The 113349-nt window shown below is 59.4% G+C and carries 106 protein-coding genes and 1 pseudogene (2 of these 107 only partly in view); 45 read left to right on the plus strand and 62 right to left on the minus strand.

Translation table 11 applies throughout. The features are described 5' to 3' along the window. The 3 genes from clpB to rluD form a co-directional block, all read right to left on the minus strand. Window positions 1-1027: the 5' end (the start) of an ATP-dependent chaperone ClpB gene (clpB, locus tag CKW26_RS11630; RefSeq protein ID WP_095048690.1), read on the minus strand. 1538 nt of this gene lie to the left of the window's left edge; only the first 1027 of its 2565 coding nucleotides appear in the window; the start codon lies at window positions 1025-1027; its stop codon lies beyond the left edge, outside the window. Window positions 1028-1156: 129 nt separating this feature from the next. Beyond that, complete coding sequence (gene pgeF / locus CKW26_RS11635) at window positions 1157-1879, minus strand: peptidoglycan editing factor PgeF (RefSeq protein WP_095048691.1); 723 nt, start codon at window positions 1877-1879, stop codon at window positions 1157-1159. Then, complete coding sequence (gene rluD / locus CKW26_RS11640) at window positions 1876-2838, minus strand: 23S rRNA pseudouridine(1911/1915/1917) synthase RluD (RefSeq protein ID WP_016986220.1); 963 nt, start codon at window positions 2836-2838, stop codon at window positions 1876-1878. The genes pgeF and rluD overlap by 4 nt, the downstream gene beginning before the upstream one ends. 151 nt (window positions 2839-2989) lie before the next feature. Here rluD and CKW26_RS11645 point away from each other — a divergent pair, with 151 nt between their 5' ends. From CKW26_RS11645 to CKW26_RS11660, 4 genes are all read left to right on the plus strand, one after another. Continuing rightward, complete coding sequence (locus CKW26_RS11645; RefSeq protein ID WP_093434846.1) at window positions 2990-4006, plus strand: outer membrane protein assembly factor BamD; 1017 nt, start codon at window positions 2990-2992, stop codon at window positions 4004-4006. A gap of 126 nt (window positions 4007-4132) precedes the next feature. Next, window positions 4133-4375 (plus strand): PP0621 family protein, encoded by a 243-nt coding sequence (locus CKW26_RS11650; protein ID WP_093434843.1) that lies wholly within the window; start codon window positions 4133-4135, stop codon window positions 4373-4375. After that, complete coding sequence (locus CKW26_RS11655) at window positions 4365-5954, plus strand: PAS domain-containing sensor histidine kinase (RefSeq protein ID WP_095048692.1); 1590 nt, start codon at window positions 4365-4367, stop codon at window positions 5952-5954. The genes CKW26_RS11650 and CKW26_RS11655 overlap by 11 nt, the downstream gene beginning before the upstream one ends. Beyond that, window positions 5951-7297: a sigma-54 dependent transcriptional regulator gene (locus CKW26_RS11660; RefSeq protein ID WP_095048693.1), complete on the plus strand. Its 1347-nt coding sequence runs from the start codon at window positions 5951-5953 to the stop codon at window positions 7295-7297. Before CKW26_RS11655 ends, CKW26_RS11660 begins: the two co-directional genes overlap by 4 nt. A gap of 115 nt (window positions 7298-7412) precedes the next feature. Here CKW26_RS11660 and thiO read toward each other — a convergent pair whose 3' ends face one another. The 7 genes from thiO to CKW26_RS11695 are packed head-to-tail and all read right to left on the minus strand — an operon-like array spanning window position 7413 to window position 14183. After that, window positions 7413-8513 (minus strand): glycine oxidase ThiO, encoded by a 1101-nt coding sequence (gene thiO / locus CKW26_RS11665; RefSeq protein ID WP_095048694.1) that lies wholly within the window; start codon window positions 8511-8513, stop codon window positions 7413-7415. A gap of 57 nt (window positions 8514-8570) precedes the next feature. Further along, window positions 8571-8972: a type IV pilin protein gene (locus CKW26_RS11670; RefSeq protein WP_095048695.1), complete on the minus strand. Its 402-nt coding sequence runs from the start codon at window positions 8970-8972 to the stop codon at window positions 8571-8573. A 15-nt stretch (window positions 8973-8987) separates the two neighbouring features. Next, complete coding sequence (locus tag CKW26_RS11675; protein ID WP_095048696.1) at window positions 8988-12077, minus strand: pilus assembly protein; 3090 nt, start codon at window positions 12075-12077, stop codon at window positions 8988-8990. After that, window positions 12064-12543, minus strand: a complete 480-nt coding sequence (locus tag CKW26_RS11680; RefSeq protein WP_095048697.1) for a PilX N-terminal domain-containing pilus assembly protein — start codon at window positions 12541-12543, stop codon at window positions 12064-12066. Before CKW26_RS11680 ends, CKW26_RS11675 begins: the two co-directional genes overlap by 14 nt. A gap of 10 nt (window positions 12544-12553) precedes the next feature. Further along, window positions 12554-13267 (minus strand): PilW family protein, encoded by a 714-nt coding sequence (locus CKW26_RS11685; protein WP_095048698.1) that lies wholly within the window; start codon window positions 13265-13267, stop codon window positions 12554-12556. Continuing rightward, window positions 13264-13713, minus strand: a complete 450-nt coding sequence (gene pilV / locus CKW26_RS11690) for a type IV pilus modification protein PilV (protein ID WP_095048699.1) — start codon at window positions 13711-13713, stop codon at window positions 13264-13266. The genes CKW26_RS11685 and pilV overlap by 4 nt, the downstream gene beginning before the upstream one ends. Further along, the gene (locus tag CKW26_RS11695) at window positions 13710-14183 is read right to left on the minus strand and encodes a GspH/FimT family pseudopilin (protein WP_095048700.1); all 474 of its coding nucleotides are present in this window, start codon (window positions 14181-14183) and stop codon (window positions 13710-13712) included. Before CKW26_RS11695 ends, pilV begins: the two co-directional genes overlap by 4 nt. 130 nt (window positions 14184-14313) lie before the next feature. Here CKW26_RS11695 and CKW26_RS11700 point away from each other — a divergent pair, with 130 nt between their 5' ends. After that, window positions 14314-14868 carry a GspH/FimT family pseudopilin gene (locus CKW26_RS11700; protein WP_095048701.1) on the plus strand — a complete coding sequence of 185 codons (555 nt, stop codon included), beginning with the start codon at window positions 14314-14316 and terminating at the stop codon, window positions 14866-14868. Here CKW26_RS11700 and ispH read toward each other — a convergent pair. The 6 genes from ispH to murJ form a co-directional block, all read right to left on the minus strand. Further along, window positions 14840-15784, minus strand: coding sequence for a 4-hydroxy-3-methylbut-2-enyl diphosphate reductase (ispH, locus tag CKW26_RS11705; protein ID WP_095048702.1), 945 nt, complete (start codon window positions 15782-15784; stop codon window positions 14840-14842). The genes CKW26_RS11700 and ispH overlap by 29 nt on opposite strands. Before the next feature lie 76 nt (window positions 15785-15860). Beyond that, a complete protein-coding gene (fkpB, locus tag CKW26_RS11710) occupies window positions 15861-16298 on the minus strand; it encodes an FKBP-type peptidyl-prolyl cis-trans isomerase (protein WP_177409248.1) in 438 nt (145 codons plus the stop codon). A 7-nt stretch (window positions 16299-16305) separates the two neighbouring features. Next, window positions 16306-16818 (minus strand): signal peptidase II, encoded by a 513-nt coding sequence (gene lspA, locus CKW26_RS11715; protein ID WP_095048703.1) that lies wholly within the window; start codon window positions 16816-16818, stop codon window positions 16306-16308. Then, entirely contained in the window at window positions 16811-19642 is a 2832-nt protein-coding gene (gene ileS, locus CKW26_RS11720) for an isoleucine--tRNA ligase (protein WP_095048704.1), read from the minus strand. Before ileS ends, lspA begins: the two co-directional genes overlap by 8 nt. A gap of 13 nt (window positions 19643-19655) precedes the next feature. Then, a complete protein-coding gene (gene ribF / locus CKW26_RS11725; RefSeq protein WP_174244482.1) occupies window positions 19656-20594 on the minus strand; it encodes a bifunctional riboflavin kinase/FAD synthetase in 939 nt (312 codons plus the stop codon). Between the two features lie 129 nt (window positions 20595-20723). Further along, a complete protein-coding gene (gene murJ, locus CKW26_RS11730) occupies window positions 20724-22262 on the minus strand; it encodes a murein biosynthesis integral membrane protein MurJ (protein ID WP_095048705.1) in 1539 nt (512 codons plus the stop codon). Between the two features lie 252 nt (window positions 22263-22514). Between murJ and rpsT the strand changes: the two genes are divergently transcribed. Further along, the gene (gene rpsT, locus CKW26_RS11740; RefSeq protein WP_003228351.1) at window positions 22515-22787 is read left to right on the plus strand and encodes a 30S ribosomal protein S20; all 273 of its coding nucleotides are present in this window, start codon (window positions 22515-22517) and stop codon (window positions 22785-22787) included. Window positions 22788-22970: 183 nt separating this feature from the next. Here rpsT and CKW26_RS11745 read toward each other — a convergent pair whose 3' ends face one another. The 5 genes from CKW26_RS11745 to rplU form a co-directional block, all read right to left on the minus strand. After that, window positions 22971-23438 carry a CreA family protein gene (locus CKW26_RS11745; protein ID WP_095048706.1) on the minus strand — a complete coding sequence of 156 codons (468 nt, stop codon included), beginning with the start codon at window positions 23436-23438 and terminating at the stop codon, window positions 22971-22973. A gap of 10 nt (window positions 23439-23448) precedes the next feature. After that, window positions 23449-24567, minus strand: a complete 1119-nt coding sequence (gene proB, locus CKW26_RS11750; RefSeq protein WP_042561149.1) for a glutamate 5-kinase — start codon at window positions 24565-24567, stop codon at window positions 23449-23451. A 220-nt stretch (window positions 24568-24787) separates the two neighbouring features. After that, window positions 24788-26011: an Obg family GTPase CgtA gene (gene cgtA, locus CKW26_RS11755; protein ID WP_016986202.1), complete on the minus strand. Its 1224-nt coding sequence runs from the start codon at window positions 26009-26011 to the stop codon at window positions 24788-24790. Window positions 26012-26204: 193 nt separating this feature from the next. Then, window positions 26205-26462 carry a 50S ribosomal protein L27 gene (gene rpmA / locus CKW26_RS11760; RefSeq protein WP_003176049.1) on the minus strand — a complete coding sequence of 86 codons (258 nt, stop codon included), beginning with the start codon at window positions 26460-26462 and terminating at the stop codon, window positions 26205-26207. A gap of 34 nt (window positions 26463-26496) precedes the next feature. Then, window positions 26497-26811: a 50S ribosomal protein L21 gene (gene rplU / locus CKW26_RS11765; RefSeq protein ID WP_003176051.1), complete on the minus strand. Its 315-nt coding sequence runs from the start codon at window positions 26809-26811 to the stop codon at window positions 26497-26499. Between the two features lie 239 nt (window positions 26812-27050). Here rplU and CKW26_RS11770 point away from each other — a divergent pair, with 239 nt between their 5' ends. The 3 genes from CKW26_RS11770 to CKW26_RS11780 all read left to right on the plus strand — a co-directional run bounded on the left by CKW26_RS11770 (window position 27051) and on the right by CKW26_RS11780 (window position 28970). Further along, entirely contained in the window at window positions 27051-28019 is a 969-nt protein-coding gene (locus tag CKW26_RS11770; RefSeq protein ID WP_007950962.1) for a polyprenyl synthetase family protein, read from the plus strand. Window positions 28020-28165: 146 nt separating this feature from the next. Next, entirely contained in the window at window positions 28166-28507 is a 342-nt protein-coding gene (locus CKW26_RS11775) for a zinc ribbon domain-containing protein YjdM (RefSeq protein WP_016986200.1), read from the plus strand. Window positions 28508-28712: 205 nt separating this feature from the next. Further along, on the plus strand, window positions 28713-28970 hold the full coding sequence (locus CKW26_RS11780; RefSeq protein ID WP_034153845.1) for a hypothetical protein: 258 nt from the start codon (window positions 28713-28715) through the stop codon (window positions 28968-28970). A gap of 110 nt (window positions 28971-29080) precedes the next feature. On the opposite strand, the gene CKW26_RS11785 is transcribed toward CKW26_RS11780, so the two are convergent. The 3 genes from CKW26_RS11785 to CKW26_RS11795 all read right to left on the minus strand — a co-directional run bounded on the left by CKW26_RS11785 (window position 29081) and on the right by CKW26_RS11795 (window position 30749). After that, window positions 29081-29698: an FKBP-type peptidyl-prolyl cis-trans isomerase gene (locus CKW26_RS11785; protein WP_008078561.1), complete on the minus strand. Its 618-nt coding sequence runs from the start codon at window positions 29696-29698 to the stop codon at window positions 29081-29083. Window positions 29699-29819: 121 nt separating this feature from the next. Continuing rightward, window positions 29820-30125 (minus strand): DUF6482 family protein, encoded by a 306-nt coding sequence (locus CKW26_RS11790; RefSeq protein ID WP_095048707.1) that lies wholly within the window; start codon window positions 30123-30125, stop codon window positions 29820-29822. Between the two features lie 135 nt (window positions 30126-30260). Next, complete coding sequence (locus CKW26_RS11795) at window positions 30261-30749, minus strand: TIGR00645 family protein (RefSeq protein ID WP_007909801.1); 489 nt, start codon at window positions 30747-30749, stop codon at window positions 30261-30263. Between the two features lie 159 nt (window positions 30750-30908). Here CKW26_RS11795 and CKW26_RS11800 point away from each other — a divergent pair, with 159 nt between their 5' ends. Beyond that, window positions 30909-32738 (plus strand): hypothetical protein, encoded by a 1830-nt coding sequence (locus CKW26_RS11800; RefSeq protein ID WP_095048708.1) that lies wholly within the window; start codon window positions 30909-30911, stop codon window positions 32736-32738. 36 nt (window positions 32739-32774) lie between these two features. Here CKW26_RS11800 and CKW26_RS11805 read toward each other — a convergent pair whose 3' ends face one another. Both CKW26_RS11805 and CKW26_RS11810 read right to left on the minus strand, forming a co-directional pair. Continuing rightward, window positions 32775-33089 (minus strand): hypothetical protein, encoded by a 315-nt coding sequence (locus CKW26_RS11805; protein ID WP_007909799.1) that lies wholly within the window; start codon window positions 33087-33089, stop codon window positions 32775-32777. A gap of 311 nt (window positions 33090-33400) precedes the next feature. Further along, window positions 33401-35839, minus strand: coding sequence for a Lon protease family protein (locus CKW26_RS11810; protein WP_095048709.1), 2439 nt, complete (start codon window positions 35837-35839; stop codon window positions 33401-33403). A gap of 416 nt (window positions 35840-36255) precedes the next feature. On the opposite strand from CKW26_RS11810, the gene CKW26_RS11815 reads away from it, so the two are divergent. From CKW26_RS11815 to CKW26_RS11835, 4 genes are all read left to right on the plus strand, one after another. Next, window positions 36256-36744, plus strand: coding sequence for a DUF3015 domain-containing protein (locus tag CKW26_RS11815; protein ID WP_007909797.1), 489 nt, complete (start codon window positions 36256-36258; stop codon window positions 36742-36744). A gap of 94 nt (window positions 36745-36838) precedes the next feature. Beyond that, window positions 36839-38692 carry a DUF4105 domain-containing protein gene (locus CKW26_RS11820; protein ID WP_095048710.1) on the plus strand — a complete coding sequence of 618 codons (1854 nt, stop codon included), beginning with the start codon at window positions 36839-36841 and terminating at the stop codon, window positions 38690-38692. Window positions 38693-38903: 211 nt separating this feature from the next. Further along, a complete protein-coding gene (locus CKW26_RS11830; protein WP_093434789.1) occupies window positions 38904-39260 on the plus strand; it encodes a hypothetical protein in 357 nt (118 codons plus the stop codon). A gap of 69 nt (window positions 39261-39329) precedes the next feature. Beyond that, a complete protein-coding gene (locus CKW26_RS11835; protein ID WP_095048712.1) occupies window positions 39330-39824 on the plus strand; it encodes a GreA/GreB family elongation factor in 495 nt (164 codons plus the stop codon). Here the strand turns inward: CKW26_RS11835 and gdhA are convergent. Continuing rightward, window positions 39821-41158, minus strand: a complete 1338-nt coding sequence (gene gdhA, locus CKW26_RS11840) for an NADP-specific glutamate dehydrogenase (protein WP_095048713.1) — start codon at window positions 41156-41158, stop codon at window positions 39821-39823. The two genes, CKW26_RS11835 and gdhA, sit on opposite strands and share 4 nt — an antisense overlap. A gap of 350 nt (window positions 41159-41508) precedes the next feature. After that, the gene (ettA, locus tag CKW26_RS11845; RefSeq protein ID WP_007909789.1) at window positions 41509-43173 is read right to left on the minus strand and encodes an energy-dependent translational throttle protein EttA; all 1665 of its coding nucleotides are present in this window, start codon (window positions 43171-43173) and stop codon (window positions 41509-41511) included. A gap of 285 nt (window positions 43174-43458) precedes the next feature. On the opposite strand from ettA, the gene morA reads away from it, so the two are divergent. From morA to CKW26_RS11870, 5 genes are all read left to right on the plus strand, one after another. After that, window positions 43459-47307, plus strand: a complete 3849-nt coding sequence (gene morA / locus CKW26_RS11850) for a cyclic di-GMP receptor MorA (RefSeq protein ID WP_095048714.1) — start codon at window positions 43459-43461, stop codon at window positions 47305-47307. Between the two features lie 253 nt (window positions 47308-47560). Then, window positions 47561-48814: a serine hydroxymethyltransferase gene (glyA, locus tag CKW26_RS11855; protein WP_095048715.1), complete on the plus strand. Its 1254-nt coding sequence runs from the start codon at window positions 47561-47563 to the stop codon at window positions 48812-48814. Between the two features lie 334 nt (window positions 48815-49148). Then, window positions 49149-50462 carry a C4-dicarboxylate transporter DctA gene (locus CKW26_RS11860; RefSeq protein ID WP_007909782.1) on the plus strand — a complete coding sequence of 438 codons (1314 nt, stop codon included), beginning with the start codon at window positions 49149-49151 and terminating at the stop codon, window positions 50460-50462. 87 nt (window positions 50463-50549) lie between these two features. Then, entirely contained in the window at window positions 50550-51254 is a 705-nt protein-coding gene (locus CKW26_RS11865) for a FadR/GntR family transcriptional regulator (RefSeq protein ID WP_034153832.1), read from the plus strand. A gap of 19 nt (window positions 51255-51273) precedes the next feature. Then, a complete protein-coding gene (locus tag CKW26_RS11870) occupies window positions 51274-51984 on the plus strand; it encodes a GntR family transcriptional regulator (RefSeq protein WP_095048716.1) in 711 nt (236 codons plus the stop codon). A gap of 98 nt (window positions 51985-52082) precedes the next feature. Here the strand turns inward: CKW26_RS11870 and yjiA are convergent, their stop codons facing one another. From yjiA to CKW26_RS11885, 3 genes are all read right to left on the minus strand, one after another. Further along, window positions 52083-53054: a GTPase gene (gene yjiA, locus CKW26_RS11875; protein ID WP_095048717.1), complete on the minus strand. Its 972-nt coding sequence runs from the start codon at window positions 53052-53054 to the stop codon at window positions 52083-52085. 159 nt (window positions 53055-53213) lie between these two features. Next, the gene (locus CKW26_RS11880; RefSeq protein WP_003228401.1) at window positions 53214-53411 is read right to left on the minus strand and encodes a YbdD/YjiX family protein; all 198 of its coding nucleotides are present in this window, start codon (window positions 53409-53411) and stop codon (window positions 53214-53216) included. Between the two features lie 15 nt (window positions 53412-53426). Then, on the minus strand, window positions 53427-55493 hold the full coding sequence (locus CKW26_RS11885) for a carbon starvation CstA family protein (RefSeq protein WP_038361749.1): 2067 nt from the start codon (window positions 55491-55493) through the stop codon (window positions 53427-53429). Between the two features lie 159 nt (window positions 55494-55652). On the opposite strand from CKW26_RS11885, the gene CKW26_RS11890 reads away from it, so the two are divergent. After that, window positions 55653-56021 carry a PilZ domain-containing protein gene (locus CKW26_RS11890; protein WP_095048718.1) on the plus strand — a complete coding sequence of 123 codons (369 nt, stop codon included), beginning with the start codon at window positions 55653-55655 and terminating at the stop codon, window positions 56019-56021. A gap of 127 nt (window positions 56022-56148) precedes the next feature. Here CKW26_RS11890 and radA read toward each other — a convergent pair whose 3' ends face one another. From radA to katB, 3 genes are read right to left on the minus strand one after another with little or no spacing between them, the layout of a single operon-like run. Then, the gene (gene radA / locus CKW26_RS11895; RefSeq protein ID WP_007909773.1) at window positions 56149-57516 is read right to left on the minus strand and encodes a DNA repair protein RadA; all 1368 of its coding nucleotides are present in this window, start codon (window positions 57514-57516) and stop codon (window positions 56149-56151) included. Window positions 57517-57561: 45 nt separating this feature from the next. Continuing rightward, window positions 57562-58107: an ankyrin repeat domain-containing protein gene (locus CKW26_RS11900; protein ID WP_095048719.1), complete on the minus strand. Its 546-nt coding sequence runs from the start codon at window positions 58105-58107 to the stop codon at window positions 57562-57564. A gap of 60 nt (window positions 58108-58167) precedes the next feature. Then, window positions 58168-59709 (minus strand): catalase KatB, encoded by a 1542-nt coding sequence (gene katB / locus CKW26_RS11905; protein WP_095048720.1) that lies wholly within the window; start codon window positions 59707-59709, stop codon window positions 58168-58170. Between the two features lie 285 nt (window positions 59710-59994). On the opposite strand from katB, the gene mscL reads away from it, so the two are divergent. After that, the gene (mscL, locus tag CKW26_RS11910) at window positions 59995-60408 is read left to right on the plus strand and encodes a large-conductance mechanosensitive channel protein MscL (protein ID WP_095048721.1); all 414 of its coding nucleotides are present in this window, start codon (window positions 59995-59997) and stop codon (window positions 60406-60408) included. Window positions 60409-60454: 46 nt separating this feature from the next. Here mscL and CKW26_RS11915 read toward each other — a convergent pair whose 3' ends face one another. Further along, the gene (locus CKW26_RS11915; RefSeq protein ID WP_095048722.1) at window positions 60455-61231 is read right to left on the minus strand and encodes a ferredoxin--NADP reductase; all 777 of its coding nucleotides are present in this window, start codon (window positions 61229-61231) and stop codon (window positions 60455-60457) included. A 325-nt stretch (window positions 61232-61556) separates the two neighbouring features. Between CKW26_RS11915 and CKW26_RS11920 the strand changes: the two genes are divergently transcribed. Continuing rightward, window positions 61557-62270 carry an autoinducer binding domain-containing protein gene (locus CKW26_RS11920; RefSeq protein ID WP_095048723.1) on the plus strand — a complete coding sequence of 238 codons (714 nt, stop codon included), beginning with the start codon at window positions 61557-61559 and terminating at the stop codon, window positions 62268-62270. 177 nt (window positions 62271-62447) lie between these two features. Then, window positions 62448-63572: a class I SAM-dependent methyltransferase gene (locus CKW26_RS11925; RefSeq protein WP_095048724.1), complete on the plus strand. Its 1125-nt coding sequence runs from the start codon at window positions 62448-62450 to the stop codon at window positions 63570-63572. 73 nt (window positions 63573-63645) lie between these two features. On the opposite strand, the gene CKW26_RS11930 is transcribed toward CKW26_RS11925, so the two are convergent. The 3 genes from CKW26_RS11930 to CKW26_RS11940 form a co-directional block, all read right to left on the minus strand. Further along, window positions 63646-63813 carry a DUF2474 domain-containing protein gene (locus tag CKW26_RS11930; protein ID WP_095048725.1) on the minus strand — a complete coding sequence of 56 codons (168 nt, stop codon included), beginning with the start codon at window positions 63811-63813 and terminating at the stop codon, window positions 63646-63648. 79 nt (window positions 63814-63892) lie between these two features. Beyond that, window positions 63893-64900 carry a cytochrome d ubiquinol oxidase subunit II gene (cydB, locus tag CKW26_RS11935; RefSeq protein WP_007909749.1) on the minus strand — a complete coding sequence of 336 codons (1008 nt, stop codon included), beginning with the start codon at window positions 64898-64900 and terminating at the stop codon, window positions 63893-63895. 3 nt (window positions 64901-64903) lie between these two features. Next, the gene (locus CKW26_RS11940; RefSeq protein WP_095048726.1) at window positions 64904-66346 is read right to left on the minus strand and encodes a cytochrome ubiquinol oxidase subunit I; all 1443 of its coding nucleotides are present in this window, start codon (window positions 66344-66346) and stop codon (window positions 64904-64906) included. A gap of 395 nt (window positions 66347-66741) precedes the next feature. Here CKW26_RS11940 and CKW26_RS11945 point away from each other — a divergent pair, with 395 nt between their 5' ends. The 3 genes and pseudogenes from CKW26_RS11945 to CKW26_RS11955 all read left to right on the plus strand — a co-directional run bounded on the left by CKW26_RS11945 (window position 66742) and on the right by CKW26_RS11955 (window position 68644). Further along, the gene (locus CKW26_RS11945; RefSeq protein WP_095048727.1) at window positions 66742-67980 is read left to right on the plus strand and encodes an MFS transporter; all 1239 of its coding nucleotides are present in this window, start codon (window positions 66742-66744) and stop codon (window positions 67978-67980) included. A gap of 84 nt (window positions 67981-68064) precedes the next feature. After that, window positions 68065-68342 (plus strand): annotated as a pseudogene (locus CKW26_RS11950) (type II toxin-antitoxin system RelE/ParE family toxin). A 14-nt stretch (window positions 68343-68356) separates the two neighbouring features. Beyond that, window positions 68357-68644 carry a HigA family addiction module antitoxin gene (locus CKW26_RS11955; RefSeq protein WP_095048728.1) on the plus strand — a complete coding sequence of 96 codons (288 nt, stop codon included), beginning with the start codon at window positions 68357-68359 and terminating at the stop codon, window positions 68642-68644. Between the two features lie 12 nt (window positions 68645-68656). Here the strand turns inward: CKW26_RS11955 and CKW26_RS11960 are convergent, their stop codons facing one another. Further along, complete coding sequence (locus tag CKW26_RS11960) at window positions 68657-69202, minus strand: DJ-1 family glyoxalase III (RefSeq protein ID WP_095048729.1); 546 nt, start codon at window positions 69200-69202, stop codon at window positions 68657-68659. A gap of 66 nt (window positions 69203-69268) precedes the next feature. Then, window positions 69269-69718, minus strand: coding sequence for a DUF4879 domain-containing protein (locus CKW26_RS11965; protein WP_095048730.1), 450 nt, complete (start codon window positions 69716-69718; stop codon window positions 69269-69271). A gap of 222 nt (window positions 69719-69940) precedes the next feature. Here CKW26_RS11965 and CKW26_RS11970 point away from each other — a divergent pair, with 222 nt between their 5' ends. Next, on the plus strand, window positions 69941-71236 hold the full coding sequence (locus CKW26_RS11970) for an NCS2 family permease (protein ID WP_095048731.1): 1296 nt from the start codon (window positions 69941-69943) through the stop codon (window positions 71234-71236). Further along, window positions 71233-72312, plus strand: a complete 1080-nt coding sequence (trmA, locus tag CKW26_RS11975) for a tRNA (uridine(54)-C5)-methyltransferase TrmA (protein WP_095048732.1) — start codon at window positions 71233-71235, stop codon at window positions 72310-72312. Before CKW26_RS11970 ends, trmA begins: the two co-directional genes overlap by 4 nt. Window positions 72313-72371: 59 nt before the next feature. Here trmA and CKW26_RS11980 read toward each other — a convergent pair whose 3' ends face one another. Both CKW26_RS11980 and CKW26_RS11985 read right to left on the minus strand, forming a co-directional pair. Continuing rightward, the gene (locus CKW26_RS11980; protein WP_095048733.1) at window positions 72372-72815 is read right to left on the minus strand and encodes a DUF2442 domain-containing protein; all 444 of its coding nucleotides are present in this window, start codon (window positions 72813-72815) and stop codon (window positions 72372-72374) included. Next, window positions 72812-73240, minus strand: a complete 429-nt coding sequence (locus CKW26_RS11985) for a DUF4160 domain-containing protein (RefSeq protein ID WP_095048734.1) — start codon at window positions 73238-73240, stop codon at window positions 72812-72814. The genes CKW26_RS11980 and CKW26_RS11985 overlap by 4 nt, the downstream gene beginning before the upstream one ends. Window positions 73241-73555: 315 nt before the next feature. On the opposite strand from CKW26_RS11985, the gene aroQ reads away from it, so the two are divergent. After that, complete coding sequence (gene aroQ / locus CKW26_RS11990) at window positions 73556-73996, plus strand: type II 3-dehydroquinate dehydratase (protein WP_008084592.1); 441 nt, start codon at window positions 73556-73558, stop codon at window positions 73994-73996. A 5-nt stretch (window positions 73997-74001) separates the two neighbouring features. Next, window positions 74002-74856 (plus strand): shikimate dehydrogenase, encoded by an 855-nt coding sequence (locus CKW26_RS11995; RefSeq protein WP_095048735.1) that lies wholly within the window; start codon window positions 74002-74004, stop codon window positions 74854-74856. A 112-nt stretch (window positions 74857-74968) separates the two neighbouring features. On the opposite strand, the gene CKW26_RS12000 is transcribed toward CKW26_RS11995, so the two are convergent. Continuing rightward, window positions 74969-75646: a TetR family transcriptional regulator gene (locus tag CKW26_RS12000; protein WP_095048736.1), complete on the minus strand. Its 678-nt coding sequence runs from the start codon at window positions 75644-75646 to the stop codon at window positions 74969-74971. Window positions 75647-75747: 101 nt separating this feature from the next. Continuing rightward, complete coding sequence (gene quiC, locus CKW26_RS12005; RefSeq protein WP_095048737.1) at window positions 75748-77649, minus strand: 3-dehydroshikimate dehydratase QuiC; 1902 nt, start codon at window positions 77647-77649, stop codon at window positions 75748-75750. Window positions 77650-78007: 358 nt separating this feature from the next. Here quiC and CKW26_RS12010 point away from each other — a divergent pair, with 358 nt between their 5' ends. Further along, on the plus strand, window positions 78008-79345 hold the full coding sequence (locus tag CKW26_RS12010; protein ID WP_093434708.1) for an MFS transporter: 1338 nt from the start codon (window positions 78008-78010) through the stop codon (window positions 79343-79345). Between the two features lie 126 nt (window positions 79346-79471). On the opposite strand, the gene CKW26_RS12015 is transcribed toward CKW26_RS12010, so the two are convergent. From CKW26_RS12015 to CKW26_RS12030, 4 genes are all read right to left on the minus strand, one after another. Then, window positions 79472-80350: a DMT family transporter gene (locus CKW26_RS12015; RefSeq protein WP_095048738.1), complete on the minus strand. Its 879-nt coding sequence runs from the start codon at window positions 80348-80350 to the stop codon at window positions 79472-79474. A gap of 113 nt (window positions 80351-80463) precedes the next feature. After that, complete coding sequence (locus CKW26_RS12020; RefSeq protein ID WP_095048739.1) at window positions 80464-81279, minus strand: sugar phosphate isomerase/epimerase; 816 nt, start codon at window positions 81277-81279, stop codon at window positions 80464-80466. A 2-nt stretch (window positions 81280-81281) separates the two neighbouring features. Next, entirely contained in the window at window positions 81282-82343 is a 1062-nt protein-coding gene (locus CKW26_RS12025) for a Gfo/Idh/MocA family protein (protein ID WP_095048740.1), read from the minus strand. A gap of 243 nt (window positions 82344-82586) precedes the next feature. Next, the gene (locus CKW26_RS12030) at window positions 82587-83363 is read right to left on the minus strand and encodes an IclR family transcriptional regulator (RefSeq protein ID WP_095048741.1); all 777 of its coding nucleotides are present in this window, start codon (window positions 83361-83363) and stop codon (window positions 82587-82589) included. 176 nt (window positions 83364-83539) lie between these two features. Here CKW26_RS12030 and CKW26_RS12035 point away from each other — a divergent pair, with 176 nt between their 5' ends. The 4 genes from CKW26_RS12035 to CKW26_RS12050 all read left to right on the plus strand — a co-directional run bounded on the left by CKW26_RS12035 (window position 83540) and on the right by CKW26_RS12050 (window position 88127). Then, a complete protein-coding gene (locus CKW26_RS12035) occupies window positions 83540-85279 on the plus strand; it encodes an FAD-dependent oxidoreductase (protein WP_095048742.1) in 1740 nt (579 codons plus the stop codon). Further along, on the plus strand, window positions 85263-86096 hold the full coding sequence (locus tag CKW26_RS12040) for an aldo/keto reductase (protein ID WP_095048743.1): 834 nt from the start codon (window positions 85263-85265) through the stop codon (window positions 86094-86096). The genes CKW26_RS12035 and CKW26_RS12040 overlap by 17 nt, the downstream gene beginning before the upstream one ends. Before the next feature lie 192 nt (window positions 86097-86288). After that, window positions 86289-87176, plus strand: a complete 888-nt coding sequence (locus tag CKW26_RS12045; protein ID WP_095048744.1) for a neutral zinc metallopeptidase — start codon at window positions 86289-86291, stop codon at window positions 87174-87176. Next, entirely contained in the window at window positions 87177-88127 is a 951-nt protein-coding gene (locus tag CKW26_RS12050) for an alpha/beta fold hydrolase (RefSeq protein WP_095048745.1), read from the plus strand. 115 nt (window positions 88128-88242) lie between these two features. Here CKW26_RS12050 and CKW26_RS12055 read toward each other — a convergent pair whose 3' ends face one another. From CKW26_RS12055 to CKW26_RS12065, 3 genes are all read right to left on the minus strand, one after another. Beyond that, the gene (locus CKW26_RS12055; protein ID WP_095048746.1) at window positions 88243-88836 is read right to left on the minus strand and encodes an HAD family hydrolase; all 594 of its coding nucleotides are present in this window, start codon (window positions 88834-88836) and stop codon (window positions 88243-88245) included. Further along, window positions 88833-89702 (minus strand): acyl-CoA thioesterase II, encoded by an 870-nt coding sequence (gene tesB / locus CKW26_RS12060; RefSeq protein ID WP_095048747.1) that lies wholly within the window; start codon window positions 89700-89702, stop codon window positions 88833-88835. The genes CKW26_RS12055 and tesB overlap by 4 nt, the downstream gene beginning before the upstream one ends. A 111-nt stretch (window positions 89703-89813) precedes the next feature. Continuing rightward, a complete protein-coding gene (locus CKW26_RS12065) occupies window positions 89814-90383 on the minus strand; it encodes a GNAT family N-acetyltransferase (protein ID WP_095048748.1) in 570 nt (189 codons plus the stop codon). 82 nt (window positions 90384-90465) lie between these two features. Between CKW26_RS12065 and CKW26_RS12070 the strand changes: the two genes are divergently transcribed. After that, window positions 90466-91386 (plus strand): histone deacetylase, encoded by a 921-nt coding sequence (locus tag CKW26_RS12070; RefSeq protein WP_034153803.1) that lies wholly within the window; start codon window positions 90466-90468, stop codon window positions 91384-91386. A 281-nt stretch (window positions 91387-91667) separates the two neighbouring features. Beyond that, the gene (locus CKW26_RS12075; RefSeq protein WP_095048749.1) at window positions 91668-92915 is read left to right on the plus strand and encodes a TIGR03862 family flavoprotein; all 1248 of its coding nucleotides are present in this window, start codon (window positions 91668-91670) and stop codon (window positions 92913-92915) included. Between the two features lie 235 nt (window positions 92916-93150). On the opposite strand, the gene CKW26_RS12080 is transcribed toward CKW26_RS12075, so the two are convergent. Continuing rightward, window positions 93151-94488: a DEAD/DEAH box helicase gene (locus tag CKW26_RS12080; RefSeq protein WP_095048750.1), complete on the minus strand. Its 1338-nt coding sequence runs from the start codon at window positions 94486-94488 to the stop codon at window positions 93151-93153. Window positions 94489-94540: 52 nt separating this feature from the next. Then, window positions 94541-95476 (minus strand): drug/metabolite exporter YedA, encoded by a 936-nt coding sequence (yedA, locus tag CKW26_RS12085; protein WP_095048751.1) that lies wholly within the window; start codon window positions 95474-95476, stop codon window positions 94541-94543. Window positions 95477-95639: 163 nt separating this feature from the next. Between yedA and CKW26_RS12090 the strand changes: the two genes are divergently transcribed. Then, window positions 95640-96092, plus strand: a complete 453-nt coding sequence (locus CKW26_RS12090) for an Lrp/AsnC family transcriptional regulator (RefSeq protein WP_095048752.1) — start codon at window positions 95640-95642, stop codon at window positions 96090-96092. A 139-nt stretch (window positions 96093-96231) separates the two neighbouring features. Here the strand turns inward: CKW26_RS12090 and CKW26_RS12095 are convergent, their stop codons facing one another. The 3 genes from CKW26_RS12095 to CKW26_RS12105 form a co-directional block, all read right to left on the minus strand. Further along, window positions 96232-96837: a PolC-type DNA polymerase III gene (locus CKW26_RS12095; protein WP_077574644.1), complete on the minus strand. Its 606-nt coding sequence runs from the start codon at window positions 96835-96837 to the stop codon at window positions 96232-96234. A 41-nt stretch (window positions 96838-96878) separates the two neighbouring features. Then, on the minus strand, window positions 96879-97358 hold the full coding sequence (locus CKW26_RS12100; RefSeq protein ID WP_007949802.1) for an NYN domain-containing protein: 480 nt from the start codon (window positions 97356-97358) through the stop codon (window positions 96879-96881). Between the two features lie 138 nt (window positions 97359-97496). Further along, window positions 97497-98252 (minus strand): DUF2076 domain-containing protein, encoded by a 756-nt coding sequence (locus tag CKW26_RS12105; protein WP_095048843.1) that lies wholly within the window; start codon window positions 98250-98252, stop codon window positions 97497-97499. Window positions 98253-98430: 178 nt separating this feature from the next. On the opposite strand from CKW26_RS12105, the gene CKW26_RS12110 reads away from it, so the two are divergent. From CKW26_RS12110 to CKW26_RS12120, 3 genes are all read left to right on the plus strand, one after another. Beyond that, window positions 98431-99105, plus strand: coding sequence for a YciC family protein (locus CKW26_RS12110; RefSeq protein WP_095048753.1), 675 nt, complete (start codon window positions 98431-98433; stop codon window positions 99103-99105). 75 nt (window positions 99106-99180) lie between these two features. Next, window positions 99181-100260: an endonuclease/exonuclease/phosphatase family protein gene (locus CKW26_RS12115; RefSeq protein ID WP_095048754.1), complete on the plus strand. Its 1080-nt coding sequence runs from the start codon at window positions 99181-99183 to the stop codon at window positions 100258-100260. Window positions 100261-100311: 51 nt separating this feature from the next. After that, window positions 100312-101232: a hypothetical protein gene (locus CKW26_RS12120; RefSeq protein ID WP_095048755.1), complete on the plus strand. Its 921-nt coding sequence runs from the start codon at window positions 100312-100314 to the stop codon at window positions 101230-101232. 67 nt (window positions 101233-101299) lie between these two features. Here CKW26_RS12120 and hrpB read toward each other — a convergent pair whose 3' ends face one another. Then, complete coding sequence (gene hrpB / locus CKW26_RS12125; protein WP_095048756.1) at window positions 101300-103819, minus strand: ATP-dependent helicase HrpB; 2520 nt, start codon at window positions 103817-103819, stop codon at window positions 101300-101302. 110 nt (window positions 103820-103929) lie between these two features. On the opposite strand from hrpB, the gene CKW26_RS12130 reads away from it, so the two are divergent. Together CKW26_RS12130 and CKW26_RS12135 are read left to right on the plus strand one after the other, a co-directional pair. Continuing rightward, window positions 103930-104349 carry a hypothetical protein gene (locus tag CKW26_RS12130; RefSeq protein ID WP_016986146.1) on the plus strand — a complete coding sequence of 140 codons (420 nt, stop codon included), beginning with the start codon at window positions 103930-103932 and terminating at the stop codon, window positions 104347-104349. A 12-nt stretch (window positions 104350-104361) separates the two neighbouring features. After that, a complete protein-coding gene (locus CKW26_RS12135) occupies window positions 104362-105270 on the plus strand; it encodes a cation diffusion facilitator family transporter (RefSeq protein WP_095048757.1) in 909 nt (302 codons plus the stop codon). On the opposite strand, the gene CKW26_RS12140 is transcribed toward CKW26_RS12135, so the two are convergent. After that, a complete protein-coding gene (locus CKW26_RS12140; protein WP_095048758.1) occupies window positions 105264-106316 on the minus strand; it encodes a DUF6515 family protein in 1053 nt (350 codons plus the stop codon). The two genes, CKW26_RS12135 and CKW26_RS12140, sit on opposite strands and share 7 nt — an antisense overlap. Before the next feature lie 450 nt (window positions 106317-106766). Here CKW26_RS12140 and CKW26_RS12145 point away from each other — a divergent pair, with 450 nt between their 5' ends. Beyond that, the gene (locus CKW26_RS12145) at window positions 106767-107246 is read left to right on the plus strand and encodes an Lrp/AsnC family transcriptional regulator (RefSeq protein WP_008081091.1); all 480 of its coding nucleotides are present in this window, start codon (window positions 106767-106769) and stop codon (window positions 107244-107246) included. A gap of 280 nt (window positions 107247-107526) precedes the next feature. Further along, a complete protein-coding gene (locus CKW26_RS12150; RefSeq protein ID WP_007909655.1) occupies window positions 107527-107736 on the plus strand; it encodes a DUF2788 domain-containing protein in 210 nt (69 codons plus the stop codon). Here CKW26_RS12150 and CKW26_RS12155 read toward each other — a convergent pair. The 4 genes from CKW26_RS12155 to CKW26_RS12170 form a co-directional block, all read right to left on the minus strand. Next, the gene (locus CKW26_RS12155) at window positions 107731-108366 is read right to left on the minus strand and encodes a pseudouridine synthase (protein WP_095048759.1); all 636 of its coding nucleotides are present in this window, start codon (window positions 108364-108366) and stop codon (window positions 107731-107733) included. The genes CKW26_RS12150 and CKW26_RS12155 overlap by 6 nt on opposite strands. Window positions 108367-108438: 72 nt before the next feature. Beyond that, entirely contained in the window at window positions 108439-109938 is a 1500-nt protein-coding gene (amn, locus tag CKW26_RS12160; RefSeq protein ID WP_016986142.1) for an AMP nucleosidase, read from the minus strand. Window positions 109939-110120: 182 nt separating this feature from the next. Continuing rightward, complete coding sequence (locus CKW26_RS12165; protein WP_095048760.1) at window positions 110121-111770, minus strand: acyl-CoA dehydrogenase family protein; 1650 nt, start codon at window positions 111768-111770, stop codon at window positions 110121-110123. Window positions 111771-111866: 96 nt separating this feature from the next. Next, window positions 111867-113349 carry the 3' portion of a hybrid sensor histidine kinase/response regulator gene (locus CKW26_RS12170; RefSeq protein ID WP_095048761.1) on the minus strand. It continues 872 nt past the right edge of the window, so the window shows 1483 of its 2355 coding nt (coding positions 873-2355); the start codon falls outside the window, past its right edge — the gene reads right to left on this strand; its stop codon occupies window positions 111867-111869.

Genomic DNA, 113349 nt, shown 5'->3' on the forward strand with positions numbered 1-113349 from the left:
CGCTCGGCTCATCCACCAGAACTTTCTGGAAGCGTCGCTCGAGGGCCGCATCCTTCTCTATATATTGGCGGTACTCGTTGAGCGTGGTCGCGCCAACGCAGTGCAACTCACCGCGAGCCAGCGCAGGCTTGAGCATGTTGCCGGCATCCATCGAGCCTTCGCCTTTACCGGCGCCGACCATGGTATGCAGTTCGTCGATGAACAGAATGATCTGCCCTTCCTGCTTCGACAGTTCGTTGAGCAACGATTTCAGGCGCTCTTCGAACTCACCGCGATACTTGGCACCGGCAATCAGCGCGCCCATGTCCAGCGAGAGCAGACGCTTGCCTTTAAGGCCGTCCGGGACTTCGCCGTTGATGATGCGCTGGGCCAGACCTTCGGCAATCGCGGTTTTACCCACACCAGGCTCACCGATCAGCACCGGGTTGTTCTTGGTGCGGCGTTGCAGAACCTGAATGGTGCGACGAATTTCGTCGTCACGGCCAATCACCGGGTCAAGCTTGCCGTCTTCGGCGCGCTTGGTCAGGTCGACGGTGTATTTATCCAGCGCCTGCCGCGACTCTTCGTGGTTGGCGTCGTTTACCGCTTCGCCGCCACGCAGGTTGTTGATCGCGTTTTCCAGGGCCTTCTTGCTCACGCCTTGGCCGAGCAGCAACTTGCCGAGCTTGCTGTTCTCGTCCATTGCGGCGAGCAGCACCAGTTCGCTGGAGATGAACTGGTCGCCCTTCTGCTGGGCCAGACGGTCAGCCTGATTGAGCAGGCGCGCCAGATCCTGCGACATGTTGACGTCGCCGGTCGGGTTCTGGATTTTCGGTAATTGGTCGAGCTCTTTGGTCAGCTCTTTACGCAAGCTGTTGACGTCGAAGCCCACCTGCATCAGCAGAGGCTTGATCGAACCACCCTGCTGTTCAAGCATGGCTTGCATCAAGTGCGCCGGCTCAATCGCCGGATGATCGTGGCCGACAGCCAACGACTGGGCGTCGGACAAGGCCAACTGTAATTTGCTGGTTAAACGGTCTATTCGCATAAGTCACCTTCCTTTTGAGCAGGCCGGACCTAAAAACCATCCTGAATAAAGAAACCTGCCAGATACCGCTATAGATGCGGTCGATTCTGCAAGATTCAAGCGTCAGAGGGTTGATGCAGATCAGACAGTTTAGCGGGTGAGCCAAACGAGGGAGGCAAAGCGACCGGTGCGTGACGCACGGCGATAGGAGAAGAAGCGTGGATCGGTCACGGTGCAGAAACCACCGCCGTAAACCGCTGTGACACCACGTTCAGCCAGACGCAGGCGCGCCAGCTTATAGATGTCAGCCATGAACTTGCCGGCATTGTCGCTCGGTACGAAGGCTTCTGCTGCTTCAGGCAGTTGATTGATGAAGACTTCCCGTACTTCCGGGCCGACTTCAAAGGCTTTGGGGCCAATGGCAGGGCCGAGCCAGACCAGCACTTCTGCGGCCGGAACATCGAGACTGTCGAGGGTAGCTTCCAGCACACCCGCCGCCAGACCCCGCCAACCGGCATGAGCCGCCGCTACACGAGTGCCGGCACGATCGCAGAACAATGCTGGCAGGCAATCCGCCGTCATCGCCGCGCAGGCGATACCCGGCGTTGCTGTCCAGCTGGCGTCTGCGGTCGCAACAATGCCCGGATCCGCATGCGCCACGGCAATTCCGTGCACTTGCTGCAACCAGGCAGGCTGTATAGAGAAGTGATCGGTGAGGCGCCGACGGTTCTCGGCCACAGCCTCAGGACGATCATCGACATGATCGCCCAGATTGAGGCTGTCGAACGGCGCCTCGCTGACGCCACCCTCGCGGGTGCTGACGCAGGCTTTGACGCTGGCCGGCGCAGGCCAGTCCGGCGTCAGCCAGTTCATCCGACGAAGGCCTCGCGATCCTGTTTGAGCAGGGTCAGCAGCCAGACGAAATCTTCCGGCAGCGGTGACTCCCAGCTCATGCGCTCACCGGTCGTCGGATGATCCAGCTCAAGGAAGCGCGCGTGCAGGGCCTGACGCGGGAAATGCTTGAGGGATTCAACCATCGTCGGGTTAGCCGCTGGCGGAATGCGGAAACGGCCGCCATACGCCGGATCGCCGACCAACGGAAAGTTGATGTGCGACATGTGTACGCGAATCTGGTGAGTACGACCGGTTTCCAGCTTCACCCGTACGTGGGTGTGCGAGCGGAAGCGCTCCAGCACACGGTAGTGACTGACGGCAGGCTTGCCGCCCTCCATCACCGCCATGCGCTGGCGCTGCTGGCCGTGGCGACCGATCGGGGCGTTGATCTTGCCCCCAGCGGTGACCACACCGATCACGATGCACTCATAGATGCGGCTGACGCTGCGACTCTGCAGTTGCGTCACCAGCTTGGTCTGCGCCTGAATGGTCTTGGCCACCACCATCAGACCGGTGGTGTCCTTGTCCAGACGATGCACGATACCGGCGCGCGGGACATTGATGATGTCCGGCACATGGTGCAGCAACGCGTTGAGCAGCGTGCCATCGGCGTGACCGGCAGCCGGGTGTACCACCAGGCCCGCAGGCTTGTTGATCACCAGGATGTCGTCGTCTTCATAGACGATGTCGAGTTCGATGTCCTGGGCGATCCATTCGCCCTGGGCTTCCTGCTCGGCAGTCAGCTCAAGGATGGCACCGCCGTGCACGATGTCGCGAGGGCGGATGACCGCCCCGTCCACAGTCAGGCGACCTTCTTTGATCCAGGCGGAAAGGCGCGAGCGAGAGTGCTCAGCGAAGAGTTGGGCAGCGACTTGATCGAGGCGTTGGCCGCCCAATTCGGACGGCACCTCTGCGCGAAGTTCAATTTTATCGGACATGCTCTGACTGTGCGTCGGCACAGCTTTTGGTTTCGGCTGCGCGCTTGTGGTTAAATACGGCGTCTTTTGCCCCGAGGCTTTTCAACGGGGCGCTCATCATAACAGGACGGCCCCGCCCAAGACAGCGGCCGTCATAGGGACGCAAGCCGCCATGCAAGTGAAACACCTGCTGCTGATCGCCATCCTCGCATTGACCGCTGCTTGCTCATCGAAGGAAGTCGTAGACGAAAACCTCAGCGAAGCCGAGCTGTATCAGCAGGCTCAGACTGACCTGGACAACAACAGCTACACCAGCGCCACAGCCAAGCTGAAGGCTCTGGAGTCGCGTTATCCGTTCGGTCGCTACGCCGATCAGGCACAGCTGGAGCTCATCTACGCCAACTATAAGAACGCCGAGCCGGAAGCAGCAAAATCCGCTGCCGAGCGTTTCATTCGTTTGCACCCGCAGCATCCGAACGTGGATTACGCGTACTACTTGAAAGGTCTGACCTCGTTCGACCAGGACGTCGGCCTGCTGGCGCGCTTCCTGCCGCTGGACATGACCAAGCGTGACCCGGGCGCCGCGCGCGACTCGTACAACGAGTTCGCCCAGCTGACCAGCCGCTACCCGAACAGCCGCTACGCGCCGGACGCCAAGCAGCGCATGATTTATCTGCGCAACCTGCTGGCCGCCTACGAAATCCACGTGGCTGACTACTACCTGACCCGTCAGGCTTACGTAGCCGCTGCCAACCGTGGTCGCTATGTAGTGGAAAACTTCCAGGAAACCCCATCGGTCGGCGACGGCCTGGCGGTGATGACTGAAGCCTACCAGCGTCTGCACCTGGACGACCTGGCAGCCACCAGTCTGGAAACCCTGAAGCTCAACTACCCGAACCACCCGAGCCTGCAAGACGGCCAGTTCGTGCCACGGGTTGCCGAAGCCGACAACCGTTCGTTCCTGAGCAAGGCGACTTTGGGTCTGATCGAGTCGCGTCCACCGCTGCCGCCGGGAGAAACCCGCGCCAACCAGGACGTGCAGAAGCAGTTCCAGGACGCGAAAGACGCGATTCCGAACGAGCTCAAGCCTAAAGACGAAAACGGCGACGTGATCGAAGAGCCAGAGCCTGAGTCGAGCAACACCGACCGCTCGTGGTTCAGCTACATGACTTTCGGCGTGTTCGACTGATCACACCGGTTGCACCGAAAAGGGAGATCTGCGGATCTCCCTTTTTTATTGCCGCGCGTTAATAGGCTGTGCGCTTGTCGGGAGCTTGGCTAAACTGCCGGATCATCAGTCGGAAAGCCGCTCATCATGCTTCGTTTATTGTTCTGGATCGTCGTGATTTTTGCCGCGATATGGTTGTGGCGTAAATTCAAGGCGCCTGCCGCGTCCAACCAATCCAACCGTGCCCCTCGCGAACAGGACGCCCCACCGATGGTGCGTTGCGCCCATTGCGGCGTGCATCTGCCGCGCGACCGCGCGCTGAGCGTGCAACAACAGTGGTATTGCAGCCAGGCTCACCTTGAGCAAGGCCCGGGTACACGTGATCGCTGAGGCCACCCACGCCGACAGCAAACAGGCGCAGCGCCTGCTGCGCCTTTATCATCTCTACCGCTTGAGTATCGGCATCACGCTGGTGCTGCTGATCTCCAGCAACATGGACAACCGCCTGCTGACGTCGGCCAACGACGAATTGCTGCGCGGTGGCAGTTGGCTGTATCTGATCCTCAACATTCTGTTGGTGGTGTTCCTTGAGAACACCCGACGGCCAGCGCAGCTGTTCAGTCTGGCCCTCGTCGATGTCCTGCTTTTATGCGGTTTGTTCTTTGCTGCGGGCGGCGTCGGTAGTGCGCTGGGCAATTTGCTGATTGTCTCGGTGGCGATCAGCAACACCCTGCTACGGCGGCGCATCGGGCTATTGATCGCCGCCATCGGTGCGCTGGGCATCGTCGGCTCGAGCTTCCTGCTCGGCTTCAACCATCCCCTTAGCGCCAATGAATACTTGCAGGCCGGCACCCTCGGTGCGCTGTGCTTTGCCGCGTCGTTGCTGGTGCAGGGACTGATCCGCCGCCTCGAAGTCAGCGAAACCCTTGCCGAGCAACGCGCCAGTGAAGTGGTCAGCCTCGAAGCCCTCAACGCGCTGATCCTGCAACGCATGCGCACCGGCATTCTGGTGCTCGACGAGGCGCGGCGAGTGCAACTGGCCAATCACAGCGCACAAACCCTGCTCGCGCAGTCGCACCTTCAGGGGCATTTGATCGATGACTATTCCACGGCGCTGGTCGATCGCCTGCAACTGTGGCTGAACAACCCGACCTTGCGCCCGCAGAGTCTGAAAATCCCCGGCAACGGCCTGGAACTGCAACCGAGCTTCATTGCCCTCGAACAAAGCCCCCACCAGCAAACCCTGGTATTTCTCGAAGACCTCGCGCAAATCGCCCAGCAAGCCCAGCAACTTAAGCTCGCCGCACTCGGGCGCTTGACCGCCGGCATCGCCCACGAGATCCGCAATCCGTTGGGCGCCATCAGTCACGCCGCGCAGCTATTGGCTGAGTCCGAGGAACTCGATAGCGCGGATCGGCGTCTGACGCAGATCATTCAAGACCACTCCCAGCGCATGAACCGAGTCATCGAAAACGTCCTGCAACTGTCTCGCCGCCAGCAAAGCGCGCCGCAACGCCTGGATCTCAAGCCATGGCTGGAAAACTTCGTTGTCGAAAGTCGTGAACAGGCCAGCGAACGCCAGCAGATTCACCTGCGGATCAATTCGGGAGATTTCACCACGCTGATGGACCCGAACCAGCTCACGCAAATTCTCGACAATCTGCTACGCAATGGCTGGCGCCACAGCGCCCTGCTGCATGATCAGGCCGAAGTCTGGCTCTCGTTGTTCAGTGATCCCGACAGCCAGTTGGCGGTCCTCGAAGTGCAGGACAACGGCCCCGGCGTGCCTGCCGATGAACAGACACATCTGTTCGAACCCTTCTTCACCACCAGCAGCCAGGGCACCGGCCTTGGGCTTTATCTGTCCCGTGAGCTGTGCGAAAGCAACCAAGCGCGCCTAGACTTTCAGTCACGCCAAGGCGGCGGTTGCTTTCGCATCACCTTTGCTCACGGACGGAAACAAAGTTGAATACGAGCCCACGGCAAAAAATTCTCATCGTCGACGACGAACCGGATATCCGCGAACTCCTGGAAATCACCCTGGGACGGATGAAGCTCGACACCTACAGCGCACGCAATCTGGCTGAAGCCCAGGCGCTGCTGAACCGCGAGAGTTTCGATCTGTGCCTGACCGACATGCGCCTGCCCGACGGTACGGGGCTGGAGCTGGTGCAGCACATTCAGCAACGTTATCCACAACTGCCGGTGGCGATGATCACCGCTTATGGCAGCCTGGAAACGGCCATCAACGCTTTGAAAGCAGGTGCTTTCGACTTCCTGACCAAACCGGTCGACCTTACGCGCCTGCGCGAACTGGTCGGCACAGCCCTGCGCATGCCGGCGGCGGGAGGCAGCTTTACCTCCATTGATCGGCGCTTGCTCGGCGATTCGCCACCGATGCGCATTCTGCGCAAGCAAATCGACAAACTCGCTCGCAGCCAGGCGCCGGTGTACATCAGTGGCGAGTCGGGCAGCGGCAAGGAACTGGTCGCGCGGCTGATCCATGAACAAGGGCCGCGCGCCGGCCATCCGTTCGTGCCGGTGAACTGTGGGGCAATTCCTTCCGAGCTGATGGAAAGCGAATTCTTCGGACATCGCAAAGGCAGTTTCACCGGCGCGGTCGAGGACAAGCCCGGGTTGTTTCAGGCAGCCCATGGCGGTACGTTGTTTCTCGATGAAGTGGCGGACTTGCCGTTGTCGATGCAAGTCAAACTGCTGCGGGCGATTCAGGAAAAAGCCGTGCGCAGTGTCGGCGGCCAGCAGGAAAGCGTGGTCGATGTGCGGATTCTCTGCGCCACGCACAAGGATCTCGACGCGGAGGTGGCGGCCGAACGCTTCCGTCAGGATCTGTATTACCGCTTGAACGTGATCGAACTGCGCGTGCCGTCCCTGCGCGAAAGGCGTGATGATATTGAAGTGCTGGCGGCCAGTATGCTCAAGCGTTTGGCCAAGGACACCGGCCAGCCGGCAGCACGCTTGCATCCGCAGGCGTTGGAAGCGCTGAAGAATTACCGGTTTCCGGGGAATGTGCGGGAGTTGGAGAACGTTCTCGAACGGGCGCACACCTTGTGTGAAAACCGCACGATCGAGGCTGAAGACTTACGTCTGAGCGAAGGCAACTGCGCGGCAGATGGCGGTATTGCCGATCTGACCCAGATCGACAATCTGGAAGATTATCTGGAGAACGTCGAGAGGAAGCTGATCTTGCAGGCGCTGGAAGAAACGCGCTGGAATCGCACGGCGGCGGCGCAGCGGTTGAGTCTTTCGTTTCGTTCGATGCGCTATCGGCTGAAGAAACTGGGCCTGGATTGAGGGCCCCTTCGCGAGCAGGCTCGCTCCCACATTGGATTTTGTGATCGACAAAGATCAACTGTGGGAGCGAGCCTGCTCGCGAAAGCGATCTGCCAGGCTACAGAGAAATATCAGACTAAATGCGGCCTTCCGGCGCATACGGCGTCGGATCAATTATCGGCGTGCGCCCCAGCATCACATCGGCAAACAATTGACACGACGCCGGCGCCAGCACCAGTCCATTGCGGTAATGCCCGCAGTTCAACCACAACCCGTCAAACCCCGGCACCCGGCCAATGTAGGGAATCCCCTCCGGCGAACCCGGACGCAACCCCGCCCAGTGCCCGACCACTTCGGGATCCGCCAGCGCCGGCAACAACTCAACCGCTGAAGCCTTCAGGCTTTCCAGGGCCACATCGGTCGGCGTCTTGTCGAAACCTTCGTGCTCCAGCGTGCTGCCGATCAGGATATGCCCGTCACGACGCGGAATCGCATAACGGCCCTTAGCCAATACCATGCTCGGCAAAAAGTCCGCCGCGCACTTGTAGAGAATCATCTGGCCTTTGACCGGTTCGACCGGCAATGTCAGGTCCAGCGTCTTGAGCAGATCACCGCTCCACGCCCCTGCCGTCAGCACGACCTGATCGCCCTTGATTACACCCATCGATGTCTCGACTCCAATTACCTGCTCGCCCTCTTGGACAAAGCCGCTGACTTCGCACTGTTCGTGAATGGTCACGTTCGGTAATGCCTGCAGTGCAGCTTTCAGTGATTTGACTAGGCGCGGATTGCGCACGTTGGCGACATCGGCCATGTAGATCGCCCGCGAGAAACCGCCACCAAGCACCGGCACCGCATCATGTGCAGCCGAGATATCCACAGCCCTCAGCGGACGGTTCTCCCGCTCGGCCCAGGCCAGTGCTTCGGCTTCATCGTCCAGATCCAGCCAGTACAGGCCGGTGGTGTGCACTTCAGGATCCACTCCAGTGTCAGCGAACAATCGCTCGCCGAGCTGTGGATAAAAGTCCTGCGACCAGTGCGCTAGCGCCGTGACCGCCGGGCTATAACGCCACGGATACAACGGCGAAACGATACCGCCGCCGGCCCAAGACGATTCCTGGCCGAGGTTCGAACGATCGAGCAGCACCACACTGCGCACTTCGGAGGCGAGATTGTAGGCGGTCAGCAGGCCAATCACTCCGCCACCGACAATCACCACTTGCTGTTGCCTGGTCATGTTTGATCCAACCGTAAATAAGACAGTGGGCGCAAATGGCACCCGAAAGAAAGCGCCTCAGCGGCCCCAGCAATCCTTGGTGGTCAGCCCGGTGGTCGCGTTGTTCATGCTGCGGACACCGGTGTTGGTCAGGGTGAAATCCCCGCACTTGTCGGTGGCCATGGAGGTACCCGTTTTACGGGTAGCGGTCAGCAGGAAGGTCTGGTCAGCGATGGTCGGGATAATCGTGTAGAAATCATTACCCGTACTCAGACCAGTGATGCCGGTATAGACATTGTTCTTGGTGTAGAAACGCTCGAGGGTTTGCGCCTGCTCCGAGAGCAATCCCACCACTTCAGCGCGGCGGCCTTTTTTTACGTATTCGGTATAGCTCGGTGCGGCGATGGTGATGACGATACCGATGATCGCAATCACGATCATGATTTCGATCAGGGTGAAACCACGGTTGGATCTGCGCATGCCTCAAACTCTCACTTACTGTATTTGCCGCCACATGATACGACGACTGCCGCCGCCGCCCTTCTCCACAATGATCGTGATGGTGCCACTGGTGTCGGTCGTCCCCTTGCGCTTGCCATCGCTGGAGACGAAGTTCAGGGTCGGAATGCCACCGGTGAATATCACTCCGCTGGAGATCGAGTCATTGCTGTCGACCAAACCGTCAGAGCTGGTGTCCAGCACGGCGTAATTGAGCATCTTACCGCTGAACGCATCCAGTTCGACCAGTTTGCCGGTACCAAAACTCGCACAGGGATCAGTGGTATCAACACTCGCCGTGGTAAAGACAATACGGCCCAGCACGATACTCGCCTGATTGATCACCCGCTCGCCAGTCAGCACGTTGTTGTACACCAGCGGAAGATACCAGCCCTTCTCCCCCGGATAAGTCGTCTCATTTTGAGTTGTGGTCAGGAATTGCCCGGAGCTGCCGGAGAATGAACCGGTTATCGCCTGCGCCTGCAAACTGCTGACGGTGAGCTGTCCCGAGCCCCCATCGGCATCCCACACCGAGTAAAACGCCTGCAAATCCTTGTTGGCCTTGTCTGCAGTTTCGTTGAATTTACCGGTACCGACGAAAATCTGTTTGCCACCCAATGAATTGTCCGCCAGCAATGGTTGCGCGGTGATCGGCTGACTCGCGCCGCCTGCCGTGGTGAACAGCGGCTTGCCGGAAAACGCCACGCCCCAGCTTTCAGGCGCAGTAGCACTGAGGTCGAACTTCCACAATCGCCCTCGCAAGTCACCGCCATAGGCAGCCTGCACCACATTTTGCGAATTGACCTTGAGCTTCACCGACGACAGACCGTTAGTGGTTTCCGAACTGTCGATTACGATTTTCTTGATCAGCGAACCATCGCGTACGTCCAGCACATACAACGCCGCCACGCCGGAGTTGCTGCCGTAACCGTTGGAAATGAACGCCGCCCAGCGACCATCGGCCAAGCGTGCCACTTCCGGCCGGGCGTAGGCATAACCCAGATCATTGAAAACATTGGCGGTGTTCGCAGTCGTTGGCCCACTCACTTCCCACAGCGCACGCATTACGTTGCCAGCCGAAGCGTCGAACAGTTGCAGCGCATAGAACGTCTTACCGCCGGCGCCGGTGCCGCCGATGGCCAAGGTTTTCCAAGCGCTGTTGAATTGCGCGTCATAAACCCCGACCGGGCCATCGACCAGAAACTTGTGGCTGACACCGTTGATGTAGCTCGGATCGGCAATCAGCCGCAGCGACGGCAATACACTCGACGGCATATAACCGTAACGCCGGGTGCCGTTGGCCGAGTTGATCACGTTGACGAAACCGTCGTTGGCATTTACCACCAGGCTTGCATTCATGTTCGCCGCTTTAGTGGTCAGGTAGGAGGAGTAAGAGGTATCGCCCGACAGGTCTGAGGCGGTTTTATCGGTAGGTGAAGCCAGCACCAATGGCGAATTGATGATGTCGCCCAATAACACGCTGCGTGACTTGAGCCCGGTTTTGTTGGTGCCCTTGCTCCACTCCACCAGGTCAATCCCGGTAATGCCGGTGGGCAGGCCCTGATTCAGCGTGGCCTGCTGTGCGGCGGAAAAATTTCCGTAGGTCAGCGTCACAGCGGCGTTGCTTGCGGTGTTCCAGGACTGATAGGTCGGTGCGGTCGCACCTGGCACGATTGTCGTGTCAGTGTTCCAGAGTGCTGTCGATGTATTAACGGTTCCGGTCGAGGTAAAGCCGAATGACTTGATCGTGCCGCGCCAGTCCTTGGGATCGTAAGTGGTCTGATAAAAGCTGCTGCCACTGCTGATCGTTGTCCCACTGACGGTGCCCGCCCCGCCGGAGCCGGCCTTGGAAGTGATATCGCTCAATGCCGAGGACAGCGCGTTGTTGAGACCCGTGCTGTCGGTGGCCTGATAGTACCGGCCTTGCCCGTAACTTGCCGCGTCAGAGAGCATGTCGTTGTCGGCGGTGAAGCCCACGGTATAGGTGTTCATGTTCTGCTTGGGAAAATCCACCGCGTTCCAACTCTTGCCCGCCGCGTCGGTACCGGTCGAGCGCATGTCGATATCGAAGGCGAACTTGGCGATGTCATCCAGATACAGCGTATCCCCTTCTTTGTCGCCATAGAGGTTGTTGCCGTCATTGCTGACACCGTCCCAGTTCGGTAACCGGCTGCCGCCCAATGGGTCGTTGCTCGGAAAGGTACGGTCGAAGGTCGGCAAGCCATCGGTTATCACCACGCCATAATTTTTCTGGCAGCGGTACTGGATCGGACTGGTGTAGGTCGCGGGCGTGCTGTTGTAGTAAGGCGCCATACCGCGCATGTAGCGGGTGATTTCATAGTAGGTTTCTGCCAACGGCGTGTTGGCCACGGCACTCAAACCATTGATCGATGAGATCAGCGCGTTGTAGTTGGTGTCTGCCTGCGCCTGCGTGACGCTCCCGGACACCGGCGCCAAGTCGCTGATCGAGCGGGCGATATAACCGCCATTACCAGAGTCGTTGTTGGTGACCGGGTTGAAAGTCGACAGACCAATACGCAAAGTGCGACTGCTGGTGACCAGCGCCGTCGACACGTTACGCGCAACGTTCATTCGGTAATCGTTGGGAATCGCCCCTGTGGTGAAGTCACGGGTGCCGTTGCTCGTGGCCAGGCCGACGATATAGGAAATGTAATCGGCGGAATATCGGGTGTTCTCATTGCCTACGGGGTCGGGCAGCTTCAGGCATAACGGCGCCACGCTGTTGTTGTAGAACGCATAGGCGCCGCCCGAGCACCCGGAGGTCGGCAGGCTCGATAGAAACACCGTGTCGCCGGTGATCTGCGGAGCATTGAGCGCAGAGCACAATCCCAGGAAGGCATTGCACTGCCGGGCGGGTGCACGGTTGATGTTCGGATCAAATCCGGCGGCGTAAATGATGCTGTTCATACTCCCCGAATCATCGATCAGCAGCATCACATTCGGTGGCACCGCTGCAGCACTCAACAGCGGCGAATCAGAGGGCGTGAATGCATAGACGGGCGTCGCCAGATACAAGCTCAGCAGCAGGCCGAGCAGCAGCGATGTGCAGCGTTCAATACTTCGCATAGACACTCTCCACCACACTGCGCGAGCTGCCGGCAATGCCGACAGCGGTGACGCGATACAACGTCGCAGAGGTGTTGCTCGGCACGTTGACGGCGGTCAGTGTGGTGCCGATGTTCTGCACACCATAGAAACCATTGCCGGCGGCGATCCAGGTCACCCCGGAGGTCGAGTTGAACCCCGCCGCACTGACCACCGACGACTCCGCCGGCGGTGCGCATTGGGTGGTGCCGCTGCACACGGCGAGCGAATAACTGTCCAGTTGCACAGCGCTCTCCCCAACACGCAGAGCCGCCTCGGCCGTCTGGAACGACTGATTGCGCAGGCTCACACTGCCGGCCATTTTTTCCTGCAGGTTGGCGCTTTGCATCGACGACAAACCAATCAGGGTCAACAACAGCAGGAATACCAGACTGACCAGCAACACCATGCCTTGCTGAGTCTGACGGGAGTGAAGAGAAATCCTCATCAGCGCGCCCTCACTGCAAGCGGTTGCGCAAAGCGGCAACCACGTTGAAGGTTTGATTGCGCACCCGATTGTTCGGATCGTTGAGGGTCAGGCTCAGCCGCACACTGCGAATGCGCGCCGGATCGGCGGGGTTGGCGCTGTAGGTCGAGGCCGCCACATCCGTCGCCGAACTGGCCAGACCAAACGTCACGTTGAATGCACTGACATTGTTCACCAACACCTGCTGGGTCGGTGTGCCGCTGCCGGTGCCCATGAGAATCTGATTGTTGCTGAAGCTGTAGATCAGACGCCGGATCGGGAACGCGATTTGCCCGCTCGCCGGGGAGCGCAAGCCGGTATAGGCCGTTGCGCTATTGCGGCAGTCGGAGAGCACCGTCCAGGTTGGCGTGCCCCCGCCGCTGCCGATATCGGCGGTCACCAGTGTCAGTTTCAGGTTGGCATTGTCCCAGTTGATCGGCATGACCTGCGCAGCGTTGAAGTCGCCCGCGGAGCTCGAATCGAGGATCGTGCCCAGACAGCCGAACATCCCGACCATGCGAATTTCCTGAATCATCTTGCTCAATACGAACCGCGCGTCTTCCTGCATCGCGGCGGCGGTGTTCTGGCTGACATAGGTATTTTTCGCCGCGATGAAAATCTGCACCACGCCAAGCACCACAATCAGCCCCAATGCCAAAGCGATAAGTAATTCGATCAGACCGAATCCACGGTTTTGCTGCTTCATGGCGTGGCCACCGGATCAACCGCAGCGCGGCTGGTCAGGATAAAACTGCGTTGAGCACTGGCGGTGTTGGCTGCCCGTGCGTCGCTCCAGTTGATGGTGATGGTGTAGACGCGCTGATTGAGGGTGATGCTGCCGGTGGCGGTCGGCCCGCCGAAATTGATGATGTTGGTCGAGAAGTCGTAGAGATCCTGATCACGCGCAACGCTCAAGTTGCCCGAAGTCGGCGGCGTGACGGTGTAGTCGGCGCCGGAATTGGCGCGGATGCGGTCCATCATGTCGTAGGCAATGAAACTGGCCTGACTGGTCATCCGTGAGCTGTCGGTGTATTTCAGCGCATTCAGTTGCACCGCTGCCGCGCCCAGCAGCCCGACCGTCAGAATCAGCAACGCGACCAGCACCTCGATCAGCGTCATGCCCTGCTGTACGTGTTGACTCCCTGCCCTCATCCGCAACTTCCACCCAATTGAATTCGTCCGTTCAAACACACATTCAGCGTCCTGCTTTGCGTTCCCAACGTGTAACTGATGGTCACCGCCGTCGACGGCGCTGCCAGACCGCCGAGGTTGTTGAAATCCAGTGCGGTCACTCCTGAGGGTAGCGTCAGAGTCGCGCCGCTGCTCATTGCGGGAACAACCCGCAACACATTGGCCGAAGTGCCAGTACTGTCGTAAACCGACAACTCACTGGCCCAGACGCTGCCACCGGCGGTCGGGCGCAGACGCAGGGTAGTGCCTCGGTCGATGGCTTCGAGCCTGGCGAAGTTGATCGCCCGTTGCAGGTCGCCCATCTCGGTATCAGCCTTGCTGCCCTGAACCGAACGGGTGAATGCCGGCACCGCCAGGGTGATCAGAATCACGAAGATCGCGATCGCAACCAACAACTCGATCAGCGTGAAACCTTTTGTACGAAGATCCATCGATGCCCTCCGTTGCCGTCGGCTATACCTGCTTCTACACGCTAGAACATTCAACCGGCCCGCGTCGGTTGATTTGCCCTGCCCGGCGCACGGAGCGCGCCGTTCATCTCACTCCATGGAGGGAGTTTTCATGTCGCAACAGGGTTTCAGCCTGATAGAACTGCTTATGGGACTGGCGATTGGCGCAATTGTTCTGCTGCTGGTCAGTCCGGCGTTTGCCACGCTCAGAGAATCGAACCATCGGGATCAAGCGGCGCAATCGCTGCTCGATGGCCTTCGCAACGCCCGCACACTGGCCATCACGCGCAATCAGAGCGTGGTGATTCATGGCATCAACGGCGACTGGAGTCAGGGCTGGCGGATCATTCTGGATATCAGCGGCAAGGGGCAGAAAGACAGCAACAATCCACTGCTACAAGAAAGTGTGAGCGACACGCAGGTGCCAATTGTCGGCAATTGGTCGGTGAGTCGTTACGTACGTTTCAGCAGTCTGGGGCAACCGCTGATGCCCGGGCGGGCATTTCAGGCAGGGACATTACATGTCTGCTCGGCTCGCGAGCCGGTCAGCCAGCGTCAGATAGTACTGGCGGCGACCGGCCGTGTACGCCTGAACAGCCAAGAGACTGAGCAGGCGCTGTGCCACAAAAGCCAGCGTGTCAGATCGAACGCACGCGCAGCTCTTTAGGCATCGAGAACGTGATGTTCTCTTCGCGACCGGCCAGCTCATCGGCACCGGTGGCGCCCCAAGCCTGCAGTTGCTGAATCACGCCACGCACCAGTACTTCCGGCGCGGAGGCACCGGCGGTGATGCCGATACGCTCAACGCCATCGAACCAGCTCTTTTGCAGGTCTTCCGCGCCGTCAATCAGGTAGGCCGGTGTGGCCATGCGCTCGGCAAGCTCACGCAGACGGTTGGAGTTGGAGCTGTTCGGGCTGCCAACTACCAGCACCACGTCGCACTCGTCGGCCAGTTGCTTGACCGCGTCCTGACGGTTTTGCGTGGCGTAGCAGATGTCGTCCTTGCGCGGACCGCCGATGGCCGGGAAGCGCGTGCGCAATGCATCGATGACGCGACTGGTGTCGTCCATCGACAGCGTGGTCTGGGTCACGAAAGCCAGTTTATCCGGGTTCTGCACCTGCAGCTCGGCGACGTCTTTCTCGTCTTCGACGAGGTAAATCGCGCCGCCATTGCTGCCGTCATACTGGCCCATGGTGCCTTCGACTTCCGGGTGTCCGGCGTGGCCGATCAAAATGCACTCACGGCCATCGCGGCTGTATTTAGCCACCTCAATGTGCACCTTGGTCACCAGCGGGCAGGTGGCGTCGAACACTTTCAGGCCACGGCCGGCGGCTTCGGTGCGTACGGCCTGGGATACGCCGTGAGCACTGAAGATCACGATAACGTCGTCCGGCACCTGATCCAGCTCTTCGACGAAGATCGCCCCGCGGCTGCGCAGGTCTTCAACGACGAACTTGTTGTGCACCACCTCGTGACGCACGTAGATCGGCGGCCCGAAGACTTCCAGGGCGCGGTTGACGATTTCGATCGCCCGGTCCACGCCAGCGCAGAAGCCACGGGGGTTGGCGAGTTTGATTTGCATGCTGTGCCTCGTGTCTTGCGCGCGAAAACAATGAATAACCAACTGGGTGGGAGCGAGCTTGCTCGCTCCCACATTTTTACAGCGCTTTGACGGAAATGATTTCCACGTCAAAGGTCAGCGTCTTGCCCGCCAGCGGGTGGTTGAAGTCGATGGTCACTTGCGCGTCATCGAACTCTTTCACCACACCCGGCAACTCAGTATTGGCCGCATCGTTGAAGATCACCAGCAAACCCGGTGACAACTCCATGTCGACGAACTGCGAACGCGGGATGATCTGTACGTTCTGCGGGTTCGGCTGGCCGAAGGCGTTTTCCGGCTCGACGGTCAGCGTACGCTTGTCGCCAGCCTTGAAGCCGAACAGCGCCGCTTCGAAACCCGGCAGCAGGTTGCCGTCGCCGACCTTGAAGGTCGCCGGGGCTTTGTCGAACGTACTGTCGACGGTGTCGCCGTTCTCCAGGCGCAATGCAAAGTGCAAAGTGACTTCCGTGTTCTGGCCGATGCGTTGCTCAGCCAATACCTGTTCAGTCATGAACGGCTTCTCCGGTCTTTTTACTTTTGAACATATCCAGTGCCAACATCACCGCGCCAACGGTAATCGCGCTGTCAGCGAAGTTGAACGCCGGGAAGTACCAGCGGTTCTGCCAGTGCACCAGAATGAAATCGATCACATGGCCCAAGGCAATGCGGTCATACAGATTGCCCAGCGCACCACCTAGCACCAGCGCCAAAGCGACGGCCAGCCAGGTTTCGTTGCGGCCCAGGCGCTTGAGCCAGACCACCAGCACCGCACTGACCACAATCGCGATCAGGGCGAACAACCAGCGCTGCCAGCCGGAGCTGTCCGCCAGGAAGCTGAACGCCGCGCCGGTGTTGTAAGCCAGGGTCCAGCTGAAGTAATCGGGAATGATCACGATCTGCTGGAACATTTCGAGCCTGCCTTCGAAGTAGAACTTGCTGGCCTGGTCGATGACCAGAACCAGCAAACTCAACCACAGCCAGCTCAACCGTCCAAAACGGCCAACGGCATTAGGCATAGTGACGAACCTCGCCAGCGCCGCTGATGTTGTCGACGCAACGACCGCAGATTTCCGGATGCTCCGGGTTCACACCGACGTCTTCACGGCAGTGCCAGCAACGGGCGCATTTCGGGAAGGCCGATTTGACGATCTTCAGCTTCAGGCCGCTGACTTCAGTCACTACCGCGTCGGCCGGAGCCTGTACAAACGGTGCAACGCTGGCCGTCGAGGTGATCAATACAAAGCGCAGTTCGTTGCTCAACTTGGCCAGGTCGGCGCTCAGGGCGTCTTCGGCGTACAGCGTCACTTCGGCTTGCAGGTTGCCACCGACTGCTTTCGCTGCGCGCTGGATTTCCATTTCTTTGTTGACCGCTACCTTGACCGCCATCACGCGCTCCCAGTAGTCGCGGCCCAGTTCAACGTCGGCCGGCAGTTCGGTCAAACCTTCGTACCAGGTGTTGAGCATCACCGATTCGTTACGCTCGCCCGGCAGGTATTCCCACAGTTCGTCGGCGGTGAAGGCGAGGATCGGCGCGATCCAGCGCACCAGCGCTTCGGAGATGTGGAACAGCGCGGTTTGCGCCGAACGGCGGGCCTTGCTGTTGGCGCCAGTGGTGTACTGACGGTCCTTGATGATGTCGAGGTAAAAACCACCCAGCTCCTGCACGCAGAAGTTGTGGATCTTCGAGTAAACGTTCCAGAAACGGTATTCGCCGTAGTGCTCTTGCAACTCGCGTTGCAGCAGCAAGGTACGGTCGACTGCCCAACGATCCAGCGCGAGCATTTCTTCGGCCGGCAGAATGTCGGTAGCCGGGTTGAAACCGCTCAGGTTCGAAAGCAGGAAGCGCGCGGTGTTTCGGATACGACGATAAGCGTCCGCACTGCGTTGCAGGATCTGATCGGAAACCGCCATTTCACCGGAGTAGTCAGTCGAAGCAACCCACAGACGCATGATGTCGGCGCCCAGAGTATCGTTGACTTTCTGCGGCGCGATCACGTTGCCCAGCGACTTGGACATCTTGCGACCGGCTTCGTCGACGGTGAAACCGTGGGTCAGCAGTTCGCGGTACGGCGCGTGATTGTCGATGGCGCAGCCGGTCAGCAGCGACGAGTGGAACCAGCCACGGTGTTGGTCGGAACCTTCCAGGTACAGATCGGCACGCGGGCCGGTTTCGTGACCCATCGGGTGCGAACCGCGCAGGACGTGCCAGTGCGTGGTGCCCGAGTCGAACCAGACGTCGAGGGTGTCGCTGATCTTGTCGTACAGCGGCGCTTCGTCGCCGAGCAACTCGGCAGCGTCCATCTTGAACCAGGCTTCGATACCTTCGACTTCAACGCGCTTGGCCACTTCTTCCATCAGCTCGACGGTGCGTGGGTGCAGTTCGCCGCTTTCCTTGTTGAGGAAGAACGGGATCGGCACGCCCCAGTTGCGCTGACGCGAGATGCACCAGTCCGGACGGTTGGCGATCATCGAGTGCAGACGCGCCTGGCCCCAGGCCGGAACGAATTTGGTGTCTTCGATGGCTTTGAGCGAACGCACACGCAGGGTGTCACCGCTGGTTGGCTCTTTGTCCATGCCGATGAACCACTGCGCGGTGGCGCGGTAGATCAGCGGGGTCTTGTGGCGCCAGCAGTGCATGTAGCTGTGTTCGATGACGGTGGTGTGCAGCAGCGCACCGACTTCGGTCAGTTTGTCGACAATCGCCGGGTTGGCCTTCCAGATGAACTGGCCGCCGAAGAATTCCAGCGACGGCACGTACACGCCGTTGCTCTGCACTGGATTAAGGATGTCGTCGTTAACCATGCCGTACTTCTTGCAGGTCACGAAGTCATCCACGCCGTAGGCCGGAGCGGAGTGAACCACGCCGGTGCCAGCACCCAGTTCGACGTAGTCAGCCAGATACACCGGCGACAGACGGTCATAGAACGGATGACGGAAGTTGATCAGTTCCAGCTGTTTACCGGTGGTGGTCGCGATGACCGAGCCTTCGACGCCATAGCGCGTCAGGCAGGCTTCGACCAGCTCTTCAGCCAGTACCAGCAGCTTGTCGCCGATGTCGACCAGGGCGTAGTTGAATTCCGGGTGAACGTTCAGCGCCTGGTTGGCCGGGATGGTCCACGGGGTGGTGGTCCAGATCACGATCGAGGCAGGTTTGCTCAACGACGGCAGACCGAACGCAGCAGCCAGTTGGGCTTCGTCGGCGATCGGGAATGCTACGTCGATGGTCGATGACTTTTTGTTCTCGTACTCGACTTCCGCTTCAGCCAGGGCCGAGCCGCAGTCGAAGCACCAGTTCACAGGTTTGAGGCCCTTGAACACGAAACCGCCCTTGACGATTTCGGCGAGGGCGCGGATTTCACCGGCCTCGTTCTTGAAATCCATGGTCTTGTACGGGTTGGCCCAATCGCCCAGCACGCCGAGACGGATGAATTCGGACTTCTGCCCTTCGATTTGCTCGGTGGCGTAGGCACGGCACAGCTCGCGGGTCTTGTCCGCGCCCAGATTTTTGCCGTGGGTCACTTCAACCTTGTGCTCGATCGGCAGGCCGTGGCAGTCCCAACCCGGAACGTACGGCGCGTCGAAGCCCGACAGGGTCTTCGAGCGGATGATCATGTCCTTGAGAATCTTGTTCAGTGCGTGACCGATGTGGATCGTGCCGTTGGCATACGGAGGACCGTCGTGCAGAACGAACTTCGGACGATCCTTGCCAATCTCGCGCAACTTTCCGTACAGGCCAATACTGTCCCAGCGCTGCAGGATCTGCGGTTCGCGCTGTGGCAGGCCGGCCTTCATTGGGAAGGCGGTGTCCGGAAGGTTAAGCGTGGCTTTATAGTCGGTCATTTAAGGCTCTTCATTAGCGATGGGCGCTAGGTGCGGCTAGTGCACGGGCGGTGGCGACATCCGCATTGATCGCCGTTTTCAATGCCTCCAGGGAGGCGAAGCGCTGCTCTTCACGCAGCTTTTGGTGGAAAACCACCGTCAAACGCCGGTCATACAAATCGCCGGCAAAATCTAGAAGATGGACTTCAAGGTGGGCCTTGCCATCACCTTGTACCGTGGGCCGTACGCCGATATTAGCGACACCGGGCCAGGTCTTGCCGTCGATATCGACATTCACCAGATACACACCTGTGAACGGCACGCGACGACGTTTGAGTTGAATGTTGGCAGTGGGCGTACCCAGTTGCCGGGCCAGTTTCTGGCCGTGCAGCACGCGACCGGCAATGCGGTACGGGCGACCGAGCAAACGTTCGGCCAAGGCAAAATCGGCGGCAGCCAATGCATTACGCACCTGCGTACTGCTGACGCGAATGCCGTCCAGCTCGACGGTTTGTGCCGCTTCAACGGTAAAACCGTGCATCTGCCCGGCCTGCAGCAGGAAGTCGAAATCGCCGAGGCGGTCGCAACCGAAACGGAAATCGTCACCGACTTCCAGATGCTGCACGCCAAGACCATCGACGAGGATGGTGTCGACGAACTCACTGGCGCTGAGCTTGCTCAAGCGCTGGTTGAACGCCAGGCACAACACCCGGTCGACGCCTTCGGCAGCCAGCAATTGCAGCTTGTCGCGCAAGCGGGCCAGACGCGCCGGCGCGGTCTCGGGGGCAAAGAACTCCCGTGGCTGCGGCTCGAAAATCACCACGCAGCTGGGTACGCCCAACTCGAGCGCACGCTCACGCAGTCGGGCCAGGATAGCCTGGTGACCACGGTGAACACCGTCAAAGTTGCCAATAGTGGCGACGCAGCCCCGATGCTGGGGGCGCAAGTTGTGGAGGCCTCGAACCAGCTGCATAACGCGCTTCTTGCTCATAAAGTGGTCGATTATAACCACACCCGACGGTCGACGACAGGCAACACCGTAACGCAAAGTGAACGAGCCGACAAAACTGCCGGCCCGCGCCTGTTTATAAAGGGTAAAACCTCAGCTCAAGGCCTTGCGATTGAAATCACGCAAGCGGAAACCGAGCAACAGCAACATACCGAAATAGGACACCACGCCCGCCGCAACCAATGCGCCCAGACGCAGGAAGCGCTCAAGCATGTGCCCTTGATCCCACGCCGGCATGAAATGCATGCCAAGCAGCAACACTGCCGACATTACCGCCACCGCGATCACCAGTTTGAAACCAAACTTGGCCCAACCCGGCTGCGGCTGATACATCTGCTGTTTACGCAGTTGATAGAACAGCAGTCCGGCGTTGAGACAGGCACCGGCACTGATCGCCAGTGCCAGCCCCGCGTGCGCTAACGGGCCAATCAGCACCAGGTTGAACAGCTGAGTGACCACCAGGGTAAAGATTGCGATTTTTACCGGTGTACGGATGTTCTGTTGCGCATAAAAGCCCGGAGCCAACACTTTGATCACAATAATCCCGAGCAGACCGACAGAGTAAGCAATCAATGCGCGCTGAGTCATTTCGGCGTCGAAGCCACTGAACTGACCGTACTGGAATAGCGAAACAGTCAGCGGCTCGGCGAGAATCCCCAACGCCAGCGCACAGGGCAGCACCAGCACAAAGCACAGGCGCAGGCCCCAATCGAGGATTCGCGAGTACTCATGGCGATCTTTGCTCGCGTAAGTTTTCGCCAGCGTCGGCAGCAGAATCGTGCCCAATGCCACGCCAAGCACACCCGAAGGCAGCTCCATCAAGCGATCGGCGTAATACATCCACGACACCGAGCCTGCGACCAGAAACGAGGCGAAGATGGTGTTGATGATCAGCGAGATCTGGCTGACCGACACGCCGAGAATCGCCGGCAGCATCTGCTTCATTACGCGCCAGACGCCGGTATCGCGCAGGTTCAGGCGCGGCAGCACCAGCATGCCGATCTTTTTCAGGTGCGGCAGCTGATAGAGCAACTGCGCCAGTCCACCGACCAGTACCGCCCAGCCCAGCGCCATCACCGGCGGATCGAAGTACGGCGTGAGGAACAGCGAAAACACGATCATGCTGACGTTGAGCAACGTCGGCACAAAGGCCGGCACCGAGAAACGGTTCCAGGTATTGAGAATCGCGCCCGCCAGTGAGGACAGGGAGATCAGCAATATATAGGGGAACGTCACCCGCAACAGATCGGAGGTGAGCTGGAATTTTTCCGGCGTATCGGTAAAACCCGGGGCCGTCGCCCAGATCACCCAAGGCGCAGCGATCATGCCCAGCGCCGTCACTACCGCCAATACCAGCGTCAGCAGGCCCGACACATAGGCAATAAAGGTTCGGGTCGCCTCTTCACCCTTCTGGCTCTTGTATTCAGCGAGAATCGGCACGAATGCCTGAGAGAACGCGCCTTCAGCGAAGATACGCCGCAGCAGATTGGGCAGTTTGAAGGCAATAAAGAAGGCATCCGTCGCCATCCCGGCGCCGAAAGTACGAGCAATCAGCGTGTCACGAACAAAGCCCAGAATCCGGGAAAGCATCGTGATAGAGCTGACGGCGGCCAACGATTTGAGCAGATTCATTGAGGGAATTTGTGCCTGTCGATAAACAGCAGGCGAACAAAGCGCCTACTTGTGCGATACTCCGCGCCGCAGCAGCACAGAGCCAAAGCTCGCGAGTTTACAGGTCAAGCGCCGGAAATAAATATCCCGCCTCTTTATACCTACCACTTAGCGGAACGTTTCAAGTGCCCTTGACAAGACTTCAACTCATCGGCATGATTCGCGGCCTATTTTGTTTGCTATTTCCTAAAAAGTCTTTCGAGGAGCTCGACGGTGGCCAACTCACCTTCCGCCAAAAAACGTGCAAAACAGGCTGAGAAGCGTCGCAGCCACAACGCCAGCCTGCGTTCCATGGTTCGCACCTACATCAAGAATGTAGTTAAAGCCATCGACGCAAAAGACGCTGAAAAAGCTCAAGCTGCATACGTTCTGGCTGTGCCAGTTATCGACCGTATGGCCGATAAAGGCATCATCCACAAGAACAAGGCTGCTCGCCATAAGAGCCGTCTGAATGGCCACGTCAAAGCACTGAAAGAAGCTGCTTAATCCGACGTAGTCATTAAAAAACCGACCCTAGGGTCGGTTTTTTATTGCCTGTGATTTAACAAATCCCAGCGCAAAAAAATGTAGGAGTGAGCCTGATCGCGATAGCAGTGTCACAGTCAATAATTGCATCGACTGACACACCGCTATCGCGAGCAGGCTCACTCCTACAGTTGGTTTGCGGCGTTATTGCTGGATCGGCACCCACGGCAGGATCGGGATGGCGGTCACGGCATTCTGCGGACTGCCTTCGATCAAGCGGTCGCTGTAGACCAGATACACCAGCGTGTTGCGCTTCTTGTCGAGGAAACGCACCACCTGCATGGTCTTGAATACCAGCGAAGTGCGCTCCTTGAACACCTCATCGCCATCCTTCAGATCACCCTTGAACTTGATCGGACCAACCTGGCGACAGGCGATCGACGCTTCGGCGCGATCCTCAGCCAGACCGAGACCGCCCTTCACACCGCCCGTCTTGGCGCGCGACAGGTAGCAGGTCACCCCCTCAACTTTCGGATCATCGAAAGCCTCGACCACAATGCGGTCGTTCGGACCGACAAACTTGAACACCGTCGACACCTGACCGATTTCCTCGGCCGAGGCCAGCAATGGCATCGCCATCAGCAAGCCCAACAATCCTTTCGCTAAACGCATCGAATTTTCCTTAGACCAGAATCAGGTTGTCACGGTGAACCAGTTCAGGCTCCGCCATGTAACCGAGCAAACCGACAATCGCATCCGACGACTGACCGATAATTTTTTGTGCTTCCAGCGCGCTGTAGTTAGCCAGGCCTCGGGCAATCTCACGACCATCGGGCGCCACGCAGACGACCATTTCACCGCGACGGAAACTGCCCTGCACCAACTTCACACCTACCGGCAGCAAACTTTTATTGCCCTGTGACAGCGCCGACACCGCACCATCATCCAGCACCAACGTGCCGCGAGTCTGCAGATGCCCGGCCAGCCATTGCTTGCGTGCCGCGAGCATGCCGCGCTCAGGCGACAGCAACGTACCGATACGCTCACCCGCCTTCAGGCGATCAAGCACACGCTCAAGACGCCCACCAACAATGATGGTGTGCGCACCGGAACGCGCAGCCAGTCGCGCCGCTCGCAACTTGGTCTGCATACCGCCACGCCCCAGCGCACCACCCGTGCCGCCCGCTACCGCATCGAGACTCGGATCATCAGCGCGCGCTTCGTAAATCAGCTGCGCCTCGGGATTGTTGCGCGGATCGGCGTCAAACATGCCATCGCGGTCGGTCAGGATCACCAGCAGATCCGCCTCGACCAGGTTGGCCACCAGCGCCGCGAGCGTGTCGTTGTCGCCGAAACGGATTTCGTCGGTGACCACGGTGTCGTTTTCGTTGATCACCGGGATGACTTTCAGCTCGACCAATGCGCGCAAAGTGCTGCGGGCGTTGAGGTAGCGCTTGCGGTCGGACAAATCGTCATGCGTCAGCAGAATCTGCGCAGTGTGCCGGCCATGCTCGGCGAAGCTCGATTCCCACGCCTGCACCAAGCCCATCTGACCAATTGCCGCAGCCGCCTGGAGCTCATGCATCGCACTGGGTCGTGCGGTCCAGCCCAAACGGCTCATGCCGGCCGCTACCGCCCCGGAGGACACCAGCACCAACTCGACGCCAGCCTCATGCAATGCCACCATCTGCTCCACCCAGACACTCATTGCCGCGCGATCCAGCCCTTTGCCATCAGCTGTCAGCAAAGCGCTGCCGATCTTCACGACCCAACGCTGCGCACCTGTCACCTTGCTCCGCATCATCTTCAACCTTAGCTTGAGGGCAACGCGACCCAGCGCCGCCCATGACGTTATTTGTGACTTGCGATTTCCAGATACTAAAACGCCGCTCGATTGAGCGGCGCCTTAGAAAAACGGCTTGCAGCGATGATAACACCGCCCTGAGATGAAGACTCAGCACACACCAGCGATCTTCTAAAGGTCAAAAGATCGCAGCCTGCGGCAGCGCCTACCCAACGAATCAGTCACGCACGTAAATGATTTCCGGACCGTCTTCGTCATCCACATCTTCTTCGTCCCAATCATCGTCGCCGATGTCATGGACCGACTTCACGCCGCTGCGACGCAGGGCACGCTTGTCATCCAGCGCCTGCAGCTGCGCACGGGCTTCGTCTTCGATGCGCTGATCGAGGTCGGCCAGCTCTTCCTTGTAAGCCGGGTCATTGGCCAAGCGATCGGCGCGATCTTCCATGTAACGCATGATGTCGTGGCACAGACGCTCGGTACCGATCTTGGCGATCGCCGAGATCACGTAGACCGGGCCAGTCCACTCCAGGCGATCAACGATTTCCTTGACGCGCTCATCGTGCTCTTCTTCAAGGATCTGGTCGCACTTGTTCAGCACCAGCCAGCGATCACGCTCGGCCAGGGACGGACTGAACTTGATCAGTTCGTTGACGATCACTTCAGCGGCATCCGGCGCGCTGGAATCATCAAGCGGCGCCATATCGACGAGGTGCAGCAACAGACGCGTACGCGCCAAGTGCTTGAGGAAGCGAATGCCCAGGCCAGCACCGTCGGAAGCGCCTTCGATCAGACCCGGAATGTCGGCAATGACAAAGCTCTTCCAGCGATCGACGCTGACCACACCGAGGTTCGGCACCAGCGTGGTGAACGGGTAGTCGGCGACTTTCGGCTTGGCCGCAGAAACGGAACGGATAAAGGTACTTTTACCGGCGTTCGGCAAGCCCAGCAGACCGACGTCAGCCAGTACTTTCATTTCCAGTTTCAGGTCGCGCTGCTCACCCGGCTTACCCGGCGTGGTCTGACGCGGCGCCCGGTTGGTACTGGATTTGAAACGGGTGTTACCCAGACCGTGCCAACCACCCTGCACTACCATCAGTTTCTGGCCAGCCTTGGTCAGGTCACCAATCACTTCCTGAGTAGCAGAGTCGATCACCGTAGTGCCGACCGGCACGCGCAGGATCAGGTCTTCGCCCTTCTTGCCGGTGCAGTCAGTGCTGCCACCATTGGAGCCACGCTCGGCATCGAAGTGCCGGGTGTAACGGTAGTCGACCAGGGTGTTGAGGTTTTCGTCAGCCATCATGTAGATGGAACCGCCATCACCGCCATCACCGCCGTTCGGGCCACCGTTTTCGATGAATTTTTCCCGACGGAAACTCATGGCGCCATTGCCGCCGTCACCAGCCTTTACGCGAATCGATACTTCATCAACAAACTTCATAACCAACGCCTCTCGCCGTACGGACGAGCCGAAAAACAATCAAGACATAAGACTCTTGCAAAAATGAGCGCAGCGACCCCAAAACACGACCTGCATCGCACGCCGACAGCCCATACAAACAGTTTTGCAAGAGACTCACCCCACAAACGAAAAAGCCCCGTCGCGAGACAGGGCTTTTCCAGCGATCGCGCAATTAAGCTGCGACAACGCTCACGTAACGGCGGTTGAACGCGCCTTTTACTTCAAACTTGATCACGCCTTCGATTTTCGCGAAGAGGGTGTGATCCTTACCCATGCCAACGCCGTAGCCAGCGTGGAATTGGGTGCCGCGCTGACGCACGATGATGTTGCCCGGAATGATTTTCTGGCCGCCATACATCTTAACGCCAAGGCGTTTGGCTTCTGAGTCGCGACCGTTACGGGTACTACCACCAGCTTTTTTGTGTGCCATGAGTCAATTCTCCTAGTGAGGAATTAGGCTGAAATTAAGCCTGAATACCGGTGATTTTGATCTCGGTGTACCACTGGCGGTGGCCCATACGCTTCATGTGGTGCTTACGGCGACGGAACTTGATGATGCGGACTTTATCGTGACGACCTTGGGAGATCACTTCAGCCACAACGGTAGCGCCAGCAACAACTGGAGCGCCGATATTCACGTCGTCGCCATTGGCAACCAACAGAACGCGATCAAAGGTAACGGATTCGCCGGTAGCGATTTCCAGTTTTTCGATCTTCAGGTATTCACCCGGGGCGACTTTGTACTGCTTGCCGCCAGTAACGATTACTGCATAAGACATGGTATTTCTCCGATAATCCTGCTCACCCAGCTCTTTATAAGAAGAGGTATTGGCTGGCATGGCTGCATAAGGCTGGAAGGCCCGTTGCAATTGCGTAAGGCAGGTGCTGCCCAGGAAGTTCAGGGTGCGCGATTGTACGCAAGGTGCCGCAGGCTTGCAAGTAGCCGTCTATCGCGCCTTGACAGGTCTGGATGGGGGTCCTAGCATGCCGCGCAACCCTTCTGGAGCGACTCTCGCTGATGCAACCCCAAGCTTTCTACCGCGCGGTGGCGGACGATTTTAGCGCCGTCGACGGCATCATCAAGAAGCAGCTGACTTCCCGAGTACCGCTGGTATCGAAAATCGGCGATTACATTACCTCGGCCGGCGGCAAACGTCTGCGTCCTTTATTAGTGTTGCTGTGTGGCAAGGCCCTGGGTCGCGAAGGCGACGACATGCGCCTGCTGGCCGCCACCATCGAATTCCTGCACACCGCCACCCTGCTGCATGACGACGTGGTCGACATGTCCGGCATGCGCCGTGGCCGTTCGACCGCCAACGCCATGTGGGGCAACGCCCCGAGCGTGCTGGTCGGCGATTTCCTGTACTCGCGCTCGTTTGAAATGATGGTCGAACTGGGCTCGATGCCGGTGATGAAGATCCTGTCCCAGGCCACGCGCATCATCGCTGAAGGCGAAGTACTGCAACTGTCCAAGGTGCGCGACGCCAGCACCACCGAAGAAACCTATATGGAAGTCATCCGCGGCAAGACCGCGATGCTCTTCGAAGCTTCGACCCACAGCGCCGCTGCATTGGCCGGTGCTACCGCTGAGCAGAGCGAAGCCTTGCGCACCTTCGGCGACCACCTCGGTGTGGCGTTCCAACTGGTCGACGACCTGCTCGACTACAAGGGCGACGCCGAGACCCTGGGCAAGAACGTCGGTGACGATCTGGCCGAAGGCAAACCGACCCTGCCGCTGATCTACACCATGCGCGAAGGCACGCCGGAACAGGCTGCACTGGTGCGTCAGGCGATCCAGAAAGGCGGGATCGAAGATCTGGAAAGCATCCGCATTGCTGTGGAAGCTTCTGGTTCGCTGGAATACACCGCGCAACTGGCCCGTGATTACGTGGCCCGCGCGATCAAGTGCCTCGATGCACTGCCAGCCAGCGAATACCGCGATGCGCTGGTTGAACTGAGCGAGTTTGCGGTCGCCCGTACGCACTGATACCGCTGAAGCAAAATCAAGAGATCGCAGCCTTCGGCAGCTCCTACAGGGGTTGTCGATGCTGCGATCTTTTGCATTTGACTGCCTGAAAAACTAAAACCCTATACAATGTGCGACTTTTAGCGATCCACACCCAAGGAGCCTTAGTGAGCACGTTGCCACCCTGCCCGAAATGCAATTCCGAATACACCTACGAAGACGGTACCCAACTGGTGTGCCCGGAGTGCGCCCACGAGTGGTCCGCCAGCGGCGAAGCCGAAGTGGCGTCTGATGATGCCGTGAAGAAAGACTCGGTCGGCAACGTCCTGCAGGACGGCGACACCATCACCGTGATCAAGGATCTGAAGGTCAAGGGCACTTCGCTGGTGGTCAAGGTCGGCACCAAGGTCAAGAACATCCGTCTGTGCGATGGCGACCACGACATCGACTGCAAGATCGACGGTATCGGCCCGATGAAACTCAAATCCGAGTTCGTCAGAAAGGTCTGATTCCGTTGTCATCCATCCCGCGCCAGGCGTGGGATGGAGCTTCGCCCTCCCCGCTCCCCCCCAGCAAAACCGCGCAATAGCCAAACGCCAGCCGTTTTGACCTTACGCAATCTTTACCCGGAAAATTTCAGAATCCGCCAATAGACGCTTGCTATTTGACGAATAAGAATTATTCTCATTGAAACCCTTCAAGGAGATGAGAACCATGACTTATTTGATCGACGCGTGGCTGGATCGCCCACACCCTTACCTCAGAATCCTCCATCGGGAAACCGGTGAAGTCTGTGCGGTGCTTGAAGAAGAAGCCTTGCATGAACTGCAGGATCAAGGGGATCTGGACGTCAGCAGTCTCAATTCCAGCGAGCCATTGGTGCTCAAGGAGTTGGTGCGCAATCTGTTTCTGTTCTGCTATGCCCGGGCGTTGCGCCCGACCAGTGAACTGCATCACAAGATAGAACTATGAGCAGTAATACAAAACCTGTGGGAGCGAGCTTGCTCGCAAAGGCTTCAACTCGAATCTCAAGTTAGATTCAGTCGCCTGCATTCGCGAGCAAGCTCGCTCCCACAAAGGTCTTACAGAACGTCCAGCAGCTCGACGTCGAATACCAGAACGCTGTGCGGCGGGATGCTGCCAACGCCTTGAGCGCCGTAAGCCAGTTCGCTCGGCACGTACAGACGCCATTTGCTGCCGGCATTCATCAGTTGCAGGGCTTCGGTCCAGCCAGCGATCACGCCGCCAACCGGGAATTCTGCAGGCTGGCCGCGCTCGTAGGAGCTGTCGAACACAGTGCCGTCGATCAGGGTGCCGTGGTAGTGAGTACGTACTTGATCTTCACGGGTCGGCTTGGCGCCTTCGCCCTGAGTCAGCACTTCGAATTGCAGGCCGGAAGCCAGGGTAGTGATGCCGTCACGCTTGGCGTTTTCAGCCAGGAAGGCCAGGCCTTCGCCAGCAGCGGCTTCAGCTTTGGCAGCGGCTTCGGCTTGCATGATTTCGCGGATAACCTTGAAGCTAGCGGACATTTCTTCCTGGCCAACACGGCTTTCTTTGCCGGCGAAAGCGTCGGTCAGACCGGCCAGGATGGCGTCCAGGCTAACGCCCGGTGGCGGGTTGTCGCGCAGCTGGTCACCCAACTGACGGCCGATGCCGTAGCTGACGCGGGTTTCGTCGGTGGACAGATTTACTTCGGACATGACACTGCTCCGCTGTGCGGACGGCCACAAGACTTGCCGTGCGAGCACAGCGCGTCCCGGCGCGCCCGGAACCAAAAGGGCGAGCAGACTAGCACAGATGCCCGGCGATGGGGCGCAAGGCCTACAGGGCTGAACGCCAGGCGAGCGGCACCTTCAGGCTTTCATCGATGTTACCGGCCAGGCCGCACATTTCGTCATGCACCGAGGTGTGTACAAGATTGAAGGGCAGCACCGGAAACGCATGCAGCAGATCCCGCGCATGCTCCACCGAACGCAGTGTCAGCATGTTGCCTTTGAGATCACTCAACGGATACGCCGCGCCATGCATGCGTGCTTCGAGCAGATAAATCCCGCCTTCCATGGAGATCAGGTTCAACTCATCGACCTTCCTGGCGATGGCAAACGCGTTCAGCTCTTGCAGGTTCATGAAAGCACCTCACACAGTGGCGAATCAGGATCTCTACAGGGATATGCTCGCGCGCAACAAAGCACAAGCCACAAACGACACCGCCCGTCTGTTTCGCAACAGACGGGCGGTGTTTTTGCAGCGATCAACGGTTGATCAGTGCTTGGTGACTTTGTCCAGGTAACCCATGGCGAACGCCGAAACGACGAAGGTCATGTGGATGATCACGTACCACATCAAGTGCTCGGGATCGACGTTCTTGGCGTCCATGAAGATGCGCAGCAAGTGAATCGAGGAAATCGCCACGATCGAAGCCGCCACTTTCATCTTCAACGACGAAGAGTCCATGGTGCCGAGCCAGCTGAGCTTTTCCTTGCCTTCGTCGATGTTCAGTTCAGAGACGAAGTTCTCGTAGCCGGAAATCATCACCATCACCAGCAGACCGCCGACCAGTGCCATGTCGATCAACGACAGCAGCACCAGAATCAGTTCCGACTCGGCCATCGAAAAAACGTTGGGCAGGATGTGGAACACTTCCTGGAAAAATTTCAGTGCCAGCGCCAGCAACCCGAGCGAAAGCCCGATATAGATTGGCGCCAGCAGCCAGCGCGAGGCGTACATTGCATTTTCGATAAAGCGTTCCATTGAATCTCACACAAGGGGGTGGAAATGGCGGCGAGTATACCAGCCCCCTGTGACAGCCAGAAACTGCCCGAAAATCCGCCACCTGCGCGTGCGGATGATTTTTTTCTGCTAGTGTCGAAACCATTGACAGCCCAGTGACTGCAGACAGGACGTGTGGAAATGGATGTGCGATTACCGATAACGACGGCCGGAATTTGCCTTGCTCTGTTGATCAGCGGTTGCTCGCCCGGCGACGAAAAACACACCACCAGCCTTGAAGAAAAAACGGCAAAGTTCGAACAGTCACTGGACGCCATCACCGACACCAAACTCAAGGACGCCATCACCGAACTCGGCGGCTCACTGCTGCTGCTCGAACGCGCGCAACTCAAGCTCAACGACAATCCGCCGCGCACCGAATACGGTGAAGACGCGCTCGCCGTGCTCAAGCACTACCCTGCCCCGCAGACGCTGGTCGATACGTTTATCAACGGCCTGTTCGTGCTGCACAAGGATGCCAGCTCCGATTACCTCACCGATCTGCAACCGGTGTTCCCGTTCAACCTGAACATTCCCGGCGGTTTCTTGTTTCCACACGGTGTGGAATGGCAGTCGGTGACGTTGAGCAACAAACGCGTGATCGCCTATCAGCCGGAATGGTCGGAAACCGATCCGGGCATTCAGCTCAGCCCCTCCAGCTCCAACGTCACCAACCCCGATGACCTGACCGTGACCTACCCGTTCATTGACGGACTGGACGTGGACAAGAAGTCCTTGCCGCAACCGGTCAGCCTGCAAGGCCAGATCGAAGTCATCGCACCGCGCCGCTTGTACAGCTTCGACCTGACGCCAAAAGACGTCGGCCAGACCCGCAGCAATGACAACCTCAGCGTCAAACTGCTGAAGCTCGAAAACAACTACGCCGAAGTCGAATTCAGCAACAGCCTGCCATTGGCTGCGGAAGTCGCAGAGACGCAGCTCAATCCGCTGATCGTCCAAGCCCGCGACAAGACCGGGCAATACCTGATACGCGCCGGCTCGATCAACGAGAGTCCGGAGCAAGTGGCCTTCTATGAAAAACAACTGGCCTACCTGCAACAGCAGAAGGGCTGGAGCGATGCGCTGGAAAAGCAACTCACCGAAGAGCAGCAGGCATTCGAGGACAAGCACCCGCGTCGCTATAACAAGGTCTATTTCAATGGCCCGATCGACACTCTGGAAGTCAGCGTGCTCGACTTCTCCTCGGCGACGGTGACGCGCAAATCGCTGGATCTGCCGATTCGCACGTTCAGTCAACACACGACGCAGAAGGCTATCCAGCCGCTGGACCTGCCAGTGACGGTCTACGACGATCTGGCAGCCAACTGGCTCAAAGGCGCGAGCCTGACCGAGGACCAATTGAAGGCTGGCATCCGCGTCCATCAATCCGTGGAAGAACCGAGCGCTGCGCGCATCGAGTTTTCCCATCGCCGTACGTTCAACGATGAATTGCTCGGCGATGACTTCAGCCCGGGGGTCAGTCCTGTCACGTTCTTCACTGAAAAGCGCAGTGGCAAGCTTGATGAGCCGATCGAACTGCCGCCCGAGGCTTACCAGGTCGATCCGCTGCGCGCGACGATCACTTACGACCTGAACCTGTTCCCGGAAACCCCGGCGATCGCCGTCGGCTCAATGCCGCTGTTTCTCGCGACTGTGGCCAAGCAGGCATACGACGCCAAGTCCTTGCCCAAAGGTCTGGAGATCAAGAACAACCTGCTGGTGGTGGACCTGAAATTGTTTCCGCCCAACGAATGGCGTTTCTTCGTCAAAGACGACAGCGGCAACTACCTCAAGCAGATTCTTTCTGTCAGCCACGATGCGAGCGCAGAAGGCCCGGCGCTGTTCGGCGTGCACTATTTTTATGGCCGCCCGACTCACGTAGAAACCTACCAGCGCACCGACCTCGCCACTGTGCAATACGGCTTTGAGGTCAAGCTCGACAAGGCGCAGGTGCCTGAGACTGCCCATTGAAGAGCAAGATCAAAAGATCGCATCCTGCGGCAGCGCCTACAGGGCGCGGCCACGGCCACCGTTGATCTGCCGCAGTTGAGCTTGCAGGTGCAAACTCCAGATCTGCGGATCGTCGGCCAGTTCGTAGCCATGCAAGGTCAGGCTTTCAACGATGGTGTCGAGTATCGATTCGGCGGCGACCGGCCCATGAAACGGGCCTTGGGCCTTGATGGCGGAAGGTTGTTCACCGGCCATGCCGGCGGCGAAGAGCAGCGTCCACATGCCGTTATCGCCGGCCAACGGCTTGATGGCGCATTCGATACGGGTCACAAGACCCAGGCATTGACGGGTAAGGCAGAGGTTGCGCGACATGGCGGCGACCCTCGGTGAAGCCGGTATTCAGCCCTCACGGGAGGACTGGCTCGATCCAGTGATACTGTCGATATCCTTGAGCTGAGAATAGAAGAAAAGTCCGCTGCGCAAGCCGAATGAGACCAGAAGGCGCCGAATGGTCATTGTGTGAATATTGGCGTCAGAGTTGTGGCGATTTTCCCGAAGAACACCACAAAGACCAATGTAGGAGTGAGCCTGCTCGCGATAACGGTGTGCCAGGCAACTTATTCGCCGACTGACACTCCGCTATCGCGAGCAGGCTCACTCCTACAGTTTGACCGCGTTTAGGTTCAGGCCGGTTTGGCTTCGGCCAGCGCTTCTTGGGCCAACTCTTTCTCGGCTTCCTTGAGGTCTTCTTCGCTGATCATCTCAGCGATGTCACGCAAGCGCTCCACCACCCGTGCATTGATACTGCCTTCGGGGAATTCGCCATCGGCATTCGGTTCACCGGCCGGTTCGCCCACCAACAGACTCAACGCCTCGTCGGCCTGACGCACCGCGTACACGTGGAACTGCCCGGCACGCACCGCCGCCAGGACTTTCTCATCGAGCATCAGCGTGGCGACGTTGGCCTGAGGAATGATCGCGCCCTGCTCGCCGGTCAGCCCGCGTGCTTCGCAGAGACGGAAGAAGCCTTCGATTTTCTCGTTAACCCCGCCCACCGCCTGTACTTCGCCGAACTGGTTGATCGAGCCGGTGATCGCAAAGCACTGTTTCAATGGCGTTTTCGACAGCGCCGAAATCAGCGTGCACGCCTCGCCCAGCGACGCGCTGTCGCCGTCGACGTAACCGTATGACTGCTCCAGCGCGATGCTCGCGGAAATCGCCAGCGGGAATTCCTGGGCATAACGGCTGCCCAGATACCCGGTAAGGATCATCACACCTTTGGAGTGAATCGGCTGGCCGAGGTTGACCTCACGCTCAATGTCGACAATGCCGCTGCCGCCCGGATACACCGTGGCGGAAATCCGCGCCGGCACACCAAACGCCGAGTCGCCGACTTCTAGCACGGTCAGACCGTTGCACTTGCCGACAGCGGCGCCATCGGTGTCGATCAGGATGATCCCGGCAAGCATGTCGTCGAGAATCCGCGCCGACACACGACCGGTGCGCGTGGCCTTGGCTTTCAAGGCACGTTCGATATGCCCGGCATCGGTCATTTCATCGCCGGCCAGGTGACGGATGAAATCCGCTTCGCTGACCAGTTGGAACAGATCACCAATGCGCGCCGACAAACGCCCTTGGTGCTCGGCCAAACGTGCGCTGTAGGTTGCCAGACGCGCTACCGCATCAGCGGTCAGCGGCGCCATGCCTTCTTCCGAAGTACGGGTTTTCAACAACTGGGCGAATTGCTCCAGGCTCTCGTCGACCATCGGAATGTCTTCGTCGAAGTCGACCAGAACACGGAACATCTCCTGGAAGTCCGGATCGAGATCTTGCAGCGTGTAGTACAGCGACCGCGCACCGATGATGATGACTTTGACCTGCAACGGAATGTGCTGCGGGTTGAGCGTCACGGTGGCGAAACGGCCCATCTCGCCCAGCGGCGATTCCATTTTCAGCTTGCGCGATTGCAGTGCGCGTTTCAGCGCATCCCACACAAACGGCTCGCTGAGCATTTTTTCCGCTTCAAGGATCAGGAAACCGCCGTTGGCACGGTGCAAGGCACCCGGACGCAACTGGCGATAAGTGGTGTAAAGCGCACCCTGATCGGTGGTGTATTCGATGCGACCGAAGAGGTTTTCGTACGTCGGGTGCGGCTCGAAAACGACTGGCGCCCCGCCGCTGGACGGATGACCGACCACCAGGCTCGGCGCGTATTGCTCTTCCAGCAACTTGCGCGCGACGGCGTCGGTCTTGCTGTCGTCGACCAGTTGCTCGACCACGGTTTTCAGCAGATAGACCTGCATCGCTTGCAGGTAACCGCACACCGCAGCGTTTTCCGCGTACTTCTCCGACAACGGCGACAGTAGCGGCTGCAAGGCCAGGGTGATGGTTTCTTCGTTGAGCGAGCGCAGTTGATTGTTCGACTCACGCTTCCACTGCGGCAGGCTGGCGAGTTCTTCGTTCAGGCGCTCTTCGAGGCCGGAAATGTCATCGTGAAAACGCTCGCGATCGGCTTCCGGCAACTGGGCGAATTCGGCTTCGTCCAGCGCTTTGCCATCGAGCATCGGCGTGAAGGCGATGTTGCTGCTGTCGCGATACAGGGCAACGTCTTTTTCCAAGGCCAGGCGCTCGATGATGTCGAGGGCTTTGTCGTAGCGCTGGTTGAATGCACGGTCGATGGCGCTTTTCTTTTGCTGATAGGACGGATGCTCGAACACCGCTGGAAATGTCGCCAGCAGGTTGTCGATCAAACCGTTGATATCACCGATGAATGCACCGGCAGTGCCCGAAGGCAGTTCCAGGGCGCGCGGTTCGCGCGGCTCATCGAAGTTATTGACGTAGACCCAGTCCGCCGGGGTCTGCAGGCGTTTGCCTTCGGCCTTCAGGTAGCGTTTGACGAACGAGAAACGGCCAGTGCCGGGCTCGCCCATGACGAAAACGTTGTAACCGGGGCGTGGCATGGCCACACCGAACTGCAAGGCTTCGACCGCGCGTTCCTGGCCGAGCACACCGCGAAAGGGCTCCAGATCATTGGTGGTAGTGAAGCTGAACTGTTCAGCGGAAAACGGACGGGTCAGCGCTTCGGGCGCGAGACGCAAGCTGGCAGCAACAGGATCAGGCATCGGGCTTCCTTAACAATCAGGCGGGGCAGATAGCGGCATTCTGGCGCTGCCTGTGCCCCACTGGCAAGGCGCGCCACATGACAAAGCATAGACAACCGGCAATGCCAGCGGCCCGCCCCCTGAAATCGGGGTTTATTCCAAATATTTTGCAAAAAACCACGGAACCCCTGGAACATGCCTAAACTCCAAACTGCGCGGCTGGAACTAATACCGGCCCACTGGCTTCGTTTGGCTCTGAACGTAAGCTCGCCGAGCGGCGATCAGGCAAGGCGAAAACAGGCGAGGAAGCGGAGTGTAGGGTCCTACATGAGCATTCCGAGCCTGTTTTCAACGCAGCATGATCGTCGCGCAGGCAGCTTACGTTTAGAGCCGGCCAGAACCCTGTCCATTGGTATGCACATAAAGAGAAAAAAGCTATGAAACGGATTCTTCTCGGTACTCTCTTCACCGCTGTATCCATCAACGCAATGGCGCAAGCTCCAGGCGGCCCGGATTGCGGTTGGGGCAACATGCTGTTCGAAGGTCAGCGTGGCACCCCGGCGCACTTCCTCGCTTCCACCACCAACGGTACCTCCGGTAACGCCACCTTCGGGATGACGTCCGGCACCAACGGTTGCTCGACCAACGCATCGCTGACCTACGGCGGCAAATCCTGGTTTGCCATGAATGGCATGATGAACGAGCTGTCCGAAGACATGGCCAAAGGCAACGGCGAAGCGCTGACGACTTATGCCGTGGTACTGGGCGTGGCACCGGAAGACCGTGCGCACTTCGCTGCTGTGACTCACGAGCACTTCCAGCAGATCTTCAGCAAGGCTGACGTGACCGCTGAAGACGTGCATACCAACACCCTGGCCGTACTGAAATCGGATCCTCGTCTGGCCAAGTACGCGACTCAAGCTTAAGCTCGACCCTACCCGCTTCCTTCGGGAAGCGGGTTTTGTTTTTTCGGCCCGCCCTCCTTGGGTCTTTATTTCTTTCCTGTTCAAGTTGCCGACTATGCTCAAACGCCTTGCCTGGCTGGCGCTCTGTGTCTGCGCCCCGCTGTCCGCCGCGCCCCACATCGACCCTCAACGTTTGCAGCAACTGGCCAACGACCGCTTCTGGATTTCCCTCGGTCACTACGAAACCGCCAAGCTTGGCGGCTGGCGCAGCTATGTCAGTGACAAGAAATTCTTTCTCGCGCCCGATGGCAACGAACATCCCGATCATGAGCTGGAAGCCACCGTGCAAGCGCTGTACGCCCCGGCGAGCCTTGGCGAGCAACATGCGCAATGCGTTTATCCGGCGCGCACTCGCTGGCTGAAAGCGCAGCTCAATCTCAGCGATCTGCCAGCGCCGGCATGCGCCGAATACAAGAAGTGGTTCAAGGACGTCTCGCCGCACAGCGCGGTGATGATCTTCCCGGCGGCTTATTTGAACAGTCCGTCATCGATGTTCGGCCACACCCTGCTGCGCATCGATCAGGCCGATGTGCAGGCCGACAAGACCTCGCTGCTCAGTTACGCGATCAACTTCGGCGCCTACATCGAAGGCTCGGACAACAGCATCCTGTACGCCTGGAAAGGTTTGATGGGCGGTTATCCGGGACTGTTCGCGCTGGTGCCGTACCAGGAAAAGCTCTCCGAATACCGCAGCCTGGAAAACCGCGACCTGTGGGAATACCGGCTCAACCTGACGCAAGAAGAAACCGCGCGCATGGTCGAACATGTGTGGGAGTTGAAGCAGATCCAGTTCGACTACTTCTTCTTCGACGAAAACTGCTCGTATCGTCTGCTTGAGTTGCTGCAGGTGGCACGCCCGAGCCTGCGCCTGACTGAACAATTCCCGTTGACCGCGATTCCCACCGACACCGTCAAAGCGGTGAAGGAAGCCGGGCTGGTGGAAAGTATCGAATACCGCCCGTCCCGCGAGCGCGAATTGCTCAGCCGTGCCGAGCCTTTGAACAGTGACGAACAGCAATGGGTGCTGAACGTCAGCGCCGATCAACAGCAGTTGCAGAATCCGGCGTTCAAAGCCCTACCCCGCGATCGTCAAGCGTTGATCATCGACGCGGCGTATCGTCTGGAGCGCTACCGCGCCAACGGTCAGGAACGCGATCCACAACGAGCGCAGCGCAGTTTTGAATTGCTGCGGGCGATCAACAAGAACCCCGCCCCCGAACTGGACATCCCGCAACCGGGCTTGCCCGAAGACGGCCACGAATCGCGCACCTGGCAGGCCGGTCTCGGCACCCGTGGTGATCGCGCATTCGGTGAGTACGGCTTGCGCATGGCCTATCACGATCTCAACGACAACGCTGAGAGCTTCCCGCTCGGCGCGCAGATCGAGATCCTGCAGATGAAACTGCGTCAGTACGAGGGCAATCAATGGCAGTTTCAGCAACTGGATCTGGCGACCATTCGTTCGCTGACACCGCGTAATGAGCTATTGCAGCCGCTGTCGTGGCAAGTCACTGGCGGTCTTGAGCGCGTACCGGGCAAGCACGATGACGAGACGCTGGTCAGCCACGTCAATGGTGGCGGCGGCGGGACGTGGGCGCTGGGGGATGATGTGCTGGGTTTTGCCCTCGGCACCGTGCGCGTTGAACACAACAATGATTTCGCCGAGTTCGTCTCGCCAGCCGGCGGTTTCAATACCGGCGTGTTGTGGAAAAACCCGTTGGGCAATCTCAGTCTGGAGGCTAAAGGCGATTACTTCTTCAATGGCGAAGTACGCCGCAGCCTCAGCCTGAATCAGCAGTGGGAGTTGTCGCGCAACCTTGGTTTGCGCCTGAGTGCGCAGCGTGAGTTCAGCCATCTCGCCACCCCGGAAACCGAGGTCATGCTTGAAGTGAAGTGGTATCACTACTGATCCCGAACACATCCCCCTGTAGGAGTGAGCCTGCTCGCGATAGCAATTCATCAGTCACTGGTGCGGTGACTGATACACCGCTATCGCGAGCAGGCTCACTCCTACAGGGGATTTGTGGTGCTCAACGAATTACTCACATGCCTTTCACCAACGCTCGACGAATCAGCTTCTAGACTTTCCCATAAGCCGAGAACCGGCGCGGGAGAGTGCGATGTGGCGGTGTGCGGGTTTGCTGGGTGTTGTGCTGTTACTGGGCGGTTGCCAGACCACCCATGAAGATTTGATCGCCAAGGGTTATCCACCGGCCTTCGCCGACGGCTTCGATGACGGTTGTGTCAGCGGTCGTCAGGCGGCGGGTTCGATCAGCGGCGAGTTTCGCAAGAACGTGCCGCGCTATCTCAAGGACAAGCAATACGCCGAAGGCTGGACCGACGGCTTCCGCCAGTGTCAGGCAATGTTGGAAAACAAGGACCGCGAACAGTATCGCAATGAACATTGGGACGAACGCGAGCGCGCCTGGCAGCAACAGAAAGATCAGGACGCCGGGCGGGCCTATCGCTCGCAATAGTCGTTTCCAGACATCCAGTGAAACCAAATGCCTGCGAGCATGGCCCAAACCTCATACGAGGAGAACACCATGAGTCGCGCATTCGTCAACGAAGACAACGCCGCCGCGCAAGCCGATCAGCCGGTCGAACGGCAGGTCAGCGCGCAGCCCAATTACGTCACGCCGCAAGGGCTGGCGCAGTTACAGGCAAAGGTCGCTGAACTGCAAACCTTGCATGCAGAACAATCGGCCAAAGGTGAGCAGGCTGACAAACAGCGTCTGGCGGATCTGGAAAGGGATTTGCGGTATTTCAATCAACGCCTGAGCAGCGCACAAGTCGCGGTTGCCGCGACCTCCACCGACAAAGTGCAGATCGGCAGTTGGGTGACCTACGCCGACGAACACGACACCGAACGGCGGGTGCAACTGGTCGGCGAAGATCAGGCCGATGCGAGCAAAGGCCTGATCAATTGGGGCTCACCGCTGGGCCGCGCGCTGCTGGGTGCGCGGCTCAATGACGAGGTGCTTTGGCAGCGCCCCGCCGGCGATCAAGTGATTGAAGTGATCCGCATCGAACCGGCTTAAACCACGCCCTGCGCGAGCATTGCGTCGGCGACTTTGACGAAGCCGGCGATGTTCGCGCCTTTGACGTAGTTGATCCGTCCGTTCTCTTCGCCGTAGTGCACACAAGCGTGGTGGATCGACTGCATGATCGCGTGCAGTTTGCTGTCCACCTCACCTGCCGTCCACAGCAAGCGCATGGCGTTCTGCGACATCTCCAGACCGCTCACTGCCACGCCGCCAGCGTTGGACGCTTTGCCCGGAGCGAAGAGAATGCCGGCCTCGATAAAGATATCCACAGCCTCCAGCGTGGTCGGCATGTTCGCGCCTTCAGCCACGCACACGCAGCCATTGCGCAGCAGTGTGCGCGCGGCTTCGGCGTCGAGTTCGTTCTGCGTAGCGCACGGCAGCGCAATGTCGCACGGCAACGACCACGGCAGCTGACCCGCGCGGAATTCCAGACCGAACGCTGCCGCCAGTTCGCTGATGCGTCCGCGCTTAACATTTTTCAGCTCCAGCAGTGCCAGCCACTGCTCTTCGCTCAGCCCGGCTTCGCAATACAACGTGCCTTCTGAGTCGGACAGGGAAATCACTTTGCCGCCCAGATCCATGACTTTGCGCGCGGCGTACTGCGCAACGTTGCCGGAACCGGAAATCGCCACACGTTTGCCTTCGACGGTCTGCTCGCGGCGTTTGAGCATTTCTTCGGCAAAGTAGACGCAGCCAAAACCGGTGGCTTCCGGACGAATCAGGCTGCCGCCGTAGGTCATGCCTTTGCCGGTCAGCACACTGGTGAACTGGTTGCTCAGGCGCTTGTACTGGCCAAACAGGAAACCGATCTCGCGCGCACCGACACCGATGTCACCGGCCGGCACGTCAACGTCGGCGCCGATGTGGCGGTACAACTCGCTCATGAACGCTTGGCAGAAACGCATGACTTCGCCGTCGCTCTTACCCTTCGGATCGAAGTCCGAGCCGCCCTTGCCGCCGCCCATTGGCAGCGAGGTCAGGGAGTTTTTGAAGGTCTGTTCGAAGGCGAGGAATTTCAGCACGCCCATGTTCACCGACGGATGGAAACGCAGGCCACCCTTGTACGGGCCGATCGCACTGTTCATCTGGATGCGGAAACCGCGATTGACCTGGACCTTGCCCTGATCGTCGACCCACGACACGCGAAAAATCACCGCGCGCTCCGGCTCGCAGATGCGCTCCAGAATCCCCGAGGTCAGGTAATGCGGATTGGCTTCGAGAAACGGCCACAAACTGCGCAGGACTTCTTCGACGGCCTGGTGGAATTCGGGTTGATCCGGGTCGCGTTTTTTCAGGCGAGCAAGGAAGGATTCGACGGATTCGATCATGGGAAAAGTCTCGGCAAATTTATTGTCGTTGGAGGAGATTGGGCCGGACTGTAACAAACGAATTGCGCACAGGAACAGAGCAAAATGTCGCAGTTATGAAATTAAATGGTGCACAGGATATAAATAAGGCGGTTTTTTGAGCTTGTTTTGCACCTGAATGGGGAGTCTGGGTTCAAGAAATGCACCACCAGTTATACAGCTATCGCGAGCAGGCTCACTCCTACAGGGGAACGCATTTCAAATGTAGGAGTGAGCCTGCTCGCGATGGCCACACCTCGATCCCGCTGAAAAAAACCAGGCAAAAAAAACGGAGCCCGAAGGCTCCGCTCTTTTATGCAACCAACCCGGTATCAGGCCAGTTTCTTGTGACGCACGCGGTGTGGCTGGGCAGCCGCTTCGCCGAGACGCTTTTTGCGATCGGCTTCGTACTCGGTGTAGTTACCTTCGAAGAAGATCGCTTGCGAGTCGTCTTCGTACGCCAGGATGTGCGTCGCCACACGGTCCAGGAACCAGCGATCGTGAGAGATCACAATGGCAGCGCCCGGGAAGTCCAGCAGGGCTTCTTCCAGCGAACGCAGGGTTTCCACGTCGAGGTCGTTGGACGGTTCGTCGAGCAGCAGGACGTTGCCGCCCTCCTTCAGGGTCAGCGCCAGGTGCAGACGACCGCGCTCACCACCGGACAGATCCTTGACGAACTTCTGCTGATCGCCGCCCTTGAAGTTGAAACGACCGACGTAGGTACGCGACGGGATCTCGTAGTTGCCGATGCGGATCTGGTCGGAACCGTCGGAGATTTGCTGGAATACAGTCTTGCTGCCATCCAGGTCATCACGGCTCTGGTCAACGCAGGCCAGTTGCACGGTTTCACCGACTTCGATGCTGCCCGAATCCGGCGTTTCCTTGCCCATCAGCATGCGGAACAGGGTCGACTTACCGGCACCGTTACCGCCGATCACGCCGACAATGGCGCCTTTCGGCATCGAGAACGACAGGTTGTCGATCAGTACGCGATCGCCGTAGCCCTTGGTGACGTTCTTGAATTCGATGACCTTGTCGCCCAGGCGCGGACCGGCCGGGATGTAGATCTCGTTGGTTTCGCTGCGCTTCTGGAATTCCTGCGATTGCATTTCTTCGAAGCGTTGCAGACGCGCCTTGGATTTCGACTGGCGGGCTTTCGCGCCTTTGCGCACCCACTCCAGTTCTTCTTTCATGGCTTTTTCGTGAGCCGACTGCTGCTTGGATTCGGCGGCCAGACGATCGGACTTGGCTTCGAGCCAACCCGAGTAGTTGCCTTCGTACGGAATGCCCGCGCCGCGGTCGAGTTCGAGAATCCAGCCAGCGACGTTATCGAGGAAGTAACGGTCGTGCGTGATCGCTACCACAGTGCCCGGGAAGTCGTGGAGGAAGTGCTCCAGCCACGCCACCGAGTCGGCGTCCAAGTGGTTGGTCGGTTCGTCGAGCAGCAGCATGTCCGGCGCGGACAGCAGCAGACGGCACAGGGCCACACGACGCTTTTCACCACCGGACAGGTGTTCTACTTTGGCGTCCCAGGCCGGCAGACGCAGCGCATCGGCGGCGACTTCCAGTTGACGCTCAAGGTTGTGACCATCGCTGGCCTGCAGGATCGCTTCGAGTTTGGCTTGCTCGGCAGCCAGCTTGTCGAAGTCGGCATCCGGATCGGCGTAAGCGGCGTAGACCTCGTCCAGACGCGCTTGCGCATCCTTGATCACGCTGACCGCTTCCTCGACCACTTCACGCACGGTCTTGGTTGGATCAAGTTGTGGCTCTTGCGGCAGATAGCCGATGTTCAGGTCCGGCATCGGACGGGCTTCGCCCTCGAACTCGGTGTCGACGCCAGCCATGATTTTCAGCAGCGTGGACTTACCCGAACCGTTGAGGCCGAGTACACCGATCTTGGCGCCGGGGAAGAACGACAGCGAAATGTTTTTGAGAATTTCCCGCTTCGGCGGAACAACTTTGCCCAGCCGATGCATGGTGAAGACGTATTGAGCCATGGAGAACCTTGGGTCAGTGACAGATGAATGATTGCAGCGCAGGCGAAGCCCGGCCAGACCATGCGCGTCGTTCACTTGATGGTTATCAATGCGTGCGCGCTGAAAAAGTCTGAGTCTAGGAGCTGGAACGCTCCCGCGTAACCGGCAAAGCTACCTGAATGATGAAAGGCAGTCCAGCCGCGCGGGGCTGGCACTTCGCCACGACTCAAGGCATGCTAGCCGCCCTTTGGGCGTCCGGCTTATAGTGCACGTCGCGCCAGTCCAGCCAAATCGCAGGATCACAGCTTGTCCAATGTCACTCCGCCAGCTTCTGTGAGCAGCACCCCACCGGCGCCCGGCTCGTCCCTGCGCGGTACATTAAAGGGTGCGCTGGCGACGCTCGTGCTTTTATTGCTCGCGTTGCTGTTCTGGCAACTGCTCGATCAACTGCGCGAAACCCAGAAAAACCAGCGCCAGTACACCATCGATTACACCGCAGACCTCGCCTCGCAGGTCAGCCTGAACATGGCGCTGAACGCGCAAATCGCCCTCAATCTGCTACCGATCGTCGAACAACCGCAATCAGCCGACGAACAGCAGGTGCTATTGCGCAAGCTCCAGCAATCCTTGCCTGACCTGCGCAGCCTGGCCCTGCTCACCCCTTCCGGCAAAATCATCAGCGACAGTGACGACAACAGCCACGACGCCAGCTACCTCACTGAACTGGTGCGCCGCAGCCGTGCACAGGCGCATTACTTCAGCAACGCCGACGACGGTTCTGTAGTGCATCTGTTATTGCATCAGGCCAGCGGCAGCACGCGCGGTTATTGGGCATTGCGCCTGACTCCGACGTTCTTCGACTCGCTGACCAAACAGGGCGAAACCGGCATCCGCCCGTTGTGGCTGGTGGAAAACCGCCTCAACCATCAGATCATCAGCCGCGACGAAGCGCAGCCCTCGGCCAGGGCCGGCGTCTTGAGTCCGGACGACATGGCCAACACGGTGTTGACCGTGCCGCTGAGCAGCAGCGACTGGCAGTTGCGTGGCCTGTTCGACCGCCAGCGTGTGCTCGAGGAACTGCTGCCGGCGTTCATCGGCAAATGCCTGCTGGGCCTGGCGTTCTCGATGTTGCCGGTGATTGCACTGCTCAACATGCGCCGGCGCCAGCGCCAGTTGCATGAGGGTCGCCGCCGTTATCAGGACATTTTCGAGGGCACTGGCGTGGCCCTCTGTGTGCTGGACCTGTCCGGCCTGAAGCAGGTCTTCGACAAGGCGCAGATCCAGACCAGCGACCAGCTCAAGGCCTGGCTCGACCAACCGGCGCAACGCCAGCAACTGTTGCAGGAATTGCGCGTCACCGAGGTCAACCAGGTTGCGCTGCAATTGCTCAATGTCAATTCCTGCGAGCACGCCTGGCAACTGTTGATCGACGGCCATCCACACCGCCAGTGCGCCATCGGCAATCAAGTGCTCGACGCCGTCCTGCAGCAGCAAAAGCAGCTGGAACTGGAAATCAAATTGCCGGACATCAACGGCCGCGACCAGCACCTGTGGATGGTGTTGCGTCTGCCAACCGAGCAACACGACTATAAAGCGGTGATTCTCAGCATCAACGACATCACTAGCCGCAAGCTGATCGAACTGTCGCTGCTCGAACGCGAAGGCTTCTGGTCGGACGTGGTGCGCACGGTGCCGGATCACCTGTATGTGCAGGACGTGATCAGCCAGCGGATGATTTTCAGCAACCACCACCTCGGTCAGACCCTCGGCTACAACCGCACCGAACTGCACCAGATGGGTGAGTATTTCTGGGAAATTCTCCTGCACCCGGAAGATGCCGACTACTACCATCGCTCGCGGCAGATGCAGCGCCACGCCGGTTACAGTCAGTTGCTCCAGTGCCAGTTGCGTTTCCGCCATCGCGACGGCAAATGGCGGCGTTTCGATATTCGCGAACAAGCGCTGGCCCGGGACAAACACGATCAGGTCACGCGGATCATCGGCGTGGCCAAGGACATCACCGAACAGATCGAAGCCAGCGAATCCCTGCGCGACAGCGAGCAGCGCTACCGCATGCTTGCCGAAAGCATCAGCGACGTGATTTTCTCCACCGACAGCAAGCTCTCGCTGAACTACGTCAGCCCGTCGGTGCAGGCCGTGCTGGGTTATGACGCTGAGTGGATTTTCCAGAACGGCTGGCAATCGACCATCGCCAACCCGCAACAACTGAGCGGCATCTACACGCTGATGGATCGCGTCAGCAAGGCGCTGGACAAACCCGAGCAACTGGCGGTGTTGCGCAACCAGGTACAGACGCAATTGTTCCTGTTCGACTGCCTGCGCGCCGATGGCCGCAAGATCCCGATCGAGCTGCGTCTGGTGCTGGTGTGGGACGAACATGGTGCGTTTGAAGGCGTACTCGGTGTCGGTCGCGACATCAGTCAGCAGCGCCGCGCAGAGAAAGACCTGCGCATGGCCGCCACGGTTTTCGAACACTCGACCTCGGCGATCCTGATCACCGACCCGGCCGGTTACATCGTGCAAGCCAACGAAGCCTTCAGTCGCGTCAGCGGTTACGCCGTGAGCGAAGTGCTCGACCAATTGCCGAACATGCTCACCGTTGATGAGCAGCAGGACGCACACCTGCGCTACGTACTCAAACAACTGCATCAGCACAGCACCTGGGAAGGCGAAGTCTGGCTCAAGCGCCGTAACGGCGAGCATTACCCGGCGTGGGTCGGCATCACCGCCGTGCTCGACGACGAAGGCGATCTGGCCAGTTACGTGTGCTTCTTCAGCGACATCAGCGAGCGCAAGGCCAGCGAGCAGCGGATTCACCGCCTCGCCTACTACGACGCCCTGACGCATTTGCCGAACCGCACGCTGTTCCAGGATCGTCTGCACACTGCGCTGCAATCGGCCGAGCGACAGAAGTCGTGGGTGGTGCTGATGTTCCTCGACCTCGACCGTTTCAAACCGATCAACGACTCCCTCGGTCACGCCGCCGGCGACCGCATGTTGAAAGACATGGCCACGCGCCTGTTGGCCTGCGTCGACGATGACGACACCGTGGCGCGCATGGGCGGCGACGAATTCACGCTGCTGCTGCAACATCGCTCCAGCCGCGAAATGGCGCTGAACCGGGCGATTCATGTCGCCGAGCAGATCCTCGGCAGCCTGGTGCGGCCATTCGTGCTCGAAGGTCGCGAGTTCTTTGTCACGGCCAGTATCGGCATTGCCCTGAGTCCTCAGGACGGCAACGAACTCAGCCAGTTGATGAAGAACGCCGACACCGCGATGTACCACGCCAAGGAGCGCGGCAAGAACAACTTCCAGTTCTATCAGGCCGACATGAACGCCAGTGCGCTGGAGCGTCTGGAACTGGAAAGCGATTTGCGCCACGCCCTGGAACAGAACGAATTCGTCCTGTATTACCAACCGCAATTCAGCGGTGACGGCAAACGCCTGACTGGCGCCGAAGCGCTGTTGCGCTGGCGTCATCCACGCCGTGGCCTGGTGCCGCCGGGGGATTTCATTCCGGTGTTGGAAGAGCTGGGTCTGGTGGTGGACGTCGGCGACTGGGTGATCAGCGAGGCGTGCCGTCAGTTGAAGACCTGGCACCAGAATCGTGTCCGTGTGCCGAAGGTGTCGGTGAACATCTCGGCGCGGCAATTCTCCGATGGCCAACTCGGCACGCGGATCGCCACAATCCTGCGTGAAACCGGCCTGCCACCGGCGTGTCTGGAACTGGAGCTGACCGAAAGTATTCTGATGCGCGAAGTCAGCGAAGCGATGCAGATTCTCGCCGGGCTGAAAAACCTTGGCCTGAGCATTGCGGTCGACGACTTCGGCACCGGTTACTCATCGCTGAACTACCTCAAACAATTCCCGATCGACGTGTTGAAGATTGACCGCACCTTTGTCGATGGTTTGCCGTCCGGTGAGCAGGATGCGCAGATCGCCCGGGCGATCATCGCCATGGCGCATAGCCTGAATCTGGCGGTGATCGCCGAGGGCGTGGAAACCCATGAACAGCTGGACTTCTTGCGTGAGCATGGTTGCGATGAGGTTCAGGGGTATCTGTTCGGCCGACCGATGCCGGCGGGGCGGTTTGAGGCGCAGTTCAGCAATGACGCGCTGTTCATGTTCGACTGAAGTCCTGCGGCGCGAGCGAAAAGATCGCAGCCTTCGGCAGCTCCTACAAGGATTGATGTCGGTCACAGTATTCGGGATCAGCTCGGATTACTGTAGGAGCTGCCGCAGGCTGCGATCTTTTCAGGCCGGCACAATCACCATCTATCCGCGCATGAACGCCACTTGTCTGCGACATGATGTCGTTTCATATGCCATCCAAAACCCATTGGGTTAGAATGCCCCCCTTTTCTGCCCCCGATCCTTGAGGACCGCCATGTTCAGCCGTGATTTGACTATTGCCAAGTACGACGCCGACCTTTTTGCCGCCATGGAGCAAGAAGCTCAGCGCCAGGAAGAACACATTGAGCTGATCGCTTCGGAAAACTACACCAGCCCAGCGGTGATGGAAGCTCAAGGCTCGGTCCTGACCAACAAGTACGCTGAAGGCTACCCAGGCAGGCGTTACTACGGTGGTTGCGAGTACGTTGACGTTGTTGAGCAACTGGCCATCGACCGCGCCAAGGAACTGTTCGGCGCCGATTACGCCAACGTTCAGCCGCACGCCGGTTCGCAAGCCAACGCCGCTGTTTACCTGGCCCTGCTGCAAGGTGGCGACACCATTCTGGGCATGAGCCTGGCACACGGTGGTCACCTGACCCATGGCGCCAGCGTTTCCTCCTCCGGCAAGCTGTACAACGCCGTACAGTACGGCATCGACGCCAACGGCCTGATCGACTACGACGAAGTCGAGCGTCTGGCGGTTGAGCACAAGCCGAAAATGATCGTGGCCGGCTTCTCTGCCTACTCGCAGATTCTCGACTTCCCGCGTTTCCGCGCCATCGCTGACAAAGTCGGCGCTTACCTGTTCGTCGACATGGCTCACGTGGCCGGTCTGGTCGCCGCTGGCGTCTACCCGAACCCGGTGCCTTTCGCTGACGTCGTGACCACCACCACCCACAAGACCCTGCGCGGTCCACGTGGTGGCCTGATCCTGGCTCGCGCCAACGCCGAGATCGAGAAGAAGCTGAACTCCGCGGTATTCCCGGGCGCCCAGGGTGGCCCGCTGGAGCACGTGATCGCCGCTAAAGCGATCTGCTTCAAGGAAGCGCTGCAGCCTGAGTTCAAGGCCTACCAGGAACAAGTGGTGCTGAACGCCCAGGCCATGGCCGAAGTGTTCATCGAGCGCGGTTTCGACGTAGTTTCGGGCGGTACCAAGAACCACCTGTTCCTGCTGTCGCTGATCAAGCAGGACATCTCCGGTAAAGACGCCGACGCCGCTCTGGGCAAAGCGTTCATCACCGTGAACAAAAACTCCGTGCCAAACGATCCACGATCGCCGTTCGTTACTTCCGGCCTGCGCTTCGGTACTCCGGCTGTGACCACTCGCGGTTTCAAGCAAACCGAGTGCAAAGAGCTGGCCGGCTGGATCTGCGACATCCTGGCTGACCTGAACAACGAAGCGGTGATCGACGCCGTTCGTGAGAAAGTCAAAGCCATCTGCAAGAAACTGCCGGTATACGGCGCTTAATTGCGACGTTAAACCCGCAGCATGAAAAACCGGCCAAGCGATTGGCCGGTTTTTTTTCGCCCCTGATTTCCCGTGTAGGAGCTGCCGAAGGCTGCGATCCTTTGATCTGGATCTTAAAAACAAGATTAAAAGATCGCAGCCTTCGGCAGCTCCTACGCGGCTATGGCCACTGGTCAGACCGGTCATGCCAATTTTGATATTTTCACTTGTCATCGCGAAAAAACCGAGCGTAGACTGCACCCGCACTGGACATACCGGTAAGACCACAATAATTAAGTCCTGAATCTGATGCGCCACGCGCACGGCAGCCAGGACACCGACCAGGATTCCTCCCATGCTCAGATGGTGCTCGCGCTCAATCTTCCTCCAAGTGGTTCTCGGACTGATGCTCGGCATCGTCTGCGGGCTGACCCTTCCTGAATACTCGGCCCAGCTCAAACCGCTCGGCGACGGCTTCATCAAACTGATCAAGATGCTCATCGGCCTGATCGTGTTCTGCGTGGTAGTCAGCGGCATCAGCGGTGCCGGCGATCTGAAGAAGGTCGGGCGCATCGGCCTCAAGTCAGTGATCTACTTTGAAGTGCTGACCACCATCGCTTTGGTGATCGGCCTGGTCTTCGCCTTCAGCACCGGCATCGGCAGCGGCGCGAATATCCATCTCGAGCAACTGTCTGCGGCCGACATGGGCGATCTCGCCGAACGCAGCCAGCATATGCACACCACCACGCAGTTCCTGATGGACCTGATCCCAACCTCGGTGATCGGCGCCTTCGCCGACAACAACATCCTGCAAGTTCTGCTGTTTTCGGTGCTGTTCGGCAGCGCGTTGAATCTGGTCGGTGAAGCGGCCTCCGGGATCTCCCGACTGATCAACGAACTCAGCCATGTGATCTTCCGCATCATGGGCATGATCGTGCGTCTGGCACCGATCGGCGTGTTCGGCGCCATCGCCTTTACTACCAGCAAATATGGCCTTGATTCCCTGCAACACCTGGGCAGTCTGGTCGGTTTGTTCTACCTGACCTGCATCGCATTCGTCAGCGTGATTCTCGGTCTGGTGATGCGTGCTTCCGGCCTGCGCATGTGGCCGCTGTTGAAGTATCTGCGTGAAGAACTGCTAATCGTCATGGGCACGGCATCGTCCGACGCCGTGCTGCCACAGATCATGCGCAAACTCGAACACCTCGGCATTGGCAGCTCGACCGTGGGTCTGGTGATTCCGACCGGCTACTCGTTCAACCTCGACGGTTTCTCGATCTACCTGACTTTGGCCATTGTGTTCATTGCCAACGCTACCGGCACGCCGCTGGCCATGACCGATTTGCTGACGATTCTGCTGGTGTCGCTGATCACCTCGAAAGGAGCCCACGGGATTCCCGGTTCGGCACTGGTGATTCTCGCAGCGACGCTGACCGCGATCCCGGCTATTCCGGTGGTCGGCCTGGTGTTGGTGCTGGCCGTGGACTGGTTCATGGGCATCGGCCGCGCGTTGACCAACCTGATCGGCAATTGTGTCGCCACGGTGGCGATCGCCCGGTGGGAAAAAGACATTGATGTACAGCGAGCCAACAAAGTACTGAGCGGCCAGCAGGGCTACACCTTTCAGCCGCGTAAAACAGCGACTCCGGCGCACCAGCAGGAGTTCTGATTTAACCCCTGTAGGAGCTGCCGCAGGCTGCGATCTTTTGATCTTGAGTTTGCGGCTATCTCCCCCCAGGCAAATGGAGCAAGACCCTTGATAACCACATCAACCGTCGTCAACTCAGTCGTAGAAAAACTCCGCGCCGCATTGGCCCGTGGCCAGTGGCGCTCCGGCGACATGCTGCCGGGTCAGCGCGAACTGGCCGAACAACTGGGCATCAGCCGCCCGAGCCTGCGCGAAGCGGTGATCGTTCTGGAAACCCTTGGCCTCGTACGCTCGATGCCAGGCAAAGGCGTAGTCGTACTCGACGCGCAACTCAGCGACAGCCAAAGCCATGACAGTGCAGTCGCCGGTGCCAGCCTCGAAGACGTGCTGCAACTGCGCTACACCCTTGAGCCGTTCATTGTCGGTCTGGTCGCACAATCGATCAGCAGCAAGGAAGTCGGCCAGTTGCGCCTGACCCTGATGGACATGCGCGAAGCCCTCGAGGCCGGCGACAGCGAGGCCGGGGTCAGCGCCTACATCGCCTTTCACGAAGAGCTGTTCACCCTGACCTCGAATCCGATCTTCCAGAGTGTGGTGCAGCAAACCAGCAACGCCCTCAAGCAAAGCGCCGAGGTGCTGCGTAATTCTCCGGAACATCTGGCCGAGCGACTGGAAGAAAACGAAGCGGTGGTCCGCGCGATCCGCAGCAAGAATAGCGCCCAGGCCAGCGCCGAAATGCGTCGGCACATTTTGCGCGAAGGCCAGCGGATGGGGATTGAGCTGAATATTCCCGAAGACAACTTGAGTCGCTGACCCCAACTGGAGACAGGCCATGAACAGTTTCGCTGCAGCGTCGCACACTCGCCAGACCACGTCGCCCCTGCCCTTCTCGTGCCTGCGCACACCGGCGGAGGATCTGTATCCGCGACTGTTCGATGCGATTCTGGAACAGCGCATCGATTCGGCCAGCCGTTTTACCGAGGACAGTTTGAAAGAGATGTTCGGCGCCAGTCGCGCCGACGTGCGCCGGGTGCTGACCCAACTGTCCCATGAGCACGTCATTGTCTTGCGCGCCAATCACCGGCCGCGGGTGGCGGCACCTGATCGGGAACAAACGCGGCAGGCCCTGCATGCGCGGCGACTGACCGAGAGCACGCTGGTGCGTCTGGCCTGTCAGCGTCCGCAGGCAGACGATTTGAAGCACCTTCGCACGCTGATCGAGCGCGAACGTCAAGCGGTCGAGCAGGATCGGCGGGGTGCGGCGATTCGCTTGTCCGGGGAGTTTCATCTGCAATTGGCGCAAATGGCGGGGAATGCACCGTTAGCGCATTTTCTTGGCAGTCTTGTGCCGCTTACATCATTGGCGATTGCGCGAAGTGTGGGCCAGACGCATAGCTGTTGCGCTTGGAAGGAGCATTTGGCGTTGGTGGAAGCAGTGGACCATCGGGATGTTTCCAAAGCAGCCATGCTGATGAATCAACATCTGGACAATCTTGAGCAGACGCTGCTGGGTTCAGACCTTGAGCATTGTGCTGTCGGTTAGATAGCTATCGCGAGCAGGCTCACTCCTACATTTGAAATGCGTTCCCCTGTAGGAGTGAGCCTGCTCGCGATGGCGTGATTACGGGCACCGAAAGCCCATCAGGCAGAAGCCACTCTGGCAAACCCCGCCCGAATCTTCTCTTCCGGCAAATCATCGGCAATAAACACAATCACACTTTCCCGCGCCTCACCCTCGGCCCATTCGGTATCCCAGTCAAAACCATAAAGCTTCAACACCCCCTGAAACACTAGGCGCCGATCCTCACCCGCGATGTTCAGCACGCCTTTGTAACGCAGCAATTGCTTGCCGTGTTCTTCCAGCAATTCATTCATGAACTCGCTGAGCTGATCGATATCCAGCGGCTGATCGGTGCGCAATACCAGACTGGAAATGCGATCAATCGACGGCGCCTTGCTCACCGGACGCAGGCTCAATCCGCCGCCGAGATCGGCGTTGAGGTTGAAGCCGCGCACATCAAGAAGTTCTGCCAGATCAATGGTGCCGTGTTCGACCACACGAATCGGCGCCCGGCGGTTGATCCGTGTCAGGCGCTCGCTCAGTGCATTGAACGTGGCTTCATCGACCAGATCGGTTTTGCTCACCAGCAAGCGGTCGGCAAAACCGATCTGCGCCTGGGCGATCGTCTGGCTCAGGTGTACGTCGGCGTGGGCGGCATCGACCAGGGTGATGATGCCGTCGAGCAGATAGCGCTCGCGCAGTTCTTCATCGATGAAAAAGGTTTGCGCCACCGGCGCCGGATCGGCCAGACCGGTGCACTCGATGACCAGACGATCGAACGCGATCTCACCGCTGTCCAGCCGTTCAAGCAGCAGGTACAGCGCTTTGGTCAGGTCAGTGTGAATGGTGCAGCACACACAGCCGTTGGCCAGGGTCATGACTTGCACCGGCTCATCACCCAGCAACTGAGTGTCGATACCGGCGTCGCTGAATTCGTTTTCGATCACGGCGATTTTCAGGCCGTGCTCGGCTTTGAGGATATGGCGCAGCAAGGTGGTCTTACCGGCGCCGAGGAAACCGCTGAGTACCGTGACCGGGATGGGAGAGGACAAAACTCGATCTCCTTCAAATGAATGAACAATACAAAAACAAATGTGGGAGCGAGCTTGCTCGCGAAAGCGGTGTGCCAGTCAAATTATTCATCAACTGACACTCCGTATTCGCGAGCAGGCTCGCTCCCACAGGGATTACCTCAACCTTGCGCTGTCAGCTCAACAGCACTTCGGCCCACCCTTGCCACCGTAACGGGCTTCCTGACGTTCGCGAAAGAACATCTCGTAGCTCATCACCGGCTTGTCCGGGTGCTTGGTTTGCATATGCTCGACGTAGGTGTCGTAGTCGGGCATGCCGACCATCAGGCGCGCGGCCTGACCGAGGTATTTACCGAGGCGACTCAGGTCATTGAACATGCTGCAATCCTCTGGTTACGCATCCGGCAGGGCCTGGAATGGCGATTCTTTATCCGTACGCTCTTTTTTGCCCCAAGCGGCGATGCCGACCTTGAGCGCATAGAACAGGATGCTGAAGACCACGAACAGGAACAGCGCGGTGAGCGTTGCGTTGGTGTAAGCGTTGAAGATCACGTGCTGCATCTGCTCGACGCTTTTTGCCGGTGCCAGCACCTGACCGTTGGCCAGCGCATCGCTGTATTTCTTGGCCAGCGACAGGAAGCCGATCGCCGGGTTGGCGTCGAACAGCTTGATGAAGCCCGCGGTCGTGGTGCAGATCAGCAGCCAGGTAGCCGGCAGCAGAGTGACCCAGATGTAGCGCTGGCGCTTCATTTTGATCAGGACCACGGTGCCGAGCATCAGCGCAATACCGGCCAGCATCTGGTTGGAGATACCGAACAGCGGCCACAAGGTGTTGATGCCGCCCAGTGGATCGATCACGCCTTGGTAGAGCAACCAGCCCCACATCGCCACACAACCGGCGGTGGCGATCAGGTTGGCGGTCCACGATTCGGTGCGCTTCAGCGCCGGAACGAAGGAACCGAGCAGGTCCTGCAGCATGAAGCGCCCGGCACGGGTGCCGGCGTCCACAGCCGTCAGGATGAACAGCGCTTCAAACAGGATCGCGAAGTGGTACCAGAACGCCATGGTGTTTTCACCCGGCAGGACACTGTGCAGGATCTGCGCGATACCGACCGCCAGGGTCGGCGCACCACCGGCACGGGCCAGGATGGTGGTTTCACCAATGTCATGCGCCACGGCTTGCAGCGCTTCCGGCGTGATCGCGAAGCCCCAGCTGGAAACCACTTGCGCAACCGAAGCGACGTCACTGCCGACCACAGCAGCCGGGCTGTTCATGGCGAAGTACACGCCAGGCTCGATCACCGACGCGGCAACCATGGCCATGATCGCCACGAACGACTCCATCAACATACCGCCGTAGCCGATGTAGCGAGCGTTGGTTTCGTTATCCAGCAGCTTCGGCGTGGTGCCCGAAGAGATCAATGCGTGGAAGCCCGATACCGCACCGCAAGCGATGGTGATGAACAGGAACGGGAACAGACCGCCCTTCCACACCGGGCCAGTGCCATCGACGAACTGGGTCAGCGCCGGCATTTTCAGCTCGGGCATGGTCACCAGAATACCGATCGCCAGGGCGACGATGGTGCCGATTTTCAGGAACGTCGACAGGTAGTCGCGCGGTGCCAGAATCAGCCAAACCGGCAGCGACGCAGCGACGAAACCGTAACCGACCAGCATCCAGGTAATCTGCACGCCGGTGAAGGTGAACGCCTTGGCCCACACCGGATCAGCAGCAATCTGCCCACCGAGCCAGATCGACCCGAGCAGCAGCAACACGCCGACCACGGAGATTTCGCCGATGCGGCCCGGGCGGATGTAGCGCATGTAAATGCCCATGAACATCGCGATCGGGATGGTCGCCATTACGGTGAAGATGCCCCACGGGCTCTCGGCCAACGCTTTAACCACGATCAGCGCCAGCACCGCGAGGATGATGATCATGATCAGGAAGCAGCCGAACAGGGCAATGGTGCCGGGCACGCGGCCCATTTCTTCACGCACCATGTCGCCCAGGGAACGGCCGTTGCGCCGGGTCGACATGAACAGCACCATGAAGTCCTGCACCGCGCCCGCCAGCACCACGCCGGCAATCAGCCAGAGCGTGCCGGGCAAGTAGCCCATCTGCGCGGCCAGCACCGGGCCGACCAGAGGTCCGGCGCCCGCGATCGCGGCGAAGTGGTGACCGAAAAGAATGTGTTTGTTGGTCGGCACATAGTCCAGACCATCATTGTTGAGCACGGCGGGGGTGGCCCGACGCGGGTCCAGTTGCATCACGTTGTTGGCGATGAACAGACTGTAGTAACGGTACGCAACCAGATAAATGGCCACAGCGGCGACCACGATCCACAAGGCGTTGATCGCCTCGCCGCGGCGCAACGCCACTACGCCCAGGGCGCACGCTCCTACGATTGCCAGCACTAGCCAGGGTAAGTGGCGTAGCAGGCTATTATTATTTTTCATTTTATTATTCCAGCCAGGGTGGACAAGAAAGACAGCCACCCCGAGTTTAGCGCTTACGGCGACAAAGGCCATACCCCGACATTGGTCTAGACGCTTTAGCAATTGGCTGGCGCCCGCATTCGCGGTCTATAGTCAGCGAACCTTCATGAGGATTGCGCCATGAGCGAACACCCAGCCAACCGTCGTCGCTTCAAACGTATTGCGTTCGATGCCAGAACCGAGCTGAGTCAGGGCGATTACATCTGGCCGGTCAAGCTGATCGACCTGTCGCTCAAAGGATTGCTGATCGAAAGGCCGGAGCCGTGGTTGGGGGATGCGGAGAAGGATTTTTTCGTCGACATTCACCTGAGCGATGACGTCGATATCGAGATGGATGTGCATCTGGCACACGAAGAAAATAACCAGTTGGGCTTTGTCTGCCGACATATAAGCCTGGAATCGATCCAGCGCTTGCGGCGCCTGATCGAGTTGAATCTGGCGGATGAGGCTGAACTGGAGCGCGAGCTGGGTGCCCTGATCGAAATCTAGAATCCACAATTGAACCCTGTGGGAGCTGGCTTGCCAGCGATAGCGATTTCAAACTCGACGAATATGTCGACGGACAGAACGCAATCGCTGGCAAGCCAGCTCCCACAGGTTATGCAGTGGGTTCAAGTTATTCGAAGAGCGCGTCAAGGGCCTGTTCGAGGCGGGTCACGGCAATGATCTGCAAGCCTGGTGGGGATTCCTTCGGCGCATTGCCCTTGGGCACGATCGCGCGCTTGAAGCCATGCTTGGCCGCTTCCTTCAACCGCTCCTGACCGCTCGGCACCGGACGCACTTCACCAGACAGCCCGACCTCGCCGAACACCAGCAGATCATGCGGCAACGGCCGGTTGCGCAAGCTCGACATGACCGCCGCCATCAACGCCAGATCCGATGCTGTCTCCAACACCTTTACCCCACCGACCACGTTAAGGAACACGTCCTGATCATGGGTCGGAATCCCGCCATGGCGATGCAAAACTGCGAGCAACATCGCCAAACGGTTCTGATCCAGCCCCAACGTCACCCGACGCGGATTGGCCAGATGGCTGTCATCAACCAGCGCCTGCACTTCCACCAGCATCGGTCGAGTGCCCTCCCACGTGGCCATGACCACACTGCCGGGGACTTCTTCCTGCGCACGGGTGAGAAAAATCGCCGACGGGTTGGAGACTTCTTTCAGGCCCTTGTCGGTCATGCCGAACACACCGAGTTCGTTGACCGCACCGAAACGGTTTTTCACCGCACGCAGCAAACGCAAACGCCCATCGGACTCGCCTTCGAAATACAGCACGGTATCAACCATGTGTTCGAGAACTCGGGGACCCGCGAGCGCGCCTTCCTTGGTGACGTGGCCGACGAGGAAAATCGCCGTGCCGCTCTGTTTTGCATAACGCACCAGCAGCGCCGCGCTCTCACGTACCTGGGAAACACCGCCGGGGGCAGATTGCAGCTGTTCGGTGAAGATCGTCTGGATCGAGTCGATCACCATCACCTTGGGCTTTTCCTGTCGGGCGGTGGCGATGATGGTTTCGATGCAGGTTTCGGTCATTACCCGCAGTTGATCCTGCGGTAAGCCGAGGCGCCGGGCACGCATGGCCACTTGCTGTTGGGATTCTTCGCCGGTGACGTAGAGAGCCGGCATGCTTTTGGCCAGGTTGCACAGGGTCTGCAACAGGATGGTCGATTTACCGATACCCGGATCACCGCCGATCAGCACCACCGAGCCGTCGACCAGACCGCCACCGAGGACCCGGTCCAGCTCACCGGAGGCGGTGGAAAAGCGCGGAATTTCTTCGATGCTGACTTCGGCCAAGGTCTTGATCTGCGCCTGCTGCCCGGCCCAGCCGGTGCGGCCGGTCGGTGCTGTGGCGCCGCCGCTTTCGATCATGGTCTCGGTCAGGGTGTTCCAGGCGCCGCACTCGCCGCACTGGCCCGCCCACTTGGGAAAGGTTGCGCCGCACTCGGTGCAGCCGTACATGCGCTTGGCCTTGGCCATCAGAACCCCCGACAAAAACCGCGATGATAACGCACGTGCCGACGATCAGCGCGGCGCCGCACTACGGATTTCGCCACTGGCCAGACGCGTGGCGCTATTACCGAACGGATCTTCGGCATTCAGGTCCGCGCCCTTGGCTTTCAGCGCATCAAGCAATTCCAGGCGCTTGAACAATCCGGCGTACATGGCTGCCGTCTGCCCGGCACCGTTACGCTGATCGGGGCTGCAATCGGTGGCCATCAGGCGCCGGGCGATCTGTACTTCACCTTTGAAAATCGCCCCCATCAGCGCGGTGTTGCCACGTTGATCCTGGGCACAGGCATCGGCGCCGGCTGCAAGTAAACGCTCCACGGCCGGAGCCTGACCGTGATAGGCCGCCAGAATCAGCGCGGTGTAACCCTTGCTGTCGCGGGTGTCGAGGGAATACCCGGACTCGATGAACGTGTCGAGCATCGGCACATCACCGCGTCGGGCCGCATCGAAGTAATAGTCGCGCAGTTGGGCCTGGATTGCCTCGGGACTCTGCTCGACCGGTGCCGCCCATGCCGCGAACGACAGGCAACCGGCCAAGAGTAAAAGACAGCTTCGCATCAGCATTCTCCTTTAAACGAAACGGGGCCTGACTCAGGCCCCGCGTGCGCTACATCGGTATCAGTCGACCAGTTTCGCTGCCAGCGCCTTGACCCGGCTCAGGTCGCCTTTGGCCACTTCAGTGACGCCAGTGCCGTATTCCGGATCGGCCTTATAAAGGAAGGACAGGATGATGTGCTTGCTCTCATCATCGGTGGTTGCCAGCGAGCCGCCGAAGCTGTCGATCAGGTCCCGGCGTTCTTGCTTGCTGAACGAGCGATACAGATCGCCGGCCTGCTTGAAGTTCTGCTCACGCTGAATTTTCGCCTGCTGGGTGCTGCCCGATAGCGCCGATTGGCTGTAACGCGCGCCTGGCGTCTCGTCACGGGGCTGCAGTCGGCTTGGCTGATAGTTCACACCACTGTTGCTGGCGCCGAAGTTCATCGCGCCATCCTGGTTGCCATTGTTCACGGCAACTTTCGGCGCATTGATCGGCAATTGCAGGGCATTGGCACCCAGGCGATACATTTGCGTATCGGCATAAGAGAACACTCGGCCTTGTAACAAACGGTCTTCGGAAGGTTCGATACCTGGAACTACATTGGCTGGCGCCATGGCCACTTGTTCGGTTTCCTGGAAGACATTCGCCGGATTACGGTTCAACACCATTTGTCCAACTTTTCGCTCAGGAATACCTGGCCAGATCTTGGTGGCGTCTAATGGATCAAAATCAAACTTGGACAAGTCTTGTGGTTTCAGCACTTGAATGTACAAGTCCCATTTTGGGAAGTTACCTTTATTAATGTTGCTCACCAGATCATTGGTCATATGACTGTAGTCTTGACCCTGGACGTTCGCGACTTGTTTTGGCGTGAGGTTATTAAGTCCCTGCAAGCTCTTCCAGTGAAACTTGACGTAGTGGACTTCACCCTTGGCGTTAATCAACTTGTAAGCATGAACACCATTACCGTCCATTTCTCGATAACTGGCCGGCGTTCCCGAGTTCGAATACAACTCGGTCAGGGTACGGGTGGCTTCCGGTACATGAGAGAAGAAGTCGAATCGGCGAGAATCGTCATCTAGGTTAGTCCGCGGATCCGGTTTGAACGCGTGCACCATGTCGGGAAACTTGATCGCGTCGCGGATGAAAAAGGTCGGAAAGTTATTGCCGACCAGGTCCCAGTTGCCGTCAGCCGTGTAAAACTTGGTGGCGAAACCTCGTGGATCACGCAGGGTTTCCGGCGAGTGATTGCCGTGCACCACCGCGGAGAAGCGCACGAATACCGGCGTGCTCTGGCCAGTGGCGAACACCTTGGCCTTGCTCAGGTCACTGAGATCGTTGGTCACGGTGAAGGTGCCATGGGCGCCGGTACCACGGGCGTGAACCACACGCTCGGGAATGCGTTCACGGTCAAAGCGCTGCAGTTTCTGAATCAACTGCACATCCTGCAGCAGCACCGGGCCATTGGCACCGGCGGTCTGCGAGTTCTGATTGTCGCCGACCGCTGCACCGTTATCGCGGGTCAGGGGCGCGGCATTTACGGAGAAGGTCAACAGGCTGGCGGTGAGTACGCCGAGGGTGCGACGACGGGGAAAAGCCCCCAGTCCAAGTGCGGAGTTCATATCAGGATCCTCTGGTTTTTTTGGGCGCATCCAGGTGCGCCAACCCAAGGCTAGAGGCCTGCGGCGTCGAACATAAATAGAAAGAACATAACGCCACGATTGAGAAAATTGGCTTTTCGATCAGCGAGTTACAGTATATTTCGCGCGCGATTGCTGGCACTTTGCAAACTAATCGTCGATTGATGTGTCGATAAAAACGGGCATTGTAAGAAGGTGTTTCGCGCAGGACGCGTTTTGCTGATTTACACTGCGTACACCAAACTCATCTGTAACAAGGAAATAACTATGGGCGTGCTAAGCGAGTTCAAGGCCTTCGCGGTCAAAGGCAATGTGGTCGACATGGCCGTCGGTATCATCATCGGTGCTGCCTTCGGCAAGATTGTTTCGTCGTTTGTCGGTGACGTCATCATGCCGCCAATCGGCCTGTTGATCGGTGGGGTCGACTTCAGTGATCTGGCCGTCACGCTCAAGGCCGCCGAAGGCAATGCGCCTGCAGTGGTGCTGGCCTACGGCAAATTCCTGCAGACCGTTCTGGACTTCGTGATCGTCGCGTTCGCCATTTTCATGGGTGTCAAAGCGATCAACCGCCTCAAGCGCGAAGAGGCCGTGGCCCCTACCCTGCCACCGGTTCCGACCAAGGAAGAAGAGTTGCTGGGCGAGATCCGCGACTTGCTCAAGGCCCAGAACACCCGGCCCTGAATGCAGTGCACGATAGAAACAACGGCGCCTTCGAGGCGCCGTTTGTTTACCAGTAATTCTCCACAGCCACCTGACCGGGCCTGCGGGTCAGGCTAAGGCTCATGTGGCGTTTTTTCAGCAGCGCGCGCGTGTCATCGATCATCTGTGGATTGCCGCACAGCATGACGCGCGAGTGCTCCGCCGACAGCTCCACACCCGCGGCGCGCTCCAGTTCACCATTTTCAATCAAGGTAGTGATGCGCCCGTGCAATGCGTCAGGATGCGCTTCACGCGTCACCGTCGTGATGAACTGCAATTTGTGCGCATGTTCGCTGAGGTATTCACGCTGCGTGAGTCCGGCAATCAACGACTGATAGGCCAACTCCCGCGCCTCGCGCACGCTGTACACCAGAATGATTCGCTCGAATTTTTCCCAGACTTCGAAGTCCTGCAAAATCGACAGAAACGGCGCCACCCCGGTGCCTGTGGATAACAGCCATAGATCGCGCCCATCGACGAAACGGTCCAGTGTCAGGTAGCCGAAAGCCTGGCGATCTACCAGCAAGGTGTCGCCGACCTGCAGCCGACTCAGCTCACTGGTGAACTCCCCGCCCGGCACGACGATGGAAAAGAACTCGAGAAACTCGTCAAAAGGCGACGACACCATCGAATAGGCACGCCACACGATGCTGCCATCGGCTTTGGTCACACCGAGCCTGGCGAACTGCCCGGCGCGGAAACGGAACCCTGCATCCCGGCTGGTACGCAAGGTAAACAGGCTTGGGGTCAAGGGTTGAACATCAAGCAACGTCTGCGTGGTGTATTTCTCGGCACTGGCGGTCATGGGGCACTCCATTGAACGATTGCTGCCAGTGTCGCGCATATTGGTCGCCTTAAACACCGACGATGAGTAATGGCATTCAGCTACTCCTCACCTAAATGAATAGCAACTGAACTCATCAAATAAAATTAAATGTAAAACTGAAATTTAGGATGACGACCTGAATACTAAACCCGTCATTCGCTAAGAACCTTTTATAAAAACATTCCCACCATCAATATCGAAAAAATTTAATGCCCCTTGTATGAAACGTCCTACACTCCGTTGCGTGCCGGATCTTTTGGATCCATTTGCACCCCCCCCCGGTAATACCAATGGAGATTCTGTAATGGAAACGTGGAAGGAGTCGCAGTTAAAGCAACTGACTTTCGCCAGGGATATAGACGCTGCTTATACGATTCTGTTGAGATTCGCCGAAAACCTGGGCTTTAACTTTTGTGCCATTTCGGTTACTTCACCCAATCGGGAACTACGTCTTGATCCCTTGCAAATCAACAACTACCCCAAAGAATGGAACGCACAATATGATCAGAAACATTACAGTAAAATCGACCCACTGATAGCACACTGTAATCACTCAATGATGCCCATCGTCTGGAGCGAATCGGTATTCGCAGAAAAGCCTCAGCTTTGGCAGGGTTTGCAGCAATATGGACTGCAATATGGCTGGTCACAGTCGTTCCACCATGAGCAAAGCGGTTTGTGCAGCATTATCAGCCTGGCGCGCAAGCATTGCCCCATCAGTCCTCTGGAGTTGTATGAACATTTTGGTTATATGTTCTTCGCCACCAGTCACCTGAGTGAACTGTTCGCCCGGACGCTGCCGCCCCAATCTCTCAAGCCCCGCCAACCGCACCTGTCGCCCCGCGAACTGGAGGTTCTGCAATTATCAGCCGGCGGCAAGACCGCTTATGAGATTTCGAAAATCCTCAGCCTGAGCGAACGCACCGTGAACTACCACGTGCAGAACGTCATCGAGAAACTCAACGTCTGCAACAAGATTTCCGCTGTCATCGCGGCCGCCAGAGCCGGCATCATCTAATCAAGCAGTCTTGCGTCCCCTATAAAACGTGCAGGTAATAACCAAGAAAAAAACGTACCATTCGCGACCCTCCTGAGTGATGACGTGAACGTTCGGCGTTGCAGTACACTCGGTCGGTGCCGCAGCACAATGTCAGGGCTGTGGAACACCCCGTTGATTACCCTGAGTTCCCGCCCCATGCCTTTGCTTGATACGCCCTTTGCCCAACTCGACCTGATCCGCCAGCCCGAACAGCAGAACGAACCGCTGCAAGCCTTCGATGCCGCTGACGAGTACCTGCTTAACCATTTGGCGGCGCAGCAACCGGCGGCGGACACGCACGTGTTGGTGCTCAACGACAGCTTCGGTGCGTTGGCTGCCAGTTTGTCAGGCAAGGTCAGGGTCAGTAGCAGCGGTGACTCGTTTCTGGGTTTCCAGGGCCTGGAAAAGAACCTGCTGCGCAATGGGCAGGCGTTTGACGCTGTTCGCGGGATCCCCGCGAGCGAGCCATTGGTCGGACCGTTTGATCGGGTGCTGATCCGCGTGCCGAAAACCCTTGCACTGCTGGAAGAACAACTGATCCGCTTGCAGGGGCAACTCGCGCCCGGCGCTGAAGTCGTCGCAGCGGCCATGGTCAAACACCTGCCACGCGCCGCCGGTGATCTGCTTGAACGCTACATTGGTCCGGTGCAAGCCTCACTGGCGGTGAAAAAGGCTCGCTTGTTGATCGCCACGCCTGAAGCAACCCCCCCGGCCGTCTCGCCCTACCCGTCACGCTATCGCCTCGACGAGCCACCGATCGAGTTGCTCAACCACGCCAACGTGTTCTGCCGCGAAGGCCTGGACATCGGCACGCGTGCGTTCCTGCCGCACCTACCGAAAAACCTGGGCAGCGCCCGAGTCGCCGATCTGGGCTGTGGCAACGGTGTACTGGCAATCGCGAGTGCCCTGCAAAACCCTGATGCGCATTACACGCTGGTCGACGAGTCGTTCATGGCGGTGCAATCGGCTACGGAAAACTGGCGTGCAGCGCTGGGCGATCGCGAAGTGATCGTGCGAGCCGGCGACGGTCTGGCCGGACAGGAAGCGCAGTCGCTGGATGTGGTGCTGTGCAATCCGCCGTTTCATCAGCAGCAGGTGGTGGGCGATTTCCTCGCCTGGCGCATGTTCCAGCAGGCGCGTGAAGCGTTGGTGGTGGGTGGCGCGCTGTACATCGTCGGCAACCGTCATCTGGGTTACCACAGCAAACTGGCGCGGCTGTTCCGCGGCGTCGAGCAAGTGGCCGCCACACCGAAATTCGTCATTCTTAAAGCGCGCAAGTAAACCTCAAGGCAAAAAAAACCCTCCGTGAGGAGGGTTGCAAAGCCGTACCCGAAGGCGCCGGGACGGGGATGATTCAGTGCGTGGTCAGGCCTGCCGCGTTCATGAACAGGCGCATCAGGCTGGCGGCGATAAACAGCACGCCGACGCTACCGACCCAGATCAAGGCCAACCAGCCGAGCCGCTGCCACAGCGGTTTTTTTTCGGCTTCTTCAATGTCGTGCAGGGAATGTTTGCCGGTCATTGTTTCGATCCTCATCAGTCAGATCAATGGCGCCGTTGCCGACACCATCGCGAGCAGGCTCGCTGCCAAAGGGTTTCGCTTAGTGATAACCGTCCTCATGGGTGACCTTGCCGCGGAACACGTAGTAGCTCCAGAAGGTGTAACCCAGGATGAACGGAATGATGAACAGCGTACCCACCAGCATGAAGCCCTGACTTTGCGGCGGTGCGGCGGCGTCCCAGATCGAGATCGACGGCGGCACGATATTCGGCCACAGGCTGATGCCCAGACCGCTGTAGCCGAGGAAGATCAGTACCAGGGTCAGCAGGAACGGCATGTAGTTGGCATTGCGCGCCACGGCGCGGATCAGGCCGTACATTGTCACCAACACCAGAATCGGCACCGGCATGAACCAGAACAGGTTCGGCATGCTGAACCAGCGGGTGGCAATATCCGGATGAGCCAGCGGCGTCCAGATACTGACAATACCGATCACGGCCAGCAGTACGAAAGCCAATGGCCGTGCCAAGTCATGCATCTGTTCCTGGAGCTTGCCTTCGGTTTTCATGATCAGCCAGGTACAGCCGAGCAAGGCATAGGCCACCACCAGCGCGGCGCCGCAGAACATTGTGAACGGCGTCAGCCAGTCCAGTGAACCGCCGGCGAACTGCCGATTGACCACCGGCAAGCCGTCGATGAACGCGCCCAGCGCCACGCCCTGGAAGAACGTCGCCGCCACCGAGCCACCGATAAACGCCTTGTCCCACAGATGGCGCTTGTCGTCCTTGGCCTTGAAACGGAACTCGAACGCCACACCACGGAAGATCAAACCGATCAACATAAAGATCAGCGGCAGGTACAGCGCCGACAACACTACCGAATAGGCCAGCGGGAACGCGCCGAACAACGCCGCGCCGCCCAGTACCAGCCAGGTTTCGTTGCCGTCCCAGACCGGGGCGACGGTGTTCATCATCACGTCACGGTCGACTTTGCCCGGGATGAACGGGAAAAGAATCCCGATACCCAGATCGAAGCCGTCCATGACCACGTACATCATGATGCCGAAGATGATGATCACGGCCCAGATCAGCGGAAGATCAATACCCATGGCTCAAATCTCCTTGGTCAGGCTGGGGGTGTCGTGATCGGCATCGGCCGAATCGTCGGCGGCGGACAAAGGACGCGCCGGCGTACGCTGCTTGCCTGGACCACCGTCCGGCGTCTCGGCGCCTTCGCTGATCTTCGGCCCCTTGCGCACCAGGCGCATCATGTAGCCGAGACCTGCGCCGAACAGGGCGAAATACACCACCACAAACATGATCAGGGTGATGCTCATCTGCATGAAGCTGTGGTTTGAAGACGCATCCGCCGTGCGCATCAGCCCGTAGACCACCCACGGCTGACGGCCGATTTCGGTGGTGAACCAGCCAGCGAGAATCGCGATCAGGCCGGAAGGCCCCATCCACAAGGCCAGATAGAGGAACGGCCGTGAGGTGTAGAGCGTGTCGCGCTTACGCAGCCACAGGCTCCACAGACCGGTGAAGATCATCAGGAAACCAAGGCCGACCATGATCCGGAACGACCAGAACACGATGGTCGAATTCGGCCGGTCTTCCGGCGGGAATTCCTTGAGCGCCGGGACCTGTTTGTCCAGCGAGTGAGTGAGGATCAGACTGCCGAGGTACGGGATCTCCACGGCGAATTTGGTTTTCTCTTCTTTCATGTCCGGCCAGCCGAACAGGATCAGCGGCGTCGCTTCGTCGCCTTTGTTTTCCCAGTGACCTTCGATCGCGGCGATTTTCGCCGGCTGATGTTCGAGGGTGTTGAGGCCATGGAAGTCGCCGATGACTGCCTGGATCGGCGCGACGATCAGCGCCATCCACATCGCCATCGACAGCATCGTGCGGATCGCCGGGTTGTCCTTGCCGCGCAGCAAGTGCCAGGCCGCCGAAGAGCCGACGAAGAACGCCGTGGCGACAAACGCAGCCGTGGCCATGTGCATCAGGCGATACGGGAACGATGGGTTGAAGATGATCGCCAGCCAATCGGTGGGGATTACCTGACCGTTGACGATCTCGAAGCCCTGCGGAGTTTGCATCCAGCTATTGGACGCGAGAATCCAGAACGTCGAAATCAGCGTGCCGATGGCCACCATGACCGTGGAAAAGAAGTGCAGCCCACGTCCGACCTTATTCCAGCCAAACAGCATCACCCCGAGGAAACCGGCCTCAAGGAAGAATGCCGTGAGCACTTCATAGGTCAGCAACGGCCCGGTGACGGCGCCGGCGAAGTCCGAGAAGCGACTCCAGTTGGTGCCGAACTGGTAGGCCATGACGAGCCCCGAGACCACGCCCATGCCGAAGTTGACGGCAAAGATCTTCGACCAGAAATGGTAGAGATCACGGTAGGTGTCATTACGGGTTTTTAGCCACAAGCCTTCGAGCACCGCGAGGTAACTCGCCAGGCCGATGGTGATGGCCGGGAACAGGATGTGGAACGAGATGGTGAACGCGAACTGAATTCGGGCGAGATCGAGTGCCTCTAAACCGAACATAAGTCTTCCTCTGTCAGGTAATACCGGCGTCCGGGCTTGTGGCCCCTGCGCCTACTGCCCCCACGGATATGGAGTGCGGCGAATTCTGATTCGTTCTTTTTAAACAACCATCGCAACGCAGGGAGTCTGGTCAACGCGCCACCAGAGCATCGCCCAGGAGGGTCTTGATCTGGATCAAGCAACGTTGAAAGAGTAGTCCCATTTCCGACGAAGAACTGCGTGGTCGTTTGCCGCGTGACAAGTTGCCTCATCGGCGCGGCGATGCTCTGCAATGGATTTCTTGCGGCGAGCTTGAGGAAATCGATGTCTGCCTAACTAAATTTTTTGTCATAGCAACTTCCTGTTACAGACTGGTGATAACCTCGCGATTCGCCTCGAGCCAGACCTGCCTTCAGATGCCCAGCCAAGCGCCCCTGCTGTTACGTCACCATCGTCCGTTTCTCGCTTTCTGGTTCGCGCGGATCTTCACCGCCAGCGGCTTTCAGATGCTCACTGTGGCAATTGGCTGGAACCTCTACCAATTGACCGGCAACGTCCTCGATCTGGGTCTGGTCGGCCTGGTCGAATTCGCCCCGCGTGTGCTGTTCATGTTGCACACCGGGCATGTCGCCGACCGCTATGACCGACGCAAAGTCGCGGCGATCTGTCAGTCGTTGCAGGCATTGATCGCCCTGGCGCTGGCCATCGGCAGCGCCACCGATCACGTCACCCGCGAGATGATCTTCATCCTCGCCTTCCTGCTCGGCGCGGCGCGTTCGTTCGAGATGCCGACCACCCAGGCACTGCTGCCGAGTATTGTGCCCAGCGCACTGTTCCCACGGGCGGTGGCAGCGGCACAATCGGCGCAACAGTCGGCAACCATCGTCGCCCCGGCGCTGGGCGGCTTGCTCTACGCGTTCGGCAGCGTCTGGGTGTATGGCCCGACCGTGCTGCTGTATGTCATTGCCTGCACCTTGATGCTCAACCTGCCCGCGCGGCAAACACCACTGAACAAAGGCAAAGCCACGCTGGATTCGTTGCTGGCGGGGATTCGCTTCATTCGCAGCCGCCCGGACATTCTCGGGGCGATTTCGCTGGATTTGTTTGCGGTACTCCTCGGCGGCGCCACGGCGTTGTTGCCGGTATTCGCCAAGGACATCCTGCTGACCGGGCCATGGGGCCTCGGCCTGCTACGTTCGGCACCGGCGGTCGGCGCACTGGGGATGTCGCTGTTCCTCGCCCGATTTGCCGTAGAACGCAACGTTGGCCGGATAATGTTCACGGCGGTCGGCGTATTCGGCGTTGCCACCATCGCCTTCGGCCTGTCGACCTCGTTCTGGTTCTCGCTGGCGGTGCTGGTGGTACTCGGCGCGGCGGACATGATCAGCATGGTCATCCGCGCCTCTTTCGTACAATTGGAAACCCCCGACGAAATGCGCGGCCGGGTCAGCGCGGTGAACGGGCTGTTTATCGGCGCTTCCAATCAGTTGGGCGAATTCGAATCCGGCGTCACCGCCCACTGGTTCGGCACCGTGCCGGCGGTGGTGATGGGCGGGATCGGTACGCTGGTGGTGACGGGGACATGGATCAAGTTGTTTCCGACGCTGGCTAACCGGGATCGCATGCATGTGCCGGAGGAGGAGGTGAAGGTCTGACAACCTCCAAAACACAAAATAACTGAAAAGGTGCGGTACATAGTTACCGCACCGAGTGTAATGTATCGCCTTACACTCCAGCCCATGATCAAATCCTTTCAGCACAAAGGCCTTCGAGGCTTCTATGAAACAGGTTCGACTCGCGGGATTCGTGCCGACCACGCAAAACGGCTGTCGCGCATGCTGCAGTTCATGGATCGCGCTACGATTCCCGCAGATCTAGACCTTCCGGGTTGGCGCCTGCATCGATTGAAAAGTGAACTGACGGAGTACTGGTCGCTGAGCGTTTCAGGCAACTGGCGAGTGATCTTTCGTTTGTCGGTTCGGATATCGAACTGGTCGATTATCTGGATTACCACTGACAGGAGGCAGGCTCATGCCCATGCACAACCCGCCACACCCCGGCGAAACCCTGCTGATGGATGTTTTGCCCGAGCTTGGCATCAGCGTGACCGAATTGGCCCGACACTTGGGCTTCGCGCGCCCACATCTTTCCCGTGTACTACACGGACATGCGCCAATCAGCCCGGATCTGGCTGTGCGTCTTGAGCGTGCTGGCATTGGCAAGGCGCGTGTGTGGCTAGGCGTACAAACCGACTACGATCTGTGGCAAGCGGAGCATCGGGAGCAACCGGTTATCGAACTGATCGCTGTCCACGCCTGACACCTCCAGCCACTACAACTCCCCCGCCACTTTCACCCGCAAGGCCTTGCCGCCGAGTTGCTCGACCAGCGTCAAGGCAAACTCCAGCGCAGCGCTGGAACCTTGCGCGGTGATGCAATTGCCGTCGACCACCACCGGTTGATCAACAAACGTACAGCCCGAGAGTTGATGGCTGGCGCTGGGCAAACAGGTCATGCGTCGTTGACGCAGCACTCCAAAGGTTTGCAGGGCGACGGCCGGGGATTCGGCGATGGCGGCGAACAGGCGTCCGGCGCTGGCTTGATCCTTGAGCAGTTGTTGCAGCGGTTGATGTGCGGCCAGATGTTGTGAACCGACAACACCGCCGGGCAGTACGATCAGGTCGAAGGTTTGCGCCAGCACATCGACCAGCATGCCGTCGGCGGTCAGGCGTGTACCACGCGCGCAGGTCAGCATGCGTCGTCCTTCAATACTGGCGGCGACCACTTCGATGCCGGCGCGGCGCAGCACGTCGATCAGGGTCACGCTTTGCAGATCATCGATGCCCTCGGCGAGGGTAATCAGGGCTCTAAAGGTCATGGGCGCTATCCGCTGGGTGATACTTGAAGCGTAGTCAGCTTCACCCGGATCGCGCTGCAACAGCCGTTACTTGATGTAAAGCTGGGTCGACATCGTATTGCGTGGCGCGTTGATCGAGGTGTTGCTGAAGGTGAAGGTACCTTCCTGTTTGCCCGCCAGATCGAAGGTATAAAGAGAACCGACGGTGCTACGGCCCGGACTGCACTCGGTCAGGTTGCCATTATCAAAGGCACATACCGGCGCTCGGGTGCCGTTCACTTCGAAACCATCCAGCGTGGCATGCGGCTGGCTCTGGCCGTATCCGACTTCCAGTACATAGACTTTGATGCTCGGCCCGTTGTGATTGCATTGGGTCTGTGTCTGCCCATCACCAATGTCTTCCAGGCCACAGGCCGGCGATTGCACCTTGATCACTTTCACTTGGGTCAACGGCTCCGCCGAGGCCGCCAACGCTAACGGCGTCACGGCCATCAGTGCTGCAATCAAACCCGAACCCTTCATCCAGCACCTGCTCATGCGCTTCCCGTCCCGAAAAAATCAGCGCGCAGTATGGCGCAGTTGGCTTCAAGGCAAAACTTCGCCGACGATCGACACCAACAACCGCCATATTCCTCACGCTGCTGGTATGATGCGCGGCTTTTTCCGGCCCACCACAATTTTCCAGGCGCTTGCGATGGTCTGTGCTTTGCTGTTGAGGTCGATACATTCACGGCGCCACGCGCGCCACGGGGAGCAGACATGCTGGAAAGGCTGTTTCAACTCAAGGCACACAACACCAACGTGCGCACCGAGATTCTGGCGGGCATCACGACTTTCTTGGCCATGGCCTACATTCTGTTCGTCAATCCGAGCATTCTCGGCGAGACCGGCATGGACAAGGGTGCGGTGTTTGTCGCCACCTGTCTGGCGGCTGCGATCGGTTCGACGATCATGGGCCTGATCGCCAACTACCCGATCGCCCTTGCGCCGGGCATGGGTCTGAACGCCTTCTTCACCTACACCGTCGTCCTGCACATGGGCCACACCTGGCAAGTGGCGCTGGGTGCGGTATTCATCTCGGCCGTGTGCTTCTTCCTGCTGTCGATCTTCCGCATCCGTGAATGGATCATAAACAGCATCCCGCTGCCGCTGCGCTCGGCGATTGCTGCCGGTATCGGCCTGTTCCTGGCACTGATCGCCCTGCACAACGCTGGCATCGTGGTCAGCAACCCGGCGACCATGGTCGGCCTCGGTGACTTGAAAGCCCCGGCACCGATCCTCGCCACCCTCGGCTTTGCCCTGATCGTTGCCCTCGAAGCGCTGAAAGTGCGCGGTGCAGTACTGATCGGCATTCTGGCAGTGACCATCATTTCCATCGCCATGGGCGTCACCCCGTTCAACGGCGTGACCTCGATGCCACCTTCGCTGGCGCCGACCTTCATGCAACTGGACATCAAAGGCGCACTGGACATCGGTCTGGTCAGCGTGATTTTCGCGTTCCTGTTCGTCGACCTCTTCGACAACTCCGGCACCCTGATCGGCGTCGCCAAGCGCGCCGGCCTGATGGGCAAGGACGGCCACATGCCGAAAATGGGCCGCGCACTGATCGCCGACAGCACCGCGGCCATGGCCGGTTCGTTGCTGGGTACGTCGACCACCACCAGTTACATCGAATCTGCTGCCGGCGTGAGTGCGGGCGGGCGTACCGGTCTCACCGCCATCGTCGTGGCGATTCTGTTCCTGCTGGCACTGTTCTTCTCGCCACTGGCGGCCAGCGTTCCGGCCTTCGCCACCGCGCCGGCACTGCTGTTCGTCGCCGTATTGATGACTTCCGGTCTGGCGGAAATAGACTGGGACGACATCACCGTCGCCGCGCCGGTCGTGGTCACCGCGCTAGCCATGCCGTTCACTTATTCGATCGCCAACGGCATCGCGTTCGGTTTCATCGCCTGGACCGTGATCAAGTTGCTGTCCGGCCGCGCTCGTGAGCTGAACCCGGCGCTGGTGATTCTGTCGATTCTGTTTGTGATCAAGTTGGGTTGGTTCAACGCATGACATTCGATTCCCAGGCTTACGCCGAGCAACTTGAAGCCAAGGTCACGCGTTTGCGTGATCTGCTGGCGCCGTTCGATGCCCCCGAGCCGACCGTGTTCGACTCGCCGCTGCAGAACTTCCGTCTGCGCGCCGAATTCCGCCTGTGGCGCGAGGGCGGCGAGCGGCATTACGCGATGTTCTCACAGGACGACAAACGCACGCCGATCCTGATCGAAGCGTTCCCGATTGCCAGCCTGCGCATCAACCAGTTGATGCCGCAATTAAAGGCTGCCTGGCAGGCCAGTTCGGCGCTGAGCCACAAGCTGTTTCAAGTGGAGTTTCTGACCACACTGTCTGGCGATGCGATGATCACCCTGTGCTATCACCGCCCGCTGGACGAACACTGGCATACTGCGGCGACGAAGTTGGCGGCGGATCTCGGCGTCAGCATTATTGGTCGCTCGAAGGGTAAACGCGAAGTGCTTGGCCTCGATTACGTGGTCGAGAAACTCGACGTCGGCGGTCGCACCTTCAGCTATCGCCAGCCGGAAGGCGCGTTCACCCAGCCGAACGGCACGGTGAACCAGAAGATGCTCAACTGGGCGTACGAAGCACTCGGTGACCGCACTGACGACTTGCTGGAGCTGTATTGCGGTAACGGTAACTTCACCCTGCCGCTCGCGACTCGCGTGCGCAAAGTGCTGGCTACCGAAATCAGCAAAACCTCGGTCAACGCGGCATTGAGCAACCTCAGCGAAAACGCTGTGGATAACGTCACTCTGGTGCGTTTGTCTGCCGAAGAACTGACCGAAGCGCTCAACGAAGTGCGCCCGTTCCGTCGCCTGCAAGGCATCGACCTGAAGAGCTATGAGTTCGGCAGCGTCTTCGTCGACCCGCCGCGCGCCGGCATGGACCCGGACACCTGCGAGCTGACCCGCCGCTTCGACAACATCCTGTACATCTCCTGCAACCCGGAAACCCTGGCGGCCAACATCGCCCAGTTGCACGACACGCACCGTATTACCCAGTGCGCGTTGTTTGACCAGTTCCCGTGGACGCATCACATGGAATCGGGTGTGTTGCTGACCCGGCGTTGATTACGGGACAGCAGATACGAAAAAGCCGTCGTGATTGACGGCTTTTTTGTGGGCGCTCACTAAGCGGGATCGACCTTACGCGGACGCCCGCCCTTTTTGCCATTCGCCCGCGCGGCTGCAGACTTTGCCGCGCTGCTCTGACGGCCGTTGCGCGAAGCAACGGCAGAAGCGGCCATGGCCAATAGTGATGGGCTCGCCGAAATCATCCCAGAAATGGAAACGTCGAGGTCTTTACCCTCGTGACAAAGCGCAGTGCCCGCGAAGCCGACTGTCAGGCTTTCATAGTCCGCTGCGTTGAATCCGTCGAACTCTGGATAACGATCCACCGGTAGCAACACACCGCTGCCGTCTTCAAAACGGATGATCAGGGATGGTTTCTCAAAGGTTACGGAGACAGCCTGCAAGCTATTCGTCCGGCGTGCTTGCCCTTGCACGATGGCGACGTCGATCATCTCCTCCGTGAGGGGACGACGTGCGGATGGCTTGGCTTTGATGACCTTCATAAATCGATTTCCACTCCTTCCAATGCGTCTATCAATGTCAGAAGAGTTTTGCCCTCGTCTGGCAGATAACGCGCCGATCCCACTCTGTATGTCGTGTCAGTGACGAGTTTCATCCCCAACATTTCGTTTGAATGGCTGTCCCACAATTGATTGTCGAGACAGACAGTTTGCAATTTCGACCACCAGATCCCGCGTGCTCGTCGCAGATGAGCAGGCTGCTCAAGGGATCGACACAAGCCTTCCACCACGGCCAAGGGTGGTCGACGAGAAAGCGGCACGACGTCCCAAAGCTCAATATCGTTGTGCCAGAAACTGGACTGTAATCGGGCACTCCAACTGCCCGCATTCACGTGAACGTGTGGTGGGCAATGTTCATCTCGCAGCATGATGACAATCGACAATCCTTTGTAGCTGCACACCTTCATGCTAACCCATCCGTTAGGTTAAAAAGTTTCAGGATTTGAGATTCCTTTCAAATCCGACGACTGGTGATCAAGCACATGACGTTTCACCGCATTTGAGGCTAGCGTCGGAACGGGTCATGAGTCGGTCAATCTCCGGTAAAAAACGTAAGCAAAGCTGTCGTCATATCTCGATCAATATTGCTTCTGTGCGATCACCGAACATAAAACGCCACGTCCATTTTTGTTCAATTGACCATGGTAACCATCTAGTACATTTTATCTCCACAGGCTGAAATCCTCGGCCAAAGCCAAAAACAATAAGTGGAGTTACCCCTCATGCCCCCTATCGTTCTGGTGCTCAATGGCCCGAACCTGAACCTGCTTGGCACTCGTGAGCCGGCGACTTACGGTCACGAAACCCTTGCGGACATCTCGGCTCTGTGCGGTCGCGCTGCCGAAGAATTCGGCCTGGCCGTGGAGTTTCGCCAGACCAATCACGAAGGCGAACTGCTCGACTGGATTCACGCTGCCCGTGGCCGTTGCGCCGGGATCGTGATCAATCCGGCCGCGTGGACGCACACTTCGGTGGCGATTCGCGATGCGCTGGTGGCCAGTGAGTTACCGGTGATCGAAGTGCACCTGTCCAACGTCCACGCCCGCGAGCCGTTCCGTCATCACTCGTTTGTCTCGGCGATTGCCACAGCGGTAATGGCCGGTTTTGGCAGTCACGGCTATCGACTGGCACTGGAACATTTCAGCCAGCGGCTGAAGGGGTAACTCGCATGTCTCGCTCTAACGTGATACTCGCCGGGCTGATCGGCGCCGGCATTCAGGCCTCGCGCACACCCGCGCTGCATGAGCACGAAGGTGATGCCCAAGGCCTGCGTTATCTGTACCGACTGATCGATCTCGATCAACTGAAAATGGACAGCACCGCCCTGCCCGACCTGCTGCTGGCGGCCGAGCGGATGAACTACACCGGATTGAACATCACCTTCCCGTGCAAGCAGGCGATCATCCCGCTGCTCGATGAGTTGTCGCCGGAAGCCGAAGGCATCGGCGCGGTGAACACGGTGGTACTGAAGGACGGCAAGCGTGTTGGCCATAACACCGACTGTCTCGGTTTCGCTGAGGGTTTTCGCCGGGGGCTGAAGGACGCTGCCCGCGAGCGCGTAGTCCAGATGGGCGCGGGTGGCGCGGGTGCAGCAGTGGCCCACGCATTGTTGAGCGAAGGCGTACGGCAACTGAGCATTTTCGATGTCGACCGTGAGCGCGCCGAGAGTCTGGCGAACAATCTCAATCAGCATTTCGGCTCGGGTCGCGCCGTGGCCGGGCAAGATCTACCGAGTACGCTGAATCAGGCCGACGGGCTGGTGAATACCACGCCAATGGGCATGGCCAAACTGCCGGGCATGCCGGTGCCGGTCGAGCTGCTGCGCAAGGAATTGTGGGTGGCGGAGATTGTGTATTTCCCGCTGGAAACCGAACTGCTGCGCAACGCCCGCGCGCTGGGTTGCCGGACGCTGGATGGGGGCAACATGGCGGTGTTTCAGGCGGTGAAGGCGTTTGAATTGTTTAGCGGCGTGGTGCCGGATGCGCAGCGGATGCTCGCGCATTTTCAAAGCATGAATGGCTGAATTCTTTCCCCCTGTGGGAGCGAGCCCGCTCGCGAAGGCGTACGGCCAGCCAATACATCTGTTGACTGACACACCGCTTTCGCGAGCAGGCTCGCTCCCACAGGGGAATGTGTCAGGCCTGCAGGTAACGCAACACCGATTCGCAAATCATCTCGCGATGCCGCTGCTTGATGCTTTCATCCGGCAGATCGATCTGAAAGATCTCGCCAAACGTGTGCCGGTTCGACACGCGATAGAAGCAGAAAGAACTGATCAGCAAATGCACATCCAGCGCATCCAGCCCCACACGGAAAACACCTTCAGCAGCACCACGACGCAGAATCTCGCCGAGTGAATCGAGGATGGTGTTGTTCATCGCCTTGATCGCATCGGAACGCTTCACGTATTCGGCGTTATGGATGTTTTCGATGCTGACGATGCGCACGAAATCGACGTTGCGGTCGTGGTGATCGAAGGTGAATTCCACCAGACGCCGAATCGCCTCTACCGGCGCCAGCTCGGCCAGGTGCAGACGGTTTTCGGTGCTGCGGATGTCACCGTAAAGCTTTTCCAGCACCTCGACGTACAACTGCTCCTTACTGCCGAAGTAGTAATAGATCATGCGTTTGGAGGTGTGGATTCGCTCGGCGATCGCATCGACGCGAGCACCGGACAAGCCTTGCTGGACGAACTCGACGATCGCCTCCTGCAAGATGTTCTCGCGGGTCTTTTCCGGGTTGTTCTTGCGACTCTTGCGCGGCTCTACAGTGGAAACTTCAGGAGCTGCGGAAAGTTCTGTATTCATCGTCATTGCGGGCTCACGGCCATCACTGCACAGGCGGCGATTATGGGCTGCGCAGCACAGTGAAGGAAGCCGCGCGGCCCGTGTTTAATCCCGCGTTTACGAATTTCCTACAACTTCGCCTGGCGCACGGCGCCACTGCGTGATTTGGCCATTGCCGCCAGACGCACCGCGACGTTCGCCGCGCCATACCCGGCATAGCCGTTCTTACGCTGGATGATCTCGAAGAAGAAGCGCCCTTCAAACGGTTCGGTGTAGACGTGGAACAGCTCACCGCCCTGCGCATCACGGTCGTACAGAACGTTGTAATACGCCAGTTCACTGAGAAACTCGTCGTCAAAATCGAAGCGCGCGGCAAGGTCGTCGTAATAGTTGAGCGGAATATCCAGCAGCGGCACGCCGGCTTCTTTGGCGCGACTGACTTCGGCGAAGATGTCGTCACAATCGAAGGCGATGTGGTGCACACCGGAGCCGCGATAACTTGACAGCGCGTGGGAGATGGCGGTGTTGCGGTTCTCGGAGATGTTCAGCGGCAAGCGGATCGAACTGTCGCGGCTACGCAAGGCGCGGCTCTTCACCAGACCATACGGATCAGGCAGCACCACTTCATCGTCCGCCTCGAAATCCAGCAGGCTCTTGTAGAACAGCACCCAACTGTCGAGGCTGTCGGCCGGCAACGCCATGGCCATGTGGTCGATGCGTTTGAGACCGCCACGGGCGGGAGCATCTGCCAGCAGATTGAAGTCGGTGCCATAAACGTCGGCCTGCTCATCCACCAGATAAATCAGGCTGCCGTCCGGCGCGCGCACCGCCGCCAGTTCCAGTTCGTTGGGGCCGACCAGTCCACGATAGGGCTGACCTTTGTAAGCGACGGCGCGTGCCAATGCACTGGCGCTGTCCTTGACCCGCACAGCCGTGGCACACAGCGACGGGCCGTGAGCCTCGAAGAAGCTGTGGGCAAAGGAATACGGTTCGGAGTTGAGGATCAGGTTGATGTCGCCCTGACGCAGCAGGCTCACACTCTTGGAACGATGCTGCCCGGCCTTGACGAACCCCAAGCGTTCCAGCCAGTTCGACAGCTTGGCGCCGAGGCTTTCATCAACGGCGAACTCAAGAAATTCGATGCCGTTGTACTCGCTGGCCTTCGGTGTTTCGAAAAGGATTTCGCGATTGGCGACAGGCGTCGCTTCCTGCTCGAGACGCTGGCGGGTCTTCTCTTCCAGATACAGCAGTGAACGTAAACCATCGGCGGCATTGGCCCGTGGCGGCGCGGCGCGGAAGCCATCGTTGAAAATTTCCAGCGACAGCGGCCCGGCGTAACCGCTCTGGATGATCGGCGCGAGGAAACCCGGCAGATCGAATTCGCCCTGTCCCGGGAAGCAACGGAAATGCCGGCTCCACTCCAGCACATCCATGGCCAGGATCGGCGCGTCGGCCATTTGCACAAAGAAAATCTTGTCGCCGGGAATGTCGGCAATGGCGCGGGGATCGCCCTTCAACGACAGCGTATGGAAGCTGTCGAGCAACACGCCGAGGCTCGGGTGATCGGCCTGACGCACGATGTCCCAGACCTGTTGATAAGTATTCACGTGACGGCCCCACGCCAGCGCTTCGTAACCAATGCGCAAGCCGCGCGCGCCGGCATGCTCGGCCAGCAGGCGCAGATCATCGACTAGAATTTGCTGATCGCCGACGCTGTCGGCCGAGGCGTTACTGCAGACCAACACCAGGTCGGTGCCCAGCTCCTGCATGAGGTCGAACTTGCGTTCGGCGCGCTCAAGGTTACGCGCCAGGCGATCACGGCGGCAGCCTTCGAAATCGCGGAACGGCTGAAACAGAGTGATGGCGATGCCGAGATCGGCGCACATCTGTTTAATTTCCCGCGGGCTGCCGTCGTAGTACAGGAGGTCGTTTTCGAAAATCTCCACCCCGTCGAACCCGGCGGCGGCGATGGCTTCGAGTTTTTCCGGCAGGGTGCCGCTCAAGGAAACGGTGGCAATGGAACGCTGCATGTTTCAACTCCCGGACTGCGCCGCTTTATCTTTACTGTAGGAGCTGCCGAAGGCTGCGATCGTTTGATCTTTATTGCTGAAAAGCAAAATCAAAAGATCGCAGCCTTCGGCAGCTCCTACACAGGATGATTTTTATAGTGGGGGAAATTATTGGCTGCATCGAACTTGGCAGCAATTTAAAGTGTACTACCCGGTTAGTTTTGCGTGCGATTATCGAACACAATGGCGGTTTGGCGAATTGACGATTTTTCGTCCACTGCCCAACATCGACTGCACATTGAGTCCGGATCTGAACCACCGGTCGCAGCGTGCAAGTAAAAAGCACACCAAATAACAAATCCAAAAACGGGTGGAACACATGATTCCTTCACAGACTTCCCGCATGGCTCCGGCCATGAGCACTGCCACGGGTGGCATCGGCGACAAGATCCGCGGCGCCATGGCTGTCGGCAAGACCCGTTGGGGCATGCTGGCGCTGGTGTTTTTCGCCACTACCCTGAACTACATCGACCGCGCCGCCCTCGGCGTCATGCAGCCCATCCTCGCCAAGGAAATGAGCTGGACGGCGATGGATTACGCCAACATCAACTTCTGGTTTCAGGTCGGCTACGCGATCGGTTTCGTCCTGCAAGGACGCTTGATCGACCGGGTCGGCGTCAAGCGCGTGTTCTTCTGCGCCGTGCTGCTGTGGAGCCTGGCCACCGGTGCCCACGGTCTGGCAACGTCAGCCGTTGGCTTTATGGTCTGCCGGTTTATTCTCGGCCTGACTGAAGCGGCGAACTACCCGGCCTGTGTGAAAACCACGCGCCTGTGGTTCCCGGCCGGCGAACGTGCGGTCGCCACCGGCATCTTCAACGCCGGCACCAACGTCGGTGCGATGTTCACGCCGATGCTGCTGCCACTGGTCCTGCACGTCTGGGGCTGGCAAGCGGCGTTCCTGTGCATGGCGGCGCTGGGCGGGATCTGGCTGTTGTTCTGGGGCTTGAAATACTTCAACCCGGAAGATCACCCGAGCGTGAAACAGTCCGAGCTGGACTACATCCAGCAAGAAGTCGAACCGGAACAGGCCCGCGTGCCGTTCTCGAAAATCCTGCGGATGCGCGGCACCTGGGCCTTCGCCCTCGCCTACTCGCTGACCGCACCGGTGTTCTGGTTCTATCTGTACTGGCTGCCACCGTTCCTCAATCAGCAATACAATCTGGGCATCAACGTCACCCAAATGGGTATTCCGCTGATCATCATCTACGTCACGGCCGACTTCGGTAGCGTCGGTGGCGGCATTCTGTCTTCGTTCCTGATCGGTCGCGGGATGAACTCGATCAAAGCGCGGCTGCTGTCGATGCTCCTGTTTGCTTGCTGCATCATCGGCGTGATCATGGCCGCCGGCTCAGCCAACCTGTGGGTGGCGGTGGCCGCGATTTCTCTGGCAATCGGTGCGCACCAGGCGTGGACAGCAAACATCTGGAGCCTGGTAATGGACTACACGCCCAAGCACATGATGAGCACCGTGTTCGGTTTCGGTGGTATGTGCGCAGCGATCGGCGGGATGTTCATGACCCAGATCGTCGGCCACATCCTCACCGTGACCAACAACAACTACACCGTGTTGTTCACCCTGATTCCGGCGATGTACTTCATTGCGCTGACGTGGATGTACTTCATGGCACCGCGCAAGATTCCTACCGTCACCGAGTAATCTGCCTACACCCGGCTTCCTTGTAGGAGCTGCGGCACGCTGCGATCTTTTGATCTTGATGTTGAAGATCAAAAGATCGCAGCCTCGTTTCACTCGTCAGCTCCTACACAGGGGTTTGCGTATCCCTCAACGGCGGCTCTGCTGCCACGCTGCCGCCAGTCCGCTGCAACAGATCACCGCGATGCCAATGATCGTCGGCAGACTCGGCGTGTGATTGAACAGCAGCCAGCCCAACAACCCGGCAAACACAATCTGGCAATAACCGAACGGCGCCAGCAGTGCTGGAGCGGCATGGCGGAACGCCTGGGTCAGAAACAAATGCGCGGTCATCCCGCAACTGCCCAGCGCCAGCATCAACCCGGCATGGGTCAACGTCGGCACCTGCCAGAAGAACGGCACTAGTGCACTCATCACCAGCGTGTTGCATAACCCGGCAAAGAAGTTGCTGGTGGTCGGGCTGTCCACCTCGGCGAGCTTGCGGGTCAGCAGTTGATAAAAGCAGAAAAACAGCGCCGAGCAGAACGGCAGCAACACCGCCGGAGTAAACAACTCACCGCCGGGGTGGACGATGATCAGCACGCCGATAAAGCCGCAGATCACCGCGATCCATTGACCTCGGGTCACTCGCTCCTTGAGCAGCGGCACCGACAATGCGGTCACCAATACTGGCGCAAGAAAGTTGACCGCCGTGGCTTCCGCCAATGGGATGTACAACAACGCGGTGGTGAAGAACAGGCTGGTGCCGAGCAGGCACAGTGCCCGAACCAATTGCCATAGCGGCTTCTTGGTGCGCAGCACACGCAACCCGGATTGCGGCAGAAAAATCCCTGCCATCAGCAGTGTGTGCACCAGATAACGCGCCCAGACCACCATCACGATCGGATAAAAACCGGACAGGTATTTCGACAATGCGTCGTGACTGGAGAACAGGAAGGTTGCCACGACAATCAGCAAGATCCCCTTGAAGGGTTGGTTGACACCGGAGAGCGGGGTGCTGACAGTCATTGGTTATCCCTGTTTGAACAACAATACGGTGGCGAAGGAGATCGCGCGGCGGTCGCCGATTGGGGACGGCTACGCAGTCCACTGGGAGCAAGCTCCCTCGCCACAAAAAAGACTCACAGTCGCGCCAACAATTCCCGCGTCCTGTCGATCGCCATCTGCGCTCGCTCCAATCCGCTCACGCCCTGCTCCAGCAGTTTTACCGTGGGAATTTCCAGACTCAGTGGAATATTAGTCGGCAGCGCTCGCAGCAACCCGAGCAGATCGTAATCACCCTCGCCGGGAAACCGCCGCTCGTTGCGCGCCTGACGCAAGATCTCGGCCATGTCTGACGGCCTCGGCCCCGCTACATCACATAATTGCGCATAACGCAGACGCGACACTGACACGTCAGCCAGATCCTCCAAGCGTGACGCCGAACGATCAAAGTGGAACGCATCGACCAGCACCGCAGCGTTTTCCCGATCAGCGTTTTCGACAATTCGTAGCGCTTGTTCGAGGTTGCGCGCATCAGTCCAGGGCATGAACTCCAGATGCGGGTGCAGCCGGTAAGGCGCGGCCAGATCGCAAAGCGCCGCAAAGTTATCGGTGAGCCGCTGCTCGTCAGGATCGTTACCGGCGACCAGCAATTCGGTAGCGCCAAATTCCGCACCGACCGTAAGAAGTTTCTCGAAATCGGCGACGACGGTTTGCGGCTTCAATCGCAGGATTTCCACGTCGAGCACGCGGATGCGGGTGTCGCGCAGCCGCTGCAAAGTCTGACGGCGCAATTCAGCATCGGCGACCAAAGGGAAATGATGCTCCTCGGGCGTCGCCGGTTCCAGGCGCAGGCCGACATGGCTGTAACCAGCACGTGCAGCCACTTCGACCATTTGCGGTGGCGACAACTCCAGCACGGTGAGGCTGGCCAGAGACAGGATTCGTTCGTTCATGTTCAAGCCTCAATCAGTGCAGGGGGGCAGGCACGGCCGGTGGCCGCGGCCTCGCGTATGGCTTCGATCAGCGCCAAAGTGCGCGCAGCGTCGGCCGCACTCACCAGCGGCTCGACTTCACGCCGCGCCACGCGGACGAAATGCTGTAACTGCAAGCGTAAAGCGTCGTCACCGCCGGAGGATTCTTCGACCATCAACAAGGGCTCATGCCAACCGGCGTCGACCTGCTCAGCGCCATAGTGCCAACGCTTGAGCTGCGGAATGCTCAACGCTCCGGTAGTCCCGGCCAGCAGATAACAGGGCTGATCGGCCTGACGCGGATACACTGGGTTCTCGCCGGAATCCAGCTCCCAACTCCACGGCGCGGCGACCGCGTCGGAACCGCTCAATGTGCCCAATGTGCCGCCTTCGAATTGCAGCAACACCGCCGCACTGTCTTCGTTGGCGAAACCGCGCACGGCGTTGTCGGTGATCGCTTGCACCGAACGCACTTCACCGCACAGATGCCGTAGCAGGTCGAGGTCGTGGATCAGGTTGGTCAGCAACATTCCGGCGCCCGGTTCGCGGCGCCACGGGATCTCGAAATAGCTGTCGGGTTTGCGCAACTGGAACAACGCAGTGACCGTGGTCAGACGCCCGAGTGCCCCGCTCTGCACCAATTCATGGGCCCGCACGATCAGCGGGTTGTGGCGCCGATGATGGCCGACCAGTACCGGCACGCCGCTGCTTTTGACCGCCGCAACCAGTTCGCGCACTTCATCCAGGTGCACGCCGACCGGTTTTTCCAGCAACACCGGCACACCCGCCGCCAGACAATCGAGCGCCGTGCTGACGTGTTGATTATTCGGATTGGCGACGATCACCGCGTCTGGCCGGATTTGCTCCAGCATCTGACGATGATCAGCGAAATGCCTTACGCCCCATTCGGCCGCAAGCCCTGCTGCTTGCGGCCCAGGATCCGCCACCGCACACAGCGTTGCTTCGTTGAGGGTTTGTAGATGCCGATAATGTTGCTGGCCCATGTTGCCGGCGCCGATCAGGGCAATTCGAAGGGGCGAATTCAAGGTGCGGTCCTTTTGTAATTGTTGTTGGAATATCACTCCAGCAACAATTTAGAACCGAGTTCCACAATCAAACACCCATCCATCCTAAAACCGTGCGAACACCGCACAACTTCGTGAACAACAAAAATCCCCTGTAGGAGTGAGCCTGCTCGCGATAGCGGAGTGTCAGTCGCCGTTAACGTTGGCTGACATACCGCTATCGCGAGCAGGCTCACTCCTACAGGGGGTCTGTGTGAACTCGGATTAGATAAACAGTTCTGAGGCCAGGCTGGCTGCTGATAATTCTTCGGTGAAGGTCAGCAACAGCGGCGCCAGCTCATGCAACCGCGCCCCCGGCATCCGCGCACTTGGCCCGGCAATACTCAGTACACCGATCACCCGACCATCCGTTGGATGCCTCACCACCGCCGCAATCGCCGAAGTCCCCACGGCCGAACTCTCCTCAACCCAGGCATAACCCTGCTCACGAGCCAGACGCAGCCGTTCCAGCAACTCGATATTTGAACGCGGCGCATTCGGCCCGATCCCCACCGGCACCTCCGCCGCCTGCCGCTCGACCAGTGACAGCGCCTCGGCGTCGCTCATGCACGCCAGCCACGCATGCCCGGAGGCGGTGTAGAACAGCGGCGCATCGCGGCCCATGTCCGGGTCATAACGCAGACCGGTGCGCGCGCCTTGTGCCTTGGCAATCCAGGTCTGGCGCTCGCCATCGATCACGCCCAAACGCACCAGTTCGCCGGTTTCCTGCGCCAGTCGGTCGAGTACTGGCTGGACGATATCGGCACCGCAGCTCGACAGGTATTGAAAGCCCATAGCGACCAGTTTGGTCGACAAGTGATAGCGCAACGTTTCCGCATTCTGCCGTACGTAGCCCAACCGAATCAGCTCGGCGAGCAAGCGGTGTGTTGCACTCTTGGGGATATCCAGCTGCTCGGCGAGCGTCTGCATCGGCAGCCCGCGCGGATCACTGGTGAGGCTTTCCAGCACGCTGAAAACCCGTTCGATTTGACTGCCGGCCATGGGGACGTCCAAAGAAATTTTGCTGATTCTAGAAGACATTGACGGCAAAGCGAAATCTGGAACCGGCCGTTCGATAACCGCCCATTTTATGGGTTAAAGGCTTGTCGAGTCGTCACGACACTGGTTATTTTCTGGAATCAAATTCCAAAAATAACTTACTGCCGGAGCGTTGTTTGATGTCTGCCGAACATCCTGATATCAACTGCGACGTATTGGTCGTCGGTTCCGGTGCCGCCGGTTTATCGGCCGCCGTGACTGCCGCGTGGCATGGTTTGAAAGTCATCGTTGTCGAGAAAGATCCGGTATTCGGTGGCGCCACTGCCTGGTCCGGTGGCTGGGCGTGGGTGCCGTGCAATCCACTCGCGCGTCGGGCCGGGATCATCGAAGACATCGAACAACCGCGCACCTATTTGCGCCATGAACTGGGCGAGCACTTCGACCCGGCGATGATCGACGCTTTCCTTGAAGCGGGACCGCGCATGGTCGGGTTTTTCGAGCAACACACTGCGCTGCAATTTGCCGATGGCAATGCCATTGCCGACATTCATGGTGACACGCCGGGTGCTGGCACCGGTGGCCGCTCGGTCATCGCCGCGCCTTACGATGGACGCAAGGTCGGACGCTTGCTCAAGCGCCTTCGTACAACGATGCGCGAAACGTCCTTCATGGGCATGCCGATCATGGCCGGGGCGGATCTGTCGGCGTTCCTCAATCTGACGCGCTCGCTGAAAGCGGCATGGCATGTGACCTGGCGCTTTACTCGACACCTGTTCGACCTCGCCGTGCATGGCCGGGCGATGCAACTGGTCAACGGCGTGGCGCTGGTGGCAAGGCTGGCGAAGTCCGCCGAAGACCTTGGCGTCCTGCTCTGGGAGTCGGCGCCTGTGACGGAACTGCTGCGTGAAGGCTCGCGCGTCTCGGGCGCTGTGGTCAACACAGACAAAGGCCCGATCCGCATTCATGCACGCAAAGCCGTATTGCTCGCCGCCGGTGGTTTTGCCAATGACATCGAGCGACGCAAAGCCCTGTTCCCGCGCACGCCGACCGGTCACGAGCATTGGGCGCTACCACCGCTGGCCGTCAACGGCGATGGTTTGCGCCTGGGCGAAAGCGTCGGTGCACGGGTCAATACCGATGTGGCTTCGCCCGTCGCGTGGGCGCCGGTATCGCAAGTGCCACATTCCGACGGCAGCACCGGCCATTTCCCACACATCATCGAGCGCGGCAAACCCGGGATCATCGGCGTGCTGCGCAACGGCCAGCGCTTCGTCAACGAAGCCAACGGTTATTACGACTACGTCAGTGCCATGGTCGCCGCTGCGCCGGAAGGTGAAGAAGTCGCCTCCTGGCTGATCTGCACGCACGCCTTTCAACGGCGTTATGGCCTGGGCATATCGCGGCCATTTCCGCTGCCAGTGTCAGATTTTATCCGCAGCGGCTATCTGAAAAGCGGCAACAGTATTGAAGAATTAGCCCTCGCCTGCGGCATCGACCCGAGCGGGTTGCGCCAGACTGTGGATAACTACAACCGCCATGCCCGCCATGGAGAAGACCCGTTGTTCGGTCGCGGCGCAACACCCTACAACCGCAAACAGGGTGATCCGGCGAACCTGCCCAACCCCTGCGTTGCCCCAATAGACACCGGCCCGTTCTACGCCGTGAAAGTCCAGCCGGGCTGCTTCGGCACCTTCGCCGGACTCAAGGTCAACCCGCACGCGCAAGTACTGGATACCCACGAACAGCCCATCGTCGGCCTCTACGCAGCCGGTGGCGACATGGCCAGCATCATGGGCGGCCACTACCCGGCGGGCGGTATCAACATCGGCCCGGCGCTGACTTTCGGTTACATCGCCGCCCGGCATATCGCCGGCATGACTGCTTTCGAACAGGAGATCGACCATGCAGCACATCGTTAATGCCCAAGGTTTGAACATGCCGAAACTCGGCCTCGGCACCTGGCCGATGCTCGGCGACGAATGCACTCGCGCCGTGGAGCAAGCACTGGAACTGGGTTATCGACACATCGACACGGCAGCGGCCTACAACAACGAGGACGCCGTCGGACAAGCACTGGCGAATACCCCGACACCGCGCGAGCAGATTCACGTCACCACCAAAGTCTGGTGGGATCAGCTGCAACCCGACGCGATGCGCCATTCCATGGACCGCAGCCTTACCGCGTTGCGCAGCGACTACGTAGACTTGTTCATGATCCACTGGCCCACCACCGACTGGGACCTGCCACGCACCCTCGAGACATTGGCTTCGTTCAAGAAACAGGGGCTGGCACGCAACATCGGCGTGGCGAATTTTCCGCTGCCCTTGCTGCGTAAAGTCGTCGAAGACTATGGGATTGATCTGTCAGCGATTCAGGTCGAATACCACGTCCTGCTCGGCCAAAACGCCCTGCTCGACTACGCCCGCGAACACAACCTGGCGCTGACGGCCTACACCCCGCTGGCGCGCAACAAGGTCTCAGACATCCCGCAGATTCAACAGATCGCCAACAAACATGGCGTGTTGCCGACCCAAGTAGCGTTGAAATGGTTGCTTGATCAACCCAACGTCGCAGCGATTCCCAAGGCCAGCAGCCGGGCCAATCAACTGGCCAACCTCGCATCGCTGCAGGTCGAACTCGACAATGAAGACCGCGCATTAATCGCAGCCCTGTCAAAACGCGAGCGTCAGGTCAGCCCGGATTTCGCCCCGGAGTGGGATGCCTTTGATCGCTGATTGATAATCCAGCGATAGAAATCCTGCGCGGGATTGAATTTGCCGCGTGCCAGACCGTCAATAACAGGCCAGACCTCGTCAACACGAGGCCGGGCCTGTTTGCGTGTGGCCAATAGACGGACGACCGGACTGGCGCCACACTCACACAACAGCAACACTCATCACCACCCGATACACACAGAGGATTCCCACATGCTATGGAAAAAAGGCCGACGCAGTGACAACGTCGTCGATGCCCGTGGTGATGATGCCGGCGGTGGTGGCGGCATGCGCTTCGGCGGCGGCAAAGGCCTGAGCCTGGGGGCCATCCTGCTGATCGTCGGTATCGGCTGGATCACCGGCCAGGACCCAATGCAGATCCTCGGTCAGCTCGCCGGGCAATCCACCCAACAATCGGCGCCAACCTCGCAAACCCGTCAGGCCCCGCCGGCGAACGATGAACAGGCCGAGTTCGTCCGCTCGATCCTCGGCGATACCGAAGATACCTGGGGCTCGATTTTCCAACAGGCTGGTCGCCAATATAAGGACCCGACCCTGGTGCTGTTCAGCAACCGGGTCAACTCCGCCTGCGGTCTGGCAACCTCGGCCACTGGCCCGTTCTATTGCCCGGCGGATCAGAAGGTCTACCTGGACATGGCGTTCTTCCAGGAAATGTCGCAACGCTTCAAAGCGGCCGGCGACTTCGCCCAGGCCTACGTGATCGCGCATGAAGTCGGACATCATGTGCAGACGCTTCTCGGCGTCTCGGCGAAAATTCAGACAGCTCGCCAGCAAGGTCGGCAGATGGAAGGCGACGGCGGTTTGCTGGTGCGTCAGGAATTGCAGGCCGACTGCCTCGCCGGCGTCTGGGCCTACAGTGCGCAGAAGCGTTTGAACTGGCTGGAACCGGGCGATATCGAAGAGGCCTTGAATGCGGCCAACGCCATCGGTGATGATCGCCTGCAACAACAGGGTCAGGGCCGTGTGGTGCCGGACTCGTTCACCCACGGTACGTCGGCGCAAAGGGTGCGCTGGTTCAAAACCGGATTCGCGCAGGGCCAGGTCGGCCAGTGCGATACCTTCGCGGCGAAAAACCTGTAAATGCATAAATGGCTTTTGGCGTTACTGATCGTTGGCAGCACTGCGCAAGCCGCCGGTGTCGATGCGATCAGCCCCGGTCGTTTGCAACTCAAGGCCGGGGAAATGGCGGTCGGCATTGGTCCTGCGCCGGAGAAGATCGAACGGGTGCTGATCGTCATTCATGGCCGGTTGCGCAACTCGGAAACCTATCGCAAAAGCGCCGAGAGCGCCGCCGAGCTGGCGGGACAAAGTGCCCACACGCTGGTAATCGCGCCGCAGTTCCTCAATGAAAGCGATGTCGCGCTGTACTCGCTCCCCGCCACGTTGCTGCGCTGGCAAGGCAACGAGTGGATGGGCGGCGGCTTATCCACAGGGCCGAACCCGTTGAGTTCCTACGCCGCACTTGATGAGATCGTCGGACGGATCAGCGACCGCAAACAGTTTCCCGACGTGAAGCAGATCGTGATCTTCGGTCATTCTGGCGGTGGCCAGGTGGTGCAGCGCTATGCCCTGCTGGCCAAGGATCAGCCTGCGCTGAAGGCCAACGGCATTCGCTTGCGCTATGTCGTGGCCAATCCGTCTTCTTATGCCTACTTCAACGAACAACGGCCGGTGGCGTTCGATCACGCCAAGTGCGCGGGTTTCAATCGCTGGAAGTACGGTCTGTCAGACATGCCGGTGTACGCCGGTGGGCAAACGCCGTTGCAGCTTGAGAGCAGTTACATCAAGCGCGAGGTGATTTATCTGCTTGGACAGCAGGACGTCGATCCCAAGCATCCGGCGTTGGACAAGCGTTGTGAAGCCGAAGCGCAAGGTGCGTATCGCTTGGAGCGTGGGAAATTGTACTTCGGCTATTTGCTGCGTCGGCATCCGGAAGGGGTGAATCAGCGGCTAGTTGAAGTGCCCGGGGTTGGGCATAACGGCGATGGGATGTTGACCTCGCCGGAGGGGCAGAAGGCGTTGTTCGAATAAGTTTTGTGCTGATTGATCTGACGCCATCGCGAGCAGGCTCACTCCTACAGGGGAACGCATTCCAATTGTAGGAGTGAGCCTGCTCGCGAAGAGGCCAGCTCAGGCAGCAAAGATTTCAGGCCAAAAGCATCCGCCGCAATTCGACACAATCCTTCGCATGCCAATCGGCCAACTCGGGCCACGGGTTTTCCGGCAAATTCACCAACACCGTCCGCGCGCCCGCCGCTCGCCCGCAATCCAGATCAAAGCGGTAATCACCGACCATCACCATCTCGCTGGCCGGTACTTCCCAGGCGTCTGCCAGCTTCAGCAACCCACCCGGATGCGGCTTCGGCGGTGCTTCATCACGGCCCAACACATCTTCCACCGCGAAGCAGTCGGCCAAACCAATCGCTTCTAGCGTCACATGCGCCAGTTCCCGCGCGTTGCGGGTGAGGATGCCGAGGCGATAACCGCGTGCGTGCAGATCACGCACCAGCTCCACCGCTCCGGTCGCCGGGGTCGAACCCAGCGCCAGATCCCTTTCGTGTTCCAGCAGCCAGGCGTGTTTCGCCGCTGCTTCATCCGCCGGCAACGCGGCGAGATGAGTGAGGATGTCGTCCTCCGGCGGAATCGCCAGCGCCACGCGAATCGCCGCAAAATCATGCACGGCGACGGTCAGCGTGCCGTCCATATCGAACACCCAGTGCTTCACCTCTTTCAGGCTCATGCCCAATCCTTGCGATGGCGGATCAGGCCTTCCTGCGTCACCGAAGCGACCAGTTGCCCGGCGCGGTTGTACACGCTGCCACGGGAGAATCCACGGGAATTGCCGGCCCACGGACTGTCCATCGCGTAGAGCAACCAGTCATCGGCGCGCAGATCGTTGTGGAACCACAGCGCGTGATCGAGGCTGGCGACCTGCATGTCTTTCTGCCATACCGATTTGCCATGGGGCAGCATCGAGGTGGTCAGCAGACCGAAGTCCGAGGCGTAGGCCAGCAAGTATTTGTGCAGCGCCGGGATATCGGCCAAAGCGCCGTCGGCGCGGAACCATACGTATTTGATCGGATCGGCCGGCTGCGGGTTGTATGGGTCCTTTTCGGTGACCGGGCGTACTTCGATCGGTTTCGGGCACAGCAGTTTTTCACGCATGTGTTCCGGGATCAGGTGCGCGCGTTGCTGGGTCAACTCCAGCTCCGACGGCAGGTTTTCCGGGCCGACCACCACCGGCATCTGGCTCTGGTGCTCGAAGCCTGCCTCGTCGTATTGAAACGAAGCGCTGCAGGTGAAGATCGGATGGCCCTTCTGAATCGCCGTGACGCGGCGAGTGCTGAAACTGCCGCCATCGCGCACGCGATCAACCGAATAGACCACCGGCAACTTGGCATCGCCCGGACGCAGGAAATAGCCGTGCATCGAATGCACATGGCGCGCCTCTTCAACGGTCTGACTGGCCGCCGACAGCGACTGGCCGAGCACCTGGCCACCGAACAACTGACGGAAACCCAGATCCTGGCTACGGCCACGGAACAGGTTTTCTTCGATCGGTTCCAGGGTCAGCAAGTCGACCAGATCTTCCAACACTTGGCTCATTCAGACTCTCCTCACACAAAGCACTATGCCGCGCAGTCTTGGCTGCGGCGGCCGATTCAGATTCTGGCGCGGGCCAATGATATGGCGGCCATTGTAAACGTCCGTGTCGGCTTATCCATGCAAGGTTTGCAGCCATTGTTCCCGAGTAATGCGGTACAGCACATGCCGTCTTAGCGGATGATCGACGGCAAGCTTGGGGTGATCAAAATCATCTTCCGGGGCGTGATGCATGCCGATCGCCTGCATGACTTTCTCTGAGGGCAAATTGGATTGCGCGGTGAAGGAAACGATTTCCTTCAAGGCCAACCGATCAAAGCCGCAACGCAGAGCGGTCCACGCTGCTTCGCTGGCGTAACCCAGGCCCCAATGTTCCTTGGCCAGGCGCCAGCCGATTTCCACTGCTGGAGTGAACGGCGCATCAAAGCCGACCACGCCGAGTCCGGTGAAACCGATAAATTCGCCGCTGTCCTTGCGCTCCAGCGCCCACAGGCCAAAACCGTGCTCGGCGAAATGCCCGCGCACGCGGCCGATCATCGACGCACTTTCCAGTCGGCTCAACGGTGTCGGGAAGTAGCGCATCACTTGAGGATCGGCGCACATCGCGGCAAATGCCGGCAAATCCTCGTCCTGCCACTGACGCATCAGCAAGCGCGCGCTTTCAAGTTCCAGTATCGGCTCCATCATGCCCCTCCGTTTCCATGCCGCAAGTCTACATCGCTGGTAGGATCCTTCACTCTTTCCTACGTTCCTACATGAAACCGCCATGCCACTGCCGCTGATCTACCACGAAGACTACAGCCCCGAGTTTCCGGCGGATCACCGCTTCCCGATGGACAAGTTTCGTCTGCTGCGCGATCACCTGGTCGACAGCGGTCTGACCCGCGACGCCGACCTGCTGCGGCCCGAGATCTGCCCCAACGACATCCTCGCCCTCGCCCATGACCGTGCGTATATCGAACGCTATATGAGCGGCGAGTTGTCCCGCGAAGACCAACGGCGTCTGGGTCTGCCGTGGAACGAAGCCTTGGCGCGGCGCACGGTACGGGCGGTCGGCGGTTCGATTCTGGCGGCGGAAAAAGCCTTGGAACATGGCTTGGCCTGCCACTTGGCCGGCGGCACCCACCATGCGCACTACGACTATCCGGCGGGCTTCTGCATCTTCAATGACCTGGCGATCATCAGCCATTACCTGCTGCAAAGCGGCCGGGTCAATCGCGTGCTGATCTTCGATTGCGACGTGCATCAGGGTGACGGCACCGCGCGGATTCTGCATGACACGCCGGAGGCGATTACGGTTTCCCTGCACTGCGAGAAGAATTTTCCTGCACGCAAGGCGGAAAGTGACTGGGATATCCCGCTGCCCAAGGGCATGGGCGACGCTGATTATTTGAAAGTGGTCGACGACACACTCAATTACCTGCTGCCGCTGTATCAGCCAGATCTGGTGCTGTACGACGCCGGGGTCGATGTACACAAGGACGATGCCCTCGGTTATCTACAACTGACGGACGAAGGCGTCGCCGCCCGCGATGAAAGCGTGATGCGCCATTGCCTGGGCCGCGACATTCCGGTGATGGGCGTAATTGGCGGCGGCTACAGCAAGGATCGCCACGCCCTCGCCCGCCGCCACGGCATCCTCCATCACAGCGCGCAACGGGTCTGGCAGTCACACGGTTGTCATTGAGTTGTGCTGCGTTACCCACAATGGCTGTGGAACTGCCTGTGGATAACCTGAGTGAAAGGGACTACAGGCCATACCGGTTATGGCCTGCAGCGCACTGATCATTTTTCAACCAACATTTCAAGCCCACCCGAATCCCATGTAGGAGTGAGCCTGCTCGCGATAGCGTCAGCACCTTCAACATTAACTTGGCTAATACACCGCTATCGCGAGCAGGCTCACTCCTACAAAAGATCTCGGCTGTTAGAATGCGCGCCTTATCCCGCCATACCGCAGCGCATGCCATGACCCAGAATTCCGCCTCCTCCCCCGCTCACGTCGCCATCATCGGCGGTGGCCCCGCCGGCCTGATGGCCGCCGAAGTGCTGGGCCAGGCCGGAATCCGCGTCGATCTCTACGACGGAATGCCCTCGGTGGGCCGCAAGTTCCTGCTCGCCGGCGTCGGCGGCATGAACATCACCCACTCCGAAGCCTACCCGGCATTCCTTTCTCGGTACGCCGAGCGCGCGCCGCAAATCGCCCCGCTGCTGCGCGGTTTCGATGCCGATGCGCTGTGTAAATGGATTCATGATCTGGGCATCGAAACCTTTGTCGGCAGCTCCGGCCGGGTGTTCCCCACTGATATGAAAGCGGCCCCGCTACTGCGCGCCTGGCTCAAACGCCTGCGCGACAGCGGCGTCGTTATCCACACACGCCATCGCTGGCTCGGTTGGGATGCACATGGCGCGCTGCGCATCGACAGCCCGGAAGGTGAAATCACCGTCAAACCCGATGCCACGCTGCTTGCCCTCGGCGGCGGCAGTTGGTCGCGCCTCGGTTCCGACGGTGCGTGGATGCTGGCTCTGGAGCAGCGCGGTGTAGGACTGGCGCCGTTGCAACCGAGCAATTGCGGCTTCGAAGTGCAGGCCTGGAGCGATTTGATGGTGAGCAAATTCGCCGGCGCACCGCTGAAAAATATCGCCATCGGTTTGAATGACGATATTCCGCGTTTGGGCGAATGCGTGATCACCGCGACCGGGATTGAGGGCAGTCTGATTTATGCGCTGTCGGCGCCGATTCGTGAGGCAATCAACCAATATGGCGCGGCGGTTGTTCACATCGATTTGTTGCCCGGCCGACCTGTGGATAAATTGCAGGCAGCTTTGAGCAAGCCACGCGGTTCGCGGTCGATGGCCAAGCATCTGCACAGTCAGGTCGGGATTGATGGGGTGAAAGCGGCGTTGTTGCGTGAGTTGACTGATGCGGCGACGTTTGCTGATCCGGCGCTGCTGGCGCGGGCAATCAAAGCGTTGCCGCTGACTCTGGTCAAAACGCGGCCATTGGACGAGGCGATCAGCAGTGCCGGGGGCGTGACGTTCGAGGCGATGGACGAGCGCTTGATGCTCAAGGCGTTGCCGGGGGTGTTCTGCGCGGGGGAGATGCTTGATTGGGAAGCGCCGACGGGCGGCTATTTGCTGACGGGGTGTTTTGCCAGTGGTCGGGCGGCGGGCTTGGGTATTGTGCAATGGCTCAAGTCCGAGGCGTCTGCCTGAACCCTCACCCCAGCCCTCTCCCAGAGGGAGAGGGAGCTGACCGAGGTGTCTGACGTCATCCGTCGACCTGAAAGACCGAGTCGATTATGGATTTGGTCAGCCGACCGAGGTGTCTGGCGAAAGCCCTGTCGATTGTGGATTCACAACAGTCGGACCAGGTCGGCGTAATTCCCGAATATCCCCCAATCAGTCCCCTCTACCCCTGGGAGAGGGCTAGGGTGAGGGGCTTTTGACTTTAAGGTTTGCGCTTGCGCGGCCCGGTATTGAACACCGGCACTTTACGCACAGGCTTGACCGAAGGCTCCGGCGCCTGCGTCTCGCCGCTGTCGACCCATTTGCCCAGATTACGCTTGCCGCCACCACCGGAAGCCTTCGGCTTCTTCGGCTTTTTCGGTTTCTTGATCACCTGACCGCTGGCATCGGTGTCCGGCACGCGGTGCTCCGGTTCGAAATCCGGCTCGTTCTGACGTTTCAAGGTCTGGCGCGTCAGCATTTCAATCGCCGACAACATGTTCACTTCATCCGCGCATACCAGCGAGATCGCCTCACCGGTCGCGCCAGCACGGCCAGTACGACCGATCCGATGAATGTAATCCTCGGCCACGATCGGCAGATCGAAGTTGATCACCAACGGCAGATCTTCGATATCCAGGCCCCGCGCCGCAACGTCAGTCGCCACGAGAATCTGCACTTCACTGAGTTTAAAACGGTCCAGCGCACGCTGACGGGTCGCCTGAGGTTTATCACCATGGATACCGTCGGCATTCACGCCCAGGCCCTGGAGTTTTTCCACCAGCGCATCCACACCGTTACGGGTCTTGGCGAACACCAGCACCTGCTTCCACTTGTTCTTGCGCATCAGGTGCACGAACAGTTCGGCCTTGCGCTTCTTGTCCACCGTGACGATCCACTGCTTGACGGTGTTGGCGGCGACGTTGCGCGGGCTGACTTCGATACTCAGCGGATCGTTGAGCATCTGCCCGGCGAGCAGGCGAATGTCATCGGAGAAGGTTGCGGAAAACAACAGGGTCTGGCGCTTTTTTGGCAGCATGCGGTAAATGTTCGCCAGTTCTTCAGAGAAGCCCAGGTCGAGCATACGATCGGCTTCATCCAGCACCAGAGTCTGCAACTGATCGAGTTTCAGCGCGTTCTGGCGGAACAGGTCGATCAGGCGACCGGGCGTGGCGACCAGCACATCGACGCCGCCACGCAGCTTCATCATCTGCGGATTGATGCTGACGCCGCCGTAAACCGCATAAGTACGCAGCGGCAGGTTTTCGGCGTACTGACGCACAGACTCATGAACCTGCTCGGCCAGCTCACGGGTCGGCACCAGAATCAGTGCACGCGCCGAGTTGGCAGCGACTTTCGGCCCTTCCATGGCCAACAACTGCAGCAGTGGCAAGGCGAAACCGGCGGTTTTGCCAGTGCCGGTCTGAGCGGCTGCCATCAAGTCACGACCGGCCAGCACGGCCGGAATAGCTTGCGCCTGAACCGGCGTCGGGGTCTGGTAGCCGAGCGTCTCGAGGGAGCGCAGCAAGGGTTCGATCAGGCCAAGGGTGGCGAAAGTCATGGGAGTACCGTAGGAAAAAATAACGCAGGCATGCAATGCCGCGCAGTTTACCCTAATTCGTACGCGTTTCTGTGGGAACGGCTGTCGGCGCCACGACTGGCGGCTGTGCCGGCCGACGCCACTGCGGCAAGCCGATCAACACCACCGCGCTGATGATCACCAGCATCGCCAGCGCTTCTTCGATGCCGATGGTCTCGCCGACAAACACAATCCCCAGCAACACCGCGACCGCCGGGTTGACGTAGGCATAACTGGTCGCCGCCGCCGGACGTACGTGCTTGAGCAGGTACATGTAGGAATTGAAGGCGATGATCGAGCCGAAGAAGATCAGGTACGCCAGCGCCAGCCAGCCTTCAACCGGCGGCACGGCTTGCAGGTGCTCGCCGCTGACAACGCTGCCGATCAGCAGCACCACACCGCCAACGAGCATTTCCACCGCGCTGGCCATCGCGCCCTGTGGCAACGGCAAATGTCTGCTCCACACCGAACCGAACGCCCAGGTTGCCGCCGCGAAAATCAGCAATGCTGCGCCCAGCGGACTCGATTGCAGGTTGGAGCCCATGTTGAGCATGGCAATACCAACAATCCCCAACGCCACCCCGGCCCATTCCAGCCGAGTGTTACGCGCGCCCCAGAAATATCCACAGAGCAAAGTAAACAACGGCACCGTCGCCACCGCCAATGCCGCCACACCCGAAGCCACGCCCGTGTGCTCGGCCACACTCACCGCGCCATTACCGAAACTGAGCAGCAAAATCCCGATGATCCCCGCCGCTTTCCACTGCGCCCAGGTCGGCGCCGGAGCCCCGCGCCAGCGCAGGAAGGCGTACATCAGGCTGCCGGCGATCACGAAGCGCACCCCGCCGAGCATCAGCGGCGGCCAGTATTCGACGCCGATGCGGATCACCAGATAGGTCGATCCCCAAATCACATACAACGCAAAAAACGCGGCGATCAGCGGCAAGGAAAAACGGCGCAAGGCAGACATGGGCAGCTCGAAAGTCTGAGTCAGGGGATGGATTATTCTAGAAAGGCTGACGAGCAAAAATAAGTTACAAAACCTGTTTATAGCGCCGGTACACTTTGGAAATCACGGAGATCGGTGGAATAAACCACGATTTCGAAAGTCTGGCATTTTCAGGAGTCCGGCCTTGGACAAATACGACCGCATGCTGCTCAGCGCCCTGCTGGAAAATGGCCGTGCGTCCTACGCCGATCTGGCGCGCAAAGTTAACCTCTCCGCCCCGGCGGTGGCCGAGCGCGTTGCCAAACTTGAGGCAGCCGGGGTGATCACCGGGTATGAGGCGAAAATCGACCTGTCGAAAATCGGCCTGCCGATCCAGTGCATGATCGAATTGCGCCTGCACCAGAACGGCAGCCAGAAGGTCTACGACGAACTGGTGAAGATCCCGCAACTGACCGAATGCTTTCGAGTCACGGGCGATCCGTGCGTGATGATGAAGGCTGCGGTGGGGTCGATGACGGAGTTGGAGGAGTTGATCAATCGGGTGGCGAAGTTTGGCTTCAGCAAGACCTCGATTGTGTTGTCGAGCGCGATTGAAAAGCGCGTGCCGCTCGGTCACATCGAAAGCAACGGCAAATAGTTCGGCTCCCCCGAATGATCGTTCCCACGCTCTGCGTGGTAATGCAGCCCGGGACGCTCCGCGTCCCGTTTAAAGCCGAACGCAGAGCGTCCGTTGAGGCATTCCCACGCAGAGCGTAGGAACGATCGGTCTGTGGGGATCAGCGGTAGCGTTGGAGGTGTTCGCTGACTTTCGCAGCCGGGACTTTCTGCAACTTGCACAGCAGGTCGTGCGATAGCTCGCTTACACCGTGCTTATGCCGCAACTCATCCGCCAGATGCGCCATCAGATTCGCCGCCATCTCGGCATCGGCCATGGCCCGGTGAGCCTGGCCGGTATGCGGCAGGCGCGCGAACGTGGTGAGCGTGCCGAGCTTGTGATTTGGTGCCGCAGGCATCAAGCGCCGTGCCAGCAGCAGCGAGCAGGCAAAGTTCTGCAATCGCGTGCGTTTGATCCGCCCCAGTTCAAAGTCCCAGAACTTCTGGTCGAACGAGGCGTTGTGCGCGACCAGCGGCGTGCAACCGACAAACTCATTGACCTCGTTCATCACCTGCTCGGCCGAGGGCGCGGTGCGCAACATGGCGTTGCTGATGCCGGTCAGTTGTTCGATGAACGCAGGGACCCGCACGCCGGCGTTCATCAGGCTCTGGTAACGCTCGACGATGCGGCCGTTTTCCAGCATGACCACAGCGATTTCCGTGGCGCGGCAGTTGCTGTTCGGCGACAGGCCAGTGGTTTCAAAGTCGATGACTGCAATGCGTTCCAAACCGGGTTCAACTCCGTACAAATCAATTCTTCAGTAACAGCTCAATTCTTCAACAACAGTGCGCCTTCGATCGGCACATAACGGCTGGCGGCGCGGATCAGCGAGTTGGCGGTCAGACCCGGCACGCCGTAGGCGACCGCTTGCACGCCGTGTTTGCTGATGATGCGTTCGAGCAGCATGTCGAAATCGCCGTCACCGGAAGCCAGGACGATTTCGTCGACGTGGTCGGCGGCGTCCATGATGTCGAGGGTGATGCCCACGTCCCAGTCGCCCTTGGCCGAGCCGTCGCTGCGCTGGATGTAGGGTTTGAGCTTCACGGTGAAACCGAGGTTGCGCAGGATCTGCTGGAACTGTTGCTGCTTGCTGTCGCCACGGTCGATCGCATAGGCGTAGGCCTCGACGATCTGCCCGTCCTTGCTGATGTCGGCCCACAATGCGGCATAGTTGAAGTGACAACCATAAGCCTGACGCACGGTGTAGTAGAGGTTCTGCACATCGGCGAACACTGCGATTTTTTTCACCGGAGTTCCTGTGGGCGCGCAAGCGCACGAAGCGGGATCAGGCGCCAGGCCCGAAAAAGGCGCTCAGTATGCCAGCCATCAGGAGGGTTCCGCGAATAATCGGCCCGGAGCCCTCAGGGGCTCCGGACGAATGGTGAATCAGACGAAGGAATCGTCGTCATCAAAGAAGGAAGAATTGTCGTTGCCGTAGTCGGTGTCGGTGAAGCCGCCCTGGTCGTTGCCAGAGAAGCCGTTATCGGCCACACGCTGGTCATCGCCCCAACCGTTGTTGCTCTGGTCGGCAACCTGCGCCGGTTCTTCCTTGATCACTTCAACGATTTCTTCCGGCTGCTGGTTATGATGGAACAGGCTGCTGATGCCCTGCGCGAGCATCACGCCACCGGCCACACCGGCGGCGGTTTTCAAGGCGCCGCCGAGGAAGCTGCTGCCGGCTGCCGGAGCGGCTTGTTGCGCATAGTTAGGCGTTGGCGCGCCGAAGTTCTGTTGGCGTGCAGACGCTCCGTAATTCTGCTGCGGTGCCGGTTCGCGCCAGCCGCCAGTCGAGGCCGGCGCGCTCTGAGTCGGCGCCGGACGCGGGCTGCCACCAAAAATGCTCGACAGGAAACCACCGCCGCCGCTCGGCGCCGGTGCGGCACTCTGCGCCTTGGCCGACTGCAACTCCGCCTGCAAACGCTGGACTTGCTGAGTCAGTTGTTTGTTCTGCTCGTCGAGGCTCTTGAGCGCAGCCTCTTGCACCAGAATCGCCTGGGTCATGAAATAACCTGCCGCCGGCTGGCGGGTCAGGTGTTCCTTGATCCGCGTTTCAGCCTGGGCGTCGCGCGGGGCTGCCTCCGTTTCGGCCTGTTGCAGCCGCGAAAACAGTCCATCGATCAGGGTTTGCTCTTCGCTGTTCATGGCGACCTCGTAGATTGCCGGGGATAACATTGCCCTCGTCCACGTTGGCCGAGGTGCTCTCCTGTAATGGAGACGGTGACAAAACGTTTCAATGACCTTTACCGAATGTTTACGTTTGTGTCGCGCCAGCCATCATCGGTTAAAGTGAGCCACTGTTTTCGACCTGCGATACCGACTGATGAATGCCCTCGAAGTGCTGCGCGACTCTCTGTATTTTTTCAAACGCCATTTGGGCAGCATCGTGCGGTTGTGCCTGCCGCTGGTGATTTTCGAAGCATTCCTGCAACAAGTGGTCGATCACGCCAGCGGGCCGGATAACATCTCGGCGATCAGCATCATCGTTGGTCTGTTGGTGTATCCGCTGTACACCGCCGCACTGATCCTCTTTCTCGATGCGCGCAGCCGTGGCGAGGCGCCGCGCAACCGCGATCTGCTGGCGATGGCCGCCACTCTGTGGCCGCGTTTCGCGTTGCTCACGGCGCTCAATACCTTGCTGATTCTGCTGGGCCTGTCGCTGTACTTCCTGCCGGGCCTGATGCTGATGGTGATGCTCGCGTTCGGCGAATACCTGCTGGTACTGCGCGGTATGGGACCATTGCAGGCGATGAAGGAAAGCCTGCGCCTGACCCGCGGGCATTTCTGGCGGATCCTGCTGTGCATTCTCTGCGTGATGACGCCGCTGTGGTTGCTCAAAGGCGCGACACTGGCGGTGTACCCCGAGCCGCAGAATCCTGTGATCGCCATTCTGATCGACAGCGCTCACAGCTTCCTGCAACTGTTCACCAGTGTGGTGTTGTTCCGCCTGTTCATGCTGATCAGCGAATTACCTGACAAACGTGACAGAGCCATCTGACAGCACTGCGCTTGGGCTTCGAGACGACCGTCAGGTATGCTCGGGGCCACTTTCTGTAACGCTATAAGCCGAGCCATGACCCGTCTACTGCGCTACACCCTGTTGTTTGTCGTGCTCGCCATCGCCCTGATCGGCGGGCTGCTGTTCAGCCTGACCTGGCGCCCCGACGCCCGCGAAACCGTGCCGGTCAGTTGCACCGCCACAACACCGACGCTGGTGCCCGGGCAGGCGCTGAAAGTCATGACCTGGAACGTGCAATACCTGGCCGGCAAACGCTACGTGTTCTGGAATGATCTGGCTCAGGGCGATGATGAAGCGCCGACGCTGGAAGACATGGCCTTCAGCCTCGACGAAGTGGCGCGGGTGATCCGCGACGAGCAGCCCGATCTGGTGCTGTTGCAGGAGCTCGATGACGGCGCCAAGGCCAGCGACTATCAGAACCAGCTCAAGCTGTTGCAGGAACGGGTCGCCGACCTGTATCCGTGCAGTGTCAGTGCGTTCGACTGGAAGGCCGAATTCGTTCCCGACCCGCACATTTACGGCAGCGTCGGCCGGCAACTGGCGACCCTGAGTCGCTACCGCATCGAACACGCCGAACGCCTGCAATTGCCGGTCGCTGCCGCCAACTTCATCAACCGCCAGTTCCAGCCGAAAGACGCCCTGCTCGCGACCAAACTGCCCCTGAGTGACGGCGGGCAACTGACCGTATTCAACACCCACCTTGAACGCTCCAGCCAACCGGGTGACACCGCGCAAGCACAATTGACCGCCGTAGCCAAAGTGCTCGACAAGTATGAGAGCCAAGGCCTGCCGTGGCTGATCGGCGGCGATTTCAATCTGTTGCCGCTGGGCCAGTACCGCCGCCTGCCTGCCGAACAGCGCACGCCCTACTCCGCCGACAGCGAATTGCATCTGCTGTGGGACAAGTACCCGATGATCCCGACCAACAACGAAGCCAGCGGCATCGACCGTGCGCGCTGGCTGACCCACTACCCCAACGATCCCGGCCTGAATGGCCCGGATCGCACGGTCGACTATCTGTTTTACAGCCCGAAGATCAAGCGGGTCGAAGCAAGGGTGCGCCAGGACGACACGTTGCGCATCTCCGATCACCTGCCGGTGATTGCGCGCTTCCTGCTGCCGGCGGCGCCATAGGCAGGGCCGAGGATCATCGCCCCGTCGCCCGAATTGACGATATGGAATCCCATGAAAATCTTATTGGTGTGCAAGGACATTGGTGGTTACGCGCGCAAACTGGCGGACTACCTGATGATCGACAATGACGTGTGTTTCATCGATACGTCATCGATGCAGAACAGCTTTGATCAAGCGCCGAAGATCTTGCGCCGCCCGCTGAAACGCTGGGCGCAGTTACGCCAGTTCAATAAAGCCATTGCTGCGTGCGGGAGATTTGATGTCGCGCTCATCATCAACCCGGCCCAGATCGATACGAAACAGTTGGCCGCCGGACTCAACGTCTCGGACCACAAGATCGCCTACCTCTACGACAGTTTCAGTCGCTGGCCGATGACCCGCGAAGAACTGGCCGGTTATAACGAGGTGTTTTCCTTCGATCCGCAGAATGCCGAAAGCTACGGCCTGAAGAAACTCCACAACTTCATTTACGACGACTACGTCGCCGACGGCGAGCCCGGTGAATACTCGGCGTTTGTGGTGATGGCGGGTAAGGATCGGGTGCCGGCACTTACCGGTCTCGCGCGGGCGTTCGATTGCCTCGGGGTGACCGATTACAAGTTTCTGGTTCAGAGCAAACCGATCCCGGGCGCGCATCCGGGCATCACTTTTTTCGAACAGAGAATGTCGCTGGAATCCGTGGGTGAGTTGGTCAAGCGCTCACGGATTATTCTGGACATTGCCAAACCCGGTCAGGCCGGTTTGAGCTTCCGTTTCTTCGAAGCCATGGCCTCACGGAAAAAAGTCATCACCACCAACAAGAGCGTGGTCGACTATGACTTTTACAACCCGGCGAACATTCTGGTGATCGATGAGGCCAACCCGGTGATTCCGGAACGGTTCATTACTGATCCGTATGTCGATGTGCCTAAGCACATCTACCAGAAGTACACCTTGCAGGGGTGGGTCAAAACGGTCTTTTCGCGTTCATGAAATGACATCGCAGGCAGCCCCTCCACGAAACCCTGTGGGAGCTGCGCGGGCTGCGATTTTTTACTCTTCAGGTGCCGCGTGGTTTGGCCCGTGCAGTCGCCTCGGCCACCAGCGGATCATCCGGCCAATAATGTTTCGGATAGCGGCCCTTCAAATCCTTCTTCACCTCGGCATAGGTGCTGCGCCAGAAGTTGGCCAGATCCTGCGTCACCTGCACCGGTCGCCTTGCTGGCGACAACAGATGCAACTTGACCACCTGGCGCCCGCCGGCAATCCGCGGCGTATCCGCCAGCCCGAACAACTCCTGCAAACGCACCGCGAGAATCGGCGGAAACTCGCTGTAGTCCAGACGAATCGACGACCCCGACGGCACACTCAGATGATGTGGCGCCAGCTCATCAAGCTTCTGCGGTAGCGGCCACGGCAGCAAGTTACGCACAATGCTCGACAGATCCAGATTAGCAAAATGGCTGAGCCGCGAGACCTTGCCCAGATACGGCATCAGCCAGTCTTCAAGGGTATCGAGCAACGTCGCATCACTGACATCCGGCCACTGACTGTCGTCCTGATTGTGCAATTCCAACTGCCGCAACAACGCCACACGTGCCTGCCACTGGCGCAGTTCCGGCGTCCACGGCAGCAGTTCCAGACCTTTGCGTCGCACCAGATTGACCAGCGCCTGACTGCGCGCATTTTCATCAAGACTGGTCAACGGCTCACGGCTGAGAATCAGCTCGCCGACCTTGCGCTGGCGCTCGGCGCGCAATACGCCTTCGCGTTCGTCCCAGTCGAGTTGATCAACGTTGCGCACCTGTTCGGCGAGCACCGAATCGAACAGCGCCGGATCGAAATCCGCCGCCAGATAAATCCGCTCCTCGCGCTGGCCCTGACGGCTGCCGAGGTCGGCAATGACGATCCACGGCTCTTTCATCAGGCTATCGGCTTCGGCGAACAGCGCCGCGCGACCGTTGGCCAGACGATATTCGGCGCCACCGGCACGCCGCTGTTGCGCGACGCGATCCGGGTAGGCCAGCGCCAGCAAGGCACCGAGCCAGCGCGGATGATCGGGATCGCTGACCGGCTCGCTCGCCTTGCCGCGCAGATAACCGCGATATTGCCGCACCAGTTGCCGGGCGCGCTGCACACCACCGTGCGCACCGCGAGCGGCGCGTTCTTCGCCGGATAGCAGAACCAAGCGACTGTGCAAATCTGCCCCGGCACCGCGCAAGAAATCGCGCTCGCCCAGCAGCGCGGCGACATCGCAGGCCATGTTCGCCAGCCCCAGCGCCTGACCGCGCAGGAGCAAATGCCCGATGCGCGGATGCGCCGGCAACTCAGCCATGGCCTGACCGTGAGAAGTCAGCGCCTCACCTTCCAGCGCGCCGAGCCGCTGCAACAACTCCTGCGCCTGGGCATAAGCGGCCGCCGGCGGAACATCCAGCCAGACCAGTTCGCCCGGCGTCACACCCCAGCGCCCCAGTTGCAACGCAAGACTGGCGAGATCCGCCGAAAGAATTTCCGCACTGCCATACGCGGCCATTTGCTCGTGTTGATCCTGCGACCACAAGCGATAACAAACGCCCGGTTCCAGACGCCCCGCCCGGCCGGCGCGCTGCGTAGCACTGGCCTTGGAAATGCGCTGGGTATCGAGGCGGGTCATGCCGCTGCCGGGATCGAAACGCGGCACCCGCGCCAGCCCGGCATCAATCACCACGCGCACGCCGTCGATGGTCAAACTGGTCTCGGCAATGTTGGTCGCCAGCACCACTTTGCGCTGGCCGGTCGGCGCCGGGTCGATGGCGGCACGCTGGGCGTTGAGGTCCAGTTCGCCGTGCAATGGGCACAGCAAAACATCGCTGCGCTCTCCGATCGCGTCGGCCAGTTGTTGATGGACGCGACGGATTTCCGCCTGTCCCGGCAGGAATACCAACAGGCTGCCGGTTTCATCGTGCAGTGCTTCGAGCACGGTTTGCGTAACGCGTTGATCGATGTATTCGCCGGGCTGATACGGCCGGCCCCAGCGCATCGTCACCGGGTACATGCGGCCTTCGCTGCGCAGTATCGGCGCGTCATCCAGCAACCCGGCCAGACGCTCGCCTTCCAGCGTGGCCGACATCAGCAAAATCTTCAGCGGCTGTTCAGCCCGGAACAGCTCGCGACCGTTCAGACTTAAGGCCAGCGCCAGATCGGCGTCGAGGCTGCGTTCGTGAAACTCGTCAAAGATCAGCAGGCCCACGCCTTCCAGCGCCGGATCATCCTGCAAACGGCGGGTGAGAATGCCTTCGGTGACCACTTCGATACGCGTATTGGGGCCGACTTTGCTGTCGAGACGGATGCGATATCCGACGGTTTCCCCGACCTTCTCGCCCAACTCGCTGGCCAAACGCTCCGCTGCTGCACGCGCAGCGAGACGCCGTGGTTCAAGCATCAGAATGGTTTGCCCGGCCAGCCACGCTTCATTGAGCAGGGCCAAGGGCACGCGGGTGGTTTTACCGGCGCCCGGCGGTGCTTCGAGCACGGCTTCGTGGCGTGTCGCGAGGGCTTCACGCAGGGCGGGTAAAACGTCATCGATTGGCAAAGAAATCATGCTGGCTCCAAAACAGAGGCGCGAGTATAACGGCGAACTGCTAGGCGTTCGTCAGGGTCTTAACTTCACACGACTACGCTTCGTTCTTAGATGAATCAGGAGATTTCCCCATGCGCTTACCTTTTCGCCTGATCGGCGGTGTACTGGTCGCTACCCTGCTCACGCAAATTACCGCGTGCGGTTCGATTTTCTACCCGGACCGGCGCGGGCAGATCGACGGCAAGATCGACCCGGCGATTGCCGTGCTCGACGCCGTGGGCCTGCTGTTCTACATCATCCCCGGCCTGATCGCGTTTGCCGTCGACTTCGCCACCGGTGCGATCTATTTCGAACCGGGCCACACTGCGCAGATCGATCCGGCCAAACTCAAGCAAGCCATCGGCCCGGACGGCCAGGTCGATAATCACAAGTTGCAGGCTATTCTCGAAAGCGAGTTGGGCCGAGATTTCCCACTGGATGATCCGCGCCTGATTCAACACAAGGGCAGCACTCAACAACTGGCGATGTTCGGCCTGCAACCCGCCGCTTAAAAAGGACGTTCAATGACATCCAGCCCCGAACACGCCCGCCTGCTCAGGCTGGCAACCCGCGCTTCGGTAGCGGTGGCGTGCACGCTGATCATCGCCAAAGCCATCGCCTGGTGGCTCAGCGGCTCGGTGAGCATGCTCGCCGGCCTTACCGACTCGGCGCTGGATGGCATCGCTTCGCTGCTCAATCTGCTGGCCGTGCATTACGCGCTGCGCCCGGCCGATGACGATCATCGTTATGGTCACGGCAAGGCGGAGTCGCTGGCGGGGATGGCGCAGGCGCTGTTCATTGGCGGCAGCGCGGTATTGATCGCGTTTCAAGCCTATGAACGCATCCAGCATCCGGAACCGCTTGGCGCACCGTGGATCAGCATTGGCGTGATCATTTTCTCATTGCTACTGACGGTGGCCTTGCTGGTGCTGCAGCATCGAGTGATCAAGCAGACCGGTTCCAACGCCGTGCGTGCCGACTCACTGCATTACCGATCCGACCTGTTACTCAACGGCAGTATTCTGGTGGCGCTGGTGTTGGCCGGGTTCGGCTGGCATCAACTGGATGCCTGGTTCGGACTCGGCATTGCCGCCTATATCCTGTGGAGTGCGATCCAGATCGCCCGGGAAAGTTTTTCGGTGCTAATGGATGAAGAACTGCCAACCCACGTCAGTCAGCACATGCTCGAATTGGCCTGCAGCGTGCCGGGGGTGTTGGGCGCGCATGACTTGCGCACGCGGATCTCCGGCAACCACTGGTTTGTGCAGTTGCACCTGGAATTGCCGGGGGAATTGACCCTGTCAGTGGCCCACGGCATCAGCGACCAAGCCGCCGATGCCATTCACAAAGCCTACCCGCGAGCCGAAGTGCTGGTGCACGCCGACCCGCAGGAAGTGGTGAAGTCAGAACGGGCGCAAACCCGGCTTCAGTAACTGACCTGATAACCGCGACCGCTCAGGCAATTACCCTGCGCCTGACGGTACGCCTGCACCACTTCGGGTGCCGGTTGATACGTCGCGGTGCGCGGGTCGAAACCGCTTTGCTGCACGGCGTACTGATAGCACTGGTATCCGTCCTGCTGCACCTGCTCCGGCGACTGGCCGTTGGCCGGATAGGCTTCGACGTCATAACCTTGGGATTGCGGCTGCGGTTGTGGCTGAACCGGCGGCTCGACGACTATATAATCCTGGGTCGCCTCCTGATACGCGTAGTAGGCACCGGCGGCGAGGAACAATAGCGAACCACCGATCCACACTTCACGGGCGTAATCGGGCAAATACTGAATGCGAATCCCGCGTGGCGGCTGCACGACGATGTAGCGCGGGCCTTGTGGGCGATACCAGTAGCCTGCGGAGTAGAAGTAATCCTGACCGCGATACGGCACGCGGTAGTCACGATCCGGGAAACGGTCGATCACATGCCCCGGTCGATATTGCGGACCAGGCCCCCAGCCATTGCCATGACCATCCGGACGGCCCGGCCAGCGATTGTCATTGGGCCGGTTACCGGTCTGCCATTGCTGATTGTGATAACCGTTTTGCGGGCGCTCGTCGCGGTAGTAACCCTGACGCGGTTCCTGGGTCTGGCGCACGGTATCGGGCCGTGGCTGGATCGGCAGGCTATTGGCCGGCAGTTGTGGCGGTGGTGGCGGCTGGCGCACCGGGTTGGGGTTATACGCCGGACGATTCTGGTCGTGGTTTTGCCACTGACCATTGTTGTTGCCGTTGTGCTCGAACTGGCGGCTGTTGTCGCCACGAATGATCTCGTTGTTCTGCGGGCGCGGCTGATTCTGCTGTGGCTGATTATTCTGCGGACGCGGCTGATTGTTGCCGCCATGGCCCTGATTATTGCCCTGATGGTCCTGGCCATGGCCACCGCCCTCCGGCCCGCGATTCTGCGGTTCATCGGCAAGCGCTTGCGCACTGACACTCACACACAGCAAACCAACACCGGCCAGACGCCAGATGCGCGAATTCATGCTTTTTCTCACTGCGGGGCCTGTAAATGTAAGAGGGCTTGTCACTAAGACCGGGAATACACACACCGGGTTCTGCAACAGGTTATCAGTCACGCAACTTATTTATTGAGCGTCCGGCATGAAATCGCAGGCAAGAAAAAAGGGAGACCCGTCGGCCTCCCTTTAGAGAACTTCGTCCTGGCTCGACGCTTTTGACGTCGGCTCACCTCACGCCGTCTTCTGGACAGTGTGCAGCTCGGGGGCCGGCACAACCCCGGTGGGGGTGGCGGCCGCGGCAGGCCGGATAGGGCGGGCCGCATGGACTGTGTTACCGAGCAGTGATTCTGGTGATAAGAATAGGCCTGAGACGGCGACAGAGGATTGCGAAGATTGCTGAAATAAACACCACTTGCGCAATTTTTAACCCTGGATAGATAATCTTCCGCAATAGTTACAACCAAGGACAGATTGATGAGCAAACTCGACCGTTACGACCTGAGTATTTTGGCGGAATTGCAGCGCGACGCCCGCATCTCCAACCAGGAGCTGGCCGAGCGCATCGGTCTGTCGCCCTCCCCTTGCTCGCGCCGGGTCAAGCAACTGGAAGACGACGGGTATATTTCGCGTCAGGTGGCATTGCTCGATCGCAAAATGCTTGGGTTGAGCCTGACGGCGTATGTGCTGATCGGCATGGACCGACACACGCCAGAGCGATTCGAGAACTTCGAAGCGGCGATTCGCACGTTGCCGCAGGTGTTGGAGTGCAGTCTGGTGACGGGGGTGGATGCAGATTACCAGTTGAAGGTGGTGGTGCCGGATATGGATCACTATCAGAAGCTATTGCTGGGACACCTGACCCGGATTGAAGGGGTGACCAGCGTTCGTTCAAGCTTCGTACTGAATCAGGTGCTCAACAGCACAGAACTGCCCTTGACCCACCTGCGCAACTGATCAAAAGCCCCTCACCCCAGCCCTCTCCCAAAGGGAGAGGGGGCCGACCGAGAGATGCTGAAGAAGTACGCCGACCTGAGCGTTCTGCTGTGAATCCTTAATCGACTCGATCTTTCAGGTCGATGTATGACGCCAGACACCTCGGTCAGTCCCCTCTCCCTCTGGGAGAGGGCTAGGGTGAGGGCAACAGTTCCGGATCAGACCCAGATCAATGTCACCCCACACACCTTGGCGTATACTCGCCGCGCCCTTTTAGCCCCATGCGCGTCGGAGAAACCCAATGGATCCAGCCTTATTAGAAGAGTGGATGATGACCGGTCTGGTCAGCATCCTGATCATTTTCATGGGTTTCATCGTCTGGGATCTGGCGAAGAAGTCCAAAGCCGGGCGCTTTGGCTCGTTCATTCTGTTCTTCGTACTGGGCCTGGGCGTGGCCGCGTTCATCATCAAGAGTGTGGTGATCGGCCTGATCGAGTCCGGCGCTCTATAAGCGCGGCGGCACTTCCTTCCACTGGCCCTGATCGAGTCCGTCGATCGTCCAGTCACCAATCTTCATCCGCACCAACCGCAATGTCGGCAGGCCTACCGCCGCCGTCATGCGCCGTACCTGACGGTTGCGCCCTTCGCGAATCACCAGTTCCAGCCATGACGTCGGTATGGTCGCGCGAAAACGCACCGGCGGATTGCGCGGCCACAACTCAGGCTCATCCAGCTGCCGCGCTTCGGCGGGCAAGGTCATGCCGTCATTCAGTTCAACGCCATCGCGCAAGCGCTGCAATTGCTCAGCCGTCGGCACGCCTTCGACCTGCACCCAATAGGTCTTCGCCAGTTTGTGTTTCGGATCGGCGATACGCGCCTGCAACTGCCCGTCGTTGGTCAGCAGCAACAAGCCTTCGCTGTCGCGATCCAGGCGTCCGGCCGGATAAATGCCGGGCACATCGATGAAATCCTTGAGCGTCGCCCGCCCTTCACCGTCGCTGAATTGCGTCAGCACATCGAACGGTTTGTTGAACAGGATCAGTTTCGGCTCGGCCGGGGGCGCCTTGGCAACACGGCGCGGCGCGGACGACTGAGGCTTCGCGCCGGGGCGGCGGGAAGGTGGACGCGGGGGACGAGACATAAGAGAGCAGACATTTAGCGATCAGGGCTGACAATGCTAGTGCCCCGACCGCCAAATGACCACGACTAAGCGTTAACGGAACGGCGGCTCGTCGAAGCTGCGCAATTTGCGCGAGTGCAACGAGTTGAGTTCAGTGCGCAGCAGGTCCACCGCTTCAATGCCGATCTTCAAGTGCTGGCTGACCGCGCGTTCATAGAAGGCATTGGCCGAACCCGGCAGTTTGATTTCACTGTGCAGCGGTTTATCTGAAACGCAGAGCAACGTGCCGTATGGGACCCGCAGGCGATAACCCTGCGCTGCAATCGTGCCGCTTTCCATGTCCACGGCCACGGCGCGGGACAGGTTGATCAACGGTCGTTCCTGCGCCCAGCGCAATTCCCAGTTACGATCGTCATAGGTCAGCACGGTGCCGGTGCGCAGGCGTTTTTTCAGATCATCGCCCTTCTCGCCAGTGACATTGGCGGCAGCCTGTTGCAACGCCATTTGCACTTCTGCCAGGGCCGGGATCGGGATGTTCGGCGGTACCACACGGTCGAGAATGCCGTCGCGACGCATGTAAGCGTGGGCCAGCACATAGTCGCCGATGGTCTGCGACTGACGCAGGCCGCCGCAGTGGCCGATCATCAGCCAGCAATGCGGACGCAGCACCGCCAAGTGGTCGGTGATGTTCTTGGCGTTGGACGGGCCGACGCCGATGTTGACCAGCGTCACGCCGTGGCCATCGCTGGCGATCAGGTGATAGGCCGGCATCTGGTAACGGTGCCAGACCACACCGGCCGCAATCGCCGACGCTTCGCCGTGATCCATGCCCTTCTCGATGATCACGTTGCCCGGCAACACCATGCGCACGAAACGCGGGTCGCGGCGCAACTGTTCCAGACCATGGACGATGAACTGGTCGACATAGCGGTGATAGTTGGTCAGTAGAATCCACGGCTGCACATGCCGCCAGTCGCTGCCCGTGTAGTGCACCAGACGGCGCAGGGAGAAATCCACGCGCGCGGCGTCGAACAAGGCCAGCGGCAGCGGATCGGTGTTTTCCCAGTCGTAAAGACCGTCGGCGATGCCATCGGTAGCGGCAGACAAGTCGGTGCTCGGGAACACCCGCGCCAGCACGGCAGCGGTGACGCCAGAGCCGGCGAGTTCATCGCCCTGCTCGACCACGTACGGATACGGAATGTTTTGCTGGCTGACGCCGACTTCCACAGTCACGGTGAAGTCGTGCATCAACGGCACCAACTGTTCGAGCAGGTATTTGCGGAACGCCGCCGGGTGGGTGACGGTGACGCTATAGGTGCCCGGCAGTTGCACCTTGGCATAAGCGCGGGTGGTCTGCGGCACTTCGCCCTGGCAATGATAGGTCAGACGCAGTTCGGGATAACGAAACAGAGCACGCTGCGCAGCGTCGGGTTCGACGCGATCCTTGAGGTAACGCTTGAGCGCCGAGTTCAGCGCAGTGGTGGCCCGCTCATGCAGCTCGGCCAGACGGTCCACGGCTTGTTCGGCGGTTTGAACGACAATAAACGCTTCGGTCACGATCAGCTTCCTGTGTTCTGACTTGCAGAGCTTCATCTTGCCTGCATCGTGGCGTCACGGGAACAGTGGCGTTGTGGGTGTACCCAAATCTTTAAATCAATGAAGATCCCCTGTGGGAGCGAGCCTGCTCGCGAATGCGGTGGGTCATTCAATAAAGATGTCGACTGATACACCGCTTTCGCGAGCAGGCTCGCTCCCACAAGGGGATTTTTGCTTGATTAGAAACCTTGTGGGGTTGAGCGGGCGACGATGGCTTCGACGTCTAGCCCACGCGGCAAGGCGCCGTAAACCCGGCCGCCACCGCTCAGGCGGCTGGCGATGAAGGCATCGCTGACCGTTGAATTTCCGGCCTCCAATAAAAGCCTGGCCTGTAAACCGAGCGCGATGTCTTCGGTCAGTTGCCGCGCGCGATACTGAATATCACTGGTGTCCTTGAACTGCGCCTGCAACTGCTGAATATGCGCGGCCAGGCGCTTGTCACCGTGCCCGTCGCCCAATTCGCTGAACAACACATCAAGCACACCCGGCTCTTTCGACAACGCCCGCAGTACGTCCAGACATTGCACATTCCCCGAACCTTCCCACGTCGAGTTCACCGGCGCCTCGCGGTACAGACGCGGCAGGATGCTGTCCTCGACATACCCGGCGCCGCCCATGCATTCCGCCGCTTCGTTGATCATCCCCGGCGCACGCTTGCAGATCCAATACTTGCCCACCGCCGTCACCAGCCGCGCAAATTGCGCTTCGTGGCGATCATCCAGATGATCCAGCGCCTTGCCCATGCGCAAACTCAGGGCCAGCGCGGCTTCGCTTTCCAAGGCCAGATCAGCCAGGACGTTTTGCATCAACGGCTGTTCGCTGAGCAGTTTGCCGCCGACCTTGCGGTGTGCGCAGTGGTGGCTGGCCTGGGTCAGCGCCTGACGCATCAACGCGCTGGAACCGACCATGCAGTCGAACCGAGTCATAGCGACCATCTCGATAATAGTCGGCACGCCGCGCCCCTCCTCACCAACCATCCACGCCAGCGCGCCACGGAACTCCACTTCGCTGGAGGCGTTGGACTGGTTACCGAGTTTGTTTTTCAGGCGCTGGATGTAGAACTGATTACGCGTGTCGTCCGGGCGATGCCGTGGCAGCAGGAAACAACTCAAACCCTTGTCGGTCTGCGCCAAGGTCAGAAACGCATCGCACATCGGCGCCGAGCAGAACCACTTGTGCCCGACCAGTTCATAAGCCTGACCCGGGCCACTGGCGCCGACCGGGTAAGCCTTTGTGGTATTGGCGCGCACGTCGGTGCCACCCTGTTTCTCGGTCATGGCCATGCCGATGGTCACGCCGGCCTTGTGCGCCATGCCGACGTTGCGTGGGTCGTATTCGGTGGCGAGGACTTTCGGTAGCCACTGCTCAGCGATGTTCGCCTGCAAACGCAGGGCCGGCACACTGGTGAAGGTCATGGTCAACGGGCAACCGCTGCCGGCTTCTGCCTGGCTGTGCAGATAGGTCATCGAGGCGCGCGCGACATGCGCGCCGTCCTGTGGATGGGTCCATGGCAGCGACGTCAGGCCATGCTCGATCGCCGTGCCCATCAGTTCGTGATAGGCCGGATGAAATTCCACCAGATCGATGCGATGACCGTAGCGGTCATGGCTGGCGAACGTTGGTTTGTTCTGGTTGGCGAGGAACCCGGCTTCCATCAACGGCCCACCAGCGAGTGCACCGTAGGCATCGATCCGCGACTCCGCCCACCCGGCACCAAAGCGCCGCGACCACTCCTGCAACGGCAGGTCGATGCGGTACAGGTTAGTGCCGTCCAGCGACGGTGGCTGGTTGGTGACTTCGTGAGTTTCGGCGAACTGATGCAGGTTCATGACGGGCTCCTTCGGGCAACCAAGGAACCCAGTTAAGCACCGCTCCGCAACCGGTCAAAGTGTCATATCCGCCGAATTTGCGGCGCTTTTACCCTGTTAGTAGCACAACACCCGCCGCTCCAGCGCAGATTGCAGATCTTCGAATTTTACGGGTTTGTTCAAGTAATCGACCGGCGCCCCCGTTGCGCAAAGCTCTCGGTCGGCAGTTAGCGCCAGCATGAATACCGGCAAGTTCGCGCAGCCCGGCAACGCATGAATCTGGCAGCACAATGACGCGCCGTCGTAAGCCGGCAACTGGCAATCGATCAGCACTGCGTCGAAAGTCTCTCGTTGCAAGCAATCAAATGCCGCCGCGCCGTTGTCGGCGGTACGCACGCGAAAGCCGAGCTTGAGCAACATGCCACGCATCACCAGTTGGTTGACACTGTTGTCATCCACCAGCAGCACCGTGCAGTCCTGCGGCGCACGCACACAATCGTGCGAAGGCGCGACGATCGGCGCAGCTTCAACCGCCGGCAGTTCAAACTCAACGTCCAGTTGAAAACGGCTGCCACGTCCGGGCTCCGAGCGATGAGTGAGCTTGCCGCCGAGCAGCTCAACCAACTGTCGGCAGATCGCCAGCCCCACGCCCAGTCCGCCGTATTCGCGGGTCATCGAACCGTCGAGCTGGAAGAAGCGCTGGTACATCGTCGCCTCGCCCAGATCGGTAAAACCGATGCCGGTGTCGATCACCGCAAACGACAACGCCAGGCGATTGTCCGTCGACGGTTTGCCGGTCACCCGCAGCGCCAGCCCGCCGACGCGGGTGAACTTGATCGCGTTGTCCAGCAGGCATTCCAGGCATTGCGCGAGTTTGGCGCTGTCGCCGTACAGGCGATCTGGCAGGGTCGGCAGCACCTCGACCTTGAAGTCCAGCGACTTGCTCGCCGCGTTGCTGTCGAACTGCACGCGCAACGCTTCGACCACCGCGCGCAGGCTGAAACTGCCCGGCGCAGCCTTGAGCTTGCCGGCCTGCAATTCCGTGAGGGTGAGGATGCCGTTGACCATGCGCATCATGTCCCGCGCGGAACCGGCGGCGGTCTGCTGGTATTGCTCAAGCTCCGGATCCAGCTCGACGGTCTGCATCAGCTCCAGCGAACCGATCACGCCGTTCATCGGTGTGCGCAATTCGTGGGTCAGGGTCGCGAGGAATTCGTCCTTGAGTTTGTTGCTGTGGGCCAGTTGCTGGTTGAGCACTTCGAGTTTCTGCCCGGCGTCATACAGGGTCTTCGCCTGTTGCTCGCGCATCGCATTGATCCGGTCGGCCAGTGCCAGCGACAGCAGCGCCACTTCGATAGCTGAGCCGATCTGGCTGGCATACATGGTCAGGAATACGTTCGGCAGCAGGCCGAGCACCATCAGCGTGTTGACGATGCCGCCGAGCAGAAACGCCGACCACGCGATGATGAAATAGCGCGCCACGCGCAAACCACGCCACCAGGCCAGAATCCCGGCGGCAAAAATCACCACAGTGAAGGTCAGTGCCAATATCGTCGCCAGACGCAGCGACAGTGCGTAACTGGTCATCAGCGACAAACCG

It is taken from the genome of Pseudomonas sp. Irchel s3h9, assembly GCF_900187475.1.
GTDB classification, from domain to species: Bacteria; Pseudomonadota; Gammaproteobacteria; order Pseudomonadales; family Pseudomonadaceae; genus Aquipseudomonas; species Aquipseudomonas neuropathica.

Excerpts from the sequence above, each read along its gene's own strand:
- CKW26_RS12115 (WP_095048754.1), top strand. The coding sequence starts at position 99,181 with ATGACCCGTCTACTGCGCTACACCCTGTTGTTTGTCGTGCTCGCCATC.
- CKW26_RS11870 (WP_095048716.1), top strand. The coding sequence starts at position 51,274 with ATGAACAGTTTCGCTGCAGCGTCGCACACTCGCCAGACCACGTCGCCC.
- rpmA (WP_003176049.1), bottom strand. The coding sequence starts at position 26,462 with ATGGCACACAAAAAAGCTGGTGGTAGTACCCGTAACGGTCGCGACTCA.
- CKW26_RS11830 (WP_093434789.1), top strand. The coding sequence starts at position 38,904 with ATGTGGCGGTGTGCGGGTTTGCTGGGTGTTGTGCTGTTACTGGGCGGT.
- CKW26_RS11670 (WP_095048695.1), bottom strand. The coding sequence starts at position 8,972 with ATGCGCAGATCCAACCGTGGTTTCACCCTGATCGAAATCATGATCGTG.
- CKW26_RS11835 (WP_095048712.1), top strand. The coding sequence starts at position 39,330 with ATGAGTCGCGCATTCGTCAACGAAGACAACGCCGCCGCGCAAGCCGAT.
- CKW26_RS11915 (WP_095048722.1), bottom strand. The coding sequence starts at position 61,231 with ATGACCGCCAGTGCCGAGAAATACACCACGCAGACGTTGCTTGATGTT.
- CKW26_RS11785 (WP_008078561.1), bottom strand. The coding sequence starts at position 29,698 with ATGTCCGAAGTAAATCTGTCCACCGACGAAACCCGCGTCAGCTACGGC.
- thiO (WP_095048694.1), bottom strand. The coding sequence starts at position 8,513 with ATGACCAGGCAACAGCAAGTGGTGATTGTCGGTGGCGGAGTGATTGGC.
- CKW26_RS11800 (WP_095048708.1), top strand. The coding sequence starts at position 30,909 with ATGGATGTGCGATTACCGATAACGACGGCCGGAATTTGCCTTGCTCTG.
- CKW26_RS11930 (WP_095048725.1), bottom strand. The coding sequence starts at position 63,813 with ATGACCGGCAAACATTCCCTGCACGACATTGAAGAAGCCGAAAAAAAA.
- CKW26_RS11805 (WP_007909799.1), bottom strand. The coding sequence starts at position 33,089 with ATGTCGCGCAACCTCTGCCTTACCCGTCAATGCCTGGGTCTTGTGACC.
- CKW26_RS12145 (WP_008081091.1), top strand. The coding sequence starts at position 106,767 with ATGAGCAAACTCGACCGTTACGACCTGAGTATTTTGGCGGAATTGCAG.
- CKW26_RS12020 (WP_095048739.1), bottom strand. The coding sequence starts at position 81,279 with ATGAACGAACGAATCCTGTCTCTGGCCAGCCTCACCGTGCTGGAGTTG.
- CKW26_RS12075 (WP_095048749.1), top strand. The coding sequence starts at position 91,668 with ATGACCCAGAATTCCGCCTCCTCCCCCGCTCACGTCGCCATCATCGGC.
- CKW26_RS12015 (WP_095048738.1), bottom strand. The coding sequence starts at position 80,350 with ATGACTGTCAGCACCCCGCTCTCCGGTGTCAACCAACCCTTCAAGGGG.
- CKW26_RS12000 (WP_095048736.1), bottom strand. The coding sequence starts at position 75,646 with ATGACGATGAATACAGAACTTTCCGCAGCTCCTGAAGTTTCCACTGTA.
- CKW26_RS12065 (WP_095048748.1), bottom strand. The coding sequence starts at position 90,383 with ATGGAGCCGATACTGGAACTTGAAAGCGCGCGCTTGCTGATGCGTCAG.
- aroQ (WP_008084592.1), top strand. The coding sequence starts at position 73,556 with ATGCCCCCTATCGTTCTGGTGCTCAATGGCCCGAACCTGAACCTGCTT.
- CKW26_RS12080 (WP_095048750.1), bottom strand. The coding sequence starts at position 94,488 with ATGACTTTCGCCACCCTTGGCCTGATCGAACCCTTGCTGCGCTCCCTC.
- CKW26_RS12010 (WP_093434708.1), top strand. The coding sequence starts at position 78,008 with ATGATTCCTTCACAGACTTCCCGCATGGCTCCGGCCATGAGCACTGCC.
- CKW26_RS12105 (WP_095048843.1), bottom strand. The coding sequence starts at position 98,252 with ATGAACAGCGAAGAGCAAACCCTGATCGATGGACTGTTTTCGCGGCTG.
- rplU (WP_003176051.1), bottom strand. The coding sequence starts at position 26,811 with ATGTCTTATGCAGTAATCGTTACTGGCGGCAAGCAGTACAAAGTCGCC.
- CKW26_RS12030 (WP_095048741.1), bottom strand. The coding sequence starts at position 83,363 with ATGGCCGGCAGTCAAATCGAACGGGTTTTCAGCGTGCTGGAAAGCCTC.
- CKW26_RS11695 (WP_095048700.1), bottom strand. The coding sequence starts at position 14,183 with ATGGATCTTCGTACAAAAGGTTTCACGCTGATCGAGTTGTTGGTTGCG.
- amn (WP_016986142.1), bottom strand. The coding sequence starts at position 109,938 with ATGAAGCTCTGCAAGTCAGAACACAGGAAGCTGATCGTGACCGAAGCG.
- CKW26_RS12040 (WP_095048743.1), top strand. The coding sequence starts at position 85,263 with ATGCAGCACATCGTTAATGCCCAAGGTTTGAACATGCCGAAACTCGGC.
- gdhA (WP_095048713.1), bottom strand. The coding sequence starts at position 41,158 with ATGATCGAATCCGTCGAATCCTTCCTTGCTCGCCTGAAAAAACGCGAC.
- yedA (WP_095048751.1), bottom strand. The coding sequence starts at position 95,476 with ATGTCTGCCTTGCGCCGTTTTTCCTTGCCGCTGATCGCCGCGTTTTTT.
- CKW26_RS11675 (WP_095048696.1), bottom strand. The coding sequence starts at position 12,077 with ATGCGAAGTATTGAACGCTGCACATCGCTGCTGCTCGGCCTGCTGCTG.
- CKW26_RS12070 (WP_034153803.1), top strand. The coding sequence starts at position 90,466 with ATGCCACTGCCGCTGATCTACCACGAAGACTACAGCCCCGAGTTTCCG.
- CKW26_RS11995 (WP_095048735.1), top strand. The coding sequence starts at position 74,002 with ATGTCTCGCTCTAACGTGATACTCGCCGGGCTGATCGGCGCCGGCATT.
- CKW26_RS12155 (WP_095048759.1), bottom strand. The coding sequence starts at position 108,366 with ATGTCTCGTCCCCCGCGTCCACCTTCCCGCCGCCCCGGCGCGAAGCCT.
- CKW26_RS12135 (WP_095048757.1), top strand. The coding sequence starts at position 104,362 with ATGACATCCAGCCCCGAACACGCCCGCCTGCTCAGGCTGGCAACCCGC.
- CKW26_RS12035 (WP_095048742.1), top strand. The coding sequence starts at position 83,540 with ATGTCTGCCGAACATCCTGATATCAACTGCGACGTATTGGTCGTCGGT.
- CKW26_RS11890 (WP_095048718.1), top strand. The coding sequence starts at position 55,653 with ATGAGCGAACACCCAGCCAACCGTCGTCGCTTCAAACGTATTGCGTTC.
- glyA (WP_095048715.1), top strand. The coding sequence starts at position 47,561 with ATGTTCAGCCGTGATTTGACTATTGCCAAGTACGACGCCGACCTTTTT.
- CKW26_RS12165 (WP_095048760.1), bottom strand. The coding sequence starts at position 111,770 with ATGAACCTGCATCAGTTCGCCGAAACTCACGAAGTCACCAACCAGCCA.
- CKW26_RS11650 (WP_093434843.1), top strand. The coding sequence starts at position 4,133 with ATGCTTCGTTTATTGTTCTGGATCGTCGTGATTTTTGCCGCGATATGG.
- cydB (WP_007909749.1), bottom strand. The coding sequence starts at position 64,900 with ATGGGTATTGATCTTCCGCTGATCTGGGCCGTGATCATCATCTTCGGC.
- ileS (WP_095048704.1), bottom strand. The coding sequence starts at position 19,642 with ATGACCGACTATAAAGCCACGCTTAACCTTCCGGACACCGCCTTCCCA.
- pgeF (WP_095048691.1), bottom strand. The coding sequence starts at position 1,879 with ATGAACTGGCTGACGCCGGACTGGCCTGCGCCGGCCAGCGTCAAAGCC.
- trmA (WP_095048732.1), top strand. The coding sequence starts at position 71,233 with ATGACATTCGATTCCCAGGCTTACGCCGAGCAACTTGAAGCCAAGGTC.
- CKW26_RS11925 (WP_095048724.1), top strand. The coding sequence starts at position 62,448 with ATGCCTTTGCTTGATACGCCCTTTGCCCAACTCGACCTGATCCGCCAG.
- CKW26_RS11790 (WP_095048707.1), bottom strand. The coding sequence starts at position 30,125 with ATGAACCTGCAAGAGCTGAACGCGTTTGCCATCGCCAGGAAGGTCGAT.
- CKW26_RS12150 (WP_007909655.1), top strand. The coding sequence starts at position 107,527 with ATGGATCCAGCCTTATTAGAAGAGTGGATGATGACCGGTCTGGTCAGC.
- CKW26_RS11700 (WP_095048701.1), top strand. The coding sequence starts at position 14,314 with ATGTCGCAACAGGGTTTCAGCCTGATAGAACTGCTTATGGGACTGGCG.
- CKW26_RS11945 (WP_095048727.1), top strand. The coding sequence starts at position 66,742 with ATGCCCAGCCAAGCGCCCCTGCTGTTACGTCACCATCGTCCGTTTCTC.
- hrpB (WP_095048756.1), bottom strand. The coding sequence starts at position 103,819 with ATGATTTCTTTGCCAATCGATGACGTTTTACCCGCCCTGCGTGAAGCC.
- CKW26_RS11820 (WP_095048710.1), top strand. The coding sequence starts at position 36,839 with ATGCTCAAACGCCTTGCCTGGCTGGCGCTCTGTGTCTGCGCCCCGCTG.
- CKW26_RS11965 (WP_095048730.1), bottom strand. The coding sequence starts at position 69,718 with ATGAGCAGGTGCTGGATGAAGGGTTCGGGTTTGATTGCAGCACTGATG.
- ettA (WP_007909789.1), bottom strand. The coding sequence starts at position 43,173 with ATGGCTCAATACGTCTTCACCATGCATCGGCTGGGCAAAGTTGTTCCG.
- murJ (WP_095048705.1), bottom strand. The coding sequence starts at position 22,262 with ATGAATCTGCTCAAATCGTTGGCCGCCGTCAGCTCTATCACGATGCTT.
- CKW26_RS12130 (WP_016986146.1), top strand. The coding sequence starts at position 103,930 with ATGCGCTTACCTTTTCGCCTGATCGGCGGTGTACTGGTCGCTACCCTG.
- CKW26_RS12050 (WP_095048745.1), top strand. The coding sequence starts at position 87,177 with ATGCATAAATGGCTTTTGGCGTTACTGATCGTTGGCAGCACTGCGCAA.
- CKW26_RS11645 (WP_093434846.1), top strand. The coding sequence starts at position 2,990 with ATGCAAGTGAAACACCTGCTGCTGATCGCCATCCTCGCATTGACCGCT.
- CKW26_RS12045 (WP_095048744.1), top strand. The coding sequence starts at position 86,289 with ATGCTATGGAAAAAAGGCCGACGCAGTGACAACGTCGTCGATGCCCGT.
- proB (WP_042561149.1), bottom strand. The coding sequence starts at position 24,567 with ATGCGGAGCAAGGTGACAGGTGCGCAGCGTTGGGTCGTGAAGATCGGC.
- tesB (WP_095048747.1), bottom strand. The coding sequence starts at position 89,702 with ATGAGCCAAGTGTTGGAAGATCTGGTCGACTTGCTGACCCTGGAACCG.
- CKW26_RS11920 (WP_095048723.1), top strand. The coding sequence starts at position 61,557 with ATGGAAACGTGGAAGGAGTCGCAGTTAAAGCAACTGACTTTCGCCAGG.
- quiC (WP_095048737.1), bottom strand. The coding sequence starts at position 77,649 with ATGCAGCGTTCCATTGCCACCGTTTCCTTGAGCGGCACCCTGCCGGAA.
- CKW26_RS11815 (WP_007909797.1), top strand. The coding sequence starts at position 36,256 with ATGAAACGGATTCTTCTCGGTACTCTCTTCACCGCTGTATCCATCAAC.
- CKW26_RS11885 (WP_038361749.1), bottom strand. The coding sequence starts at position 55,493 with ATGAAAAATAATAATAGCCTGCTACGCCACTTACCCTGGCTAGTGCTG.
- CKW26_RS12110 (WP_095048753.1), top strand. The coding sequence starts at position 98,431 with ATGAATGCCCTCGAAGTGCTGCGCGACTCTCTGTATTTTTTCAAACGC.
- cgtA (WP_016986202.1), bottom strand. The coding sequence starts at position 26,011 with ATGAAGTTTGTTGATGAAGTATCGATTCGCGTAAAGGCTGGTGACGGC.
- CKW26_RS11860 (WP_007909782.1), top strand. The coding sequence starts at position 49,149 with ATGCTCAGATGGTGCTCGCGCTCAATCTTCCTCCAAGTGGTTCTCGGA.
- CKW26_RS12140 (WP_095048758.1), bottom strand. The coding sequence starts at position 106,316 with ATGAATTCGCGCATCTGGCGTCTGGCCGGTGTTGGTTTGCTGTGTGTG.
- lspA (WP_095048703.1), bottom strand. The coding sequence starts at position 16,818 with ATGCCTAATGCCGTTGGCCGTTTTGGACGGTTGAGCTGGCTGTGGTTG.
- CKW26_RS11770 (WP_007950962.1), top strand. The coding sequence starts at position 27,051 with ATGCAACCCCAAGCTTTCTACCGCGCGGTGGCGGACGATTTTAGCGCC.
- CKW26_RS11970 (WP_095048731.1), top strand. The coding sequence starts at position 69,941 with ATGCTGGAAAGGCTGTTTCAACTCAAGGCACACAACACCAACGTGCGC.
- CKW26_RS11780 (WP_034153845.1), top strand. The coding sequence starts at position 28,713 with ATGACTTATTTGATCGACGCGTGGCTGGATCGCCCACACCCTTACCTC.
- rluD (WP_016986220.1), bottom strand. The coding sequence starts at position 2,838 with ATGTCCGATAAAATTGAACTTCGCGCAGAGGTGCCGTCCGAATTGGGC.
- CKW26_RS11810 (WP_095048709.1), bottom strand. The coding sequence starts at position 35,839 with ATGCCTGATCCTGTTGCTGCCAGCTTGCGTCTCGCGCCCGAAGCGCTG.
- CKW26_RS11955 (WP_095048728.1), top strand. The coding sequence starts at position 68,357 with ATGCCCATGCACAACCCGCCACACCCCGGCGAAACCCTGCTGATGGAT.
- ispH (WP_095048702.1), bottom strand. The coding sequence starts at position 15,784 with ATGCAAATCAAACTCGCCAACCCCCGTGGCTTCTGCGCTGGCGTGGAC.
- katB (WP_095048720.1), bottom strand. The coding sequence starts at position 59,709 with ATGAACTCCGCACTTGGACTGGGGGCTTTTCCCCGTCGTCGCACCCTC.
- radA (WP_007909773.1), bottom strand. The coding sequence starts at position 57,516 with ATGGCCAAGGCCAAGCGCATGTACGGCTGCACCGAGTGCGGCGCAACC.
- CKW26_RS11880 (WP_003228401.1), bottom strand. The coding sequence starts at position 53,411 with ATGTTCAATGACCTGAGTCGCCTCGGTAAATACCTCGGTCAGGCCGCG.
- pilV (WP_095048699.1), bottom strand. The coding sequence starts at position 13,713 with ATGAGGGCAGGGAGTCAACACGTACAGCAGGGCATGACGCTGATCGAG.
- CKW26_RS11960 (WP_095048729.1), bottom strand. The coding sequence starts at position 69,202 with ATGACCTTTAGAGCCCTGATTACCCTCGCCGAGGGCATCGATGATCTG.
- ribF (WP_174244482.1), bottom strand. The coding sequence starts at position 20,594 with ATGCAGCTGGTTCGAGGCCTCCACAACTTGCGCCCCCAGCATCGGGGC.
- mscL (WP_095048721.1), top strand. The coding sequence starts at position 59,995 with ATGGGCGTGCTAAGCGAGTTCAAGGCCTTCGCGGTCAAAGGCAATGTG.
- CKW26_RS11745 (WP_095048706.1), bottom strand. The coding sequence starts at position 23,438 with ATGCGTTTAGCGAAAGGATTGTTGGGCTTGCTGATGGCGATGCCATTG.
- CKW26_RS11940 (WP_095048726.1), bottom strand. The coding sequence starts at position 66,346 with ATGTTCGGTTTAGAGGCACTCGATCTCGCCCGAATTCAGTTCGCGTTC.
- CKW26_RS12055 (WP_095048746.1), bottom strand. The coding sequence starts at position 88,836 with ATGAGCCTGAAAGAGGTGAAGCACTGGGTGTTCGATATGGACGGCACG.
- CKW26_RS11980 (WP_095048733.1), bottom strand. The coding sequence starts at position 72,815 with ATGAAGGTCATCAAAGCCAAGCCATCCGCACGTCGTCCCCTCACGGAG.
- CKW26_RS11680 (WP_095048697.1), bottom strand. The coding sequence starts at position 12,543 with ATGAGGATTTCTCTTCACTCCCGTCAGACTCAGCAAGGCATGGTGTTG.
- CKW26_RS11985 (WP_095048734.1), bottom strand. The coding sequence starts at position 73,240 with ATGAAGGTGTGCAGCTACAAAGGATTGTCGATTGTCATCATGCTGCGA.
- CKW26_RS11900 (WP_095048719.1), bottom strand. The coding sequence starts at position 58,107 with ATGCGAAGCTGTCTTTTACTCTTGGCCGGTTGCCTGTCGTTCGCGGCA.
- CKW26_RS11795 (WP_007909801.1), bottom strand. The coding sequence starts at position 30,749 with ATGGAACGCTTTATCGAAAATGCAATGTACGCCTCGCGCTGGCTGCTG.
- CKW26_RS11685 (WP_095048698.1), bottom strand. The coding sequence starts at position 13,267 with ATGAAGCAGCAAAACCGTGGATTCGGTCTGATCGAATTACTTATCGCT.
- CKW26_RS12120 (WP_095048755.1), top strand. The coding sequence starts at position 100,312 with ATGAAAATCTTATTGGTGTGCAAGGACATTGGTGGTTACGCGCGCAAA.